Origin of the sequence: Streptomyces sp. NPDC057963, assembly GCF_042887155.1 — a bacterium.
Taxonomy (GTDB): Bacteria; Actinomycetota; Actinomycetes; order Streptomycetales; family Streptomycetaceae; genus Streptomyces.
The window spans coordinates 288037-400851 of record NZ_JBHVPX010000002.1; the positions used below are offsets into that span (position 1 = coordinate 288037).

The 112815-nt window shown below is 70.4% G+C and carries 103 protein-coding genes, 1 tRNA gene, 4 pseudogenes and 1 CRISPR repeat array (2 of these 109 cut by a window edge); of the genes and pseudogenes, 48 read left to right on the forward strand and 60 right to left on the reverse strand.

The features are described from left to right. A protein-coding gene (locus ACFVT1_RS05025) for a class E sortase (protein WP_362192557.1) crosses the window boundary here: on the forward strand, positions 1-503 show its 3' portion. It extends 226 nt beyond the left edge of the window; 503 of the gene's 729 nt are visible here — the last part of the coding sequence; the start codon falls outside the window, past its left edge; it ends in the stop codon at positions 501-503. A 69-nt stretch (positions 504-572) separates the two neighbouring features. On the opposite strand, the gene ACFVT1_RS05030 is transcribed toward ACFVT1_RS05025, so the two are convergent. From ACFVT1_RS05030 to ACFVT1_RS05060, 7 genes are all read right to left on the reverse strand, one after another. After that, positions 573-1640: a restriction endonuclease gene (locus ACFVT1_RS05030; RefSeq protein ID WP_389792636.1), complete on the reverse strand. Its 1068-nt coding sequence runs from the start codon at positions 1638-1640 to the stop codon at positions 573-575. 205 nt (positions 1641-1845) lie between these two features. Then, a complete protein-coding gene (gene pknB, locus ACFVT1_RS05035) occupies positions 1846-3837 on the reverse strand; it encodes a Stk1 family PASTA domain-containing Ser/Thr kinase (protein WP_389792638.1) in 1992 nt (663 codons plus the stop codon). A 167-nt stretch (positions 3838-4004) separates the two neighbouring features. Continuing rightward, positions 4005-5462 (reverse strand): peptidoglycan D,D-transpeptidase FtsI family protein, encoded by a 1458-nt coding sequence (locus ACFVT1_RS05040; protein WP_389792640.1) that lies wholly within the window; start codon positions 5460-5462, stop codon positions 4005-4007. Further along, complete coding sequence (locus tag ACFVT1_RS05045) at positions 5459-6868, reverse strand: FtsW/RodA/SpoVE family cell cycle protein (protein ID WP_389792642.1); 1410 nt, start codon at positions 6866-6868, stop codon at positions 5459-5461. The genes ACFVT1_RS05040 and ACFVT1_RS05045 overlap by 4 nt, the downstream gene beginning before the upstream one ends. 23 nt (positions 6869-6891) lie before the next feature. Further along, positions 6892-8391, reverse strand: a complete 1500-nt coding sequence (locus ACFVT1_RS05050; protein ID WP_389792644.1) for a Stp1/IreP family PP2C-type Ser/Thr phosphatase — start codon at positions 8389-8391, stop codon at positions 6892-6894. 129 nt (positions 8392-8520) lie between these two features. Continuing rightward, complete coding sequence (locus ACFVT1_RS05055) at positions 8521-9039, reverse strand: FHA domain-containing protein (RefSeq protein ID WP_362192575.1); 519 nt, start codon at positions 9037-9039, stop codon at positions 8521-8523. A gap of 10 nt (positions 9040-9049) precedes the next feature. Then, a complete protein-coding gene (locus tag ACFVT1_RS05060) occupies positions 9050-9925 on the reverse strand; it encodes an FhaA domain-containing protein (protein ID WP_389792646.1) in 876 nt (291 codons plus the stop codon). A gap of 315 nt (positions 9926-10240) precedes the next feature. Here ACFVT1_RS05060 and ACFVT1_RS05065 point away from each other — a divergent pair. The 3 genes from ACFVT1_RS05065 to ACFVT1_RS05075 all read left to right on the forward strand — a co-directional run bounded on the left by ACFVT1_RS05065 (position 10241) and on the right by ACFVT1_RS05075 (position 13017). Beyond that, positions 10241-10323, forward strand: a tRNA-Leu gene (locus ACFVT1_RS05065). A 284-nt stretch (positions 10324-10607) separates the two neighbouring features. Continuing rightward, entirely contained in the window at positions 10608-12329 is a 1722-nt protein-coding gene (locus tag ACFVT1_RS05070) for a sensor histidine kinase (RefSeq protein ID WP_389792648.1), read from the forward strand. A 28-nt stretch (positions 12330-12357) separates the two neighbouring features. Continuing rightward, entirely contained in the window at positions 12358-13017 is a 660-nt protein-coding gene (locus ACFVT1_RS05075; RefSeq protein ID WP_389792650.1) for a response regulator, read from the forward strand. Between the two features lie 178 nt (positions 13018-13195). Here the strand turns inward: ACFVT1_RS05075 and ACFVT1_RS05080 are convergent, their stop codons facing one another. Together ACFVT1_RS05080 and ACFVT1_RS05085 are read right to left on the reverse strand one after the other, a co-directional pair. Continuing rightward, a complete protein-coding gene (locus ACFVT1_RS05080) occupies positions 13196-13435 on the reverse strand; it encodes a hypothetical protein (protein WP_389792652.1) in 240 nt (79 codons plus the stop codon). 85 nt (positions 13436-13520) lie between these two features. Beyond that, positions 13521-13985 (reverse strand): MarR family winged helix-turn-helix transcriptional regulator, encoded by a 465-nt coding sequence (locus ACFVT1_RS05085; RefSeq protein WP_389792654.1) that lies wholly within the window; start codon positions 13983-13985, stop codon positions 13521-13523. An 88-nt stretch (positions 13986-14073) separates the two neighbouring features. Between ACFVT1_RS05085 and ACFVT1_RS05090 the strand changes: the two genes are divergently transcribed. The 4 genes from ACFVT1_RS05090 to ACFVT1_RS05105 all read left to right on the forward strand — a co-directional run bounded on the left by ACFVT1_RS05090 (position 14074) and on the right by ACFVT1_RS05105 (position 18280). After that, a complete protein-coding gene (locus ACFVT1_RS05090; RefSeq protein WP_389792657.1) occupies positions 14074-15216 on the forward strand; it encodes a hypothetical protein in 1143 nt (380 codons plus the stop codon). A gap of 173 nt (positions 15217-15389) precedes the next feature. Beyond that, the gene (locus ACFVT1_RS05095; protein WP_389792659.1) at positions 15390-16850 is read left to right on the forward strand and encodes a DUF2252 domain-containing protein; all 1461 of its coding nucleotides are present in this window, start codon (positions 15390-15392) and stop codon (positions 16848-16850) included. 58 nt (positions 16851-16908) lie between these two features. Next, positions 16909-17889 (forward strand): hypothetical protein, encoded by a 981-nt coding sequence (locus tag ACFVT1_RS05100; RefSeq protein ID WP_389792661.1) that lies wholly within the window; start codon positions 16909-16911, stop codon positions 17887-17889. 46 nt (positions 17890-17935) lie between these two features. Continuing rightward, positions 17936-18280, forward strand: coding sequence for a rhodanese-like domain-containing protein (locus ACFVT1_RS05105; protein WP_389792663.1), 345 nt, complete (start codon positions 17936-17938; stop codon positions 18278-18280). 132 nt (positions 18281-18412) lie between these two features. Here ACFVT1_RS05105 and ACFVT1_RS05110 read toward each other — a convergent pair whose 3' ends face one another. The 6 genes from ACFVT1_RS05110 to paaA all read right to left on the reverse strand — a co-directional run bounded on the left by ACFVT1_RS05110 (position 18413) and on the right by paaA (position 23355). Continuing rightward, positions 18413-19636 (reverse strand): acyl-CoA dehydrogenase family protein, encoded by a 1224-nt coding sequence (locus ACFVT1_RS05110; protein WP_389792665.1) that lies wholly within the window; start codon positions 19634-19636, stop codon positions 18413-18415. 170 nt (positions 19637-19806) lie between these two features. Beyond that, positions 19807-20865 carry a 2Fe-2S iron-sulfur cluster-binding protein gene (locus tag ACFVT1_RS05115; protein WP_389792666.1) on the reverse strand — a complete coding sequence of 353 codons (1059 nt, stop codon included), beginning with the start codon at positions 20863-20865 and terminating at the stop codon, positions 19807-19809. Continuing rightward, the gene (gene paaD, locus ACFVT1_RS05120; protein WP_389792668.1) at positions 20866-21372 is read right to left on the reverse strand and encodes a 1,2-phenylacetyl-CoA epoxidase subunit PaaD; all 507 of its coding nucleotides are present in this window, start codon (positions 21370-21372) and stop codon (positions 20866-20868) included. It abuts the gene before it with no gap. Beyond that, a complete protein-coding gene (paaC, locus tag ACFVT1_RS05125) occupies positions 21366-22067 on the reverse strand; it encodes a 1,2-phenylacetyl-CoA epoxidase subunit PaaC (protein WP_389792670.1) in 702 nt (233 codons plus the stop codon). Before paaC ends, paaD begins: the two co-directional genes overlap by 7 nt. Next, on the reverse strand, positions 22064-22354 hold the full coding sequence (gene paaB, locus ACFVT1_RS05130) for a 1,2-phenylacetyl-CoA epoxidase subunit PaaB (RefSeq protein WP_362192615.1): 291 nt from the start codon (positions 22352-22354) through the stop codon (positions 22064-22066). The genes paaC and paaB overlap by 4 nt, the downstream gene beginning before the upstream one ends. Next, on the reverse strand, positions 22351-23355 hold the full coding sequence (gene paaA, locus ACFVT1_RS05135; RefSeq protein WP_389792673.1) for a 1,2-phenylacetyl-CoA epoxidase subunit PaaA: 1005 nt from the start codon (positions 23353-23355) through the stop codon (positions 22351-22353). The genes paaB and paaA overlap by 4 nt, the downstream gene beginning before the upstream one ends. 119 nt (positions 23356-23474) lie before the next feature. Here paaA and ACFVT1_RS05140 point away from each other — a divergent pair, with 119 nt between their 5' ends. The 3 genes from ACFVT1_RS05140 to ACFVT1_RS05150 all read left to right on the forward strand — a co-directional run bounded on the left by ACFVT1_RS05140 (position 23475) and on the right by ACFVT1_RS05150 (position 26313). Then, the gene (locus tag ACFVT1_RS05140) at positions 23475-24236 is read left to right on the forward strand and encodes a DUF5819 family protein (protein ID WP_389792674.1); all 762 of its coding nucleotides are present in this window, start codon (positions 23475-23477) and stop codon (positions 24234-24236) included. After that, complete coding sequence (locus tag ACFVT1_RS05145) at positions 24233-25534, forward strand: HTTM domain-containing protein (protein ID WP_389792676.1); 1302 nt, start codon at positions 24233-24235, stop codon at positions 25532-25534. The genes ACFVT1_RS05140 and ACFVT1_RS05145 overlap by 4 nt, the downstream gene beginning before the upstream one ends. Before the next feature lie 140 nt (positions 25535-25674). Next, on the forward strand, positions 25675-26313 hold the full coding sequence (locus tag ACFVT1_RS05150) for a TrmH family RNA methyltransferase (protein ID WP_389793340.1): 639 nt from the start codon (positions 25675-25677) through the stop codon (positions 26311-26313). 162 nt (positions 26314-26475) lie between these two features. Here ACFVT1_RS05150 and paaN read toward each other — a convergent pair whose 3' ends face one another. Continuing rightward, positions 26476-28176: a phenylacetic acid degradation protein PaaN gene (gene paaN / locus ACFVT1_RS05155; protein WP_389792678.1), complete on the reverse strand. Its 1701-nt coding sequence runs from the start codon at positions 28174-28176 to the stop codon at positions 26476-26478. A 123-nt stretch (positions 28177-28299) separates the two neighbouring features. Between paaN and ACFVT1_RS05160 the strand changes: the two genes are divergently transcribed. Then, positions 28300-28893, forward strand: coding sequence for a TetR/AcrR family transcriptional regulator (locus ACFVT1_RS05160; RefSeq protein WP_389792680.1), 594 nt, complete (start codon positions 28300-28302; stop codon positions 28891-28893). A 94-nt stretch (positions 28894-28987) separates the two neighbouring features. On the opposite strand, the gene ACFVT1_RS05165 is transcribed toward ACFVT1_RS05160, so the two are convergent. Then, positions 28988-29494 (reverse strand): Lrp/AsnC family transcriptional regulator, encoded by a 507-nt coding sequence (locus ACFVT1_RS05165; protein WP_389793341.1) that lies wholly within the window; start codon positions 29492-29494, stop codon positions 28988-28990. A gap of 263 nt (positions 29495-29757) precedes the next feature. Between ACFVT1_RS05165 and pdhA (ACFVT1_RS05170) the strand changes: the two genes are divergently transcribed. The 7 genes from pdhA (ACFVT1_RS05170) (at position 29758) to ACFVT1_RS05200 (ending at position 38689) form a co-directional block, all read left to right on the forward strand. Beyond that, positions 29758-30918, forward strand: a complete 1161-nt coding sequence (pdhA, locus tag ACFVT1_RS05170; protein WP_389792682.1) for a pyruvate dehydrogenase (acetyl-transferring) E1 component subunit alpha — start codon at positions 29758-29760, stop codon at positions 30916-30918. Further along, complete coding sequence (locus tag ACFVT1_RS05175) at positions 30915-31946, forward strand: alpha-ketoacid dehydrogenase subunit beta (protein WP_389792684.1); 1032 nt, start codon at positions 30915-30917, stop codon at positions 31944-31946. The genes pdhA (ACFVT1_RS05170) and ACFVT1_RS05175 overlap by 4 nt, the downstream gene beginning before the upstream one ends. After that, positions 31946-33487, forward strand: coding sequence for a dihydrolipoamide acetyltransferase family protein (locus ACFVT1_RS05180; protein WP_389792686.1), 1542 nt, complete (start codon positions 31946-31948; stop codon positions 33485-33487). The genes ACFVT1_RS05175 and ACFVT1_RS05180 overlap by 1 nt, the downstream gene beginning before the upstream one ends. A gap of 99 nt (positions 33488-33586) precedes the next feature. Continuing rightward, positions 33587-34435, forward strand: coding sequence for an NTP transferase domain-containing protein (locus tag ACFVT1_RS05185; protein ID WP_389792688.1), 849 nt, complete (start codon positions 33587-33589; stop codon positions 34433-34435). Positions 34436-34485: 50 nt separating this feature from the next. Further along, positions 34486-36438 carry a molybdopterin-binding protein gene (locus ACFVT1_RS05190; protein ID WP_389793342.1) on the forward strand — a complete coding sequence of 651 codons (1953 nt, stop codon included), beginning with the start codon at positions 34486-34488 and terminating at the stop codon, positions 36436-36438. Beyond that, positions 36396-37532 carry a potassium channel family protein gene (locus tag ACFVT1_RS05195; protein WP_389792690.1) on the forward strand — a complete coding sequence of 379 codons (1137 nt, stop codon included), beginning with the start codon at positions 36396-36398 and terminating at the stop codon, positions 37530-37532. Before ACFVT1_RS05190 ends, ACFVT1_RS05195 begins: the two co-directional genes overlap by 43 nt. Positions 37533-37702: 170 nt before the next feature. Then, positions 37703-38689 carry an NAD(P)H-quinone oxidoreductase gene (locus tag ACFVT1_RS05200; RefSeq protein ID WP_389792692.1) on the forward strand — a complete coding sequence of 329 codons (987 nt, stop codon included), beginning with the start codon at positions 37703-37705 and terminating at the stop codon, positions 38687-38689. A gap of 403 nt (positions 38690-39092) precedes the next feature. Here ACFVT1_RS05200 and ACFVT1_RS05205 read toward each other — a convergent pair whose 3' ends face one another. From ACFVT1_RS05205 to ACFVT1_RS05230, 6 genes are all read right to left on the reverse strand, one after another. Next, entirely contained in the window at positions 39093-39641 is a 549-nt protein-coding gene (locus tag ACFVT1_RS05205) for a bacterial proteasome activator family protein (protein ID WP_362192657.1), read from the reverse strand. Between the two features lie 119 nt (positions 39642-39760). Further along, complete coding sequence (locus ACFVT1_RS05210; RefSeq protein WP_389792695.1) at positions 39761-42607, reverse strand: FtsX-like permease family protein; 2847 nt, start codon at positions 42605-42607, stop codon at positions 39761-39763. Continuing rightward, positions 42604-43392 carry an ABC transporter ATP-binding protein gene (locus ACFVT1_RS05215; protein ID WP_389792697.1) on the reverse strand — a complete coding sequence of 263 codons (789 nt, stop codon included), beginning with the start codon at positions 43390-43392 and terminating at the stop codon, positions 42604-42606. Before ACFVT1_RS05215 ends, ACFVT1_RS05210 begins: the two co-directional genes overlap by 4 nt. Before the next feature lie 258 nt (positions 43393-43650). Further along, entirely contained in the window at positions 43651-44280 is a 630-nt protein-coding gene (locus ACFVT1_RS05220; protein ID WP_389792699.1) for a PadR family transcriptional regulator, read from the reverse strand. A gap of 117 nt (positions 44281-44397) precedes the next feature. After that, positions 44398-45090, reverse strand: coding sequence for a hypothetical protein (locus ACFVT1_RS05225; RefSeq protein WP_389792701.1), 693 nt, complete (start codon positions 45088-45090; stop codon positions 44398-44400). 343 nt (positions 45091-45433) lie between these two features. Then, complete coding sequence (locus ACFVT1_RS05230; RefSeq protein ID WP_389792703.1) at positions 45434-47059, reverse strand: protein kinase; 1626 nt, start codon at positions 47057-47059, stop codon at positions 45434-45436. Positions 47060-47351: 292 nt separating this feature from the next. On the opposite strand from ACFVT1_RS05230, the gene ACFVT1_RS05235 reads away from it, so the two are divergent. After that, positions 47352-48983: a protein kinase gene (locus tag ACFVT1_RS05235; protein WP_389792705.1), complete on the forward strand. Its 1632-nt coding sequence runs from the start codon at positions 47352-47354 to the stop codon at positions 48981-48983. A 13-nt stretch (positions 48984-48996) separates the two neighbouring features. Here ACFVT1_RS05235 and ACFVT1_RS05240 read toward each other — a convergent pair whose 3' ends face one another. The 3 genes from ACFVT1_RS05240 to ACFVT1_RS05250 form a co-directional block, all read right to left on the reverse strand. Next, a complete protein-coding gene (locus tag ACFVT1_RS05240; protein ID WP_389793343.1) occupies positions 48997-49989 on the reverse strand; it encodes a phosphotransferase in 993 nt (330 codons plus the stop codon). A gap of 121 nt (positions 49990-50110) precedes the next feature. Then, complete coding sequence (locus tag ACFVT1_RS05245; protein WP_389792707.1) at positions 50111-50545, reverse strand: pyridoxamine 5'-phosphate oxidase family protein; 435 nt, start codon at positions 50543-50545, stop codon at positions 50111-50113. Between the two features lie 270 nt (positions 50546-50815). Next, positions 50816-51475, reverse strand: coding sequence for a response regulator (locus ACFVT1_RS05250; RefSeq protein WP_389793345.1), 660 nt, complete (start codon positions 51473-51475; stop codon positions 50816-50818). A 340-nt stretch (positions 51476-51815) separates the two neighbouring features. On the opposite strand from ACFVT1_RS05250, the gene pdhA (ACFVT1_RS05255) reads away from it, so the two are divergent. From pdhA (ACFVT1_RS05255) to ACFVT1_RS05265, 3 genes are read left to right on the forward strand one after another with little or no spacing between them, the layout of a single operon-like run. Beyond that, positions 51816-53009 carry a pyruvate dehydrogenase (acetyl-transferring) E1 component subunit alpha gene (pdhA, locus tag ACFVT1_RS05255; protein ID WP_389792709.1) on the forward strand — a complete coding sequence of 398 codons (1194 nt, stop codon included), beginning with the start codon at positions 51816-51818 and terminating at the stop codon, positions 53007-53009. A gap of 2 nt (positions 53010-53011) precedes the next feature. Beyond that, complete coding sequence (locus tag ACFVT1_RS05260; protein ID WP_389792711.1) at positions 53012-53992, forward strand: alpha-ketoacid dehydrogenase subunit beta; 981 nt, start codon at positions 53012-53014, stop codon at positions 53990-53992. Between the two features lie 10 nt (positions 53993-54002). Continuing rightward, the gene (locus ACFVT1_RS05265; protein WP_389792713.1) at positions 54003-55424 is read left to right on the forward strand and encodes a dihydrolipoamide acetyltransferase family protein; all 1422 of its coding nucleotides are present in this window, start codon (positions 54003-54005) and stop codon (positions 55422-55424) included. On the opposite strand, the gene ACFVT1_RS05270 is transcribed toward ACFVT1_RS05265, so the two are convergent. After that, positions 55411-55905, reverse strand: coding sequence for an ATP-binding protein (locus ACFVT1_RS05270; protein ID WP_389792715.1), 495 nt, complete (start codon positions 55903-55905; stop codon positions 55411-55413). The two genes, ACFVT1_RS05265 and ACFVT1_RS05270, sit on opposite strands and share 14 nt — an antisense overlap. Before the next feature lie 228 nt (positions 55906-56133). Between ACFVT1_RS05270 and ACFVT1_RS05275 the strand changes: the two genes are divergently transcribed. The 3 genes from ACFVT1_RS05275 (at position 56134) to ACFVT1_RS05285 (ending at position 57812) form a co-directional block, all read left to right on the forward strand. Continuing rightward, positions 56134-57012, forward strand: coding sequence for a helix-turn-helix domain-containing protein (locus ACFVT1_RS05275; RefSeq protein WP_389792717.1), 879 nt, complete (start codon positions 56134-56136; stop codon positions 57010-57012). A 2-nt stretch (positions 57013-57014) separates the two neighbouring features. Beyond that, a complete protein-coding gene (locus ACFVT1_RS05280) occupies positions 57015-57200 on the forward strand; it encodes a DUF397 domain-containing protein (protein ID WP_389792719.1) in 186 nt (61 codons plus the stop codon). Positions 57201-57272: 72 nt separating this feature from the next. After that, positions 57273-57812, forward strand: coding sequence for a GNAT family N-acetyltransferase (locus ACFVT1_RS05285; protein WP_389792721.1), 540 nt, complete (start codon positions 57273-57275; stop codon positions 57810-57812). Positions 57813-57977: 165 nt separating this feature from the next. Here ACFVT1_RS05285 and ACFVT1_RS05290 read toward each other — a convergent pair whose 3' ends face one another. Continuing rightward, positions 57978-58946, reverse strand: a complete 969-nt coding sequence (locus ACFVT1_RS05290; protein WP_389792723.1) for an SGNH/GDSL hydrolase family protein — start codon at positions 58944-58946, stop codon at positions 57978-57980. 146 nt (positions 58947-59092) lie between these two features. Then, positions 59093-59464: pseudogene (locus ACFVT1_RS05295) on the reverse strand (transposase); the annotation flags it as partial. Between the two features lie 183 nt (positions 59465-59647). Between ACFVT1_RS05295 and ACFVT1_RS05300 the strand changes: the two are divergent. After that, positions 59648-60037, forward strand: a complete 390-nt coding sequence (locus tag ACFVT1_RS05300) for a VOC family protein (protein WP_389792725.1) — start codon at positions 59648-59650, stop codon at positions 60035-60037. 72 nt (positions 60038-60109) lie between these two features. On the opposite strand, the gene ACFVT1_RS05305 is transcribed toward ACFVT1_RS05300, so the two are convergent. Continuing rightward, a complete protein-coding gene (locus ACFVT1_RS05305) occupies positions 60110-61006 on the reverse strand; it encodes a D-alanyl-D-alanine carboxypeptidase family protein (RefSeq protein ID WP_389792727.1) in 897 nt (298 codons plus the stop codon). A gap of 285 nt (positions 61007-61291) precedes the next feature. Here ACFVT1_RS05305 and ACFVT1_RS05310 point away from each other — a divergent pair, with 285 nt between their 5' ends. Continuing rightward, complete coding sequence (locus ACFVT1_RS05310) at positions 61292-61987, forward strand: GntR family transcriptional regulator (protein ID WP_389792729.1); 696 nt, start codon at positions 61292-61294, stop codon at positions 61985-61987. Continuing rightward, a complete protein-coding gene (locus ACFVT1_RS05315; protein WP_389792731.1) occupies positions 61984-63294 on the forward strand; it encodes a nitrate/nitrite transporter in 1311 nt (436 codons plus the stop codon). The genes ACFVT1_RS05310 and ACFVT1_RS05315 overlap by 4 nt, the downstream gene beginning before the upstream one ends. A gap of 163 nt (positions 63295-63457) precedes the next feature. Here the strand turns inward: ACFVT1_RS05315 and ACFVT1_RS05320 are convergent, their stop codons facing one another. After that, a complete protein-coding gene (locus ACFVT1_RS05320) occupies positions 63458-64282 on the reverse strand; it encodes a maleylpyruvate isomerase family mycothiol-dependent enzyme (RefSeq protein ID WP_389792733.1) in 825 nt (274 codons plus the stop codon). A 170-nt stretch (positions 64283-64452) separates the two neighbouring features. Here ACFVT1_RS05320 and ACFVT1_RS05325 point away from each other — a divergent pair, with 170 nt between their 5' ends. Then, positions 64453-65253 (forward strand): carbon-nitrogen family hydrolase, encoded by an 801-nt coding sequence (locus tag ACFVT1_RS05325; protein ID WP_389792735.1) that lies wholly within the window; start codon positions 64453-64455, stop codon positions 65251-65253. 106 nt (positions 65254-65359) lie between these two features. Here ACFVT1_RS05325 and ACFVT1_RS05330 read toward each other — a convergent pair whose 3' ends face one another. After that, positions 65360-65851 carry an LURP-one-related/scramblase family protein gene (locus ACFVT1_RS05330; RefSeq protein WP_389792737.1) on the reverse strand — a complete coding sequence of 164 codons (492 nt, stop codon included), beginning with the start codon at positions 65849-65851 and terminating at the stop codon, positions 65360-65362. An 82-nt stretch (positions 65852-65933) separates the two neighbouring features. On the opposite strand from ACFVT1_RS05330, the gene ACFVT1_RS05335 reads away from it, so the two are divergent. Beyond that, positions 65934-67760: an NHL domain-containing thioredoxin family protein gene (locus tag ACFVT1_RS05335; RefSeq protein WP_389792739.1), complete on the forward strand. Its 1827-nt coding sequence runs from the start codon at positions 65934-65936 to the stop codon at positions 67758-67760. Positions 67761-67878: 118 nt separating this feature from the next. Here the strand turns inward: ACFVT1_RS05335 and ACFVT1_RS05340 are convergent, their stop codons facing one another. The 4 genes from ACFVT1_RS05340 to ACFVT1_RS05355 form a co-directional block, all read right to left on the reverse strand. After that, a complete protein-coding gene (locus ACFVT1_RS05340; protein WP_389792740.1) occupies positions 67879-68622 on the reverse strand; it encodes a hypothetical protein in 744 nt (247 codons plus the stop codon). A gap of 194 nt (positions 68623-68816) precedes the next feature. Next, complete coding sequence (locus ACFVT1_RS05345) at positions 68817-71720, reverse strand: BTAD domain-containing putative transcriptional regulator (protein ID WP_389792742.1); 2904 nt, start codon at positions 71718-71720, stop codon at positions 68817-68819. A gap of 192 nt (positions 71721-71912) precedes the next feature. Further along, entirely contained in the window at positions 71913-73211 is a 1299-nt protein-coding gene (locus ACFVT1_RS05350) for a M18 family aminopeptidase (protein WP_389792744.1), read from the reverse strand. A 211-nt stretch (positions 73212-73422) separates the two neighbouring features. Beyond that, the gene (locus ACFVT1_RS05355) at positions 73423-75249 is read right to left on the reverse strand and encodes an acyl-CoA dehydrogenase (RefSeq protein ID WP_389792746.1); all 1827 of its coding nucleotides are present in this window, start codon (positions 75247-75249) and stop codon (positions 73423-73425) included. 172 nt (positions 75250-75421) lie between these two features. Between ACFVT1_RS05355 and ACFVT1_RS05360 the strand changes: the two genes are divergently transcribed. From ACFVT1_RS05360 to ACFVT1_RS05370, 3 genes are all read left to right on the forward strand, one after another. Continuing rightward, positions 75422-75862, forward strand: a complete 441-nt coding sequence (locus ACFVT1_RS05360; RefSeq protein WP_072487501.1) for an SseB family protein — start codon at positions 75422-75424, stop codon at positions 75860-75862. Positions 75863-76068: 206 nt separating this feature from the next. After that, positions 76069-77025 carry a pirin family protein gene (locus tag ACFVT1_RS05365; RefSeq protein ID WP_389792748.1) on the forward strand — a complete coding sequence of 319 codons (957 nt, stop codon included), beginning with the start codon at positions 76069-76071 and terminating at the stop codon, positions 77023-77025. An 84-nt stretch (positions 77026-77109) separates the two neighbouring features. Continuing rightward, the gene (locus ACFVT1_RS05370) at positions 77110-78258 is read left to right on the forward strand and encodes an AI-2E family transporter (protein ID WP_389792750.1); all 1149 of its coding nucleotides are present in this window, start codon (positions 77110-77112) and stop codon (positions 78256-78258) included. A 166-nt stretch (positions 78259-78424) separates the two neighbouring features. Here ACFVT1_RS05370 and ACFVT1_RS05375 read toward each other — a convergent pair whose 3' ends face one another. Beyond that, positions 78425-80539, reverse strand: coding sequence for a SpoIIE family protein phosphatase (locus ACFVT1_RS05375; RefSeq protein WP_389792752.1), 2115 nt, complete (start codon positions 80537-80539; stop codon positions 78425-78427). Between the two features lie 196 nt (positions 80540-80735). Between ACFVT1_RS05375 and aspS the strand changes: the two genes are divergently transcribed. Then, positions 80736-82535: an aspartate--tRNA ligase gene (aspS, locus tag ACFVT1_RS05380; RefSeq protein ID WP_389792754.1), complete on the forward strand. Its 1800-nt coding sequence runs from the start codon at positions 80736-80738 to the stop codon at positions 82533-82535. Positions 82536-82678: 143 nt separating this feature from the next. Here aspS and ACFVT1_RS05385 read toward each other — a convergent pair. From ACFVT1_RS05385 to ACFVT1_RS05420, 8 genes and pseudogenes are all read right to left on the reverse strand, one after another. Further along, a pseudogene (locus ACFVT1_RS05385) lies at positions 82679-83161 on the reverse strand (helix-turn-helix domain-containing protein); the annotation flags it as partial. Positions 83162-83218: 57 nt separating this feature from the next. After that, on the reverse strand, positions 83219-83386 hold the full coding sequence (locus ACFVT1_RS05390; protein WP_389792756.1) for a hypothetical protein: 168 nt from the start codon (positions 83384-83386) through the stop codon (positions 83219-83221). Then, the gene (locus ACFVT1_RS05395; protein ID WP_389792758.1) at positions 83383-83823 is read right to left on the reverse strand and encodes a hypothetical protein; all 441 of its coding nucleotides are present in this window, start codon (positions 83821-83823) and stop codon (positions 83383-83385) included. The genes ACFVT1_RS05390 and ACFVT1_RS05395 overlap by 4 nt, the downstream gene beginning before the upstream one ends. Before the next feature lie 56 nt (positions 83824-83879). Then, complete coding sequence (locus tag ACFVT1_RS05400; RefSeq protein WP_389792760.1) at positions 83880-85109, reverse strand: helix-turn-helix domain-containing protein; 1230 nt, start codon at positions 85107-85109, stop codon at positions 83880-83882. Between the two features lie 176 nt (positions 85110-85285). After that, positions 85286-86223: direct repeats of the CRISPR family, unit length 29 nt; unit sequence GGGACCATCCCCGCGTGCGCGGGGAGCAG. A 241-nt stretch (positions 86224-86464) separates the two neighbouring features. Then, positions 86465-86639, reverse strand: a pseudogene (locus ACFVT1_RS05405) (transcriptional regulator); the annotation flags it as partial. Then, positions 86636-87172: a DUF6879 family protein gene (locus ACFVT1_RS05410; RefSeq protein WP_389792762.1), complete on the reverse strand. Its 537-nt coding sequence runs from the start codon at positions 87170-87172 to the stop codon at positions 86636-86638. The gene ACFVT1_RS05410 and the pseudogene ACFVT1_RS05405, both read right to left, overlap by 4 nt. Position 87173: 1 nt before the next feature. Further along, positions 87174-87377, reverse strand: coding sequence for a hypothetical protein (locus ACFVT1_RS05415; RefSeq protein ID WP_389792764.1), 204 nt, complete (start codon positions 87375-87377; stop codon positions 87174-87176). Between the two features lie 163 nt (positions 87378-87540). Beyond that, positions 87541-87957 carry an ATP-binding protein gene (locus tag ACFVT1_RS05420; protein ID WP_389792766.1) on the reverse strand — a complete coding sequence of 139 codons (417 nt, stop codon included), beginning with the start codon at positions 87955-87957 and terminating at the stop codon, positions 87541-87543. Positions 87958-88200: 243 nt separating this feature from the next. Between ACFVT1_RS05420 and ACFVT1_RS05425 the strand changes: the two genes are divergently transcribed. The 3 genes from ACFVT1_RS05425 (at position 88201) to ACFVT1_RS05435 (ending at position 90758) form a co-directional block, all read left to right on the forward strand. Beyond that, positions 88201-89052: a helix-turn-helix domain-containing protein gene (locus tag ACFVT1_RS05425; protein ID WP_389792768.1), complete on the forward strand. Its 852-nt coding sequence runs from the start codon at positions 88201-88203 to the stop codon at positions 89050-89052. 8 nt (positions 89053-89060) lie between these two features. Continuing rightward, positions 89061-89258, forward strand: coding sequence for a DUF397 domain-containing protein (locus tag ACFVT1_RS05430; RefSeq protein WP_389792770.1), 198 nt, complete (start codon positions 89061-89063; stop codon positions 89256-89258). A 675-nt stretch (positions 89259-89933) separates the two neighbouring features. After that, positions 89934-90758 carry a L,D-transpeptidase family protein gene (locus tag ACFVT1_RS05435; protein WP_389792772.1) on the forward strand — a complete coding sequence of 275 codons (825 nt, stop codon included), beginning with the start codon at positions 89934-89936 and terminating at the stop codon, positions 90756-90758. Between the two features lie 78 nt (positions 90759-90836). On the opposite strand, the gene metG is transcribed toward ACFVT1_RS05435, so the two are convergent. Then, positions 90837-92441 (reverse strand): methionine--tRNA ligase, encoded by a 1605-nt coding sequence (metG, locus tag ACFVT1_RS05440; RefSeq protein ID WP_389792774.1) that lies wholly within the window; start codon positions 92439-92441, stop codon positions 90837-90839. A gap of 252 nt (positions 92442-92693) precedes the next feature. On the opposite strand from metG, the gene ACFVT1_RS05445 reads away from it, so the two are divergent. Then, positions 92694-93347 (forward strand): response regulator transcription factor, encoded by a 654-nt coding sequence (locus tag ACFVT1_RS05445; RefSeq protein ID WP_389793346.1) that lies wholly within the window; start codon positions 92694-92696, stop codon positions 93345-93347. A gap of 41 nt (positions 93348-93388) precedes the next feature. Then, a complete protein-coding gene (locus tag ACFVT1_RS05450; RefSeq protein WP_389793347.1) occupies positions 93389-94600 on the forward strand; it encodes a sensor histidine kinase in 1212 nt (403 codons plus the stop codon). Here ACFVT1_RS05450 and ACFVT1_RS05455 read toward each other — a convergent pair. Next, positions 94534-96429: a VWA domain-containing protein gene (locus ACFVT1_RS05455; RefSeq protein WP_389792776.1), complete on the reverse strand. Its 1896-nt coding sequence runs from the start codon at positions 96427-96429 to the stop codon at positions 94534-94536. The genes ACFVT1_RS05450 and ACFVT1_RS05455 overlap by 67 nt on opposite strands. Positions 96430-96827: 398 nt before the next feature. Between ACFVT1_RS05455 and ACFVT1_RS05460 the strand changes: the two genes are divergently transcribed. Next, entirely contained in the window at positions 96828-97154 is a 327-nt protein-coding gene (locus tag ACFVT1_RS05460; protein WP_389792778.1) for a hypothetical protein, read from the forward strand. 10 nt (positions 97155-97164) lie between these two features. Beyond that, entirely contained in the window at positions 97165-97566 is a 402-nt protein-coding gene (locus tag ACFVT1_RS05465; RefSeq protein WP_382927368.1) for an RNA-binding S4 domain-containing protein, read from the forward strand. A gap of 178 nt (positions 97567-97744) precedes the next feature. On the opposite strand, the gene ACFVT1_RS05470 is transcribed toward ACFVT1_RS05465, so the two are convergent. The 4 genes from ACFVT1_RS05470 to ACFVT1_RS05485 form a co-directional block, all read right to left on the reverse strand. Next, on the reverse strand, positions 97745-99703 hold the full coding sequence (locus ACFVT1_RS05470; protein ID WP_389792780.1) for an FUSC family protein: 1959 nt from the start codon (positions 99701-99703) through the stop codon (positions 97745-97747). A gap of 22 nt (positions 99704-99725) precedes the next feature. Then, positions 99726-99989 (reverse strand): DUF2630 family protein, encoded by a 264-nt coding sequence (locus ACFVT1_RS05475; protein WP_389792781.1) that lies wholly within the window; start codon positions 99987-99989, stop codon positions 99726-99728. A gap of 140 nt (positions 99990-100129) precedes the next feature. Further along, positions 100130-101077: an NADP-dependent oxidoreductase gene (locus ACFVT1_RS05480; RefSeq protein WP_389792783.1), complete on the reverse strand. Its 948-nt coding sequence runs from the start codon at positions 101075-101077 to the stop codon at positions 100130-100132. Between the two features lie 90 nt (positions 101078-101167). Continuing rightward, positions 101168-102052, reverse strand: a complete 885-nt coding sequence (locus ACFVT1_RS05485; RefSeq protein WP_389792785.1) for a hypothetical protein — start codon at positions 102050-102052, stop codon at positions 101168-101170. Between the two features lie 121 nt (positions 102053-102173). On the opposite strand from ACFVT1_RS05485, the gene ACFVT1_RS05490 reads away from it, so the two are divergent. After that, positions 102174-102656: a hypothetical protein gene (locus ACFVT1_RS05490; protein ID WP_389792786.1), complete on the forward strand. Its 483-nt coding sequence runs from the start codon at positions 102174-102176 to the stop codon at positions 102654-102656. A gap of 94 nt (positions 102657-102750) precedes the next feature. Here the strand turns inward: ACFVT1_RS05490 and ACFVT1_RS05495 are convergent, their stop codons facing one another. From ACFVT1_RS05495 to ACFVT1_RS05505, 3 genes are all read right to left on the reverse strand, one after another. Next, a complete protein-coding gene (locus tag ACFVT1_RS05495) occupies positions 102751-103173 on the reverse strand; it encodes a universal stress protein (protein WP_362192810.1) in 423 nt (140 codons plus the stop codon). A 210-nt stretch (positions 103174-103383) separates the two neighbouring features. Beyond that, positions 103384-104037: an FMN reductase gene (locus ACFVT1_RS05500; protein WP_389793348.1), complete on the reverse strand. Its 654-nt coding sequence runs from the start codon at positions 104035-104037 to the stop codon at positions 103384-103386. A gap of 23 nt (positions 104038-104060) precedes the next feature. Beyond that, on the reverse strand, positions 104061-105149 hold the full coding sequence (locus tag ACFVT1_RS05505; RefSeq protein WP_389793349.1) for an LLM class flavin-dependent oxidoreductase: 1089 nt from the start codon (positions 105147-105149) through the stop codon (positions 104061-104063). 76 nt (positions 105150-105225) lie between these two features. Here ACFVT1_RS05505 and ACFVT1_RS05510 point away from each other — a divergent pair, with 76 nt between their 5' ends. Further along, complete coding sequence (locus tag ACFVT1_RS05510; protein ID WP_389792789.1) at positions 105226-105480, forward strand: hypothetical protein; 255 nt, start codon at positions 105226-105228, stop codon at positions 105478-105480. Positions 105481-105773: 293 nt separating this feature from the next. Here ACFVT1_RS05510 and ACFVT1_RS05515 read toward each other — a convergent pair whose 3' ends face one another. The 4 genes from ACFVT1_RS05515 to ACFVT1_RS05530 form a co-directional block, all read right to left on the reverse strand. Then, entirely contained in the window at positions 105774-106607 is an 834-nt protein-coding gene (locus ACFVT1_RS05515; protein WP_389792791.1) for a hypothetical protein, read from the reverse strand. Continuing rightward, positions 106604-107134 (reverse strand): SigE family RNA polymerase sigma factor, encoded by a 531-nt coding sequence (locus tag ACFVT1_RS05520; RefSeq protein WP_389792793.1) that lies wholly within the window; start codon positions 107132-107134, stop codon positions 106604-106606. The genes ACFVT1_RS05515 and ACFVT1_RS05520 overlap by 4 nt, the downstream gene beginning before the upstream one ends. A gap of 255 nt (positions 107135-107389) precedes the next feature. Next, positions 107390-107578 (reverse strand): Scr1 family TA system antitoxin-like transcriptional regulator, encoded by a 189-nt coding sequence (locus tag ACFVT1_RS05525; protein WP_389792795.1) that lies wholly within the window; start codon positions 107576-107578, stop codon positions 107390-107392. A gap of 23 nt (positions 107579-107601) precedes the next feature. Then, on the reverse strand, positions 107602-108591 hold the full coding sequence (locus ACFVT1_RS05530) for a helix-turn-helix transcriptional regulator (protein WP_389792797.1): 990 nt from the start codon (positions 108589-108591) through the stop codon (positions 107602-107604). Positions 108592-108684: 93 nt separating this feature from the next. Between ACFVT1_RS05530 and ACFVT1_RS05535 the strand changes: the two genes are divergently transcribed. From ACFVT1_RS05535 to trpS, 4 genes are all read left to right on the forward strand, one after another. Continuing rightward, positions 108685-109083 (forward strand): VOC family protein, encoded by a 399-nt coding sequence (locus tag ACFVT1_RS05535; RefSeq protein ID WP_355789651.1) that lies wholly within the window; start codon positions 108685-108687, stop codon positions 109081-109083. Positions 109084-109212: 129 nt separating this feature from the next. Next, complete coding sequence (locus ACFVT1_RS05540; RefSeq protein ID WP_389792799.1) at positions 109213-109344, forward strand: helix-turn-helix domain-containing protein; 132 nt, start codon at positions 109213-109215, stop codon at positions 109342-109344. 116 nt (positions 109345-109460) lie between these two features. Then, positions 109461-109697: an ATP-binding protein gene (locus ACFVT1_RS05545; protein ID WP_389792801.1), complete on the forward strand. Its 237-nt coding sequence runs from the start codon at positions 109461-109463 to the stop codon at positions 109695-109697. 207 nt (positions 109698-109904) lie between these two features. Next, the gene (gene trpS, locus ACFVT1_RS05550) at positions 109905-110969 is read left to right on the forward strand and encodes a tryptophan--tRNA ligase (protein WP_389792803.1); all 1065 of its coding nucleotides are present in this window, start codon (positions 109905-109907) and stop codon (positions 110967-110969) included. A gap of 15 nt (positions 110970-110984) precedes the next feature. On the opposite strand, the pseudogene ACFVT1_RS05555 reads toward trpS, so the two are convergent. Both ACFVT1_RS05555 and ACFVT1_RS05560 read right to left on the reverse strand, forming a co-directional pair. Continuing rightward, a pseudogene (locus ACFVT1_RS05555) lies at positions 110985-111074 on the reverse strand (DNA polymerase III); the annotation flags it as partial. Between the two features lie 381 nt (positions 111075-111455). Further along, a protein-coding gene (locus tag ACFVT1_RS05560; RefSeq protein WP_389792805.1) for an NAD-binding protein crosses the window boundary here: on the reverse strand, positions 111456-112815 show its 3' portion. 632 nt of this gene lie beyond the right edge of the window; 1360 of the gene's 1992 nt are visible here — the last part of the coding sequence; its start codon lies beyond the right edge, outside the window — the gene reads right to left on this strand; its stop codon occupies positions 111456-111458.

A 112815-nucleotide genomic window follows, 5' to 3' on the forward strand; every position in this document is an offset into this window, starting at 1 on the left:
GCGGACCCGGCGCGCTGGACACCAAGGACGGCATCGGCTTCCTGCACGTTCCGTCGATGAAGAACGGCGAGGTGCTCGTCAAGAAGGGCACCGACACCGAGAACCTCAACGACGGCATCGCGGGTTACTACACGGACCCGGTGAAGTCGGCTCTCCCCTGGGACGAGAAGGGCAACTTCACCCTGGCGGCACACCGCGACGGGCACGGTGCCAAGTTCCACAACATCGACAAGGTGAAGACGGGGGACGCGGTCGTCTTCGAGACCAGGGACACCTGGTACGTCTACAAGGTCTTCAAGGAGCTCCCCGAGACGTCCAAGTACAACGTCGACGTGCTGCAGGCGGTACCCAAGGGATCGGGAGCGAAGAAGCCCGGCCGCTACATCACGCTGACGACCTGCACACCGGTCTACACGTCGAAGTACCGCTACATCGTGTGGGGCGAGCTGGTGCGTACGGAGAAGGTGGACAAGGACCGTACGAAGCCGGCGGAGCTTCGTTAGCCGATACGCTGATCCGGGCCCGAAGTCGCAACCAGTCCTTGCGACTTCGGGCCCTCGGCCGTCCTGGACCTACGCGAGCACCTGCAGCTTCGCGCCGGCGCTCCAGGCCTCCAGCAGGCCACGGTGCACGGCGGTGACGCCGGCCTGTACCGCGATGTCGATCGCCTCACGGGAGAACGGACAGGTCGCCACGCACACGGCCACGTCCGCCCGGTGCAGCGTCTTGGCGCCGACGAACTTCTGCATCTCGCCGTTCCACACCGAGCGGTACGGGGCGAAGTTCTTGCACTGGGCGATCAGTCGGCATCCGTCGGCCGTGTACCCGGTGACGTCGGCCCCGCAGTCGCCGCTCCCACCGTGGACCTCGACGCCGGTGCAGTCGTCCCGACGCAGCAGCCCGGCGATGTGCTGCTCGAACTCCCGCCAGTTCATGGCGTCGATCGAGGCCATGACTCCGGTGAGGGGGCGCTGCTCCTGCGCGCGCTGAAGACGCCGCAGCTGGTTGTCGTGCCGGACGAGCCTGCGCTCGATCTGCCGGACGGTCCCGCGGAGGCCGATGAGCTCCCGCTGCTGCTCGCCGGAGGTCTCGATGAGGGCGTTCAGTATGGGGACGACGGTGGTGCCGAGGAGGCGCGTGAAGCTCTCCTCGCCGAGTCGCGTAATGCGGGCGTCGAGCGATTCGACGTCTTCGCTCCGGGAGGCGACTTCCCTGCCGGCCAGGCGGGTTCTGGAAGCTCCTTCGACGTCCAGGAGATAGCTGCGCACCTGCCGTGCGACTGCGCTGTCGCGGAGCAGCATCGCGATGCCGAGGATGGTGCGACGTGTGTAGGTCGTCAGGCTGCGCCGGGCCTGTGGATAACTTTCGAGCGAGAGTGACACGTTGTCACTCTCGAAACGGCGCAGGTCGGGGCTGCGGAGTACGGCGAGGCCGTGGTCGGTCAGTTCTTCCCGGTGCCGCTTCACCAGTTGGCGGATCACGTTGTCGGCCACCTCGAAGTAGGCGGCGACCATGGCCGTTGTGATGTGGAGACCGTCCGGCAGCAAGGACAGAGCCTTGACTCGATCGAGGACTTCCGTCCGCCCGGACACGCTCTCGGGCAGGGTCCTCGACTCCAGGAGAACCGCCTCGTTGATCACGTCTCTGCCCTTTCGCGCATCCAGCGACGTGGACAGGGTCCGATGCCCCGCCCCATCCGATCAATGAATCGGCACATATGAAGACACGATCGGTTCACGGCCGCATGTGCGGTAAGCCGGGCCGGAGGTAGCGTGCCTGGCACAGCAAAGGGCCCCGGTCACCGTTGCGGTGCCGGGGCCCGATGGCAGTCGGTGCGGCTCGGGGTCAGTGCCGCCGTGAGCCGGACGGGCCGCCGAAGATGTTGCCGTCTCCGCCGCCACCTCCCGGCATGGTCCACACGTTGACCGCGCTGTTCTTGTCGACCTGCTGGTTCGCACCGGGCTGGTGGGTGACGACCTTCGCGTTGTCGTCATTCGGTCCCTGCACCTGGCCGAGCTGCAGTCCCGCCCCGGCGAGCAGGGACTTCGCCTCGCCAAGGGTCTTGCCCTGCAGGTCGGGAACCTTGGTCTGCTCCGGCTGCTGCGGGCCCTTCGAGACCGTCAGGACGATCTGCGTGGTCAGCGGCTGTGCCGAGTCGGGCTGCGGGGTCTGACTGATCACCTGGTTCGCGGGCTTGTCCGAATCCACGTCGGTCCGGGAGACGTTCTTGAAGCCCAGGGCGTTGAGCTGAGTCACCGCGGCGTCGTAGTCCCGGTCGACCACGTTCGGTACCTTCTGGGTGGCCTGCTTGGCGACCGTGATCGTGACCTCGGAGCTCTTCTCGGCCTTCGTGCCGCCCTCGGGGGCCTGGGTGATGACCGTCCCCGCGGGCTTGCCGGACTCGACGGTGGTGACGTTCACCGTGAAGCCCTTCTCCTCAAGGTACTTGCGGGCGTTTTCCTCGGACTTCTCCGTGACGTCCGGGACCTCGATCTTCGGCGCACCGGTGGAGACGACGACCGTGACGGTCTCCTTCTCCGCCATCTTGCCGTCGGCGGTCGGGGTCTGGCTGCAGATCTTGTCCTTGGCCTGGTCCTCGCACGGCTCGCGCGAGCCGACCTTGAGGACGACTCCGGCGTTCTTCGCGAGGTTTTCCGCCCGCGGCACGGTCAAGCCGACCATGTTCGGCACATCGACCTCGCCGCTGTTGCTGTCGGTGTTGCTGAACAGCGACCGGCCGATCAGGATCGCGCCGATCAGTACGAGGACGCCCGCGACGATCAGCAGGATCGTCGAGGTGTTGCTCTTCTTCTGACGCCGGCGGTCCGGCCGGTCGTCGTAGCCGTAGCCGCCGTCGTCCGGGTTGACCGGGGGCAGCATGGACGTGGGGGCGCCGTTCTGGTCCGCGGCACGCAGTGCGGTGGTGGGCTGGTCGTTGCCGTAACCGTCGTAGCCGCCGTAACCGGGCACACCCATCGCCGCGGTGGCGGCGACCGGCTGGCCGTCGAGGCAGGCCTCGATGTCGGCACGCATCTCGTCGGCCGACTGGTAGCGGTAGTCGGGGTCCTTGACCAGGGCCTTCAACACGATCGCGTCCATCTCGGGCGTGATCTCGGGGTCGAAGTTGCTGGGCTTCTGCGGCTCTTCCCGTACGTGCTGGTAGGCGACCGCGACGGGTGAGTCCCCGATGAACGGCGGCCGGACCGTCAGCAGTTCGTAGAGCAGGCAGCCGGTCGAGTAGAGGTCGGAGCGCGCGTCGACCTGCTCGCCCTTGGCCTGCTCCGGGGAGAGGTACTGGGCGGTGCCGATGACGGCCGCGGTCTGGGTCATCGTCATACCGGAGTCGCCCATGGCCCGGGCGATGCCGAAGTCCATGACCTTGACCTGGCCGGTGCGCGTCAGCATGACGTTCGCCGGCTTGATGTCGCGGTGGACGATGCCTGCCCGGTGCGAGTACTCCAGCGCCTGGAGGATGCCGACGGTCATCTCCAGGGTGCGCTCGGGCAGCAGTCTGCGGCCGGAGTGCAGAAGTTCCCTGAGCGTCGACCCGTCGACATACTCCATGACGATGTACGGGATGGAGACGCTGTCGACGTAGTCCTCACCCGTGTCGTAGACAGCGACGATCGCCGGGTGGTTGAGCGAGGCGGCGGACTGGGCCTCACGGCGGAACCGGGCTTGGAAGGACGGGTCGCGGGCCAGATCTGCCCGGAGCGTCTTCACAGCTACGGTGCGGCCGAGCCGGGTGTCGTGTGCGAGGTAGACCTCGGCCATGCCACCACGGCCGAGCACCGAGCCCAGCTCGTACCGGCCGCCGAGGCGACGCGGCTCTTCCATAACTGTTCCAGCCCTCTCCGTCAGTCCCGACCGCACCGGTGTGCGGTCCGGCGGTGTGCTGCTCGCGCATACGCTACCGGCCGCGCACCATCTGATCGGCCCGGAGTCCGGACCTGATATCCGACCGGTATCCCAATGTGCAGGTATGGCGCCCGATGTGATGGGCATCACTTCCTGCTGTCGATGACCGCCTTCATCACAGCCTGTGCGATCGGGGCGGCCAGGCCGCCACCGGAGATGTCGTCGCGGTTGGCCTGGCCGTCCTCGACGACCACGGCGACGGCGACCGGGGAGCCCTTGTCTGTCTTGGCGTACGAGATGAACCAGGCGTACGGCTTCTCGCTGTTGTTGAGGCCGTGCTGGGCCGTACCCGTCTTGCCGCCGACGGTGGCGCCGGGGATCTTCGCCCTCGTTCCCGTGCCGTTCTCGACGACGGTCTCCATCATCTGCTGGAGCTTCTGGGCGTTCTCACCCGAGAGGGGCTGGCTGAGCTGTTCCTTCTCGTGGGTGTAGATCGCGTCCAGGCTGGGGGCCTGGCGCTCGGCGACCATGTACGGCTGCATCAGCTTGCCGTCGTTGGCGACCGCGGCGGCGACCATCGCCATCTGCAGCGGGGTGGCGCGGTTGGACGCCTGGCCGATGCCGGCCATGGCGTTCTGCGGGCGGTTGTCCTTGGGGTAGATGCTGGCGTCGGCGCGGACCGGGGTGAAGATGTCCTTGTTGAAGCCGAACTTGTTGGCCTCGTCGATCATCTTCTGGTTGCCGAGGTCATCGCTGATCTTGCCGAAGACGGTGTTGCAGGACCACCGCAGCGCTTCCCGCAGCGAGGCGTTCTCGCACGGGATGTTGCCCTCGTTCTCCAGGTTGCCGGTGGTCAGCGGGAGACGGTAGGGCAGCGGTGACTTGGTGGGCTCGTCGACGCTGGTGTACAGCCCGTTCTCCAGCGCGGCCGCGGCGGTGACGACCTTGAAGGTCGAGCCCGGCGGGTAGGTCTCGCGCAATGCCCGGTTGAGCATCGGCTTGTCCTTGTCCTTGGAGAGCTTCTGCCAGGCCTTGGAGTCGGCGTCGGAGTTGCCCGCGAAGGTGGAGGGGTCGTACGAAGGGGTGCTGACGAGGGCCAGGATGGCACCGGTCTGCGGGTCGAGCGCGGCGACGGCGCCCTTCTTGTCGCCGAGCCCCTTGAAGGCGGCCTTCTGGGCGGCGGCGTTGAGGGTGGTGACGACGTTGCCGCCCTGCTTCTTCTCACTGGTGAACATCGACAGGGTTCGGTCGAAGAAGAGCTGGTCGTCGTTGCCGGTGAGGATGCCGTCTTCGAGCTTCTCGAGGAAGTTGGCGTCGAAGGCCTGCGAGGAGTATCCGGTGACGGGCGCCCACATGGGGCCGTCCTTCCAGACGCGCTTGTACTTGAAGTCGCCTACCTTGGTCGCGACCGACCCCGTGACGGGGTTGCCGTCGACGATGATGTCGCCGCGCTCGTGTGCGTAACGCTCGATGCGGACGCGGCGGTTCTCGTCGCGGCTGTTCAGTTCGTCGGCGCGGACGTACTGCAGGTAGTTGGTCCGCACGAGGAGGGCGAGGATGAGGACGCCACAGAAGATCGCGATCCGGCGCAGTGGCTTGTTCACGGTCGGACCACCTGGGTCATCTCGGCATCGGAGGACGGTGCGGGTGCCGGTGCGGGGCGGCGAGCGGTGTCGCTGATCCGGATCAGAATGGCGATCAGTGCCCAGTTGGCCAGCACGGACGAGCCGCCGTACGCGAGGAACGGCATGGTCATACCACTGAGCGGGATGAGCCCCATCACACCGCCGGCGACCACGAAGACCTGGATGGCGAAGGCCCCGGACAGGCCGATGGCCAGCAGCTTGCCGAAGGGGTCGCGGGCGGCCAGTGCCGTGCGTACGCCCCGCTCGACGATCAGGCCGTAGATCAGCAGGACGGCCATCATTCCGGCCAGGCCCAGCTCCTCGCCGACGGTGGCGAGGATGAAGTCGGCGTTGGCGGCGAAAAGGATAAGGTCCGAATGGCCTTGGCCGAGCCCGGTGCCGAGCGTGCCGCCGGAACCGAAGGCCATCAGCGACTGGGCGAGTTGTTCGCTCTGGGCCCACGTCGCTTTGGCGAACGGGTCGAGCCAGGCGTTCACACGGGACTGCACGTGCGGCTCGAAGGACGCCACACCCACGGCGCCCACCGCGGACATCAGCAGGCCGAAGACGATCCAGCTGGTCCGTTCAGTGGCGACGTAGAGCATCACCACGAAAAGACCGAAGAACAGCAGCGAGGTGCCGAGGTCGGTCTCGAAGACCAGGACCAGGATCGACAGGGCCCAGATGGTGATGATCGGTCCGAGGTCGCGCCCGCGCGGCAGGTACATCCCCATGAAGCGGCGGCTGGCCAGCGCCAGTGCGTCACGCTTCACCATGAGATAGCCGGAGAAGAACACCGCGATCAGGATCTTGGCGAACTCTCCCGGCTGGATCGTGAACGGGCCGAGGCTGATCCAGATCTTCGCGCCGTTCACCGCGGGGAAGAACACCGGCAGGATCAGCAGGACCAGCGCCACGGCCATTGAGATGTAGGTGTAGCGCTGCAGGATGCGGTGGTCCTTGAGGATCACCAGCACGGCGACGAAGAAGGCGACGCCGATCGCCGAGTACAGCAGCTGCTTGGGAGCGTCTGGGCTGTAGGCACCGTACTGAGACTCCGCGCGCTGGATCAGTCGCTGCGACTGGTCCAGCCGCCAGATCAGCACCAGCCCCAGGCCGTTGAGCAGGGTGGCGAGCGGGAGTAGCAGCGGATCCGCGTAGGACGCGAACTTGCGCACCACGAGGTGGGCGACGCCGCCGAGCAGAATGAGCCCGGCTCCGTATCCGAACATGCCGGACGGGAGCTTGCCGTCGATGGCGAGTCCGACGTTGGCGTAGGCGAACACCGAGATGGCGATGGCGAAGACCATCATCATCAGTTCGGTGTTGCGGCGGCTCGGTGCGTCGATCGCGCCGATCGTGGTCGTATTGGTGACAACGCTCATGGTGCTGAAGGCCCCCTACGGCTTTACTGCTTACCGCACTGCGGGACCAGCTTTTTCTCTTCCTCCGAGAGGCTGGGACCAGGAGTGGGAGTCGCTGCGGTCGGCTTGGTCTTGGTGGAATCGGAGGTGCCGGACGGCTTGGCTGCGTCCGAGTCCGTACCGCTGGCTTCGCCCTCGTCGGAGGCGACCTTCGCGGCTGCGCGCCGCTGGGCATCCTTTCTGCAGGCGGATGCCTGGACAGAGAGTTCGCTGATCTTCTCGCGTGCGGCGGTGAGGTTGCCCTCGGCGATGGTCGCCTCGACCTGCTTGCGCTGGTAGGGCGGGAGGTACTTGAGTTCGATCTCGGGGTGGTCCTTCTCGACCTTCGAGAGCGAGACCCATGCCAGATCCTGGCTGATGCCGCGGAACAGTGCGACGTGTTCGTTCTTCGTGCCGACATAGAACTGGTTCTGGGTCCAGCGGTAGCCGCCGTAGAGACCGCCGCCGATGACGGCGAGGACGAGCACGGTGTAGAGGGACCTCGTGAGCCACTTGCGGCCGCCGCCGTGCTTGACGAAGTCGTCGTCGGTGTACGCGTCGAAGGAGCCGTCCGGCATTCCGCCGTAGCCGGCGTCGTCGTCGCCGCTACCGGGCGGGCCGAAGCCGCCGGGGGGCGGCGGGACGGGGCGGCCGAGGCCGGCCGCGCGGCCGGCGGGGGTCTGCATGGCGCCGCCGTCGTTCTGCTGGGCGGCCTGGTTCTCGGCGACCGCACCGACGACGACCGGGGTGTCGTTGAGCTGTACGGCGAGGGTGTCATTGCTGTCGACGTCGAGGACGTCGGCGACGATGCAAGTGATGTTGTCCGGGCCGCCGCCGCGCAGGGCGAGCTGGATCAGCTCCTGGATGGTCTCCTGGGGGCCCTGGTAGCTGGCGAGGGTCTCTTCCATCGTCTGGTGCGAGACGACGCCGGAAAGTCCGTCGGAGCAGATCAGATACCGGTCGCCGACCCGGACCTCGCGGATGGAGAGATCGGGTTCGACGTGGTCGCCACTGCCCAGCGCGCGCATCAGAAGGGCGCGCTGCGGGTGGGTGGTGGCCTCTTCCTCGGTGATCCGGCCCTCGTCGACCAGCCGCTGCACCCAGGTGTGGTCCTGGGTGATCTGGGTGAGTACGCCGTCGCGCAGCAGGTACGCGCGGGAGTCGCCGACGTGGACGAGACCGAGGCGCTGGCCGGTCCAGAGCAGGGCGGTGAGCGTGGTGCCCATGCCCTCCAGCTGGGGGTCCTCCTCGACCATCATGCGCAGCTGGTCGTTGGCCCGCTGGACCGCCGTACCGAGCGAAGTGAGGATGTCCGAGCCCGGGACGTCGTCGTCGAGCTGGACGAGCGTGGAGATCACCTCGGAGCTGGCGACCTCGCCGGCAGCCTGGCCGCCCATGCCGTCGGCGATGGCGAGAAGGCGCGGACCGGCGTAGCCGGAGTCCTCGTTGCCCTCCCGGATCATGCCCTTGTGTGATCCGGCGGCGAAGCGCAGGGAAAGACTCATGCGCACCTCGTCCGTCGGCTCGGGGTACAGCCGGTCTCGAGCCACACTGCCCACCCTCCGGTCGGGAGCCGGGCCGGGTCCGTTGCCCGGGCCGCCGCGGCTCGCTCGCTCCGCTCGCTCATTGTCGTACTACTTCCGCAGCTCGATGACGGTCTTGCCGATCCGGATCGGCGCGCCCAGCGGAACAGGTGTCGGGGTGGTGAGTCGGGTCCGGTCGAGATACGTGCCGTTGGTGGACCCGAGATCCTCGACGATCCACTGGCCGTCACGGTCGGGGTAGATCCTGGCATGCCTGCTGGACGCGTAGTCGTCGTCCAGGACGATCGTTGAGTCGTGGGCCCGTCCCAGCGTGATGGTCTGCCCCTGGAGCGCCACCGTGGTGCCGGTGAGGGTGCCCTCGGAGACGACCAGCTTTGTGGGTGCCCCCCGGCGCTGGCGGCCGGGCTGTTGGCGCTGCTGCGGCGGCGCAGCAGCAGCATTCTGGCGTGCCTGTGGCGGTCGCGCGTCGGTCGCGGTGCGGCGTGAGCCGCGCTGCGTGACGCGTGTTCCGAACAGGTCGCTGCGGATGACCTGGACGGCCACGATCACGAACAGCCACAGAACGGCTAGGAAACCTAGCCGCATGACCGTCAGGGTCAGCTCTGACATTGCCCCCGCTTCACCCTTCGGCTTGCCGGTAAACGATGGTGGTGCTGCCCACGACGATCCGCGAGCCGTCGCGGAGCGTAGCGCGGGTTGTGTGCTGCCCGTCCACCACGATGCCGTTGGTGGACCCGAGGTCCTGGACCGTCGAGGGCGTTCCTGTCCGGATCTCACAGTGCCGGCGCGATACACCGGGGTCGTCGATCCGCACGTCGGCTTCGGTGCTGCGTCCCAGCACCAGCGTCGGGCGGGAGATCTGATGGCGGGTGCCGTTGATCTCGATCCAGTGCCGCACCTGCGCGTTCGGCAGGGGGCTGGGCCCGGTCGGCGCGTGCCGGTCGGTACTGGGCGCTCCGGGCCTGCCCGCACCCGGCGGCGGGGCCGCGGGCATGGGCGGGGCGGAGCTGGGCGGGTAGCCGTAGCCGCCGGTGGGCTGCGAGGGACGCCCCGGGCCCGGGTGGGGAGGCTGGCCGTGCGGTCCTGGACGGTCTGCCTGGTGGTCCTGCTGCTGTGACGAACTCGACGCCAGGGTGCGGCTGCGCACTCGGTAGAGCCCGGTGTCGAGGTCGTCGGCCTTCTCCAGATGGACCTTGATCGGACCCATGAAGGTGTACCGCTGCTGCTTGGCGTAGTCGCGGACCAGGCCGGAGAGTTCGTCGCCCAACTGGCCGGAATACGGGCTGAGTCGCTCGTAGTCGGGGGTGCTGAGCTCGACGATGAAGTCGTTGGGGACGACGGTCCGCTCACGGTTCCAGATCGTCGCGTTGTTGTCGCACTCGCGCTGGAGGGCTCCCGCGATCTCGACCGGCTGGACCTCGGACTTGAAGACCTTGGCGAAGGTGCCGTTGACCAGACCTTCGAGACGCTGCTCGAAACGCTTCATGACTCCCATGGGGCACCTCCTCCGTTGTAGTCGTCCCTGTACTGCTTACTGATCGTATCCACGCGTCGGGAAATCGGCTGGTTCCCCTTGTCTGCCCTGTGGATGAGTGTCACCTCTCACACGGATCGTAGAGGCGGCCTCCTGACAGTGTCCCGCACGCGGGGTCCACTGAGGAGGAGTGGGGGCGGCCGCCGGGCGTTCCCCGTTCCCGCCAGGCGTTCGGTGAAACAACGGATGTGAATCCACCCTGTCCAGCGTGCTAATCTTCCGGATGTCGCCAGGCGCTCGCACCAAACGGTGAGAGAGTCTGGAAACACCACTCTTGCGCGAGTGGCGGAACGGCAGACGCGCTGGCTTCAGGTGCCAGTGTCCTTAGGGACGTGGGGGTTCAAATCCCCCCTCGCGCACAAGAGAGAAGCCCCACAGGCCAACGGTCTGTGGGGCTTCTTCGTTCCCGGACGCTCGTCAAAATTGGCTGGTGTCCGTCATGCCTGTTATGCCCGTCGTGTTTCCTGTTCGGGCTTCTGTAGGGCTGATGGGTGGCGGGTTCGGGCTTCTGTGGGGTTGAGGCGGCGCGGGGCGTGGGCGTGTGTGGCTGATGGGCGGCGCGTGGTGTGGGCGACTTTCGTCGTCGGCGGGTGCGACGAAAGTGGGGCGTCCTGCGCATGCGGGGCTGCCTAGGGTGCAGGGCGTGTATGCGATATCGAAGCTCAGGGCTGGATGGCAGTGGTGTGCGGCGCCTGAGCTGTGGTCCCGGCGCAGGACGGCCGGAGAAGCTGTGCTGGCCGTGGTGCTCGGGCTGCTCGCGGCCGGCACGGAAGAGCTGCTGCGCAGCGGGGAACTGCGCCTGTGGACGGTGCCGGCCGCGGTCGTGGTGCTGTCCTTGATGAGGCGCCTGCTGCCGGTGACGGTGCTGGTGGTCTCGGCCGCCCTGGCCGGGCTGTCCGGCGGATTCGCGTTGCTGCTGATGGTGGTGGCGTGGAGTTCCGGGCGCCGGATCGCCGGGGCCGGCCGGGCTCTGGGGGCCTTCACCGCTTCATACGCGGTCTATGTGGGTCTGACCATGGCGGCGGGCTGGTCGGCGATGCGGCCGCTGACCCTGGTGCTGTTCACCACCCTCTACTTTTTGGCGACGACCCTCGTGCCCGGCCTCGCCAGCCGGTACTGGACCCAGCGCCGCACCCTGCTGCACGCCCTGCAGGAGCGCAATGCGCAGCTCATCCGGGAGCGGGCCATGATCGTGGGACAGGCGCGGCTCATGGAACGCCAGCGGATCGCCCAGGACATGCACGACAGCCTCGGTCACCGGCTGGCGCTCATCTCTGTCCATACGGGAGCGCTGGAGGTCGACCGTGAGCTGACGGAACGGCAGCGGGAAGTGGTCGGGGTGCTGCGAGACGCCTCCGTCCACGCGATGCACGAGCTGCGTGAGGTCGTCGGCATTCTCCGGGACGGCGTCGAGGGGCCGGTGCAGGGCGGTGAGGGCGGACAGCCGGCGGCACGGGGGACCGCCGGCATCGAGGAGCTGGCGGCGGCGGCGCGGGCCGCAGGGGGCGCTGTGGAGCTTCGCCGTACAGGAAATACCCGGGCACTCGCCGCGGCCTCGGACCATGCGGCGTACCGCATCGTCCAGGAAGCGCTGACGAATGCCTACAAGCACGCGCCGGGCGCGGCGATCACGGTCGAGTTGCGCTACGAGCCGGATTCCTTCGTCGTCGAGATCGTCAATGGTCCACAGCGGCACACGCAGTCTGCGGGCGAGGTGGTCAGCGGTGGGCAGGGGCTGCCCGGTCTGCGTGAGCGGGCCCGGCTGGTCGGCGGCATGGTGCACACCAGCCGGACCCAGGACGGCGGTTTCCGGGTGGCCGGGGTGCTTCCGTACGGCGTCGAGGGCGTGGTCGGCGGAGCGGCGGGTGCGCCGATGGTTGATGCAGAGGACGACTTCCGGCAGCAGTCCCGGACGGCCCCGCAGAGGAACGGTGGTCCGGTCATGGACTGGACGGTTTCCGAGCGGGAGTTGGCGATGAGCAGCAACGGAAAGAGTACGGGCAGCGGTGTCGCGCTGGGCTGTGGGATAGGGGCAGGGGTCTTGGTGCTGCTGATGCTGGCCTGTGGCTTCGGTCTGTACTTCCTGTTTGCGGAGGCGGACAAGGGAATGATCGATCCGAGCCAGTACCGGTCCATCAAGATCGGCACGGCGGAGGACGAGGTGCGGGGAAAGCTGCCTGCCGGGGATACATTCATGACGGCCGGACTGGACGGTGGGGGACCCGAGAAGCCGGCCGGGGCGAAGTGTCTGGTCCTGATGTCCTCCGAGATCGGCGACAACCTCGACACCGAGCCGGTGTTCCGGTTCTGCTTCCGGGACGGCAAGCTGATCGAGAAGAAGTCCTACGAGGTCGCCAGTAGATGAGGCGCCCGGGACGAGCGCGGGGGTATGAGTGACGGGTCAGTTGATCAGGGTTGTCATCGCCGACGACGAGCCTCTCATCCGCGCCGGGATACGGATGATCCTCACCTCGGACCATTCCATCGAGGTCGTCGCGGAGGCGGCGAACGGTCGAGAGGCCATCGAGCTGGTCCGCGCCCATGCAGCGGATGTGGTGCTGCTCGACATTCAGATGCCGGTGATGGACGGGCTTACGGCTCTGGCGGAGCTGCGAACAGCGGCTCCGGCGGCACGGGTGATCGTGCTCACGACGTTCGGCGAGCGGGAGAACGTGCTGCGGGCGCTGGAACAGGGGGGTGCCGGCTTCCTGCTCAAGGACACGGCTCCGGCCGAACTGATCCAGGCGGTGCGGGCGGCCGCGGCCGGAGACGCCTATCTCTCGCCCGGCGCCACCCGGCATGTGGTGGATCAGCTGACCCTGGGCCGGGCGGCGGTCCGGGGCGAGGAGGCGCGACAGCGGGTGGCCGCGCTCAGCGGGCGGGAACGCGAGGTGCTGGCACTGCTCGGGGAGGGGCTGTCCAACGCGGACGCGGGCAGGCGGTTGCACATGAGCGAGGCGACGGTGAAGACGTACGTGAGCCGGATCCTGGCGAAGCTGGGGTGCGAGAACCGAGTGCAGGCCGCGTTGTTGGCGAGGGATGCGGGCTTGTAGGAGGGCTGTGGCGGATGGGCTGAGCTCGGGATGATTGGGCTCTGTTTCACGTGAAACACCCGATTGGGGATGTTCCCGCACGTACGAAAGGGGCCGGTCCAGGGTCTCTCAGGGGTCTCTCAGGGGCCCGGCCCTTCTCGTTCTGGCCCTTCTCGTTCTGGCCTTTCTCGCTCGGTCTTTAGTTCTGGACGAACTCTGCGTCCTCACGCGGAGTGCCGTCGGTGTACGAGCCGTCACGGCTGGCGGCGATCGTGATCGAGGTGCTCGTCACGGGGCCGTCCAGGCCCAGGTTGTGGTCGACGACGGCCACCCGGTCGAGCCGGGCCTCCAGCGTGGACGGAATGCTGAAGCTGTACATCGGGGCGCCGATCAGGACAGCGTTCGCGACTGCCGGTTCGTCTGCGAGTTCGCGGCGCAACGGGTCCTCGGCGCCGCACCGGCGGCGACGGCGGCGGCGTCCAGGCGCGGTGGCGCGGCGGGGCGGGGTGGTCTGCGGGTGCGGGTCAGGGCGCCTGTGGGGTGGTCGCGCTCGTGTCTCCTGCCGAGTTGTAGCGCAGCAGGTACTCCGCGAACCTGGCGAGGTCGTCCGCAGTCCAGTCGGCGAGGCGCTCCTGGTATGCGGCGCGGCGGCTGGCCTGCGTCGAGGTGAGCGCCTGGGTCCCTGCCTCGGTGGGGTGCAGTACCTGGATGCGGTGGTCGTCCGGGTCCGGGTGGCGCTCGACCAGTCCGAGTTTCTCCAGCGTGCCGATCTGCCGGCTGACCGTCGATTTGTCCAGCATGTAGTGCGCGGCAAGATCCGTGGCGCGGCAGCCGTGCTGGTCGTCGATGTGCGCCAGAAGTGTGTATGAGACCAGCGGCAGCTCCGGATGGAGGCGGGCCGCCGCAGCCCGCGCGCGACGCGCGAAGGCGGTCAGTTCGCGCTGGATGACATCCAGCGATTCTTCGCGTTCTCCGAGGTTGCCTGGCACTGATCCACCCTCCGTCTCGCCCCTCTCGGGATTCAGTTGTACAGTACAACGGATTGAGAGTTGTAAAAGCCAACTATTGGAGTTCCGTATGTCCTCAGGCCCGAGTGCCGCCCCCGGCTCCACCGCAGCCGCTCTGCGTCACGTGCTGAGCCACCTCGTCACACCACTGCTGATGTGCGTCGGCATGGGGCTCGCCTACCTCGGGGCCTTCCACGCCCCCGAGCCGCACGATCTGCGGGTGGACGTGGTCGGGTCGGGGCCGAGCGCGCAGGTGCTCGCGCAGACGCTGCAGGACAAGGGCGACGGGGCGCTGAGTGTCCGCACGGTCCCCGATCGCGCAGCGGCGGTGGACCACCTGAGGACACAGGCGAGTTACGGCGCCTACCTGCCGGGGAAACACCCCGAGCTGCTGGTGGCCGGGGCGTCCTCCGACACCAGCGCCACGGTGGTCGAGAAGGTCTTCACCAAGGTCGCCGCCGAGCACGGGCACCCGCTGAAGGTGACCGACACGGCACCGACCGCAGACGGTGACCCCACCGGCCAGGGCATCTTCTTCCTGCTGGTCGCGGTGAGCATCGGCTCCTACGCGTCGGTCGCCGTGATCGGCGGTGCGGGCGCGGTCCTGGCGCTGCGGGTCAGGACCGCGCTGACGATCGCCGCATCCTTGGTGGTGAGCTTGATCGGAGCGGTCTTCGCAGGTCCGCTGTTCGGTCTCGTGGATCACGGGCTCGGCGGACTCTGGGCCATGGCCTGGCTGTACTCGGCGGGCATCCTGCTGATCGGCGTCGGGCTGCACACCTTCCTCAAGCGGTGGACGACGCTCGGCGTGATGGTGCTCTTCGTGATGCTCAACTTCACCAGCTCCGGCGGTATCTTCCGGCCCGAGCTGCAGCCCGGCTTCTTCGGCACGCTGCACTCCTTCTGGAATGGTGCGGGCTTCGTCGAGGGCGTACGCAGCCATGTGTACTTCGGCGGGTACGCACTCGGCCGGCACGTGCTGGTGCTCGCGCTCTGGTTCGTGGTGGGTCTGGCAGTGATGGGTATGGCAGGGCTGGCCGAGGCGAGGCGGCGGAAGGTCATCGTGGCGACGGCTCCGGCCGGGGCAGTCGACGGATCCGCGGAGGCCGGGGCGGTACGAGGACCCGGGCGGCACGTCAGGGCCGAACCCCGGATCGAGGCGGACGGCGAGGAAGAGCTGGAAGAGGAACTGGAACAGGCCGTCGGCGTCTGACTGGGGTCTGACCAGGGCAGAGAGGTGCCACAGGCAGTTGTCCACAGGTTGGCGGATGAGTTTTCCACAGGGGCGGACGGCGTTCGGCGGACGGCGGTACCTTCGTCGCAATTGATCTGCGACAGGGCGTCGGGCCCAGGAGCGCAGGACGAGGGCGGGGGAGGCTGCGCGCCATGGGCGAAAACGAAGCGTCGGTGCCGGTTCAGCGGGCTGTGACCGGGAATCCGCGTATTCCGGTCGTGCCCGGCTTCGCGCGGTGGACAAGGGGGGTGGCCGGGGCGGGTGGCAGCGCGCAGCAGTCGCCCAAGGAGGCGGGCAAGGCCCTGCGGGAGAGGGTGTCCCGGGCCTCTCACTCCTCTCTGGAGCTTCCGGCCGGGCGGCCCGACGCCGTGCAGGCGGTCGAGGAGTCGAGCCGCGGCAGGGTGCCCGGTCTCGCCCCGATCCGGGTGGGGCGAATGGCGGCCACGCCGTTCGCCTTTCTGCGGGGCGCGGCCGGGCTGATGGCCCACGACCTGGTGGGCACGCCCGTTAGCGGGGTGGGCGCCCAGCTCTGCGGCGATGCGCACGCGGCCAATTTCGGGCTGTACGGCGATGCGCGCGGCAGCCTGGTCATCGACCTGAACGATTTCGACGAGACCGTGTTCGGCCCCTGGGAATGGGATCTCAAGCGCCTCGCTACTTCGCTGGTGCTCGCCGGCCGGGAGGCCGGGGCGGACGAGGAGACCTGCCGCCAGGGCGCATACGACACTGTGGGCGCCTACCGGCGGACGATGCGGCTGCTGGCCAAGCTGCCCGCACTCGATGCCTGGAACGCCATCGCGGACGAGGAATTGGTCTCGCACACGGACGCACGGGATCTGCTCGGCACCCTGGAGCGCGTCTCGGAGAAGGCCCGCAACAACACCAGCGCCCGTTTCGCGGCCAAGTCCACCGAGGATTCCGGGGACGGCGGACGCCGCTTCATCGACGCGCCGCCGGTGCTGCGGCGGGTATCGGACGAGGAGGCCGCCGCGGTGGCGACGGGGCTCGGCGACTATCCGGGCACGCTCTCGGAGGACCGGGTGCCCCTTCTCGCCAGATACGCGATCCACGACGTGGCGTTCCGGGTGGTCGGAACGGGGAGCGTCGGCACACGGTCGTACGTGGTGCTCCTGCTCGATCACCGTGGCGAGCCCTTGGTGCTGCAGGTGAAGGAGGCGCGAGCCTCCGTACTGACGCCGTATCTGCCGGCTGTCGGGTTCGACGTGCCGGAGGTGGCGCACGAGGGACGCAGGGTGGTGCTCGGGCAGAAGCGGATGCAGGTCGTCAGCGACATCCTGCTGGGGTGGGCCACCGTGGCCGGGCGACCCTTCCAGGTACGGCAGTTCAGAAACCGCAAGGGCAGCGTGGATCCGGCGGCCCTGGCAGCCGACCAGGTCGACGACTACGGCCGGATGACGGGTGCGCTGCTGGCGCGGGCCCATGCGCACAGCGCCGATCCGCGGCTGATCGCGGGGTACTGCGGCAAGAACGACGAGCTGGACGAGGCGGTGGCGGCATTCGCGGTGTCCTACGCGGACCATACGGAGGCGGACCACGCAGAGCTGGTACGGGCCGTAGGAGCGGGGCGAATAGCCGCCGAACTGGGCGTGTGAGAGGCAGTCCGCCGACCGCGCGTGATCTGGGCGTCGAAGGTGGCCATACGCTGGACGGGTGAGCCACGAAGCCGCCGGGGTGCCGACCACCCGGAACGACGATGACCGGCAGGACAACGACCGGCAGCACGAACAGCATGCCCCGGATGCCCCGGATGCCCCGGATGCGCAGGACAGCGGATCAGCCGGTGTCGGCGATGGTGCCGGTTCGGGGGCCGGTGTCGCTGATGGGGCCGGCGGGGTTGCCGACGGAAAAGCGGAGGAGGCTCGTCCCGAGGCTCGGCTCGCCAAGGCGGTACGGGTGGCGGAGCAGGCGCTGATCGAGTTCGAGATCGCGGTGGAGACCTTTCGGGTCGAGGTCGAGAACTTCTCCCGTCTGCATCACCAGAAGCTCGGGCCGATGTACGCCCGCCTCGATGAGCTCGATGCGCAGATCGCGGAGGCCCGTGCCGCCAGGACCGGTGATCCCGAGGACCTCCGCAAGGCTCAGGAGGCCCGGGCGATCGTGATGCCGATGCCGGGCGTCGACGAGCTGTTCCACGACTGGATCGACTCCGACGGGCTGTCCCCCGAGGCGGCGGCGATGCTGACCGAGCAACCGGTCCGGCCGCCTAAGCGGGTCCGGCCGACCGAGGAGGCGCGCAAGCTCTACCGCGAACTGGCGCGCAAGGCCCACCCGGACCTGGCGCAGGACGAGACGGAGCGGGCCCGCCGCGACGAGTTCATCACCCGCGTCAACGCCGCTTACGGGCGTGGTGACGAGGCGCTGCTGATGGAGCTGGCGCAGGAGTGGGCGGCGGGGCCGGTGGCGCCGGAGGCGGAGCTCAGCGAGAGCGAGGAGCTCTACGCCCGACTGAACTGGCTGACCCAGCGCAAGGAACTCCTTTCGGTGCTCGCTCAGGAGCTTGAGGAGAGCGCGATCGGGGCAATGCTGCGGATGGCTCCGGACGATCCGGACCGGCTGCTCGACGACATCGCCGATCAGCTGCTGGGCGAGGTCGCTCGGCGTGAGGCGGATCTGGCCGGGCTCGTGCAGTAGCGTTCCTGGTGACTCTGGAGCATACGTACGAGAGAAGGCATGACCCATGAATTTCGCCCCGCTGCCCTCGGTGGATGTCGCGGCGGTTCCGTCGGACGGCTTCGTGCTGGACGTCCGGGAGAACGATGAATGGGCGGCCGGGCATGTCGAAGGCGCCCTGCACATTCCGATGAGTGACTTCGTGGGCCGCTTCGGTGAGCTCACCGAAGCGGCCGAGGACGGGCGGCGCGTGCATGTGATGTGCCGGGTCGGGGGCAGGTCCGCCCAGGTCACCCAGTACCTGGTGCAGCAGGGCGTCGACGCCGTGAACATCGACGGCGGGATGCTCGCCTGGGACGGTGCCGGACGCCCGATGATCACCGACAACGGCAACCCGGCTTTCGTGCTCTGAGCCGGGTGGCCGCCCGGTTGCCTGATCGCAGGGCAGCCGGGGGTGCTGGGGCGCGACGCCGCCCGCCGGGCCGCCGCGCCGCACGACTGCTCGGCTGCTCGGATCGGCGTCGGTTGAGGGCCTGGTGAGGAATCAGCCGAGCGGGTGCGCGGCCAGGAGGTCGCCCAGTGCCTCCTCGTGCGCAGCCGCCGGGCCGAGGGACAGTTCGATCTGCTTCGCCCAGGCGTGGAAGCGGTGCAGCGAGTAGTCGGTGTCCGCGCCGAAGCCGCCGTGCAGATGCTGTGCCGTCTGCACGATCCGGCGGACACCGTCCGACGCCCAGATCTTCGCCACAGCGATGTCGCCCTCGACGGGCAGCGCACCGTCGGCCCCGGTGGAGATCCGCCAGGCCGCTTGCCAGAGCGTCACTTCCATGGCCCGCAGGTCGATGTAACGGTCCGCGGCCTGTACCGCGACGGACTGGAAGGTCGCGATCGGAAAGCCGAACTGCTCACGCTTTCCCGTGTATTCGCTCGTCATGGCGAGGACGGCCTCGCCCAGCCCGAGCGCGAGCGCGCACGTCCCGGTAGTGAGCAGGGCGCGCAGCCACTCCCAGGTTCCGGCGGTGTCGATCAGCGCGCGGCCGTCGATCCTCACCGAATCCAGCCGGACCTCTGCGAACAGCTCACCACTGGTGGAGACCTGCTCGGCAAGAGTGACGCCTTCGTGGGTGGGCCGGATCAGTGCGAGAACGGCCCGGCCCTCGCCTGTGTGGGCGGGAACCGCGATCCAGTCCGCAGCCTGCGCCCATGGCACCCCCGACTGCACCCCGTCGAGCACCCAGCCCGCAGCGTCACCGTCGGCATTCCCGGTCGCGAAGCCAGGACTCTCGTCGGGCCCTTCGCCAGGTTCTGCGCCCGGCCGGTCGTTCCTCGCGGGGACGTCACGGCGGGCTGTGACGGCGAGCTCGGCCGGATCGTGGCCGGAACGGCCGTTGGCCCCGACGGTGAGGACCAGCTCGCCCCGGCCGACCCGGGGCAGCAATTCGGCGGCCAGCCCCGGGTCGCCGTAGCGCTGAAGGGCCATCGCGACCCCGCACGTCTCCAGCAGCGGCACCCGCGCAAGCACCTTGGCGGACTCGCGAAGCACCAGGCAGAGCGCAACGGGATCCAGCCCGGCCCCGCCGTGCTCCGGCGACAGGGTCAGGCTCAGCAGGTCACTTGCGGCAAGTCCGGCCCACAGGGACCGGTCGATGTCCTCGGCCACCGCGCCCGGCACGAGAGCGGGGCTGGGAACCCCGTCGGGCGCGACGTCCGAGAAGACCGCTCTCGCTGCCTCGGTGGCTGCCTGCTGTTCCTCGGTGAAGGTGAAGTCCACTGCCCTGGCCTCCCGCGAACCATTGCTCCCGTACCCGGACCTGACGGGCCGTCAAGATAGAACACGTTCTATGAGAAGGGAACAGGAGGGGAGGCTCGGATGCGTGGATGCGTGGATGCGTGGGGCTGGGTGGGTGAACTGGGGTGTGGCCAGGGGCCAGAGGCCGACGCTCAGCGGTCGAAGTCGAGTTCCACCTCCGGAGTGGCCGGATGCGATTGGCATGCCAGTACATAGCCGGCTCCCGTTTCTTCGGGCTCCAGCGCGAAGTTGCGGTCCATCCGCACCTCTCCCGAGACCAGGAACGCCCGGCAGGTCCCGCACACACCGCCCTTGCAGGCGTATGGGGCGTCGGAGCGGCTGCGCAGCACTGTCTCCAGCAGTGATTCGCCATCCTGCACCGGCCAGGTTCCGGAGCGGCCGTCCAAGGTCGCGGTGAGCCTGCTGTGGGCGGGCGTTTCGGCCGGGGTACGGGCGGGCGCGTTCGGACCGTCGTCCACATGGAAGATCTCCTGGTGGATACGGGTCCGGTCGATGCCGAGGCCGTGCAGCGCGCCTTCGGCCGCCCGCACGAGTCCGAACGGTCCGCACAGGTACCAGCCCGCCACCTCCGTGACCGGAAGCAGCGCGGGCAGCAGCTCGACGAGCCGATCCCGGTCCAGCCGGCCGGACGGGAGACCTGCCTGCTGTTCCTCCCGGGAGAGGACTGTGATCAGCTGGAACCGGTCCGGGTAGCGGTCCTTGAGGTCGGCGACCTCGTCGAGGAACATCGTCGACAGCGCTGTCCGGTCGCTGCGGATCAGACAGAAACGGGCGTCGGACTCCCGCGCCAGCAGCGTTGCCGCGATCGACAGCACCGGGGTGATCCCGCTGCCCCCGACGATCGCCGCGAAATGTCCGGCGCGGGGCGTGAGCACGAAGCGGCCCATGGGGGCCATTGCCTCGACCAGGTCACCGACGGCGAGTTCCTTCAGCGCGTACGTGGAGAACGCGCCGCCGTCGACGAGCCGGATGCCCACACGCAGCACCGGGTCGGCCGGTTCCTCCGCGGCCGGGGAGCAGATCGAGTACGAGCGGCGGATCTCCTCGCCGTCCACGATGTAGCGCACATTGAGGTGCTGACCGGGTTTGTGGCGGAAGGTCTCGCGCAGCTCGGGCGGCACGGCGAGGGTGACGGCCACCGAATCGTCCGTGAGCCGTTCGATCGCGCGGACCCGGAGCGGATGGAACATCTACAACTCCTTGAAGTGGTCGAACGGTTCGCGACACGTCACGCACCGGCGCAGCGCCTTGCAGGCGGTGGAGGAGAACCGGCTCAGCAGCTCCGTATCGGTCGAGCCGCAGTGCGGGCAGCGCACCGAGAGCGTGAGCGGCACCGGGCCGTCCGAGGATGCCGTGGCGTCGTGCGGGCGCGGGGGCGCGATGCCGAACTCGGCCAGTTTGCGCCTCCCTGCCGCGCTGATGTCGTCGGTCGACCAGGCCGGTGAGAGCACAGTGACCACGGAGACCTCCGGTATGCCGTGGTCATGAAGCACCCGCTCGATGTCGGACGACATGGCCTCGATCGCCGGACAGCCGGTGTAGGTCGGGGTGAGACGCACGGTGACCCTGCCGGGCGCGACCACATCCACGCCCCGGAGTACCCCCAGCTCGTCCAGGGTCAGCACGGGCAGTTCGGGATCGGGCACGGACCCTGCGAGCCTGTACAGCTCCTCCTCCAGGAGTGTTCCGGTCACCATGACGCCCCCGGGTGGCTGCGATGCAGATGCTGCATCTCGGCGATCATCCGGCCGAAGGGTTCGGTGTGGATGCCCTGGCGGCCCGCGCCCGCAGTCCACGCTCCGGACTGCGGTCCCGTCGGCACGGTCAGCGTGGCCTTTTCCAGTACCGCGGTGACGGACTCCAGCCAGCCGCTGTGCAGTGACTGCCAGTCGATCTCCACGCCCTCCACGGGCTGGAACAGCTCGCCGGTGAACCGCCACAGGGCGTCGACCCCGCGCTGCATCCGCTCATGGCTCTCGGCTGTGCCGTCGCCGAGCCGGAGCGTCCAGTGCTCCGCGTGGTCCTGGTGGTACGCGACCTCCTTGACCGCCTTAGCCGCCAGCCCGGCGAACGGGCTCCCACCGGCCGCCAGCTGCTCGTACAGCAGTCGCTGGTAGGCAGAGAAGTAGAGCTGGCGGGCGATGGTGCAGGCGAAGTCGCCATTCGGCTGCTCGACCAGCTGGACGTTGCGGAAGGCGCGTTCCTCGCGCAGATACGCCAGCTCGTCCTCGTCCCCGACGAGGGAGAGCAGTACCCGGGCCTGCCCCAACAGGTCCAGCGCGATGTTGGCCAGGGCCACTTCCTCTTCCAGCACGGGGGCGTGGCCGGCCCACTCCCCCAGCCGGTGCGAGAGCACCAGCGCGTCGTCGCCCAGGGCGAGGGCTGCGGTCACAGGTGCTTCACCCCTTCCGGGATCTCGTAGAACGTCGGGTGCCGGTACGGCTTGTCACCGGCCGGCTCGAAGAACGAGTCCTTCTCGTCCGGCGAGGAGGCCGTGACCTGGGCGGAGGGGACCACCCAGAGGGAGACTCCCTCGGATCGGCGTGTGTACAGATCGCGCGCGTTGCGCAGGGCCATTTCCGCGTCCGGGGCGTGCAGGCTGCCGGCGTGGGTGTGGGACAGCCCGCGGCGCGAACGCACGAACACCTCCCACAGCGGCCATTCGGTCGAGCTGCTCATGCTGTCGCCTCCCCGTCGGGTACTGCTGCGTGTTTCTCCGCGTACGCGACTGCCGCGTCCCGGACCCAGGAGCCCTCCTCGTGCGCCCGGCGCCGCTGGGTGAGGCGCTGCTCGTTGCACGGGCCGTTGCCCTTGAGGACTTCCTGGAATTCCTTCCAGTCGATCGCCCCGAAGTCGTGATGCCCACGCTCCTCGTTCCACCGGAGATCCGGGTCCGGAAGGGTGAGTCCGAGCGCTTCGGCCTGGGGGACACAGATGTCCACGAAGCGCTGCCGCAGCTCGTCGTTGGAGTGCCGCTTGATCTTCCAGGTCATCGACTGCGCCGAGTGGGCCGATGCGTCGTCCGGCGGGCCGAACATCATCAGGGACGGCCACCACCAGCGGTCCACCGCGTCCTGGGCCATCTCGTGCTGCGCCGGGGTGCCGCGGCTGAGGGTGAGCAGCAGCTCGTATCCCTGGCGCTGGTGGAAGGACTCCTCCTTGCAGATGCGGACCATCGCCCGGGCGTACGGGCCGTAGGAGCAGCGGCAGAGCGGTACCTGGTTGGTGATCGCGGCGCCGTCGACGAGCCAGCCGATCGCGCCCACGTCCGCCCAGGTCAGCGTCGGGTAGTTGAAGATCGAGGAATACCTCTGGCGGCCTGCGTGGAGCTTGTCGAGCAGCTCCTCGCGGCCAGTGCCGAGGGTCTCCGCGGCGCTGTACAGATAGAGCCCGTGCCCGGCCTCGTCCTGCACCTTGGCCATCAGGATCGCCTTGCGGCGCAGCGAGGGCGCTCGCGAGATCCAGTTGGCCTCCGGCTGCATTCCGATGATTTCGGAATGGGCATGCTGGGCCATTTGCCTGACCAGCGAAGCGCGGTACGCATCAGGCATCCAGTCGCGCGGCTCGATGCGCTCGTCCGCAGCCACCGCGGCGTCGAAAGCCGCTTCCAGGGCCTCGTCCGCCCCTTCGGGCCTGCCTGGTCCCGCCTGCGCCGCTTGGTCCGCAGTCACTGCCGTCATCCCGGACTCCCTACCGACCGACCGATCGTTCGGTTCAATGTCTTCAATGGTGAGTCGGCGGCCCGTAGGGTGTCAACCCTGTGGATAACTGACCGGGGATCGACGGGGATCGGGGCGGGATGGATTCGTACGACGACAGGGGTGCCGAGAGCGGGAGCGGGGGCGCCGGGCCTGGGCCGGGGCAGGGCGAGGGCACATCGCCGGGCGCCGGTCGGGAGCCGGGTTCACCTCCTCGTGGCGGCATCGCCGCCCTGTCGCTTCCGTACCAGATCGTTGCCGCGATCGCGCTGTCCGTCATCGGGCTGGCCGCGTGCGGTCAGCTGGCCATGGTGTTCCTGCACGTCGCGCCCTCCAACACCCTGACCAAGCAGCACGGCAAAGCGGTCGACGACTGGATCTATCCCGAGTTCGAACAGAACTGGAAGCTCTTCGCCCCGAACCCCCTCCAGCAGAACGTGGCCGTTCACGTGCGAGCCGAGATAGCCGGCGCCGACCGCCGCCGCACCACCTCCTGGATGAGTCTTTCCGGTGAGGACGAGAAGGCGATACGCGGCAATCTTCTCCCCAGCCACATCCATCAGAACGAGCTGCGCCGCAGCTGGGACTTCTACATCAACTCGCACGACAACGAGGACCGGGCGAACGGCCTGCGCGGTGAGCTCTCCGAGCGCTACATCCGCCGTATCGCCATGCGGCGCCTCAGCGAGCACGACTACGGCGGCACCGTGGAGCGCATTCAGATCCGTTCCGAGGTGCGGTCCATCGCGGCGCCGGGCTGGAGCGAGGAGAAGATCAGCACGAAGCCGTCCTACCGGGTGCTGCCGTGGTGGACCATTACCCCGGCCGATCTCCCCGAGAATGCCAAGGGGGCGGACAAGTGAGCACGCCAACCTTCGATCGCAGGCTCGCCCGCGGCATCCAGCGCATCACCTCCTCGGCGCTCGGCCCGTACCAGAGCGCCGTCATCCGGATCGGCTTCTCCGCCACCTACCTGCTGTTCCTCCTGCGTGAACTCCCCCACCGCCGTGAGATGTACGGTCCCGACGCCCCATGGCGCTGGGACATGGCGCAGCAGCTCATATCGGGCAACCAAGCCTTCACCACGCTCATGTGGTCGGACAGCACGGTCTGGTTCGAGATCGTGTACGCGGTGGCGCTGCTCTCCGCCGCACTGCTCATGGTCGGCTGGCACACCCGCGCCATGTCGGTCCTCTTCATGGTCGGTGTGCTCTCCCTGCAGAATCGCAGCATCTTCATGGGCGACGGTGGCGACAACGTCATCCATCTCATGGCGATCTACCTCGTGCTGACGCGCTGCGGGCAGGTCTGGTCGTTGGACGCCCGGCGCGCAGGCCGTGCAGATCGCGCAGGAGCGGCGGGGTGTGCGGGCCGCACACCGGGGCTGCCGACTGACGCGGATACGGATGCGGACATCGCCGCCCTTCGGCGTTCGGCGCCGCGGGACGTGGCCGGCCCGATTCTCTGGGTGCTCCTCGGCCTGGCTCTGATCGCGGCCACCGTGACAGACGGTCTGGGCGGCACCACGTGGCTGCCGGCTCTCTTCTGGCTCCTCTGGGCCGGCCAGGGCGCCTGGTGGGTCGTGAACCGCCGTGCGCCGGACAGCGAAGCGCGCACCCTGCTCGATGTCATCGCCAATCTCGCCCACAACGCGACCCTTGTCGTGATCGCGGCCGAGGTCTGCATGATCTACGCGACGGCGGGGTGGTACAAGATCCAGGGGTCGCGGTGGCAGGACGGCACGGCGCTGTACTACCCGCTCAAGCTCGACTACTTCACGCCCTGGCCCGGACTGTCGGACATTCTCGCGGCCAGCGGCGTGATGGTGATGCTGCTGACCTACGGCACGGTCATCGTTCAGGTCGCCTTTCCCTTCACCCTGTTCAACCGGCGGGTCAAGAACGTCCTGCTCGTCGCCATGATCTGCGAGCACGCCGGCATCGCCCTGCTGCTCGGGCTGCCCTTCTTCTCGATGGCGATGATCGCCGCCGACTCCGTCTTCCTGCCGACCGTCTTCCTGGTCTGGCTCGGCGGCCGCGTGACCCTCGGACGGGAGCTGCTGTTCTCGCGCAGGGGCAAGGTGCCGGGGCAGCGGCGTGCCGTCGATGACGAGGAGGCCCCGCAGCACAGCGGCGACGGGGGCCATACGCTCGTGGGGTGAGTAGTGAGAGCGGCAGCAGCACCGACGGCATGGGCGGCACTGGCAGTGCCGGCGGGAAACCGCTGACCGAGGAGTCCCCAGGACATGAACCGGCCGTCGCGCCCGTACCGGCGGCGGAACCCGGCCCGGCCACGGAACCGATGCAGTACGACGACGGGTTCGGAACGGAGATCGGCGTCGGACCACACCCACTGCCCTGGCCCGTGGACGAGCGGTACGACCCCGAGCTGCTCGCCCACGGCGACCGGCGTAACGTCGGCGACGCCTACCGGTACTGGACCCGGGAGGCGATCGTCGCCGATCTCGATCTGCGACGGCACGACTTCCATGTGGCGGTCGAGAACTGGGGCCACGACTTCAATATCGGCTCCGTGGTGCGAACCGCGAACGCCTTCCTCGCCAAGGAGATCCACATCGTGGGCCGGCGGCGCTGGAACCGGCGCGGTGCGATGGTCACCGACCGGTACCAGCATGTGCGGCACCACCCCGACACGCAGTCGCTGACCGAATGGGCGGCGGCGGAGGGGCTGCCGATCATCGGGATCGACAATCTGCCGGGGGCGGTTCCGCTGGAGCGGACCGAGCTGCCGCGGCGGTGCGTGCTGCTCTTCGGGCAGGAAGGGCCCGGACTGACGGAAGAGGCCCGCGAGCACGCGGCGACGGTGTGCTCCATCGCACAGTTCGGATCGACGCGCTCGATCAACGCGGGGGCCGCGGCCGCGATTGCCATGCATGCGTGGGTGCAGCGGTACGCGGAGATTCCGGGGACAGCGCGGTAGGCGGGGCGGGCGCGGAGCGGCTGTCTGCAGGGAGTCTGCAGGGAGTCTGCGGCGGGTTCGTTGCCCCGCCCTCCCCTTTCCGTAAGCGCAGGCTCCGTCCCCCGGACCTCTGCTCCTCGAACGCCCGAGGGGCTGGAGAGGGGCCCGGGAGAGCGGTGCGGGTTATGCCTGGCGGCGGACTTCCACTGTGCGGAAGCGGTTTGCCACGAACGCTCCGTCGCACAGAGCCGCATTCGCCGCCGGGTTGCCGCCCGAGCCGTGGAAGTCGGAGAACGCCGCGGTCTGGTTGACGTACACCCCGCCCGTCAGGTTCAGCGAGAGCTGCGCCGACTCGTCCAGGCAGACGTCCTCCACCACGCGCTCCACCTCCGGCGAAGTGGTGTACGCGCCGACCGTCATCGCGCCCTTGTCGCGGATCGTGCGGCGGAGCAGCTCCACGGCGCCAGCTGTCGAGTCGACCGCTACGGCGAAGGAGACCGGTCCGAAGCACTCCGACAGGAGGTGCTCCTCGTCGTCCGGCTTGGTGCTGTCCAGTTTGACGACGACGGGGGTGCGGACCACGGCGTCGGGGAATTCCGGGTTGGCCACCTCGCGGGAGGGCAGGGCGACTTCACCCAGCGCCGCGGCCGCCTCCAAGCGGGCCTTCACCTCGGGGTTGACCAGTGCGCCGAGCAGCGCGTTCGCCCGGGTGTCGTCGCCCAGCAGGCCGTTCACCGCGGCGGCGATGTCGGCGACGACCTCGTCGTACGTCTTGTCGCCGTCGTCGGTCGTGATGCCGTCCCGGGGGATCAGCAGGTTCTGCGGGGTGGTGCACATCTGGCCGCTGTACAGGGAGAGGGAGAACGCCAGGTTGGCGAGCATCCCCCGGTAGTTGTCGGTGGAGTCGAGGACGATCGTGTTAACTCCGGCCTTCTCCGTGTAGACCTGGGCCTGGCGGGCGTTGGTCTCCAGCCAGTCGCCGAAGGCGGTGGAGCCGGTGTAGTCGATGATCTTGATCTCGGGGCGCACCGCGAGAGTCTTCGCGATGCCTTCGCCCGGCCGTTCGGCGGCCAGGGCGACCAGGTTGGCATCGAAGCCCGCCTCGACGAGCACCTCGCGGGCCAGCTGCACCGTGAGCGCGAGCGGAAGCACGGCGCGCGGGTGCGGCTTGACCAGGACGGGATTGCCGGTGGCCAGGGAGGCGAAGAGGCCCGGATAGCCGTTCCACGTGGGGAACGTGTTGCAGCCGATCAGGAGCGAGATGCCGCGGGGGGCCGCGGTGAACGACTTGTGCAGCTGCAGCGGGTCGCGCTTGCCCTGAGGCTTGGACCAGTCGGTGCTCTGCGGGGTGCGGATCTGCTCCTCGTACGCGTACGCCACCGCTTCCAGGCCGCGGTCCTGGGCGTGCGGGCCGCCCGCCTGGAACGCCATCATGAAGGCCTGGCCGCTGGTGTGCATCACCGCGTGGCCGAACTCATGGGTCCTGGCGCTGATCCGCGCGAGGATCTCCAGGCAGACCAGGGCCCTGGTCTCGGGACCCGCCGCACGCCAGGCGGCCATACCCGCACGCATCGCCGGCAGCAGGACATCCAGGTCGACGTGCGGATATTCGACCCCCAGCTCCGGCCCGTACGGAGAGATCTCCCCGCCCGTCCAGCCGTCGGTGCCCGGCTGGCCGAGGTCCAGCCGGGTGTGCAGCACGGCGTCGAAGGCGGCCTTGCCCTCGGCGGGGCTCAGGCTGCCGGGGGCGCCGCCCTCGCCGTATGCCTTCGGATGCTCGGGATGCGGGGACCAGTAGGCGCGCGTACGGATCGCGTCGAGGGCTTGGTCGAGCGTGGGGCGGTGCTTCTCGGACAGCAGGTGCGGGGAGAGCTCGGCGGCCATGACGGACCAACTCCTCAGCGAGCTGGGCAGGAACGGGCGGACAGAGTTAGAGTAACCGAACGATCGGTCGGGACAAGGGGGCCCGCCAAACCTGTGGACAACTCGTAGGGGAGGATCGCGGACATGACCACGGCCAAGCGGGACACGTACACCCCGGAGACTCTGCTCACCGTCGCCGTCCGTGTCTTCAACGAGCGCGGCTACGACGGCACGTCCATGGAGCATCTCTCCAGGGCTGCGGGCATCTCCAAGTCGTCCATCTATCACCATGTCGCGGGCAAGGAGGAGCTGCTCCGCCGCGCGGTGAGCCGGGCGCTGGACGGTCTCTTCGGCATTCTCGACGAGCCGGGGGCGACGCAGGGGCGTGCGATCGAACGGGTCGAGTACGTCACCCGTCGCACCGTCGACGTGCTGATAGCCGAACTTCCCTACGTCACGCTGCTGCTGCGCGTACGGGGCAACACGAAGACCGAGCGATGGGCCATGGAGCGGAGGCGCGAGTTCGACCACCGGGTGACCGACCTCCTCAGGGCCGCGGTCGCGGACGGCGATCTCCGCTCCGACGTGGACATACGACTGGTGACGCGGCTGCTCTTCGGGATGGTCAACTCCCTGGTGGAGTGGTATCGGCCGCAGCCGGACGGCGGCGTCGACGGTGAGCGGCTGGCGGACACGCTCGTTCTGGTGGCCTTCGAGGGGATGCGGTCCAGCAGCTGAGCGGTCCAGCCGTTGGGCCGTCCAGTCGCTGGGCGGCCGTCGGGCGGCTCAGCTGCGGGGCCGAAACGTTCTGATTTCCGGTTACGGGGCCCCGTTACGTGAGCTCGGTGGGTCTGGCCGGGTTCGGGGCCAGGTCCGTCTCCTCGAAGACCAGGAGCGTGCGGGTCGAGAGCACCTCCGGGATGGCCTGGATCTTGGTCAGGACCAGTTCGCGCAGCGACCGGTTGTCCGGGGTGTGCACCAGCAGCAGGACATCGAAGTCGCCGCTGACGAGCGCGATGTGAGTGGCCCCCGGCAGCGCCTGGAGCTGCTCGCGCACGGTGCGCCAGGAATTCTGGACGATCTTGAGCGTGATGTACGCCGAGGCCCCCTGCCCCGCCCGCTCATGGTTCACGCGCGCGCTGAAACCGCGGATCACGCCGTCGTCGATGAGCCGGTTGATCCGGGCGTACGCGTTGGCCCGGGACACATGGACGCGGTCGGCCACCGAGCGTATCGAGGCGCGGCCGTCCGTCTGGAGCAACCGCAGGATGTCGCGGTCGACTGCGTCCAGCGGGCGCGCGGGCGGAGTCTGGCCGGGACCCTCGCCCCCCTCGGCCATTTGTTCAGCTGACATGTGCCCGCGCCTCCCTGTCCTGGACGACCTGCCCCTATCCCAGGCTGTGGATAACCGTTTGTCCACAGGCTGAAGGCGCCTGTAGCCAAAATGCGCTCGCGACCGAACAATCGGTAGGTGAGGCACGCCACATCAGCGCCTCGGACAGTGCTCGACATTTCGATGTATTTCGACACCCCTCGGCATCGGACGACCCCCGAAGCCGACCGACGCCGCTCGAAACCCCTCGATGCCAGGAGGTGCTTGTCATGACGGTCCAAGAGCTGCCCGGCGCGGCCGCTTACCGGCCCACGCCGCCCCCGGCCTGGAAGCCGCTCACCGATCCCGCGCCGCTGCTCCCGGACCCCGAGCCGTACCGCGTGCTCGGTACGGATGCCGTGGCCGACGCCGACCCCGAGCTGCTGCTGCGGCTCTACGCGGAGCTGGTCCGCGGCCGGCGGTACAACGCGCAGGCCACCGCTCTCACCAAGCAGGGCCGGCTCGCCGTCTACCCGTCGAGCACGGGGCAGGAGGCCTGCGAGATAGCGGCCGCGATGGTGCTGGAGGAGCGGGACTGGCTCTTTCCCAGCTACCGCGACACGCTGGCGGCCGTGGCGCGCGGCCTGGACCCGGTCGAGGCACTGACGCTGCTGCGCGGCGACCGGCACACCGGCTACGACCCGCGAGAACACCGCATCGCGCCTCTCTGCACCCCCCTCGCCACCCAGCTGCCGCACGCCGTGGGCCTGGCACACGCGGCGCGCCTCAAGGGCGACGACGTGGTGGCGCTGGCCATGGTCGGTGACGGAGGGACCAGCGAGGGCGACTTCCACGAGGCACTGAATTTCGCGGCCGTCTGGCGGGCTCCGGTCGTCTTCCTCGTGCAGAACAACGGCTTCGCGATCTCCGTGCCGCTGGCGAAGCAGACCGCTGCGCCGTCCCTGGCGCACAAGGCCGTGGGGTACGGGATGCCGGGCCGGCTGGTGGACGGCAATGACGCGGTCGCCGTGCACCAGGTCCTCGGCGAGGCGGTGGCACGGGCCCGGAGCGGTGGCGGGCCGACGCTCGTCGAAGCGGTGACGTACCGCATGGACGCCCATACGAACGCCGACGACGCCACGCGCTACCGCGGCGACAGCGAAGTGGAGGCGTGGCGTGCGCACGATCCGATTCAACTCCTGGAACGGGAGCTGACCGGGCGGGGGCTGCTCGGTGACGACGGGATCGAGGAGGCGCGCGTGGACGCGGAGCGGATGGCGGCTGCTCTGCGCGAGCGCATGAACACCGATCCGGTGCTCGACCCGATGGATCTCTTCGCCCACGTGTACACGGAACAGACCACGCAACTGCGGGAGCAGGCCGCCCGGTTGCGGGTCGAGCTGGAGGCCGAGCAGGACCAGCACGGCAATGACATGGAGGAGGGGCGATGACCACCGCAGCGGCGCCGGCCGGAGGGCGGACGGCGAAGGCCAAACCCGCCACCATGGCGCAGGCGCTCGGACGAGCGCTGCGCGACTCGATGGCCGAGGATCCGACGGTGCACGTCCTCGGTGAGGACGTCGGCGCGCTCGGTGGGGTCTTCCGGATCACCGACGGTCTGGTGAAGGAGTTCGGCGAGGACCGTTGTACGGACACCCCGCTGGCCGAGGCGGGCATCCTCGGCACGGCCGTCGGTATGGCGATGTACGGGCTGCGGCCCGTGGTGGAGATGCAGTTCGACGCCTTCGCCTATCCGGCGTTCGAGCAGCTCATCAGCCATGTCGCCAAGATGCGGAACCGGACGGCCGGTGCCATGCCGTTGCCGATCACGGTCCGGGTGCCGTACGGCGGCGGGATCGGCGGTGTCGAGCACCACAGCGACTCCTCGGAGGCGTACTACATGGCGACGCCCGGTCTCCATGTCGTCACGCCCGCCACTGTCGAGGACGCGTACGGGCTGCTGAGGGCCTCGATCGCCTCCGACGATCCGGTGGTCTTCCTGGAGCCCAAGCGGCTCTACTGGTCGAAGTCGGACTGGTCGCCCGAGGCACCGGTGGCCGTGGAACCGGTCGGACGGGCCGTCGTCCGCCGGACCGGGCGCAGCGCGACGCTGATCACGTACGGGCCGTCGCTTCCGGTCTGCATGGAGGCCGCGGAAGCCGCCGTCGAAGAGGGGTGGGACCTCGAAGTCGTCGATCTGCGCTCACTGGTGCCGTTCGACGACGAGACCGTCGCCGCTTCCGTGCGGCGCACGGGGCGCGCGGTCGTCGTCCATGAATCCTCCGGTTTCGGCGGTCCGGGCGGCGAGATAGCGGCCCGGGTCACCGAGCGCTGCTTCCACCACCTGGAGGCGCCGGTGCTGCGGGTCACCGGGTTCGACGTTCCGTATCCGCCGCCGATGCAGGAGCGGCACCATCTGCCGGGCGTGGACCGGGTGCTCGACGCGGTCGCCCGCTTGCAGTGGGAGGCGGAGAGCTGATGCCACAGGTACTCGAATTCAAGCTCCCGGACCTCGGCGAGGGGCTCACCGAGGCGGAGATCGTGCGCTGGCTGGTGGAGGTCGGCGACGTCGTCGCCATCGACCAGCCGGTCGTCGAGGTCGAGACGGCCAAGGCGATGGTGGAGGTGCCGTGCCCGTACGGAGGCGTGGTGACCGCGCGGTTCGGCGAGGAGGGCACGGAGCTTCCGGTCGGGGCGCCGTTGTTGACGGTGGCCGTGGGGTCCGAGGGGACCTTGGGGGCGGCGGGTTCCCCGGGGCCGGCCGGAATGACGGGCTCGGGGTCGGGGAACGGCGCGGTGGCGTCGGCCGGAGGTTCCGGGTCCGGTCCGGGCGGGGCGGGTTCCGGCTCCGGTGCCGGTGAGGTGGAGCCGTCCGGCAATGTGCTGGTCGGGTACGGGACGGGTGCGCCGGTGGCGCGCCGCCGACGGGTCCGCCCGGAGGCGGTGCCGGTGCCTGGTGTCGCACAGGTGACGGCGGTGGCCGCAGCCCCCGCGTCTGTTCCGGACGCGCCCCAGGGTGTGCAGGGCCCGGTGGCCGTCGTCTCCCCGCTGGTTCGGAAGCTGGCACGGCAGCACGACCTCGATCTGCGGCAACTGGCGGGCTCCGGGCCCGAGGGACTGATCATGCGTGCCGATGTCGAGTCGGCGATCAGGGCACTGGCAGCCGGCGTGGTGGCTCCTTCGCCGACCGCGATCCCGCAGTCGGTTCCGATGCCCGAGCCGGTTTCGGTCTCTGAGCCGGTCTCCGTAGCGGCGCCTTCCGCAGCGGCGCCGCTGCCTCCAGTGCAGCCGTCGGTCGGGCGCAAGGTCGCAGGCCCGGCCGGGGAGCGTATTCCGTTGCGCGGTGTACGGGGCGCGGTCGCCGACAAGCTGGCGCGCAGCCGACGGGAAATCCCCGATGCCACGTGCTGGGTCGACGCCGATGCCACCGAGCTGATGGCGGCCAGATCGGCGATGAACAGCGCCGGCGGTACGGCCGCGGGGCCCAAGGTGTCGGTGCTCGCCCTGCTGGCTCGTGTCTGCACTGCCGCGCTGGCCCGGTTCCCCGAGCTCAACGCCACGGTGGATCCGGAGGCGCGGGAGATAGTGCGGCTGCCGGAGATCCATCTCGGGTTCGCGGCGCAGACCGAGCGGGGACTGGTCGTCCCGGTCGTACGGGACGCGCAGGCCCGGAACGCGGAGTCGATCGGGGCCGAGATCGCCCGGCTGACCGAGGCGGCCCGGACCGGGAGGCTGACCCCGGCGGAGCTGACGGGCGGGACGTTCACGCTGAACAACTACGGGGTGTTCGGGGTCGACGGGTCGACCCCGATCATCAACCACCCGGAGGCGGCGATGCTGGGCGTCGGCCGGATCGTGCCCAAGCCGTGGGTGCACGAGGGCGAGCTGGCCGTAAGACAGGTCGTCCAGCTCTCGCTGACCTTCGACCACCGGGTCTGCGACGGCGGTACGGCGGGCGGCTTCCTGCGTTACGTGGCCGACTGCGTGGAACAACCGGCGGTGCTGCTGCGCACGTTGTAGGCGGATTCGGCTGCGGGCTCCCGTTGCCTCCCTTCGCGGATCCGCCGGATCGCGGACCGGGAGGACCAACGGGAGGCCGTGGCCTGCATACTCGGAGGCATGACCGCGTACGACGCCATCGTCCTTGCCGGAGGGGCCGCCAAACGGCTCGGCGGCGCCGACAAGCCCGGGATCCGGGTCGGTGGCCGTGCGCTGCTCGACCGGGTGCTCGCGGCCTGCGCCGGTGCCTCGACCACCGTGGTGGTGGGTGGTCGGCGGCCCACCGCGCGCGCCGTGACCTGGACGCGCGAAGAACCGCAGGGCGGTGGCCCGTTGGCCGCGCTCGACGCCGGGGTCCGGCGTACCGGCGCGGAATGGGTTCTCGTACTCTCCGCCGACCTGCCGTTCCTCGGGGTGAGCACCGTCGGAGCGTTGCTGGCCACCGCACGTGACGGCGAGCGGGAAGGGGCTCTGTGCACCGATCAGGACGGCCGCGACCAGCCCCTCGTCGCCGTCTACCGTGGCGAACCGCTGCGCCGCGAGCTCGCCCTGATCGCCACCGAGCACGGCGGTCTGTCAGGGCTGCCCCTGCGGTTGCTGACGAATGAACTCGACCTTGCCAGGGTGGAGGCCGGCCCCCTCGCCGCCTTCGACTGCGACACCTGGGAGGACATCGCATCGGCCCGGGCCCGCATCAGAGACCATGGGACGGTGCTGGACGAATGGATCACCGCAGTCAAGAACGAACTGGGCATCGAACTCGACGTCGACACCGACGTCCTGCTCGATCTCGCCCGTGACGCCGCCCACGGCGTCGCCCGCCCCGCCGCGCCCCTGACGACGTTCCTCGTCGGGTACGCGGCGGCGAAGGCGAGCAGCGACGGCGACGGCCCCGAGGCGGTGGCCGAGGCCGCCCGCAAGGCAGCCGCGCTGGCCCTCCGGTGGGCGGACGAGAACGAGACGCAATGACCGCCCGCCACGGTGGGCCCGACCTGTCCCCGGCGACCGATGCCGCGTCGATGGGCGCTGTGCCGACGGGCGGCGGGCCCTCGACGGGTGTGGGGCACACGGGGGACGGCGGGCCCCCGACGGGTGCGGGGGCCATGGTGGACGACGGGCCTTCGGAGCGTGACCGTCCGGCGCAGGGCGACCGGGTGCCGACCCGGGAGGAACTGCGGGCCGCCGAGGAGGACCGGGCTGTTGAACAGGCCCTCGCTCTGGTCGGGCGCCGGTCTTCAAGTGAGCCCCACTCGTCACGTCGGCCTCAGTCCGCGGACCGGCTCCGCTCGGCGGACCGGCCTCAGTCCGCGGACCGGCTCCGCTCGGGGGACCGGCCTCAGTCCGCGGACCGCCCGCACTCCGTGGGGTGCCCGCACTCCGCGGACCGGCCTCACTCTGTGGACCGGTCCGATTCCATGGACTCGTGTTCCTCGGAGCCGTCGGACTCCACGGGCCGGCCCCGTCTCACGGAAGAGCGCGCGTCCGCCTACCAGCTCCCGGTCCCGTCGCCGACCCCGTCTCCACCCCCGCCGCCGAACCAGGGCGCGGTCCGGCCGCACGGGCGTGACCGGCACAGCCGGGCGGTCTCCTGGCGGGAGGCGCGCGCCCTCGCCGCGCGGTCGGGCCGTGACGTTCCCGTCCGTACCCGGCGGCTCCCCCTCGACCGGGCGCTCGGACACGTACTTGCCGAACCGCTCGTCGCGCTCACCGATCTGCCGTCCTTCGACACCTCCGCCATGGATGGCTGGGTGGTCACCGGTCCGGGGCCATGGACCATGCGCGAGGTCGAGGAGAACCGAAACGAGGAGGGCTCCGGAGGCATGGGCGCCGACGCAGGCCCACGACCGGGCCTGGGGCTGGGCATCCTCGCCGGGCACCGAGCCCCTGCCGCTCTCCCCGACGGCGATGCCGTACGGATCGCCACCGGAGCGCGCATCCCGGCGGACGCCAACGCCGTGATCCGTAGCGAGCACGCCCGCGTGGACGAGGCCAAAAGGCTGCTCCACGCGAAGCACCAGGTACATCCCGGACAGGACATCAGGCCCCGCGGTCAGGAATGCCGCTCCGGGGATCAGCTTCTCCCCGCCGGGGCCCTGGTGACGCCCGCAGTCCTCGGTCTGGCCGCCGCCGCCGGGTACGACGAGCTGAACACCGTCCCCCGCCCCCGCGTCGATGTCCTCGTCCTCGGTGACGAACTGCTGACCGGCGGGCTGCCGCACGACGGACTGATCCGTGACGCGCTCGGCCCGATGATCGGCCCCTGGCTGCGCGCACTGGGCGCCGAGGCCGCGGCCCCGCAGCGTCTCGGCGACGACGTCGCGGCCCTACGGCGCGCCCTCACCACCTCCGACGCCGATCTGGTCATCACCACCGGTGGTACCGCCTCGGGACCTGTCGATCACGTCCACCCGGTCCTCGCCGAGATCGGGGCCGAGCTGCTGGTCGACGGCGTCGCCGTCCGCCCCGGCCACCCGATGCTGCTGGCCGGGCTCAGGCCGGCGGGCCCGGCCGCGGGCCCGTATCTGGTCGGGCTGCCCGGCAATCCGCTGGCCGCTGTCTCCGGGCTCCTCACGCTCGCCGAGCCGCTGCTCCGAGGGCTGGCCGGCCGTGCGCCGGCGGCGCCGTACCGGGTCGTCGTGCGCGACGAGGTGCACGGGCACCCGTACGACACCCGTCTGGTGCCCGTCGTCCGCCGCAAGGGCGGCACCGGCAGCACCAGCAGCACCGACGGCCCGGGCGGCACGGGCGGTACCGGCGGCAGTGCGCACAGTCTCGGCAGAGCGGGAACCGGCAGCGGTGCCGAGTACGTCGTACCGCTGCATTACAACGGTCCGGCGATGCTCCGAGGAATTGCCGCGGCCGACGGGCTGGCCGTCGTACCGCCGGGCGGGGTACGGTCCGGCACCGAGGTGGAGATCCTCGATCTACCGTGGGCCTCGGCGTTGCCGTGGACGGAAGGGTGTTTCACGTGAAACTTCCCGGCCACGACGCGATGGCCAGGCGCGCAGACGAACACGTCGTACCCACGCGGGTACAGCTCCCGCGCAGGGTCGTCGCCGGACCGGCGCGACAGGTCGCCAAGCGGCTGATGATGGCGTTGCTGGTGCTTGCGGCCACTGTGCTGATCGTCTGGCTCGACCGTGGCGGATATCACGATGCCGCCGACGGCAAGGTCGACCTGCTCGACGCGGTGTACTACGCGACGGTCACCCTCTCCACCACCGGCTACGGAGACATCACCCCGTACGGAGACACGGCCCGGCTCACCAATGTGGTGCTCGTGACGCCGCTGCGGGTGCTGTTCCTGATCATCCTGGTCGGCACCACTCTTGAGGTCCTCACGGAACGGACCCGGGAGGATTTTCGGCTGAAGCGTTGGAGAGCCAACTTGCGTGACCACACCGTTGTCGTCGGCTTCGGCACGAAGGGCCGTTCGGCCATCCAGACCCTGTGCGCCACCGGCCTGAGGAAAGAGCAGATCGTCATCGTCGACCCGGCGTCCAAGGTGATCGAGATCGCCAACGCCGAGGGGTTCGTGGGCGTGGTCGGTGATGCGACGCGCAGCGAGGTGCTGCTGCGCGCCGAGCTTCAGAAGGCACGGCAGATCGTCATCGCCACCCAGCGCGACGACACGGCGGTGCTGGTGGCGTTGACGGCGCGGCAGCTCAACCGTGGGGCGAAGATCGTTGCCGCGGTGCGCGAGGAGGAGAACGCGCCGCTGCTCCGGCAGTCCGGGGCGGACGCCGTGATCACCAGCGCCAGCGCGGCGGGCCGGCTGCTCGGCCTCTCCGTCCTCAGTCCCAGCGCGGGCACGGTGATGGAGGACCTGATCCAGCAGGGCAGCGGCCTCGACCTCGTCGAACGGCCGGTGATAAAGGCCGAGGTGGGCAAGAGCGTCCGGGAGACCGAGGATCTCGTCGTCAGTGTGTTGCGGGGGCATCGACTGCTCGGCTACGACGATCCGGCCGCCAGTCCTCTGCAGCTGACGGACCGTTTGATCGCCATCGTGCGCGCCTCGAACGAACCGCCGCTGAGCAACCCGGCCACGGGCACACCGCGCTCGTAGCCGGGCGTTGCTCCGGTGCCGCGCTCGTAGCCGGGCGTTGCTCTCTTGTCCGTGTCCGTGTCCGTACCCGTGCCCGTGCCCGGACCTGCGCACGTCGGGAGCGGGCCCCGCCATCGTGCGGCTCGTGGCACGGCCTCGACCCGGGTGTGCCACGGAGTAGCCTCGCCGCCATGTATGCGATCACGATCCCCGAACCCGGTGGCCCCGAGGCGCTCGTATGGGCCGAGGTGCCCGATCCGGTAGCCGGCGAGGGCGAGGTCCTCGTCGATGTCGTGTCCAGCGCGGTCAATCGCGCCGACGTGTTGCAGCGGCAGGGGTTCTACGCCCCGCCGCCCGGCGCGTCCCCGTACCCGGGCATGGAGTGCGCGGGTCGCATCTCGGCGATCGGACCCGGGGTCGGCGGCTGGTCGGTCGGTGACGAGGTGTGTGCACTGCTCGCCGGAGGCGGTTACGCGGAGAAGGTCGCCGTACCCGCCGGGCAGTTGCTGCCCGTGCCGGACGGAGTCGACCTGGCACTGGCTGCGGCGCTGCCCGAGGTGACGGCCACGGTCTGGTCGAACGTGTTCATGGTGGCCCATCTCCGCCCCGGCGAGACGCTGTTGGTGCACGGCGGGTCCAGCGGCATCGGCACGATGGCGATCCAGCTCGCCAAGGCCGTGGGCGCACGGGTCGCCGTGACCGCGGGCGGACCGGAGAAGCTGGCGCACTGCGCGGAGCTGGGCGCCGACATCCTGATCGACTACCGGGAGCAGGACTTCGTCGAGGAGCTGCGTGAGGCGACGGACGGGGCCGGTGCGGACGTCATCCTCGACATCGTCGGCGCGAAGTACCTGGACCGGAACGTGCAGGCGCTTGCCGTCAACGGCCGGCTGGCCGTCATCGGCCTCCAAGGCGGCGTCAAGGGCGAACTGAATCTGAGCGCCCTGCTGAACAAGCGGGCCGCCATCACCGCGACTTCGCTGCGCGGCCGCCCGCTCGCCGAGAAGGCCGCCATCGTCGCCGCCGTACGCGAACACGTCTGGCCGCTGATCGCCGACGGCATCGTACGGCCGATCGTGGACCGCACGCTGCCGATGCCCGATGCCGCCGAGGCCCACCGGGTGCTGGAGTCAAGCGTGCACATCGGGAAAGTGCTTCTGCTGACACCCGCAGGCTGACTCCCCGCCCGCCCCGCCCCGGCCCCACCCCGCCCTCGCCCCCATTCCCCCCGCCCCCGTCCCCGTCCCCACCACCGAGCAGCACGCACCGCACGCAACGGGGCCCGGCACACAGGTCGTCGACCATGTGTGCCGGGCCTTGGTGGTGTTGCTCCGCCATCGAGAGGCACGGACCGGAGGGCGTACCGGCCAGAGCGGCGCCGACCGGAGGGCGTACCGGCCAGTGCGGCACGTACGGACCGGAGAGGCGCGTACGACCAGTGCGGCACGGGCCGACCAGTGCGGCACGGACCGGCCGGTGCAGCGGGTACCGGCCGGTGCGGCGCGTACGTGCCGCACCGGCGCATACGTGTCAGCGCGGCGCACCGACCCATGCGGCGTACCGACCGGAGGGGCGTACCGACTAGAGGTACGGGCCCGACCGGATGGCTCCGTGCTGGTCCCCGCCGCCGTCCTCGTCCTCGTGTCCGCTTCCCGGCGGAAGGGCGCGGCGCATCTGCTCCAACTGGGCCCGCGCCGCCATCTGCTGCGCGAACAGCGCCGTCTGGATGCCGTGGAAGAGGCCCTCCAGCCAGCCCACCAACTGGGCCTGTGCGATCCGGAGTTCCGCCTCGGAGGGCACCGACTCCTCGGTGAACGGCAGGGAGAGCCGCTCCAGCTCCTCCACCAGCTCCGGCGCGAGGCCGTCCTCCAGCTCCTTCACGGAACTCGCGTGGATCTCCTTGAGCCTGACCCGGCTCGCCTCGTCGAGAGGAGCAGCCCTGACCTCCTCCAGGAGCTGCTTGATCATGCTGCCGATGCGCATGACCTTCGCGGGCTGTTCGACCATCTCCGTCACCGGGACCTCACGCGACTCGTCGTCAGTGCCACCGCCGCCGATCGCCATGCCGTCCTGCCCCACTACGAGGACTTGGGGGTGCTCCTGCGACCGTTCATTCCTCGGCATCTCCATGGCGCCATTGTCTCGCACACCTGCCGTGCAACACGGTGGTGCCCCCGTGAACGGTTGATCCACCATTCACGGGGGCACCAATTCAGCTGGTCAGGCCACTGACCGCACCGATGGCGTCGTCATCCGGGCCGCCGGGCCAGCGTCAGGCGCGACCGTGTGAACGCCGCCGCGAGCACCCCGGCCAGCAGCGGAATGCACACGACCAGCAGACCGATGGTCTCCCAGGGCAGCACGATCGGCGTGTACGCCGAGTGCGTGGGTTCGAGCCGCATCGTCTTGAGGGCTTCCTGCAGGTCGACGAGGCGCAGCGCCACCGCGGGCACCAGGCCCGCCAGTGTGCCGAGCACCACACCCGTGAGTGCCACGACCAAGCACTGGAAGCCGGAGAGCTTCCGTCGCACGCCCGGAGGGGCGCCCACCGCGCTGAGGGTGTTGAGATCGGCCTCCGCGTCCGCCTTGGCGAGGCCCGTCGTGATCGCGGCCGCGCCCAGGGTCACCGTGCCGGCGAACAGGGTCAGGATCAGCAGGACGGTGTCGTCCCGTCGGCCGGGGCCGGATTCGGACTGCACCCAGAAGCCGCCGCCGGCCTGTTCGATGGCACCGGAAACCCGCTGGTACTCGGCTTCCGTCGGTGTGTGGACGACGGCATACGCGCTTCCGGTCGCCCTGGTGTGCAGGCCGAGCCGCTCTGCGGTCCTCGCCGGGAGGATCATGCGGATTCCGGGGGTGGCGGCGTACTTTGCCGGGGCCACGTACACCTTCAGCTTGTCCATGGTGGTCCGTGCCTTGCCCGGGTGGGGCTTCCCGTTCTCCTTGTCCTTCTCGCTGTACTGGTGGACCGCCTTGACGGTGACCTCGCCGTTCTCCGCGTACACCGGGTTGAGCAGCACCGGGGTGCCGGCGGCCAGTGCCCTGGCGGCCGCGGGGTCGTCGAGTTTCACGTACGTGTCGAGCAGGGCCGCGTCCGCGACGACGATGTTGCTCTCATCGGTGCTGAAGGCTCCGGATGCCATCAGGTCGACGAGGCACGCGGGGGACCGCATCAGCTTCTTGTGCTCGTCGGCAGAGAGCCGCGCGGCGAGCTTCTGGGCCCCCTTGCCGGTGAGCGGGCAGCTGTGGGCCTTGCCGGTGGGCTTGACCAGTTCCAGCGAGCCGCAGTGGTTCTGCTCGTAGGTGCTGCAGTCGCTGCCTGCCCAGACCCGCCGGAAGTCCGCGTGTCCGCTGGTGACGGCCAGGCTCCGCTCCACGGCCTTCCGCGCCAGCGGGAGCCGCTCGGCCGCCTTCTCGTCGGTGGACGAGAGGACGACGGTTCCCTCGGTGAGCGGGGGAACGTAGTTGTACTCGTTCTCGGCCGACTGGCTGGCCATGTGCGTGGCGATGGCCACCGAACCCGCGACGGCCGCCATCACCGCGGCGACCGCGGGGGCGGTACGGCCGCGGTTGCGGGCCGCGTCGCGCAGCGCCACCCGGGGCGAGAGAGACAGCATCCTGCCGAGCCGCCCAAGAAAGCCGACGATCACCGGGATGCAGGCCAGCAGCCCGAGTTCGGCGACGATCGAGCCACCGGCGACCAGTGCCGAATTTCCGCCGATGCCGCCGTAGAGGGCGATCGCGGCGCCGAACGCCATCACGCAGGCGCCCAGGACGGGCAGCACGCGTGAGGAGCGGCGGACGCCGCGGCGGCCGGTGAGCGACTCCAGTACGGACTGCCGACTCGCCACGATCGCCGGGGCGATCGCCGCCAGCAGGCCGGTGACCAGGCCGATCGCGGCGATGAGCAGCAACTCCAGGGGCGGCGTCGTGAGGGAGCCGAACCGGTTTCCGGCCCAGTTCTCGATCATGGGCTGAAGAGCCGTGGTGAGCCCGAGGCCGGCCACGACACCCGCCACCGCTCCCGTGCCGCCGAGCACCAGACCGCCGCCGAGCACCACGGCCTTGATGTGGCGCCGGTCTCCACCGCAGGTGCTGAGTAGGCCGAGTTGGCGGCGCGAACGGCGCGCGCCGACCGCGAAGGCCGGTCCGGCGAGCAGCACGATCTCCAGGACCGCCATGGCGATCACGGTGATGAGTGCCGTGCTGAGCACGTGGGGCTCGGTGTCGCCGACGGCGGGGTTTCTGGCCATCAGCGGGACCTCGGAGTCCGGCGGCGGGTCGTTGACGACCTGCCGGGACGTGACGAGCACGCCCGACTTGTTGGCCTCCATGACGGTCGGCCAGGTCACGCCGACCCCTGCGGGTCCCTTGACCAGCCAGTCCGTGGAACCGGCGTTGGGCGGAAGCACCTTCTTGTCGTGGTCGGCCTTGGCCTGCCACGGCGCGATGACCGCACCGGGTTCGGCGTAGAGCGCCTTGGCCTTCAGCTCGCCGGGCAGCTCGACCACGCCGGTGACGGTGTACGTCCGGCCGGAGTCGCGCACGGTGGTGGTCGAGCCGACGTGCAGTCCGGTCGCCTTCAGGAACGGCTCCGTGGCGGCCATCTCGCCCTTGCCGTGCGGGTAGGCGCCGCGCACGAGGTCGACCTTGCCGCGCACCATCTCGTCCGACGTCCGGATCTCGACGATCTCGGTGTCCGTGACGCCGTACCGGGTGGTGACATTCGCCGGGACGGACTGCATGGTGATCGCCCGCGAACCCTTGGGGAACGTCGCCCTGACGTCGACCGCACCGCCGTCCTTCACGGGCGCTGCGTCGTCGACGCCCATGTAGATGTTGCTTATTGCTCCGTCGGGGAGCTGCTCGATGGGCCCCATCGCCTCGTCGCTGAACAGTGCGTCGGCGGAGCCTATTTTGCTGGTCAGCGTCTCGGCGACGCTCGGCGTCACGCTGCGGTACGTCACATCGAGCGCCGTGACGCCGAGTACCGGTACCGCGATCATCGCGACCACCAGCGCGCTGCGGCCCTTGGCGCGCATCGCGTCGCGCCTGGCTATGCGGAGGGCGGCGCGCCAGCCCGTGAAGACGCTCACGCGGCGCCCTCGGCACCCTCGGCGGCCAGCAGCGAGTCGGCGTCGGCGGTGAGCGTCTGGTCGACCAGCGAGCCGTCCCGGAGGAACACGACCCGGTCCGCCCAGGCGGCGTACCGCGGCTCGTGCGTGACCATCACACCGGCCGCGCCCTTGTCGCAGCGGTTGCGCAGCAGCGCGAGCACGGCCTCGCCGGTCTCGGAGTCGAGCGCCCCGGTCGGTTCGTCGGCGAGTACGAGGCGCCGGTCCCCCACCAGCGCGCGGGCGATCGCGACGCGTTGCTGCTGGCCACCCGACATCTCGTCCGGGAACCGGTCGGCGATCTCCAGGAGCCTCATCTCCTCCAGCGCTGCCCGTGCTTCCTTGCGGGCCTTGCGCGCGGAGACCCCGTCGAGCTCGCGCGGCAGGGCGATGTTCTCGGCGGCGGTGAGCGCGGGGATCAGGTTGTAGTCCTGGAAGACATAGCCGATGCTGCGGCGGCGCAGGGCGGCGACGCCCTTGCGGCCGAGACCGGACATGTCCTGGCCCTCGATCAGCACCTGGCCGCCGGTCGCGGTGTCGAGGCCGCCCGCGATGGTCAGCAGGGTGGACTTTCCGGAGCCCGAGGGCCCCATCACCGCGACGAGTTCACCGGCGTGCACGGCGAGGTCGATGCCGCGAAGGGCGTGCACCTCGGCGATGCCGGTGCCGTGGGTGCGGGTGAGTGCTCGGAGTTCGAGCACCGGTGCGTCGACGGCCGGCGATGAGCCGGACGAGGCCGTGGATCGGGACGGCGCGCGCGAGGACATGGTGGGTGGTTCCCCCTTGGAACGGATCTGTCGGGCCGGCGCCGGACGCCGAAGCGGCCCGGGGCCAGCACGGGGTGCACGCGCTGGGCCGGGGCGGTGCTGGGCGCCGCCGGGCGCCGGGCGTGTACGTGGGTGGGCTGTAGTGGTGCCGGGCGCCGGGCGCCGGGCGTGTACGCGGTGGGCTGTAGTGGTGCCGGGCGCCGGGCGCGTACGTGGTGGGCCGTAGTGGTGCCGGGCGCGTACGTGGGTGGTCTGTGGTCAGCGCCGGGTGCGCGGGCGGGCGATACGGGCGGGAGCGCGGTCGGCCGGGGTGCGGCCGGTCGTACGCGCCTCGGGCTCCGGCTCCGTGGCGGCGGCCTCGGCGAGGCGGATCAGCCGGGACTCGCAGTGGTCCAGCCAGCGGGCCTCGGCCTCCGCCTGGAAGATCAGCTGTTCGACTACGAGCAGCCAGGCCACCTCGTCGCGGTTGGCCGGGACATCGGCGAGGGCCTGTGCCTTGAGGCGGGTGTAGTCCTGCATCGCCTTCACCGTGTGGTGGCGCTGGGCCTGGATGACGGCCCGGATGTCCACACCGGGCGCGCCGACCGCCATGGCGAGCTTGATGGCCAGCTCGTCGCGGGGCGGATTGGTGCGGTCGACGGGCGTCTCGAACCAGCTCCGCAGTTCGGTGCGGCCGTCGTCGGTGATGGCGTAGAGGGCGTGCCCCTGGTCGTCCTCGTCGTCCTGGACGACCAGGCCGTCGCGCTCCAGCCGACTCAGGGTCGTGTAGACCTGGCCGACGTTGAGCGGCCAGGTGGAGCCGGTGCGCGACTCGAATTCGGTACGGAGCTGGGAGCCGTATCTGGGCCCCCGTTCCAGCAGGGCCAGTAGCCCGTGACGGATCGACATACTGAGTATGTATACCGAGTATGTTGCTCGGCGCAAGTCCCGTCCGGAGCCCATGGGCGGTGATGGGAAGGGGGTGGGTGCTGGGGTGGGAAGGCTGGGGTGGGGCCGCGGCCCGCCTCAGTTCGGGCGCCGCATGCGGAACGCCAGGAAGCCCAGGCCCAGCCCTATCAACGCGATTCCCCCGCCCAGCGACACCCGCTGCACCCGCTCCGCGGCCGGACCGCCGAAGGCCTGGGGCGCGGGTCGGCCGGGCGCGGGGGACGTGCTGGCCGCCGGTATCGCGGTGGGCACCAGCCCCGGATCGGTTGCCGCGGGTCGCGTGTCGGGCTCGTCGAGGGAACTGTTCGCGTGGGCCGGCTCCCACGGCGGGAGCGGCCGTCCGGGCCGCAGTCGCCCCTCCCCGGCCTCGCGCCCGGCGAGCGGGGACTGCGCTTCGGGGGGCGGTGACCCGTCGGCCGCGGAGGCGGGGGAAGGGTCGGCGGAGGGCGTGGCCGAAGGGTCGCCGGAGGGTGGGGAGGGGGATGCCGAGGACGCCGAGGGCGTGGGCGAGGGGTCGTCCGGGGGAGTGGCCGTGGGTATCGCGGGGGATTCGGCCGAAGGAGTGGTCGAGGGGGTGGCCGGAGCCTCGCCCGGCGGTTCGGCCTCGGGGGCGCTGGACGGGCGGGCGGGCGGTGCGGACGACGTGGTCGCGGGCGGCGTCACCGGGACGCTGACCGCCCCCGCCGCCCCGCCGGGGGCACGCCGTTCCGCGTGCGCCTCGCCCGTCGCGGCCCCCAGCGCCGCACCCGCCGAGAATATGAGACAGACCACGCACCTCGTGGACCGCGAAGGGAGAAGTCCTGGAGCCATGAGGGCAGCGTCACATGTGACGATATGTCCGGCATCTTGAACGTGTGGTGAAGTCCGGCATCTCGAACGTGCGGTGAACCCCTGGGGCCGTACCGGTCCCTGGAGACGCCCCTACGCGTGCGTGGTCCCGGAAGGCACCCTCGCGGACGGACACAGAGGGCCGTCACTTCCCCGCAGCCGCGCCCCACCGCCTACCCGCGCCTCACCGCCTACCCGCGCACCACGGCCAACCCGCCCAGCACCCTCCGCGCGAGCACCCGTGCCCGCGCAGCACCCTCCGCGCGAGCATCCTGCCCGCGCCCGCTCAGGCCGGGTCGCCCGTCGCGATGCGCAGTTCGAAGTGGGCGCCGGTCTTGGGCACGGCCGTTCCGGAAGTCGGGAACTGGTCGACGACCTGGTCCTCCGCGTAGGCGTTCCCGGGGACCTTGATCTCCTTGATCGTCCAGCCCGCCGCTTCCGCGCACGTCTTCGCCGAGAGGATGTCCTTGTAGAGGAAGCTCGGCGCGTCGACCTTGTTCGGGTCGTTGGTGTCCTCCATGGGGTCCGTGCAGGCCTCGGTCCTCATCGTCCGGTTCCGCTCCGGGTCCTTGTGCTCGCTCGCGGCCGGCGAGTCCTTCGCGGAGGGGTCGTCGCCCGAGCCCGGGTCCTTCAGCGAGAGCACAGTGATCAATCCGCCGATCGCGATCAGCGCGACCACGATCGAGCCGACGATCACCGGCATGTTCCGCCTGGAGTCGCCCCCGCGGGAGCCGGCCTGCGGCTGCGGCGCGATCGTGTACGGCGGCGGGGTCTGCTGCTGCATCGGGGACATCGGCGCCTGGCCCTGGTACGCCGGGCCCGACTGCGGATAGCCGTACGACGGAGCCGGGGTGGGCGCGCCGTACGGACCCGACTGGTACGGGCCCGGCTGGTACGGCGTCTGGACGCTCTGCGGTGCCGGAGTGGACTGGTCGACCGGCGGGAAGACCGCCGAGCCGACGCCCGAACCGCTGTTCGACGGTGCGCCGCCGCCCGCGACGATCACCGGGGCGCCCGTCTGCGCGCCCGCGCTCAGCACACGCGCGATCTCGTCCTGCATCGCCGCGGCGCTCGGGAAGCGCTCGTTCGGATTCTTCTTCAGCGCGCGGGCGACGAGCGCGTCCATCGCCGGGGTGATCGACCGGTTGATGGCGGAGGGCACGGCCGGCTCCTCCTGGACATGCGCGTACGCGATGGCGAGCGGCGAGTCCGCGTCGAACGGGATGCGCCCGGTCAGCAACTGGAACAGCATGATGCCGACCGAGTACAGGTCGGAGCGCGCGTCCACCCCGCGGCCCAGGGCCTGCTCGGGGGAGAGGTACTGCGGGGTGCCGACGACCATGCCGGTCTGCGTCATCGAGGTGACGCCCGACTGCATGGCGCGGGCGATGCCGAAGTCCATGACCTTCACGACACCGCGCCGGGTCACCATCACGTTGCCGGGCTTGATGTCGCGGTGGACGAGACCCATTTCGTGGCTGGTGTCCAGCGCGGCCAGTACGTCGGACGTCACCTTGAGCGCCTTGTCGGCCGGCATCGCGCCGTAGCTCTGGATGTCCGCCTGGAGCACGGAGCCGAGCGGCTGCCCCTCCACGTACTCCATGACGATGTACGGCATCAGCGCGCCGCCGAGCTCGTCCTCGCCGGTGTCGAAGACGGAGACGATGTTGGTGTGCTGCAGTTTTGCAACGGCCTGCGCCTCGCGCCGGAACCGTTCGCGGAACGACTGCTCGCGGCCCAGCTCCGTGTGCAGTGTCTTGATTGCGACCTGGCGGTCCAGAGCGGAGTCGTACGCCAGATATACGGACGCCATCCCGCCTTCGCCGAGCAGGTCGCGAAGCTGGTACCGGCCGCCGGCGACCGAACCGCCCGCGTAGCGCCCTTGAGCGCCGTGTGCGCCGTCCTGGCTCATGACTTGCTTCCCCCTCGGCGCGCGACTGACGCGATGATCCCTATCAGGCCAAGTCTGCCCGAGGGGTACGACACGTCAAGCCAGGTGCTCGTTCCGTGACCCTACGCACAAGAAGCGTCTCGGAAGCGTTACAGGAACCTCATGGAATTTGCGCGCCCGGCGCGCCGGGCGGTTGGATGACCGGTCCCTCTCGGAAACGGTGTGTCCGGCAAAGGCTGTAGCGTGACGTGGCAATGCAGCTAGACACCGTGAGAACCCGCGGACGCGCGGACAGATACGACGGCGAGGACTGATGGCACCCGATTCCGAAGCAAACGGCGGCGGAGTTTCGGATGGCACCGACTCCTGGGGCATCGACGGTGTCGTCGGTGACGGACGTTACCGGATGACCCACCGGCTCGGCCGGGGCGGCATGGCGGAGGTCTTCGCGGCCGAGGACGTCAGGCTGGGACGTACGGTGGCGGTGAAGCTCCTGCGTGCCGACCTCGCGGAGGACCCGGTCTCCAAGGCCCGGTTCACGCGCGAGGCGCAGTCGGTCGCGGGCCTCAACCACCATGCGATCGTCGCCGTGTACGACTCCGGCGAGGACGTCGTGGGCGGCCAGACCGTCCCCTACATCGTGATGGAGCTCGTCGAGGGCCACACCATCCGCGACCTGCTCCTCAGTGCCGAGGCCCCGCCGCCCGAGCAGGCGCTGATCATCGTCTCGGGCGTGCTGGAAGCCCTCGCGTACTCGCACCAGCACGGCATCGTGCACCGCGACATCAAGCCCGCCAACGTGATCATCACGAACTCGGGCGCGGTCAAGGTGATGGACTTCGGCATCGCCCGTGCGCTGCACGGCGCGCAGTCGACGATGACGCAGACCGGCATGGTCATGGGGACGCCGCAGTACCTCTCTCCCGAGCAGGCGCTGGGCAAGGCCGTCGACCACCGATCCGACCTCTATGCCACCGGCTGCCTGCTGTACGAACTCCTGGCGCTGCGGCCTCCGTTCACGGGTGAGACGCCGCTCTCCGTCGTATATCAGCATGTGCAGGACATTCCGATGCCGCCGTCCGAGGTGCTGGACATGGTGCCGCCGGAGCTGGACGGGCTGGCGATGCGCGCGCTCGCCAAGGACCCCGACGACCGGTTCCAGAGCGCCGAGGAGATGCGCGGCCTCGTCCAGTACAGCCTGCAGATGCTCCAGGTGCAGGGCGGCCACACGGGCACCTGGAACACCGGCCCGGTCGCGATGCACGAGGGCGGCCACACCCCGGCCCTGGGCGTCACCGGTGCCACGATGGCGATGGGCCACCCGCAGCACGGCGAGACCTCGCAGGGCCCGATCCTGCCGCCGATGAACCCCGACGACGGTGGTTACGAAGGCGGGCATCAGGGAGGTGGCGGCCGCAGCAAGCTGTGGCTGTTCGTCGTGCTCGCGCTGATCGCGATCGGGGCCGGCGTCGCCATAGCCGTCAACGCGGCGGGCAACAACGACAACCAGCACAAGAAGACGCCCACGGAGACCTCCGTCTCGCCGTCCGAGCCGGAGAGTCCGCCCTCGCCGACCGACGAGCAGACCGAGCAGAGCCAGCAGCCGGAGAACTCCACCGGTAACCAGCAGGAAACGACGCCGCGGCACTCCTACCCCCCGTCGGTCCCGCCGAGCAAGCCGTCCGACCCGCCGTCCAACAAGCCGTCGGCACCGGCCACGGGCGGCAACACCGACGCCGGTACCGGCACCGACGGCGGCACGGGGGCGGACGAAGGCACCAGCACCGGTCCGGGCGACAGCGGCGGCACCAGTACGGGCGGCAACACCGACAACGGCACGACAGCGGGTACGGGAGGGAACGAAGGCGGTACCGCCGGCGACACCACCGGGACCAGCGCGGGTCAGGCCGGCAACGCCGGCATCCCCGGGGGCTCGGTCCCCTGACCTTCCAGGGGCCTCACCCGGTGAACGCCTCGCACACCGCCTCGTACTCGCGCGTCCACCAGACCGCCAGGGCCGACACCGCAGGGAACTGCGGGTCGGCCCTCCGGTCGTGCAGGCGGTACCGCCAGCGCAGTATCCAGAAGTCGTTGAGCCGCTCCCACCACACCCGGTGCACCGCCGCGGCCAGTTCCGCCGCTCCCGCCCCGGCCGCCCGCCGGTAGGCGCCCGCGTACGCCCGTACCTTCTCCAGTTCCAGCTTTCCGGCCGGCTGTACGAAGAAGATCGCCGCGGCCCGTACCGCCTCCTCCGCGCGGGGCTGGACCCCCAGCCGGTCCCAGTCGACGATCGCGACCGGGTCGGTGCCCCGGTAGAGGACGTTCAGCGGGTGGAAGTCGCCGTGCACCCACCCGGTGGCCGGGATGTCGGGGGTGGGCGGCCGGCGGTCGGCGTGCTGTTCCAGCAGGGCCCGCCGCTCCAGGAGGCGGTGTTCGGCGAGCTCGTCGAAGGAGTCCCGGGGGTGGCGTCCGCGCGCCGCCGCCAGCAGGTCCTCGATCAGCGCGAAGGTGTCGGCGGGGTCGGGGCTCCGGTACCCGCCGGACCGGCCGGCGAGCCCCGTGCCCGCCTCCATGACCTGTTCGAGCCCGGTGTGCACGGCCCCGAGCAGCGCTCCGAGCCGCTGCGACTGGTCGGCGGTGAGCTGGGCGCCGGCCCGGTGCAACCCGTCGACCCAGGGGTGCAGGGCGTAGCACCGGCCGCCGATCTCCGTCACCGTGTCGCCCTCGGTGTCCTCCACGGGCGGGGCGACGGGCACGCCGAGTGACTGGAGCCGCTGGGTGGCGCGGTGCTGGCGGACGATCGTGGCGCGGTCGCCGGTGGCGTCGTCGAGGTGGTGCTTGAGGAAGTAGCGGCCGCGGGTGGTGGAGACGCGGTAGCCGTGGTTGAGCAGGCCCTGGGTGACGGGCTTGCAGGTGAGGGGCTCACCGGCATCCGGGTAGCGGCGCAGCACCTCGTCCACCGGAGGAACGGGCGGGCGGGGCGCGGCCGGACGGGGTGCGGACGAGCACAGCGCCTCGCCGGCCGGCGGAGCAGACGGAAGGGTTACAGATGAGCGCAGCACTCACCAGATGTTAGATCACGCTGCGTTGCGGCTCTGCGGACTTGCGCGGGAAGCCCAGAGTGTGCACGGAGACGAAATGCGGGTCGACCCCGAGGTAGGCCGGGGCGAAGGGCTCCCCGTTCACCTGGGCGGGAGCGGCGCCGAAGCGCTCCTGCTGTTCGGGGGTCGGGTGCACGATCTCGGCGGGGCCGGTGAACTGCACGGACCACAGCTCGCCGGCGTCCCCGCAGGCTGCGGTGTTGAAGTTGTCCGCCCCGTACGCCACGACCGTGCCGTTGCATGCCTCGTGGTAGCCGAGGCCGTCGTGCATCCGCAGGACGACGCGGCCGTCGACCACGATGTGGCGGGCGACCGCCAGTATCGGGAGGGCTCGCATGCTCGTCGCCAGTCGGCCGTACGGGACGCGGCCGAGCAGTTCGATCGCGTGGAGTTCCTCAGGGGGCATGCCCTCGACTCTCCGCCACCGGGGAGGCCGTGAACAGAGGCCGCGGCCCCAGGTGCCCCGGGACCAAAGTCCCGAAGATCACCGAGGGCCGCGGCCTCTTCGCCCACTTCCCGGCACGTCCGTCACGCGGCGCCCGCCCGCGCACCCGGGCCCGTCCCGCCGTGCGCCGATCGGCCCGTCACGGCCGTCCCGCCGTGCGCCACCGGTCCCGTTCCGGCCGTCCCGTCACGCGGCGCCCGCCCGGCGCGCCGGGCTGTTCCGCCGTGCCGCTCAGCCCTTCTCGGCCTGGAGTCTGGCCACGTACGCGGCGGCCTGCGAGCGCCGTTCCATGCCCAGTTTGGAGAGCAGGCTGGAGACGTAATTCTTGATCGTCTTCTCGGCGAGGTGCAGCCGCTCGCCGATCACCCGGTTCGTCAGTCCCTCCCCGATCAGATCGAGGATCTTGCGCTCCTGTTCGGTGAGGCTGTCGAGCTTGTCGTCGCCCCGGCCCTTCTTGCCGTCGCGCAGCCGTTCCAGCACCCGGGCGGTCGCGACCGGGTCCAGCAGCGACTTCCCGGCCGCCACGTCCCGTACCGCGTTCAGCAGTTCGTTGCCGCGGATCGCCTTCAGCACATAGCCCGAGGCACCCGCCATGATCGCGTCGAAGAGGGCCTCGTCATCGGCGTACGAGGTCAGCATCAGGCACTTGATGCTCTCGTCCTGGGAGCGGATCTCCCGACAGACCTCCACCCCGCTCCCGTCCGGCAGCCGTACGTCGAGCACCGCCACATCGGGCCGGGTCGCGGGGATGCGGACCAGCGCGTCCGCCGCCGTGCCGGCCTCGCCGACGACCTCGATGTCGGCCTCGACCGAGAGCAATTCATGGACTCCGCGCCGGACGACTTCGTGGTCGTCCAGCAGAAAAACAGTGATTTTTCCTTGTTCGCGCACAAAACGCAGTCTCACACACTCGCCTCTTCCCTGCCGCCGAACGGCGGGATAACGTGCCGTTGTTCCGGCGGCCTGCAAGGCTGTTCCCAGAGCTGTGACCAGCGAGAGTTCCCGACTTTTTCGATTTACTTGGAAATCCAAGCAAAATCGCAGGTCAGATAGGGTTTCGCAGTTATGCGGCCTACTGGGTAACGTGCTTTTGGCAGGGCGCTCGCCGGGGCACCTGTCACGCCTGTTCCCGGACCGAGCGGCACCCACCCCGTGCACGGGTACGGACACAGGCGAGCCGCACTGGCTTCCCGGCAGACCCCGGGGGCCGGACCGACGGAGGAGCACGCACGTGACCGTGGAGAGCACTGCCGCGAGCAAACCGCGACGCAGCAGTAAGCGGACCAGCGCCGTGAAAACGCCCGCTAGGACGTCCGCGAAGACGCCCGCCAAGACGCCGCAGAGTTCCGAGCCCGAGCTCGTACAGCTGCTGACGCCCGAGGGCGAGCGCGTGGAGCATCCGGACTACCGGATCGACCTGACCGCCGAAGAACTGCGCGGTCTGTACCGGGACATGGTCCTGACCCGCCGCTTCGACGCCGAGGCCACCGCCCTCCAGCGCCAGGGCGAGCTGGGCCTGTGGGCCTCCCTGCTCGGTCAGGAAGCCGCCCAGATCGGCTCCGGCCGGGCCCTGCGCGACGACGACTACGTCTTCCCGACGTACCGCGAACACGGCGTCGCCTGGTGCCGCGGGGTCGACCCGACCAATCTGCTCGGGATGTTCCGCGGTGTGAACCACGGCGGCTGGGACCCGAACAGCAACAACTTCCACCTGTACACGATCGTCATCGGCTCGCAGACCCTGCACGCCACCGGCTACGCCATGGGCGTCGCCAAGGACGGCGCGGACTCGGCCGTGATCGCGTACTTCGGCGACGGCGCCTCCAGCCAGGGAGACGTCGCCGAGTCCTTCACCTTCTCCGCGGTCTACAACGCCCCGGTCGTCTTCTTCTGCCAGAACAACCAGTGGGCGATCTCCGAGCCGACCGAGAAGCAGACCCGCGTCCCGCTTTACCAGCGCGCGCAGGGCTTCGGCTTCCCCGGCGTCCGGGTCGACGGCAACGACGTCCTCGCCTGCCTGGCGGTCACCAGGTCGGCGCTGGAGCGGGCCCGCCGGGGAGAGGGACCGACGCTCGTCGAGGCGTTCACCTACCGCATGGGCGCGCACACCACCTCCGACGACCCGACGAAGTACCGGGCCGACGAGGAACGCGCCTCCTGGGAGGCCAAGGACCCGATCCTGCGGCTGCGCGCCTACCTGGAGAAGGAGGGCGCCGCGGACGAGGCGTTCTTCACCGCGCTGGACGAGGAGAGCGAGGTCCTCGGCAAGCGGGTGCGCGAGGCGGTACGGGCGATGCCCGATCCGGACCCGATGGCGATGTTCGACCACATCTACGCCGACGGGAACCCGCTCGTCGACGAGGAGCGCGCCCAGTTCGCCGCCTACCAGGCATCGTTCGCGGATTCCGCCGAGGAGGGCAAGTAGCCATGGCCATGGAAAAGATGTCCATTGCGAAGGCTCTCAACGAGTCGCTGCGCAAGGCCCTCGACACCGACCCCAAGGTCCTCATCATGGGTGAGGACGTCGGCAAGCTGGGCGGAGTCTTCCGGATCACCGACGGGCTCCAGAAGGACTTCGGCGAGGACCGGGTGATCGACACCCCGCTCGCCGAGTCCGGCATCGTCGGTACGGCGATCGGCCTGGCCCTGCGCGGCTACCGGCCCGTCGTGGAGATCCAGTTCGACGGCTTCGTCTTCCCCGCGTACGACCAGATCGTCACGCAGCTCGCGAAGATGCACGCCCGCGCGCTCGGCAAGATCAAGATGCCGGTCGTCGTGCGGATCCCGTACGGCGGCGGCATCGGCGCCGTGGAGCACCACAGCGAGTCCCCCGAGGCCCTGTTCGCGCACGTCGCGGGGTTGAAGGTGGTCTCGCCGTCGAACGCGAGCGACGCGTACTGGATGATGCAGCAGGCCGTCCAGAGCGACGACCCGGTCATCTTCTTCGAGCCGAAGCGCCGCTACTGGGACAAGGGCGAGGTCGAGACCGACTCCATCCCCGGTCCGCTGCACAAGGCCTCGGTGGCCCGTACCGGCACCGACCTCACGCTCGTCGCGTACGGCCCGATGGTGAAGGTCTGCCTGGCGGCGGCCGAGGCCGCCGAGGAGGAGGGCAAGTCGATCGAGGTCCTGGACCTGCGCTCGATGTCCCCGATCGACTTCGACACCATCCAGACCTCGGTCGAGAAGACCGGCCGGCTCGTCGTGGTCCACGAGGCGCCGGTGTTCTACGGCTCCGGTGCCGAGATCGCCGCCCGGATCACCGAGCGCTGCTTCTACCACCTGGAAGCACCGGTGCTGAGGGTCGGCGGCTACCACGCCCCGTACCCGCCGGCGCGGCTGGAGGACGAGTACCTGCCGGGTCTCGACCGCGTGCTCGACGCCGTCGACCGCTCGCTGGCGTACTGAGGACTGGGACGTGACAACGATGACCGACACTTCCAACGCTGCTCGCTTCCGTGAGTTCAAGATGCCCGACGTGGGCGAGGGACTGACCGAGGCCGAGATCCTCAAGTGGTACGTCCAGCCCGGCGACACCGTCACCGACGGTCAGGTCGTGTGCGAGGTCGAGACGGCGAAGGCGGCCGTGGAGCTGCCGATTCCGTTCGACGGGGTGGTGCACGAGCTGCGCTTCCCCGAGGGCACGACCGTCGACGTCGGCCAGGTGATCATCGCGGTGGACGTGGCCCCGGGCAGCGGTGACGCGGCCCCGGCGCCGGCCGCCGTGCCCGCGCCGGCTGCCGAGCCGGAGGCGGCGGAGCCCGAGGCTCCGAAGGGCCGCCAGCCGGTCCTGGTCGGGTACGGAGTCTCCGAGAGCTCGACCAAGCGGCGGGCCCGCAAGGGTACGGCCGCTTCCGTACCGGCCGCCGCGGCGGCGATCCAGGGCGAGATGAACGGCCACGGCGCCGTGACGGTCCGGGAGAGCCGGCCGCTCGCCAAGCCGCCGGTGCGCAAGCTGGCCAAGGACCTGGGCATCGACCTGGCGACGGTCGTCCCGACCGGCGAGGGCGGCATCATCACCCGCGAGGACGTGCACGCGGCGGCCACGCCCGTACCGGCGCAGGCCCCGGCGCCCGTCGTGGCGGAAGCCGCTCCCACCGCCGAGGCCCCGGCTCCGGCCGTGGTCACCACGGTGGGCGCCCGCGAGACCCGCATCCCGGTCAAGGGCGTACGGAAGGCCATCGCGCAGGCGATGGTCGGCAGCGCGTTCACGGCTCCGCACGTCACCGAGTTCGTCACCGTCGACGTGACGCGCACGATGAAGCTGGTGGCGGAGCTCAAGGAGGACAAGGACATGGCGGGGGTGCGGGTCAACCCGCTCCTGATCATCGCCAAGGCCCTCCTCGTCGCGATCAAGCGGAACCCGGAGGTCAACGCCGCCTGGGACGAGGCGAACCAGGAGATCGTGCAGAAGCACTACGTCAACCTGGGCATCGCCGCCGCCACCCCGCGCGGACTGATCGTCCCGAACATCAAGGACGCGCACGAGCAGACGCTCCCGCAGCTGGCCGCGTCCCTGGGCGAGCTGGTCTCCACGGCCCGCGAGGGCAAGACCTCCCCCGCCGCGATGGCGGGCGGCACGGTGACCATCACCAACGTCGGCGTCTTCGGCGTCGACACGGGCACGCCGATCCTGAACCCGGGCGAGTCCGCGATCCTCGCGGTCGGCACGATCAAGCTCCAGCCGTGGGTCCACAAGGGCAAGGTGAAGCCCCGTCAGGTCACCACGCTGGCCCTGTCGTTCGACCACCGCCTGGTCGACGGCGAGCTCGGCTCCAAGGTCCTGGCGGACGTCGCCGCGATTCTGGAACAGCCGAAGCGCCTGATCACCTGGGCGTAGCTGTACGAGATGGGCCCGCACGAACGACTTCGCGCGGGCCCATCAGCATGTCCGGCCCCTGCCGCAGGGCGAGTTCGGCGAACACGGTCTTGCCGGCGGTGCGTGGCTCGACGCCCCAGCGGTCCGCGAGCCCCGCGACGATCAGGAGCCCCCGCCCGTAGCACTCGTCGTCGGTCACCTCGCGGGGGTCGGGCAGCCGCTCGCCGCGCGCGTCGCTCACCGCGATACGGAGCGTGGTCGCGGTGAGCGTGAGGTGGACGCGGAAAAGGCGGCCCTCGATGGCGCCGTGCAGCAGTGCGTTGGTCGCCAACTCGCTGACCAGGAGGGACGCGTCGCCGGCCAGCTCCGGATGGCCCCACTGGAGGACGAGCCGGGCGGCGCGATGACGGCACAGGGCGACGCTGCGCGCGGTGGGGGTGTAGTCGAGCCGGTCCTCGCGGAGGACGGGTTCGGGGACGGAGATCTGTTCGGCTGCGGTCATGGACGCGTGCCTCCGTGGGTACGGGCGGTGGCGATGCCGCGCCTGCGGGGCGCCGGTTTCGACGCAGGGCAGGGCGGTGCACTTCCGCCGGTTTCGGCTCCGCTGTGTGAGCGGCTGTGAGCCGAACGTAGCGACTGCTATGAGTTGGAGGCAAGTGAAACGGAGCCAATTGTCTCCAATGAGCGATGGTGGTCGACTACCTGTGCCGTGGAAGGCCACACTGGTGCGGTGAATCGAACGACTCGGCAAGGCAATCGGTCGTCAACTGTCCTGGGGCGCAGGCTCGGTAGCGAGTTGTTGCGCCTGCGCGACGCGTCAGGGAAGACGCAGCAGCAGGCAGCCCAGGTCATCAGCGCGACCAACTCGAAGATCGTGAAGATGGAGCAGGGGTGGGTTCCGATGAGGGACCCGGACATCCGGGCCCTCTGCGAGTTCTACGGTCTTGAGGACGCGCAGATCGTCAGCCGCCTGCTGGAGGTGGCCCGGTTGGACCGGGAGCGCCGCAAGGCGAAGGGCTGGTGGAACCAGTATCCGGAGCTGCGTTCGCTGGTCGAGTACGTCGCGCTCGAAGACATCGCCACGGGGGTCAGGACCTGGCAAGGGGCGTTCGTGCCGGGACTGCTCCAGACGCCGGACTATGCCAGGGCGCTCGCTGTCGGCAACGCGGACTGGGACGACCCGGACGAGATCGAGCGGTTCGTCGAAGCGAAGATCGCACGCCAAGCGCGCCTGGCGGACGGCAGTCCTCTTGCACTGTGGGCGATCGTCGGAGAAGGAGCCCTGCGGCAATTGGTTGGCGGCCGTGAGGTGATGCGCGCTCAACTGGAACGTCTGGCGGAGGCTGCTGACAAGCCAAATGTCACAGTGCAGGTTGTCCCGTTCCTCGCGGGCTCGCACCCGGGTATGACCAGCGCTTTTAGCATCGTGTCATTCGCTGAACCCGGTGCGATGGACGTGGTCTACATGGACACCACGTCGTCTACGCTGTGGCTTGAGAGCGAGTCGGATGCGGCGCGCCATAACGTCACGTTCGGTCGGATCGCCAGGTGCGGACTCGCTCCCCGCGATTCCATCGCTCTGATAGGGCGTATTCGCAAGGAGTTGTAGTCGTGCCACACTTCGAGTTCGTCAAGTCCAGCTACAGCAGCGGCAATGGCGAGTGCGTCGAAGTTGCGCGCAACATCCCCCACACCGTCGCCGTCCGCGACTCGAAACAGTCCGACGGCCCCGTCATCGTCCTCGGCCCCGCCGCCTGGGGCGCCTTCCGGGCCGGGCTGGTCCGGTCGTCGGACTGACCCGACCCGGCCGGCCGGCGCCTGTCGCGAAGGTCGCTGTTCACTGGCCTTGGGCTGTGTTTCCATGCCGCAGTGAAGAGCGAGAGCGTGTACGGCGCGGACGTACTCCCGAGTGCCCGAGCGCGGACTGATCGCGACCTCGGTGACTGTGCGCGGGTGCTGGCAGAGGTCCATGAGCGCGACGGCTATCCGGTGAACTGGCCCGATTCCCCGGGCGCATGGCTCACACCGCCGTCGCTCATCGCTTCCTGGGTGGCGGAACTGGACGGCCGCGTGGCCGGCCACATCGGCCTGTCCCGGAGCGACGCGGGAGACGCGGCTCCCGGGCTGTGGAGCGCTCGCGCGGGGCTGAGTATCGATGCGACCGCCGTGGTCAACCGACTGTTCGTCGCCCCGTGGGCCCGCGGCCACGGGATCGGTGCTCTGCTGATGGGGCAGGCTGTCGCAGCGGCACAGAATCGCGATGTGCATCCGGTGCTCGACGTGGTGGCTTCGGACACCGCGGCGGCGGCTCTGTACGAGCGGCTCGGCTGGCAGCTGCTGGCCACGGTCGAACAGCGGTGGAGCCCGGAGCAGAAGGTGACCGTCCGGTGTTATGCGGCGGCAACCTGAGCCGGTGCCCCCAGCATGGCCGGTACAGGTCCTTGTTAGGGCCTGTCTCCCAGAAGTGAGAGGCCGGGTTTGAGGTGGGCCTGGAAAGTAGGACCGGCCTCCGGCTGGTGCCGGAGGCCGGTTCGCTGCGGGATCGCCGGCCGGGTGCCGGGTGCCGGGTGCAGGTCAGCTGAGAGTGTTCAGCATCGCTTCTTCGACGTGGTCGGCGGCGTTGCGGTGGCCGAGGGCGTTGGGGTGCACGATGGACAGCTGGTCAGGGAGGGTGACGAATCCTTCGACCCACTTGGTGCCGTCGCAGACGCTGTGGTCCCGGGAGGAGGTGTAGAGGTTGACGAAGCTGGCGGCGTCCTGTGTGCCGGTGGAGTCGTCGATGGCCTTGTTGAGGGGTTCCAGGACGTCCTGGCGCAGCCAGGCCAGGTCGCCGGAGGTGATCGTGCCGAACTGCGTCAGGTCGCCGAAGCTGCACTTGGAGGCGTCTCGGGGGATGACCGTGGGGTAGCCGACGGCCAGGATCTTCGCGTGCGGGGCGCGCTGGTGGAGCACGGCGAGCATCCGGTCGTATTCATGGCGCACGGTCTTCAGCCGGTCCGGGACGTCGGCTGCCAGGGCGTCCTTGCACGGGGTGCCCTTGCCGTCGTTTTCGCCGCCCAGCTGCGCGCACTTGGTGAGGAAGTCGGCGAAACCGAGGGAGTTGCCGCCCACGCCGACGGTGATGACGTCTGTGTCCGCGCCTACCGCCTCGGACTGAGGGGGAACCGCGGGGAAGGGGTAGTCCGGGTCCTCGGAGATGGGCGGCAGGTGACGGCCGATCGGGTTCTGGGGGGTGTCGGTGACGTTCTCGATGGTGGCGGCGCCGCAGCTGACGTTGGTCAGGTCGAAGAGACCGCCGAGATCGCGGTCGATGACCTGGGGGTAGGACCGGTCGGTGCGCTCGCAGCCGTCGCGTGGGACTTCGAAGGTGTTGCCCGCGGCCCGGATGACTCCGGCGGTATATGAGTCACCCAGGGCGACCCACTGCTGCTGCTCGGCCGCGGCGGCGGGGTGCGCCCCGGCGAACTGGGCGGGGACGGCGGCGCCTGCGGTGAGAGCTACGGCCGAGCCGAGCAGGGCGAGACGGGTACGGAAGCGTGCCACGACATCTCCAGGGTGGGGTGACAATTCCACCCGACCATATACGCAGAGTCACGGATCATGCTGATTTTTTCACTGAAAGTATCCTTTTGGGGCACTGTCTCACGATGCTCACAAGCTTCCCGCGCGTGATCTGGTATCCACGCTCCTCAGCCCCGGCTCCAGATAAGAATGGCGGCGAGGTGGAGCGCGGCCTGATAGGCGACGGCCAGTTTGTCGGTACGCATCGCCAGGCCACGCCACTGCTTGAGCCGGTTAATGCATCGCTCGACCGTGTTGCGCTGCGTGTATGCATCCGCGTCGAAAGCCGGTGACCGACCGCCGGCACGGCCTCGCCGCAGGCGGTGGCCCACCTGATCTGAAGGCTGGGGGATGACGGCGCGAATCCCACGCCGGCGAAGGTGACTTCGGATCGCGCGAGACGAGCATGCTCGGTCGGCCAGGACTGTATCGGGACGGGTCCTTGGTCTTCCGGGTCCCTTTCGCGGAACGCGGATGGCCGCCATGACGGCTTCGAAGGCCGCGCAGGGTGAGGAAGGGGCGTGCGGCGGAGCCCGAGCCGGACACCGCCGGCTGAGGTCAGGGGCCACTGTTTCCCGCCATGCGCCATGAAGATGCCAAGGCGCGAACAGGTACGTACGGTGGTGAACACTCGGATGTTTATTGGCAATTGGACTGCGAAAGTCCGCTGTTAAGGTGGCCGGATGTCATCCGTCAAGAAGTTCCAGGTCACTTTCGATTGTGCGGAACCCGAGCGTGTGGCTCGTTTCTGGTGCGAGGTGTTGGGGTACTCCGTAACGCTGCCTTCTGATGGACAGGGTTCATGGGCCGTGTGCTCGGATCCCACAGGTGAGGGCCCGCGCATGTATTTCCAGCGCGTTCCCGAAGGGAAGGTCGCCAAGAACCGGGTGCATCTCGATGTGCGGGCCGGCACCGGGCTCGTGGGTGCGGAGCGGCTGGCCGTGCTTGAGGCCGAACGTGATCGGCTGGTGGCGCTCGGCGCGGTGTGCACGAATGTGCTCTATGCCGACGAGGACAACGAGTCGTGCATCAACATGCAGGACGTCGAGGGCAACGAGTTCTGTCTCGACTGAGCATCCTCCGGAACGGCGAGAGGGGGCCCGCGTGACGCGGGCCCCCTCCTTTGCGCGTGCTGCCGGACCGGGCTACTTCTTGAAGCTGTAGTCCATGATCTTCTTCATGTCCGCGGTGCGGGTGGTCGCGTTGGTGGAGGCGAGCACCGTGCCGATGACCGTCTTGCCCTTGCGAGTGGCGGCGAAGACCAGGCAGTACTTGGCGGTCGGGCCGGAGCCGGTCTTCACGCCGATCGCGCCGCTGTAGCTGCTGAGCATCGCGTTGGTGTTGGACCACGCCATGTAGCGGTAGCCACCGGACTTCGTGGTGACCTTCTGCTTGGTCGACTTGGTCTTCACGACCGCGCGGAACGTGGAGTTCTTCATCGCGTTGCTGGCGAGCTTCGTCAGGTCGCGCGGCGTCGAGTAGTTCGAGCCGTTCCCTATGCCGTCGAACGAGTCGAAGTGGGTGTTCTTCATCCCGAGGGACTTGGCCTGGGAGTTCATCTTGCCGACGAACGACTTCACGCGGGCCGCGCGGGTGCTGCCCGAGCCGTACTTGTCGGCCAGCGCGTAGGCGGCGTCGCAGCCGGACGGCAGCATCAGGCCGTACAGCAGCTGGCGGACGGTGACCTTGTCGCCCACGATCAGGCGGGCCGACGAGGCGCCCTTGGAGACGATGTAGTCGCTGTACGCCTTCTGGACCGTGACCTTGGAATCCAGGTTCAGGTTCTTCTGCGACAGCACCACCTTGGCGGTCATGATCTTGGTGGTGGAGCCGGTGGGGCGACGGGTGTCCGCGGCCTTGCTGAACAGGGTCTTCGCGGTGCCGTTGTTCATCACGAAACCGCCCTTGGCGGTGATCGTGGGGGTGGGCGTGGCAGCCTGCGCGGTGGAGGCGAAGACGCTGCCCGCGATGACGGCACCCGCCGTCAGGGCCACGGTGGCAGTGGCGGTAACGCGGTTTATGCCCTTAATGCCGATTTTCAACTTGAACGCTCCAAATGCACCTGGAATGCGGCCACATGAGGGTGCCGCTCGGTGGTGAGACTCATGAGGCCCGGGGAAGGATGTGCTGATTCCTGGGGCAATTTCGGAGCAACGGAGATTTCGGGCCGGAGGGGGGTACTCGTACGGAAACCCGTCCCGTTTCCGTACGCGCATCCGTCCGGAAAGGCCCGCACCCGTACGCGGCCTGTCCCGGATCCGTCCGGAAATCTGTCCGGATCTCGGACGGGTGAACTCATGCACGCATCTTGTATCTATGCTGTGTGCATGCCTGCCGCCCCTCCAGCCCTGAAGCCCCCTGCGAAGTCCGCCGTGAGGTCTTCCGCCAAGCAGCCGCCCGCCGCAGAGCGCGTCTACACCCACATCAAGGAAGCGGTCCTCGACCGTCGCTACGAGGGCGGCACGCTCCTCACCGAAGGCGATCTCGCGGAGGCCGTCGGGGTCTCCCGCACGCCCGTGCGCGAAGCGCTGCTGCGGCTGGAGGTCGAGGGGCTGATCAAGCTGTATCCGAAGAAGGGCGCCCTCGTTCTCGCCGTCTCCGCGCAGGAGATCGCGGACGTGGTGGAGACCCGGCTGCTGGTCGAGGAGTTCGCGGCCCGCAAGGCCGTGCCCGCGTCGGCGCAGTTGATCGGGCGACTGGAGGAACTGCTCGACGATCAGCGGCAGTTGGCGGAGGCCGGGGATCTGGCCGCCGTGTCCGTGAAGGACCGCTGCTTCCACGCCGAGATCGTGCGCAACGCGGGCAACGACATCCTCTCGCGCCTCTACGACCAGCTGCGCGACCGGCAGTTGCGGATGGGCGTCGCCGTGATGGAGGCGCACCCGGGGAGGATCGCCGCGAACATCACCGAGCACGGTGAGCTGCTGGAGGCGATCCGGTCCGGTGACGCGGACGGTGCCGCGCAGGTCGTGCGGCGCCATGTCAGCCGGGTCAAGGTGCTCGTCAGGGGTGAGGACCGGTGAGTTCCGCCGCTGCTCCCACCCTGTCCCTGCCCGGTGATCCACCCGGCGGCCGGCGTGCCGCGTGGGTCTGGGGCATCGGTGTCGCCGTCTACTTCGTCGCCATCATCTTCCGCACCAGCCTGGGGGTCGCCGGGCTCGACGCCGCCGACCGGTTCCACGTCAACGCCTCCGCGCTCTCCACGTTCTCCATCCTCCAGCTGCTCGTCTACGCGGGCATGCAGATACCCGTCGGCCTGATGGTCGACCGGCTCGGCACCAAGAAGGTCCTCACCCTCGGGGCCGTCCTGTTCACCCTGGGGCAGCTGGGCTTCGCGCTCTCCCCCTCGTACGGCATGGCACTGGCGTCCAGGGCGCTGCTCGGCTGCGGCGACGCGATGACGTTCATCAGCGTGCTGCGGCTCGGCGCCCGCTGGTTCCCGGCCCGGCGCGGCCCGCTGATCGGGCAGGTCGCCGCGCTCTTCGGGATGGCGGGCAACCTCGTCTCCACGCTCTTCATCGCGCGGGCCCTGCACGGATTCGGCTGGACCACCACCTTCGCCGGCAGCTCCGCCGCGGGGGTTCTCGTCCTCGTCCTCCTTCTCCTGTTCCTGAAGGACCACCCCGAGGGGCACGAGCCGCCGCCCGCCGAGCACGCGGGTGCCGCTTACGTACGCAAGCAGATCGCCGCGTCCTGGCGGGAGCCCGGCACCCGGCTGGGTATGTGGGTGCACTTCACCACGCAGTTCCCGGCCATGGTGTTCCTGCTGCTGTGGGGGCTGCCGTTCCTGGTGGAGGCGCAGGGGCTGAGCCGGTCCACCGCCGGTGAGCTGCTCACCCTGGTGGTGCTCTCCAACATGGCGTTCGGGCTGGTCTACGGGCAGATCATCGCCCGCCATCACGCGGCCCGCGCCCCGCTGGCCCTCGGGACGGTCACGGTGACGGCCCTGCTCTGGGCGTCGGCCATCTTCTACCCGGGCGACCGTGATCCGATGGGGCTGCTGATCGTCCTGTGCGTGGTGCTCGGTGCCTGCGGTCCCGCCTCGATGATCGGCTTCGACTTCGCACGGCCCGCCAACCCGCCGGAGCGCCAGGGCACCGCGTCGGGCATCGTCAACATGGGTGGCTTCATCGCCTCGATGACCACGCTGTTCGCCGTCGGCGTGCTGCTGGACGCGACCGGGGACGACTACCGGATCGCGTTCTCCTCGGTCTTCGTACTGGAGGCGCTCGGCGTCGTGCAGATTCTGCGGCTGCACTCCCGCGCCACGCACCGCGAGCGGGACCACCATGTGATCAGCCGGGTGGAAGCCGTGCACGTACCCGCGTAGCGCGGCTGTCGCGCCGGATCGGCGGCGCGCCCGTCCTTGTGCGACGGGCGCCGCCGACCACAGTGGCACGGCGCCGCCGAGGCGCTACGGCGCCTGGCACGGCGACATCCGGGCATCGCGATGCCCCGGCGTTACGGCCTCACGGCGTTACGGCCTCACGGCCTCATGGCGTCACGGCGAAGTTCTGCAGGATCGCCGTTGCCAGGTCCGCGTCGCCCTCGACCTTGATCCGGTCCGCGACCGCCCCCGCGCGCACCCGCCCGCAGGCGAGGCGGTAGTACGTCTCCCAGTCCATCGCCAGCGTCACCGCGGGTCCGAGGGACGGTGAACCGTCCACCGACCCGCGGCCCTCCGCGTCGACCCTGACCGTGCGCAGGAACTCCAGCTCCCCGTGCACATCGAGCACGACCGCCGAACTGGCCGGCGCGCCCGCGTCCTTGGCCACCACCTTCGGCAGCGCGGCGAGCAGGGTGTCCCGGACGACGGTGGCGCCGGGGGAGTCCAGATTGCCGGGCTGCCCCAGCGTCGCCCGCAGATCCTGCTCGTGCACCCAGACGTCGAAGGCCCGCATCTGCAAGGCCAGTTCGAGGGTCTGCTCGGCGCCGAGCGGCGCCCGGACCATGGTCTGGGGGTCACGCGACTCGTTGCGCAGCTGACGTGCGCGGCGAATGATCGTGTACTCCAGCTCGGAGGTCATCTCCGGCGCGGTGTGGTGGCGCCGCACATCGACCTGCATCTCCATGTAGCGGGCGAAGTCGTTCTGTACGTGGTAGAGATCGCGCGGCAGCGTGTGGATCGGGCGCGGGTCGCCGAGCTGCTCGGACTCCATGCCGATGATGTGCGAGACGATGTCACGCACCGACCAGGCGGGGCACGGCGTACGGCTGTTCCACTCTCCTTCGGCGAGCGGCTTCACCAGCTCGGCTATCGACTCGATGGAGTGGGTCCAGGCATCGGCGTAGGTCTGGAGGCTGGGATGGACGGTCACGGGACCCCTCGTGCGGTTCTGCGGTGCATGGGCTGGAGTGCTGGGCGCGGGCGGTGGGCTGCGTGGGAGGTTCGATCGCTAAGTTACGCTGCGAGCAGGCACCCCGGCAGTGCTTTCGTGTGACGATCGTAGGCCCGTGTTGACGGCTCGAATGCCAGGACGGTGGTAGTGTGCGCGCCTCCCTCATCCAGATCGCAGTAGACCCGGACGAATCCGTCAATTCCCGTAGGCAACGTGCGGCTTCGCTGATCGTGGCCCAGCGCGGTGCGGATCTCGTGGTGCTCCCCGAACTCTGGCCGGTCGGCGCCTTCGCGTACACGGCCTTCGCGGACGAGGCCGAACCGCTCCAGGGGCCCACCCACGACCTCATGGCGAAGGCCGCCGCCGACGCCGGTGTCTGGCTGCACGCCGGCTCCTTCGTCGAGCGCGCGGCCGACGGCACCCTCTACAACACCGCGCTCGTCTTCACGCCCGAGGGCGAGCGGGCCGCCGTGTACCGCAAGATCCACCGCTTCGGCTTCGACCAGGGCGAGGCGGTCATGATGGGGGCCGGCGAGGAGCTCGTCACAGTCGCCCTGCCGCAGACCACGCTGGGCCTCGCCACCTGTTACGACCTGCGCTTCCCGGAAATGTTCCGCGGCCTGGTCGACGCCGGCGCCGAGACGCTGATCGTCGCGGCGGGCTGGCCCGAGCGCCGCCGCGCCCACTGGACGCTGCTGGCCCAGGCCCGCGCCGTCGAGAACCAGTCGTACGTCCTGGCCGTCGCCACCGCGGGCACCCACGCCGGAGTCCAGCAGGCCGGACACAGCATCGTCGTCGACCCCTGGGGCGAGGTGCTCGCGGAGGCGGGCGCGGACGAGGAGGTGCTGAGCGTGGAGTTCGACCCGGCGAAGGTGGCCGCCACGCGCGAGCAGTTCCCGGCGCTCAAGGACCGGCGGCTGGGGCTGGCCCCTCCCGGGGCGGGCAAGTAGTACGCGTTCCGAGGCGGGCGGGTAGGCACGCGTTTTCGGGGCGGGCGGGCAGGCGCGCGTTCCGGAGGCGGGCAAGGCGGCGCGTTTCACGTGAAACGTGCCGGGGTCAGTCCTCGTGCTCCTTGTCGGCGAGCACGATGACGCACACCGATACGGCGATGAGCAGCGCCGTATCGGCGTCCTCCCGTACGACATCGATGCCGTAGGTGTCCCGGACGGTCAGCCACCGCCGTGAGATCTGGGCCAGCAGTTCCCCGTCGTAGTCGATGGCGAACTCGCGGTCCAGGATCTTGCCGCTGACGTCGAGCTCGGTGCCGTCCACCAGCGTGACCCGGTAGTGGTTGCGCAGCAGCGACAGCCGCTTGCGTCTGACCGTGGCGAGCTGTTCGCCGTCGCGCTCGATGAGCATCGTGTCGCGCAGGCTGAGCAGCTTCTGCCGGATCTCGACCAGGACCCGGCCCTGCGCGTCCTTCAGCTCGAAGGTGTCACGCACCCGCATGGCCTTGCCGTCGACGAGGAAGACCTTGCGGCCGTCCGCGTCCTCGATCCAGTAGTCGTCACCGACAGCGAAGAGCCGTTCACGTACCAGGAATCTCATGGTGCACAGGTTCCCCCAGGGCTCTCCGGAATGCGTGGACCCTCCGGAATGCGCGCGGGCCCTGGTGATGTTGACTCTTCACATGGCAACACGTGCACGCGTCAGGGCCCCCGAGCTGGTCGGCAAGGGCGGCTGGCTCAATACAGGCGACCAGCAGTACACCCTCGCTGACCTGCGAGGACGCATTGTGATCCTGGATTTCTGGACCTTTTGCTGTGTGAACTGTCTGCATGTCCTCGATGAGCTGCGCGAGCTGGAGGAGAAGCACCGCGACACCGTCGTGATCATCGGTGTGCACTCGCCGAAGTTCGTCCACGAGGCCGAGCACCAGGCAGTCGTCGACGCCGTCGAGCGGTACGAGGTCCACCACCCGGTCCTCGACGACCCGGAACTGGCCACCTGGAAGCAGTACGCCGTACGCGCCTGGCCCACGCTCGTCGTCATCGACCCCGAGGGGTACATCGTCGCCCAGCACGCGGGCGAGGGCCATGCGCACGCCCTCGCGAAGCTGGTCGAGGAGCTGGAGGCGGAGCACGGGGCGAAGGGCACGCTGCGCCGCGGCGACGGCCCCTATGTCGCGCCCGAACCGGTCGCCACGCATCTGCGGTTCCCCGGCAAGGCCCTGCTCCTGCCCGACGGCGGCTTCCTCGTCTCCGACACGACCCGCCACCGCCTCGTCGAGATCGAACGTGACAGCGAAACGGTTCGTCGTCACGTCGGAACGGGGGACCGAGGGTTCACCGACGGCGGACCGGAGGATGCCCGGTTCTCCGAGCCGCAGGGGCTCGCCGTGCTGCCCGACGGCCGGATCGCGGTCGCCGACACCGTCAACCACGCCCTTCGTGCCCTCGACCTCGCCACCGGGGTGACGACGACGCTCGCCGGCACCGGCCGCCAGTGGTGGCAGGGCTCGCCGACGACGGGCCCGGCCCGCGAGGTCGACCTCTCCTCCCCCTGGGACGTCGCCTGGTTCGCGGACCGGCTGTGGATCGCCATGGCGGGCGTGCACCAGCTGTGGACGTACGACCCCGCGACGGAGACGGTGCGGGTCGCGGCGGGCACGACCAACGAGGGCCTGGTCGACGGTCCGGCCGACGAGGCCTGGTTCGCCCAGCCGTCCGGGCTCGCCGCGTCGGCCGACGGGGAGCGGCTGTGGGTCGCCGACTCGGAGACGTCCGCCCTGCGGTACGTCGAACGCGACGGGACCGGCTTCGCCGTCCGCACGGCCGTCGGCACCGGCCTCTTCGACTTCGGGCACCGCGACGGCGCCGCGGATCAGGCGCTGTTCCAGCACCCGCTGGGGGTGACCGCGCTGCCCGACGGGTCCGTGGCCGTCTGCGACACGTACAACCACGCGCTGCGGCGCTACGACCCCGTGAGCGGTGAGGTCACCACCCTGGCCACGGATCTGCGCGAGCCCAGTGGCGCCGTGGCGGCCGACGGCGATCTCGTCGTCGTCGAGTCCGCCCGGCACCGGCTGACCCGGCTGCGGCTTCCCGAGGAGGCCGTGCGCGTCGCCGACCAGGCGCACCGCACCCGGCGCGCGGCCACCGAGATCGCCCCGGGCACGCTCCGGCTCGACGTGGTCTTCCAGGCGCCCGCCGGCCAGAAGCTGGACACCCGGTACGGTCCCTCGACCCGGCTGCTGGTCTCGGCCACCCCGCCGGGGCTGCTGGCGGAGGGGTCCGGTCCCGGCACCGACCTGTTCCGCGACCTGGTCCTGGCCGACGGCGTCACCGAGGGGGTCCTGCACGTGTCCGCGATGGCGGCGTCCTGCGACGACGATCCGGCGAACGAGTACCCGGCCTGCCACGTCCACCAACAGGACTGGGGCGTCCCCGTCCGCGTGACCGCGGAGGGAACGCCCCGGCTGCCGCTGGTGCTGGCAGGGATGGACGAGCGGGCCTGACGGCGCGCGGAGCCCCGGCCTCCGGACAAGACGGAGGGCCTTCTGCGCCGGGTGCGGTGTGTGCGGCGGGGCAGGGGCCGTGTCCCGCGGGGCTCGTCGTACGGCCCGGCTCAGCAGGTCAGGAGGTGCCCGCCTGCTTCATGGAGCTCACCGCTTCGGCGACCGTGCTCCGGTACAGGCCGAGCTTCGGGTCGCGCACCTTCACATCGGGGCCGAGCTCGAAGTTCTGCGTGTCGGCGTTGGGCATGTGGTCGCCGTCGGCGAGCACGTTCATCTCGTCGATCCAGGTCAGGCCGTTCGCACCGCTCGGGTTGAGGTCGATCACCGCAAGGGCGGCCGTCTTGGGCTTGACCGGGTACGCGGGTGCGCCGCCCAGGCCGCCGGGAACGGCCGGCTGGATGTCGGAGCTGTGGTCCGAGGCCTTCGAAGCGCCCAGGCTGACCCGCGGGAAGTAGCTCAGGCCGCAGGAGTTCGCGCCGACGTTGTTGACCTCGATCACCTGCTGGGTGGCCGAACCCTCGCGGGGGTACACGCGTATCGACAGGTCCCCGCTCTGGCACGGGTGCTTGTAGGCGTAGCTGTCGCTGGTGTTGCCGTCCGACCCGGTGCCGCCGCCCGTCTTGGCGCTGCCGTTGGACGTGCCGGTCTTCGAGGTGTTCGCCTTCGTGGCTCCGGTGTTCGTGGTCGTCGCGTCGGCGGCGGGCTGGGAGGCGCCCGTCGAAGCAGCGGCCACTGCGGCGTCACTCGCCGAACCGGCGGACTTCGTGCCGGTGTCGTCCCCGCCGCAGGCGGTGAGGGCCAGGGCGAGCACCGCGGTGGTCGCGGCGGCGAGGACGGTGGTGCGGTGGCGGAGCGTGCTCATGGAAATTCCCCCGAGTGTGACGGTGAGGCGGACGCCTGGTCATTGGCGAACGCCCCTGACCTGCTGACATCCATGAGTCTGGGGCGGGCCGCTCATGTTCTGATGGCGTCCCGCTGACGTCCCGCTGACGTTCGGGGCCGTCACTCCCACGTCATCGCGCGGGCGCGCGGCTCAGCATCGCGTGGGCGCGCGGCTCAGCCGTTGTCGGCGAGCCGCTGGACCGCCTCTTCGTGCCGTTTGCGGTACTCCGTCCGCGCCGTGACCCGCAGCAGCGCTTCGAGGGCCCGTACCGCGCCCTCGTCGTAACCGGCGCTCTCCGCTTCCCCGGCGGCCAGGTCCAGCAGCTGGATGCCGTCGTCCTCCTCGCCGAGTGCCAGCCGGGCCTCGCCGCCGACGGCCAGCAGCAGCACCCGGCGGGCGACCTCCTCGTGCTCGGGCCCGAGGTCGAGCGCCGTCCGGGCGGAGTGCAGGGCGTCCTGCGGGCGGTTGGCGGTGAGCTGCATCCGGGCGAGGTGCTGCAGGGCGAGCATCTCGGTGTGCGCGTCGGATTCCTCGCGGGCCAGGCCGACGGCCCGTTCGCAGCCCTCCAGCGCCGCGTCGAGCCCGCCCTGTTCGGCCTGGACGATGGCCAGGTTGATCAGCGCGGTCGCCTCGCCGAGCCGGTCACCGGCCTGCCGGGCGAGGGCGGGCGAGCGCTCCAGCAGGGTGACGGCGTCGGTGGTCCTGCCCTCCTCGGTCAGCACCCAGCCCAGCAGATTCAGCACCCGTGACTCGGCGTACGGATCGTTCTCGGTGCGGGCGGAGTCCAGGGCCAGTTCCAGCAGCGGGGCCCAGCCGTCCCGTACCCGCCACACCACCTGGGGCCACTGGAGCAGGATGATCCGCCAGGCCCGGTCGTCGAGCCCGGCGGTCCGGGCCGCGACGGCGGCCAGGGCGAGGTCGTCGCGCTCGGTGGCCAGCCAGTTCATCGCCGCCGCCCGGTCGGTGAAGTCCCTGACGGCGGCGGGGCGGCGGTAGCCGTCCGGCAGGACGAAGCAGGGCTCACCGCCGGGTTCGGCCGTGTCGGCGGCGGCGAGCGCCGTGGCGATGTAGTGGTCGAGGACGCCGACGAGGGCTTCGGCGCCGGACGCGGGGTCCAGCCCGCGGGCGTAGAGGCGGACCAGATCGTGCAGCCCCCAGCGCCCGGGTGCCGTCTCGGTGACGAGGTGGGCGGCGGCGAGCCGGTCCAGCGCCGCCGCGGCGGCGACCGGGTCCGTGCCGGCGAGCGCGGCGGCCGTGTACGGGTCGAAGTGGCCGCCGGGGTGGTGGCCGAGCCGGGTGAACTGGTGGACGGCGTCCGGCGGCAGTTGCTGCACGGTCAGCCGCAGCGCGGCCGAGACACCGGTGTCGTCCACGTCGAGGTAGGTCAGCCGGCTGCGCTCGTCGGCCAGTTCGTCGGTCACGTCGGCCAGCGTCCGCTGCGGACGTCCCGCCAGCCGGGCCGCGATGACGCGCAGGGCGAGCGGCAGCCCGCCGCAGAGTCCGGCGAGCCGACGGGCGGCCACGGGCTCGGCGAGGACCCGGTCCTCACCGAGCACCCCGGCCAGCAGGGCCGTGCTGTCCTGCGGTTCGAGTATGTCGAGCGGGACGGGGCGGGCCGCGTCCGAGGCGATGAGGCCCTCCAGCCGGTGCCGGCTGGTGACCAGCGTGACGCAGTCGGTGCCGCCCGGCAGCAGGGGCCTGACCGTGGCGGAGTCACGGGCGTTGTCGAGGACGACGAGCAGCCGGCGCCGGTCCGTCAGGGACCGGAAGAGAGCGGCCGCGGCGGAGACGGACTCGGGGACGCGGCGCGGGGCGACGCCGAGCGCCAGCAGGAACTCGCGCAGGACTTCGAGGAGCGCGGGCTCACCGGTGTCGCTGAACCCGCGCAGATCGGCGAAGAGCCGGCCGTCCGGGAAGGCGGCGGGGTTGCGGTGCGCCCACTGGAGGGCCAGCGCGGTCTTTCCCACGCCGGCCGGTCCGGTGACCAGGCAGACGGGCGCCTCGCCCGCCGCGGCCCTGGTGAGCGCGGCCAGCTCGGGCACCCGCCCGTGGAAGCCGCGGGGTGCGCGGGGCAGCAGATCGGTGGGGTGCGGGTCACCGACGAGGGGCGGCGGGGCGAGCGGACGGGGAGGCGGCGGGCCGGGGACGATGCCCGTACGGGTACCGGCCCCGGTCTCCGTCCGGGCCCCCGCCCCGGCCTCGGTCCGGGTCCCCGCCCCGGTCTCCGTCCGGGCCCCTGCCCCGCCCTCCGTACCGCCGTTCACGTCGCGCGAGCGGTCGGCAGGTTCGGCAGGTTCTGCGGGTTCTGATGGTTCTGCGGGCCGTTCGTCCGGACCGGGGTCGCCGCGGAGTATCAGCGCGTACGCGTCGGCGAGTTCGTGTCCCGGGTCGATCCCCAGCTCGTCGGCGAGCAGCCGCCGCGTGCGGTGGAACCAGTCCAGCGCCTCCGACTGGCGCCCCGCCCGGTACAGCGCCGTCATCAGCGCCGCCGCCAGCGACTCCCGCATCGGATGCGCGACCGCCTCCGCCCGCAGCATCGCCGCCGCCCGGCTGTGCTCCCCCAGCGCCGCGTGGGCGCACGCCAGTTGTTCGACCGCCGCCAGCCGCGACTCCTCCAGCGAATGGGCGGCGGCCTGGAGCGGCGGCCCGGCGAACGCGCCGGTGAGCGCCGGGCCCTGCCACAGGGACAGGGCCTCCTTGAGCATCAGTACGGTGTCGGCGGGGTTGCGCTGCTCCCGCGCCAGGACCAGCAGCTCCTCGAACCGCTGCGAGTCCAGCAGGGTCTCCGGCGCCCGCAGTACGTACGCGTCGCCGAGCGTGACCAGCTCCACCCCGTACGCCTCCGCGTCCGCGCCCACCAGGAGGGCCCGCAGCCGGGACACATGCCCCTGGATGACGCTGCGGGCATGCAGCGGCGGTTCGTCGTCCCACAGGGAGTCCGTCAACCGCGCGATGGATACGGGTGTGTTGGCGGACAGCAGCAACGCGGCCAGCAGGCTGCGGCGTTTGGCGGGACCGAGCGGGAGCGGCCCGGTGTGCGTGTCGACGGAGACGGTGCCGAGCAGCCGGAACTCCACGTACGGCTTCCCTTCCGGGCGGGGTACGCCCGAGGTGGGGGCACGGGCAAAGTCCCAGGATATCGGGGGTGCCGCGGTGTCGGCGAGGGGTCACCGGCCGGTCGACGGGGCGCTGTCGGCAGACGCCCGGCGGTTCCGGGCCGGTGTACGGATCGGGTACCCGGCCCGGCGCCGCGGCCGGGCGGGGCGGGCTCAGCCCGCCAGGAACGCCGCCACCGCGTTGGCCAGCAGATACGGGTCGTCCGCGCCGCACAGTTCACGGGCGCTGTGCATCGACAGGATCGCGACGCCGATGTCCACGGTCTGGATGCCGTGCCGGGCGGCCGTGATCGGGCCGATCGTGGTGCCGCACGGCATCGAGTTGTTGGAGACGAACGTCTGCCACGGCACGTCCGCCTTCCGGCACGCCTCCGCGAACACGGCCCGGCCGCTGCCGTCGGTCGCGTACCGCATGTTGACGTTGACCTTGAGGATCGGTCCGCCGTTGACCACCGGGTGGTGGGTCGGGTCGTGGCGCTCGGCGTAGTTGGGGTGGATCGCGTGGCCGGTGTCGGAGGAGAGGCAGACGGTTCCGGCGAAGGCACGGGCGCGGTCCTCGTACGTCCCGCCGCGGGCGAAGACGGAACGCTCCAGGACCGTGCCGAGCAGCGGCCCGTCGGCGCCGGTGTCGGACTGCGAGCCGTTCTCCTCGTGGTCGAAGGCGGCCATGACCGGGATGTACGGAAGCTCGGCGTCCGGCTGCCCGGCGACGGCGGCGAGCGCGGCGGCGGCCGCGTGCACGGAGAGCAGGTTGTCCATCCGGGGCCCGGCCAGCAGCTCGCGGTCCCGGCCCAGGTAGGCGGGCGGCTCGACGGCGTGCGGCATCAGGTCCCAGCCGGTCACGTCGTCGGCGTCGACGCCCGCCTCCTCGGCGACGAACCGGATCAGGTCGCCCTCCTCGACGTCCCCGAGGCCCCAGATCGGCTGCATGTGCTTCTGCCGGTCGAGCTTCAGGCCGTCGGGGTTGGCCGACCGGTCCAGATGCACGGCCAGCTGCGGTACGCGCAGGAGCGGCCGGTCGATGTTCACCAGCCGGTGCGTGCCGTCGCGCAGCGAGATCCGCCCGGCGAGGCCGAGGTCGCGGTCGAGCCAGGTGTTGAGGAGTGTCCCGCCGTAGATCTCCACGGCGATCTGCCGCCAGCCGTACGCCCCGGTGTCGGGCAGCGGCTTGACCCGCAGGTTCGGCGAGTCGGTGTGCGCTCCGACGATCCGGTACGGGGTGTGTGCCGCGGCGCCCTCCGGCACGTACCAGGCCACGATCGCGCCGCCGCGCAGGACGTACTTGCCTCCGCTGGTGCCGTCCCAGGCCGCGGTCTCCTCGACCTGCCGGAATCCGGCCTTCTCCAGCCGCTCGGCCGCGGCGGCCACGGCGTGGTACGGGGAGGGGGAGGCCATCAGGAAGGCCATCAGATCGTCGGTGTGCCCGCGGTCGAAGCGGAGGGAGGAACTCATGTTCTTCACTGTAACGAGGCCGGACCCAGAGGTTTCACCGTCGTCCCGGGGCGGCGTCCGCCCCGTCTCCGGGGAGCGCCGCGGAGGGCTTTCCGCCGTTCCGGGCGGGCCGGGCCCGCGGCCGGCGTACCCGGCCGTTACGACAGCACCGCCCCCCGAAAGCGTCTCCGGGGGGCGGTGCTGTCGGCCGTGACCGCGAGCGGGCCGAAGGCTAGAACGCGGCCTCGTCCAGCTCCATCAGCGAGTTGTCGACGGACTCGGCGAGCGCGCGCTCGGCGGAGACGCCCGGCAGGACGTTCGCGGCGAAGAACTTCGCGGCGGCAATCTTGCCCCGGTAGAAGGCGACGTCCTTCGCGGAGGCGTCCCGCAGCTTCTCGACCGCGACGGCCGCGCCCTTGAGCAGCAGGTAACCGACGACGACATCGCCGGAGGCCATCAGCAGACGGGTGGTGTTGAGACCCACCTTGTAGATGTTCTTGACGTCCTCGCCGGTCGCGGTGAGGTCGGTGATCATCGTGCCGACGATCGCCTCCAGGTCCACGGCCGCCTTGGCGAGCGAGTCCAGCGCACCGGACAGCTCCTCGTTGCCCTGGGCGCCCGCGAGGAACTTCTTGATCTCCTCGGAGAGGGTGTTCAGCGAGGCACCCTGGTCGCGGACGATCTTCCGGAAGAAGAAGTCCTGGCCCTGGATCGCCGTCGTGCCCTCGTACAGCGTGTCGATCTTGGCGTCACGGATGTACTGCTCGATCGGGTACTCCTGGAGGTACCCGGAGCCGCCGAAGGTCTGGAGCGACTGCGCCAGCTGCTCGTACGACTTCTCGGAGCCGTAGCCCTTCACGATCGGGAGCAGCAGGTCGTTGAGGCCGTGCAGTGCCTTGGCGTCCTCGCCCGCGGCCTCCTTCTCCTGGATCGCGTCCTGGACGGTGGCGGTGTACAGCACGAGGGAGCGCATGCCCTCCGCGTACGCCTTCTGCGTCATGAGCGAGCGGCGCACGTCCGGGTGGTGCGTGATGGTGACCTTGGGGGCGCTCTTGTCCATGAACTGCGACAGGTCGGTGCCCTGGACGCGCTCCTTGGCGTACTCCAGCGCGTTGAGGTAGCCGGTCGACAGGGTCGCGATGGCCTTCGTGCCGACCATCATGCGGGCGAACTCGATGATGCGGAACATCTGGCGGATGCCGTCGTGCTTGTCGCCGATCAGCCAGCCCTTGGCGGGGTGCCGGTCGCCGAACGTCATCTCGCAGGTGTTGGACGCCTTGAGGCCCATCTTGTGCTCGACGTTGGTCGCGTACACGCCGTTGCGCTCGCCCAGCTCGCCGGTGGTCCAGTCGAAGTGGAACTTCGGGACCAGGAACAGGGAGAGGCCCTTGGTGCCGGGGCCCGCGCCCTCGGGGCGTGCCAGCACGTAGTGGAGGATGTTCTCGGACATGTCGTGCTCGCCCGAGGTGATGAAGCGCTTCACGCCCTCGATGTGCCAGGAGCCGTCCTCCTGCTCGACCGCCTTCGTGCGGCCGGCGCCCACGTCCGAACCGGCGTCCGGCTCGGTCAGCACCATCGTGGAGCCCCACTGCCTCTCGACGGCGATCTCGGCGACCTTCTTCTGCGCCTCGTTGCCCTCGTCGAAGAGGATGCCGGCGAACGCCGGGCCCGAGGAGTACATCCAGACGGCCGGGTTCGAGCCGAGCAGCAGCTCCGCGTAGGACCAGATCAGGGAGCGCGGGGAGGTGGTGCCGCCGATCTCCTCGGGCAGGCCCAGACGCCAGTACTCGGAGTCCATGAACGCCTGGTACGACTTCTTGAAGGTCTCCGGGACCGGCGCGGTGCCGGTCTCCGGGTCGAAGACCGGCGGGTTGCGGTCGGCGTCCGCGAAGGATTCGGCCAGCTCGTTCTCCGCGAGGCGGGCGACCTCGTCGAGGATGCTCTTCGCCGTCTCGACGTCCATCTCGGCGAACGGGCCGGTGCCGTACGTCTTGTCGCGCCCGAGGACCTCGAAGAGGTTGAACTCGATGTCGCGGAGATTCGACTTGTAGTGCCCCATGGGAAGGCTCCGTAATCAATAGCAGTGGCGTGCAGCGCCCCGGGAAGGGGTGTGGGCCGGACGGGCGACGAGCTGGCGGTGCGTATATCAGCTGACCTCTACGATGATGCTACCCGCCAGTAATAAGACGCAACCCCTCAAGGGCCTGATGTGTCCGATTACTCTTTGCGGTATGTACGGCTACGACCAGAACCCGGGCGCACAGCAGCAGATGGGTGGCGGCTACGGCGAGCAGCCGCTGTATCCCGAGCCCTCGCCGCCGTCCCTGGGGGACGCGGTGCGTGCCTTCACGACCGGCTCGCTGTCCGCCGAGGACTTCCAGCAGATCTTCGCGACGTCGAAGGTCTACTGCCCGCGTGGCGACAACCCCGGATTCCTCGCGCTGCACAACACCCAGCAGCCGGTGATCCCGATGTTCACCACGCTCAAGGAGCTGCGGCTGTACGCGGGCAAGGAGTCCAAGTACTTCGTGATCACCGGGGCCGAGGTGATCGACCTGCTGCCGACCGGCTACGGCTTCGTCCTCGACATGGAGGGTGAGCACCGCATGGTCTTCGACGCCAAGGCCGTGGAGCAGATGGTCGACTTCGCGATGCGCCGTATGTACGGCTGACACATCCGCGGCCGACGCCTGCACGGCCGGCATATATACGGGCGACGCCTCTACGGCCGACGTCCGGTCTTCGCCCGAGGAGGGGCCCGTACCGCCTGGTACGGGCCCCTCCTCGTTGCCGTGGGCGGCATGGGGAATGGATGGCACCTTGCGGGATGTTCACCATTCAACTAAATTGAAGCCAGGACAACCCGGAGGTGGCTCCCATGCCCGCAGTGACCGTCGAAAACCCGCTGACCCTGCCCAAGGTCGCCGCCACGGGCGACGCCACGGCCCGCCCCGTGCTCGCCGTCACCACGGCTCCGAGCGGATTCGAGGGCGAGGGCTTCCCGGTTCGCCGCGCGTTCGCCGGGATCAACTACAAGTACCTCGACCCGTTCATCATGATGGACCAGATGGGCGAGGTGGAGTACGCGGCCGGAGAGCCGAAGGGCACCCCCTGGCACCCGCACCGCGGCTTCGAGACCGTCACGTACCTGATCGACGGAACCTTCGTCCACCAGGACTCCAACGGGGGCGGCGGCACCATCCGCAACGGTGACACCCAGTGGATGACCGCCGGGTCCGGCCTCCTCCACATCGAGGCGCCGCCGGAGAGTCTCGTGATGTCGGGCGGCCTCTTCCACGGCCTCCAGCTCTGGGTGAACCTGCCCAAGGCCGACAAGATGATGGCCCCCCGCTACCAGGACATCCGCGGCGGCCAGGTCCAGCTGCTCGCCTCCCCGGACGGCGGCGCGCTGCTCCGCGTCATCGCCGGTGAGCTCGACGGGCACGAGGGCCCCGGAGTCACCCACACCCCGATCACGATGATCCACGCCACCGTCCGCCCCGGCGCCGAGGTGACCCTGCCGTGGCGCGAGGAGTTCAACGGACTCGCGTACGTCCTCGCCGGACGCGGCACCGTCGGCGCGGAGCGCCGCCCCGTCCACATGGGGCAGACCGCGGTCTTCGGCGCCGGTTCCTCGCTGACCGTCCGCGCGGACGAGAAGCAGGACGGCAACACCCCGGACCTGGAGGTCGTCCTGCTTGGCGGCCGCCCGATCCGCGAGCCGATGGCGCACTACGGGCCGTTCGTGATGAACAGCCAGGCCGAACTGAAGCAGGCCTTCGAGGACTTCCAGGCCGGCCGCCTCGGTACGGTGCCCGCCGTCCACGGAATGTGACACTCGCGGCCGGAGTGTGACGTTCCGTCACTCGTACGGCTGCGCAGGCGGGACATCGCGCCCGCACCGTGATCGGGTGGGAGGGTGCAGACCCCCAAGCCCCTCCTGCCCGACGGCGCGCGGCGTACGGCGGCCTGGTGCGGTGTCGTGCTCCTCGTCACCGGGGTCGCCGCGGTCGCGGTCTGGCTGTGCGTCGTCTTCAAGACCGCGGTCACGCCCGTACTGCTGGCGCTGCTCGGTACGGCGCTGCTCGGGCCGGTCCACCGTCGGCTGACCGCCCGCGGAATGAACCGCTCGCTGGCCGCGGGGCTCACGTGCGCCCTGCTCGTCGCGGTGGTCGGCGGCGCCGGATACATCGTCGTCACCGCGCTCGTCGACACCGGCGACCAGATCGTCCGCTCGCTGAAGGACACCGGGCAGTGGGTCGTCGACCACTTCGGGATCAGCAAGCACACCGATGTGAACGACCTCGCCTCCAACGCCCAGAAACTCTTCGAGAAGTTCGGCGCGAGCGCCGCGGGCGGACTCCTCTCCGGGATCAGCCTGATCGGCTCGCTGATCGCGACGAGCATCCTCGCCCTGCTGCTGACCTTCTTCTTCCTGCGCGACTCCGACAGGGCCGTGGATCTCGCCCACTCGATCGCGCCGCGCGGTACCGGGGACCTGATCGAGGCCATGGGGCGGCGGGCCTTCGAAGCCGTGCAGGGCTTCATGCGCGGCACCACGTTCATCGCGCTGATCGACGCGGCCTGCATCACCGTCGGCCTGCTGATCCTGAGAGTCCCGGGCGCGGTGGGGCTCGGTGCGCTGGTCTTCGTCGGCGCCTACATCCCCTATCTCGGGGCGTTCATCTCCGGCGCGGTCGCGGTGCTGGTCGCGCTCGCCGACCGGGGGTTCGTGATCGCGCTCTGGGCGCTGGGGGTCGTGCTCGCCGTACAGGTGCTGGAGGGCCACGTCCTGCAGCCGATGATCCAGAGCCGTACGGTCCAGATGCACCCGGCCACCATCATGATCGCGATCACGGCGGGCGCCAGTGTGGCGGGCCTGCTGGGCATGCTGCTCGCGGTACCGGCCTGCGCGGCGGCCTTCGGCATCCTCGGCGAACTGCGCGGAAGGCCGGGAGCGGGCGGCGAGGGTGGCGGGGGCGGAGAGGGCGGCGAGGGCGGAGAGGGCGGCGAAGGCGGAGAGGGCGGAGAGCCGGGCGGGCCGGCCCCGGCCGCGTCCGGCGCCTGACGGGACAGCCGGTCACCTCCCGGACCCTCCCGGCGGTGATCTCCCGGGCCCTCCCGGTCACCTCCCCGACCCTCCGGGCCCTCCCGGACCACGGCACCCGTTCCAGCCCGCCCGGCGTTCGAGAAGGGAACCGTCCACGGGGAGCCCCCGAGCCCGACGCCCCGGCTCAGTTCCCCGGCCCGTCCGGCCCCGGCCCCTCCGCCTCCGCCTCGTACAGCTCGAACCAGATCGACTTCCCCGACCCCCGCGGGTCCACCCCCCACGCGTCCGCGAGCATCTCCATCAGCACCAGCCCCCGCCCGCTGGAGGCCATCTCCCCGGGCCGCCGCCTGTGCGGCAGCTCGTCGCTGGCGTCCGCCACCTCCACCCGCAGCCGCCGCTCACCGTGCTCCCCCGTCGCCCGCGCGACCACCAGCGCGTCCTCGTCCGTGTGGACGAGGACATTGGTGGCCATCTCCGAGAACATCAGCACCGCCGCGTCGACCTGCTCCGGATCGGCCCAGTCGTGCAGCAGCTCCCGCAGCTGCTGCCGGGCCGCCGACAGCCGCTCCGGTTCGGCCTGCGCGATGGTCAGCGCGGTGCGCCGCTGTGCCGTCTGCCCCGGTGTCTCCCCGTCGCGCCGCAGCAGCAGCACCGCGATGTCGTCCTCCCGGCGGTCCGCCAGCGGTCCCGTCGTGTAGTGCGAGGTCGGCCCGTGCACGGCCTGGACGAGGGCGTCGGCGAGTTTCTCCAGGTCGGCGGTGTCCTGTTCCAGGATCGGCCGCAGCCGGATCCAGCCGGTCCACATGTCATGGCCGCCGGTCTCGATCAGCCCGTCCGTGCAGAGCATGATCGTTTCTCCGGCCTCCAGGGCGAGCCGGGTCGTCGGATAGTCGGCGTCCGCCTCGATGCCGAGCGGCAGCCCGCCCTCGGTCTGGCGGATCAACGCCGTCCCGTCGGCGGTCATCACCACCGGATCGGGATGGCCGGCCCGCGCGATGTCGAGGGTCCCGGTCTCCGGGTCGGCCTCCGCGTACAGGCAGGTCGCGAAGCGCGGTCCGGTCTCCTCCCCTTCCTCGTACGCGTCGGTCAGCCCGGAGAGGAACCGGGACGCGCGGGAGAGCACCGCGTCCGGGCTGTGCCCCTCGGAGGCGTACGCGCGCAGGGCGATCCGCAACTGCCCCATCAGGCCCGCGGCGCGCACGTCGTGGCCCTGGACGTCACCGATGACGAGGGCGATACGGCCGTTGGGGAGCGGGATCATGTCGTACCAGTCGCCGCCGACCTGGAGCCCGCCGCCGGTCGGGACGTAGCGGGCGGCGACCGTCATGCCCGGGATGTCGGGGCCGAGGGACGGCATCATCGAGCGCTGGAGCCCCAGCGAGAGCTCCCGCTCGGTCTCCGCGACCCCGGCACGGGCCAGCGCCTGGGCGAGCATCCGGGCCACGGTCGTCAGTACGGAGCGCTCGTCCGGCGAGAACGACACCGGGTTCCGGAACCCCGCCATCCAGGCGCCCATGGTCCGCCCCGCCACGATCAGCGGCAGAAAGGCCCAGGAGCGGCGCCCGAAACGGCCGGCGAGCGGCCAGGTGACCGGGTAGCGGCGGCTGTACTCCTCGGGCGAGGGCAGATAGATCGCCCGCCCCGTCCGTATGACCTCGGCGGCCGGGTAGTCGGTCTCCAGCGGCATGCCGTTGAACGGGTCCTCGTCGCCCGCGCTGTGCCCGTGGTGCCCGGTGATCGTCAGGCGTTCGCCCGCGATGCCGAAGACCGCCAGGCCGTCCGGCGAGAACCCGGGCATGGAGAGCGACGAGGCGACCCGCAGCACCTCGGCGGTGGACCGGGCCTCGGCCAGCGCCCGGCCGGCGTCCAGCAGGAACGCCTCGCGGGAGCGGCGCCAGTCCCCCGTGATGGGGGAGTGCGCGCCGGTGGTGCCGGGTTGCGGTTCGGCGACCTCCTGAACCGTGCCGACCAGCACATAGGCGGTGCTGCCCGGCGTCTCGGGCGGGAACGGCTTGGAGCGGCTGCGTACGGTACGCAGCACCCGGCCGTTCTCGTCCACGATCCGCAGTCGGGCCTCGGCGAGGGTGCCCTCGGCGGCCGCGAGGTTCACCACCCCGTAGATCTCGTTCCAGTCGACCGGATGGAAACGGGAGCGCACCACGGACTCACGGAAGACACCGGCCGCGGCGGGCAGCTCAAGCAGCCGGGCTGCCTCCGCATCGAGCGTGACGGTCCCGGCTCCGTTGTCCCACCGCCACAGACCGGTCGCGGTCGCGGCCAGGACGTCCTCGGTGCGCATTGCCCCTATTTAAGGAGATCTGCGCCGAAGGCGCCACCGAGGGCGGCGGTCCGCGCCCCGTCCGGTCACAGGGCAGGGGCCCGTCCACCCCGTCCCGATGATCTTGAAATGTCAATGTCAATGATTCGATGCGGGTGCGGGCGGTAGCCTGGGGAGGCTGAATCCACCCCGAACCGCGAAGACTGGATGAACGAGAATGCATCGGTACAGGTCACACACCTGCGGCGAGCTCCGCGCCTCTGACGTCGGCACCGACGTCCGGCTGAGCGGCTGGCTGCACAATCGCCGAGACCTGGGCGGCATCCTCTTCATCGATCTGCGCGACCACTACGGCCTGGTGCAGCTCGTCGCCCGTCCCGGCACCCCCGGCAACGAGGCCCTGGCGAAGCTCACCAAGGAGACCGTCGTACGGATCGACGGCAAGGTCTCCGCGCGCGGTGCCGACAACGTGAACCCGGAGCTCCCGACCGGCGAGATCGAGATCGAGGTCACCGAGGTCGAGGTGCTGGGCGAGGCCGCCCCGCTGCCCTTCACGATCAACGCCGAGGACGGGGTCAACGAGGAGCGGCGCCTGGAGTACCGCTTCCTCGACCTGCGCCGCGAGCGCATGCACCGCAACATCATGCTGCGCTCGGCCGTCATCGCCTCCATCCGCGCCAAGATGGTGGCTCTCGGCTTCAACGAGATGGCGACCCCGATCCTCACCGCGACGTCCCCCGAGGGCGCCCGTGACTTCGTCGTCCCGTCCCGCCTGAACCCGGGCAAGTTCTACGCCCTGCCCCAGGCCCCGCAGCAGTTCAAGCAGCTGCTGATGATCTCGGGCTTCGACCGCTACTTCCAGATCGCGCCGTGCTTCCGCGACGAGGACGCCCGCGCCGACCGTTCGCCCGGCGAGTTCTACCAGCTCGACGTCGAGATGTCGTTCGTCGAGCAGGAGGACGTCTTCCGGCCGATCGAGAAGCTGATGACCGAGCTCTTCGAGGAGTTCGGCAACGGCCGCCACGTCACCTCGCCGTTCCCGCGCATCCCGTTCCGCGAGGCGATGCTGAAGTACGGCAACGACAAGCCGGACCTGCGTGCCCAGCTGGAGCTGGTCGACATCTCCGACGTCTTCGCCGACTCGGAGTTCAAGGCGTTCGCCGGCAAGCACGTCCGCGCGCTCCCGGTCCCGGACACCGCGGGCCAGTCCCGGAAGTTCTTCGACGGCCTCGGCGACTACGCCGTCCAGCACGGCGCCAAGGGCCTGGCCTGGGTCCGTGTCGGCGAGGACGGCGGCCTGACCGGCCCGATCGCCAAGTTCCTCACCGAGACCGACATCAAGACCCTCACCGAGCGTCTGTCCCTCGTTCCCGGCCACGCGATCTTCTTCGGTGCGGGCGAGTTCGACGAGGTCTCCAAGATCATGTCCGCCGTCCGCGTCGAGGCCGCCAAGCGCGCCGGCCACTTCGAGGAGGGTGTCTTCCGGTTCTGCTGGGTCGTCGACTTCCCGATGTACGAGAAGGACGAGGACACTGGGAAGATCGACTTCTCGCACAACCCCTTCTCGATGCCCCAGGGCGGCCTGAAGGACCTGGAGGAGAAGGACCCGCTGGACATCCTCGCCTGGCAGTACGACATCGTCTGCAACGGCATCGAGCTGTCCTCCGGCGCCATCCGCAACCACGAGCCCGAGCTGATGCTCAAGGCCTTCGAGATCGCCGGCTACGACCGCGAGACCGTCGAGCACGAGTTCGCGGGCATGCTCCGCGCCTTCCGCCTCGGCGCCCCGCCGCACGGTGGCATCGCCCCGGGCGTCGACCGCATCGTGATGCTCCTGGCCGACGAGCCCAACATCCGCGAGACGATCGCCTTCCCGCTCAACGGCAACGCCCAGGACCTGATGATGGGTGCCCCGACGGAGCTGGACGAGTCCCGCCTGCGCGAGCTGAACATCCAGCTCCGCAAGCCGGTGGCGGCGGCGAAGGACAAGACGGAGAAGGACAAGACGGAGAAGTAACCGCCCGTTCCTCCGCCTGGAGGCTCTTCTCCTGGTTCCACGTGAAACGTCCCCCGGCCGGGTCGGCCGGGGGACGTTCGCCGTTTCGTGCGGGTGCGGGTGCGGGTGCGGGTGCGTAGGTGGCGGCGGATTCATCATCCGTCGGCCTGACGCCCGAGGGCCTTGTGGCCTCCGCCGTCGGGGATGTTGCCGAGCTTCTTGATGTCGACGTGCACCAGTTCGCCGGGGCGCTCACGTTCGTAGCGGCGTATGACGCGGCCGGTGGCACGGTCCAGATGGGTCAGGCGGGCCAGGCCGTAGCGGGTCAGGACCCGATGGACGGTCGCGGGGTTCAGCCCCAGGAGGTAGGCGATACGGGCCGGCCCCCACCGGCGCAGGACGCGGACCTTGATGATCCGCCGCTCGGTACGGGGCGGGGTCCGTCGCGGGCTGTGATGCGGGCGCGAGGACCGGTCGGTCATGCCTGCCTCGCCCAGCTCGCGGTAGCGGCCGGCCCACCGCTGGGCCGTCGTGGGCGAGACCTGGAAGCGTTCGGCAGCACGGCGCAGCGGCCAGCCGTCTTCCACGACGCAGCGGGCCAGACGCAGGCGGCCGGTCTCGGTCAGGGGTGCATTACGGTGGGGCATGAGGGCCTTCTGCTGGTCGGTGGAGATGTCGCAATCCACACCGAACCCGGAAGGCCCTCACTCGTTCAAGATCACCCGACCGTGATCGCTGTCACCAACCTCCATGGACAGAACAGCTAGCGCGGCGAGCCCCGCGGCAGTGCCGACCACCCATATCCAGCTCAGGAAGCGGCCCACCGGATCGCCGGATGCGCCCCCGCGCTGCGCAGCATGGCGCGCGGTCATGCGGCGTTCTCCTGCGCCTGCTCGCGCTGGGCGATGAGTCGCTCGAACTGGATCGCGTACAACTCGACCTGGTCCGGGGTGAGGACGAGCAGGGACTCGGCCGTACCGCCGTCGTCGTAGTGGACCAGGACCGACAGCGCACCTTGCTGGGCTCGATGGTCGTACACGGCGTCGCGTCGCATCGGGGTCACGTACGTGGCCTGTGCCGGGACGGAGCGCAGGGTTGTTCCGTCGGCCGGGGCCGACCACTCGTCGCCACCGCCCGGCGGACGCAGGTGGTACGTGCCGGTGCCCACTTTGGGCAGCGTCACCACGACGCCGATTCGCCCGTCCTTGGCCGTGTCGCGGGCAAGGTCGCCGAGGCGTGGGTAGAACGGTCCGGCCGTCCCTAACTCGCCGCCCTGTGAAGGGAGATGGGGTGTTGGTCGTCCTGTCATGCCTCAGAAGTTAGGGGCGCGTCAGGGGCCCAATATGAATTGGAGGAATACCGCCCTCATCCGTCCAGGTGGAAGCGGTCTGACATGCGGCGCAGCTTCTCGCGGGTGGCGATCCGCTCGGCGTAGACGATGCTGCGGAGGGTCGACCGGGCGATCGGATGGTTCCGCACGAGTTGGGGAGCGATTCGCTCTGCGGTCTCCAGCTCGGCGAGCGCGCGGTCGCGGTTGCCGTCCCACAGCCACGCGCGGGCGAGGTCCATGTGGTGGTGGCCCTGGCGGGAGTTCGGAAGGGCGGCGACGAGCTCGGGCGCGGTGCGTCGGTTTATGGCGAGGGCCTTGGTCTGTTCGCCGGTTTCCAGGGCGACGCTGATCGCGTGGATCTGCACGTTGCCGGGGGAGAAGGTGACCGAGTGCCGGTCGTGGATCGGTGGGTTGTGGTGGCCCGCCATCCGGCGGGCAGCGTCGCGGGCGTGGGTGATCCGTTCGTCGGCCTCGGCCGGTCGGCCGAGGCGGGCCGCGGCAACGGCGGCGCGCAGGTGGAGCGTGCCCCACATCCGTAGGGCGAGCGGCTCGCCGAGCTCGTACTCGCGCTGCACGCTGGCGATGGCCTTGTCGGACAGGGCGAGCGAGTCGTCCCAATCGGCTGTGGCCCACATGTCCCAGACACGCATCCAGTCGGCTAGGGCGGGCATGACGGGGTCGGCCGAAAGGCGGGCGGCCCACGCTGCGCGCTCCGCCGCCATGGCGACGAGCTCGGGGTGCCCGAGGGCATGCGCGGCGGTGTGGGCGAACTTGCACGCCACGGCGTAGATCGCGAACGCTTCCTCGCGCTCGTGGCCGGTCGCTGCCTCAGCAAGGGCGCGGGCCTCGCGCAGGAGGTCGGGGAGGGTGGCGAGGATCGCCGTGTTGGCCGCGGCGTCCCGCAGGCGGTGCAGGCGGGTCATGTCCCGCCACAGCTCACCGGACGCGCGCGGGGCGCCGTCGAAGATCGGCGCGAGGTCGTAGCGGCGCAGCTCGCGCAGGATGGACGCCGCCGAGACCTGCCACTGATTCTCGGCGGGGCTGCTCGCGTACGGCCGGCCGATCAGGTCATTGGGGTGCACGTGCAGCTCGGCGGCGACGAGGTTCAACAACCCGACCTGATCGAGCTCGATCAGGCCGCGCTCCATCTTCGAGACCCAGCCCTGGGTCTTGCCCAGGGCGGCGGCGAGGTCGGCTTGCGGCATCCCGAGTCGCAGTCGTGCCCGTCGGACGCGACGACCGATCTCCTCGGCTTCCTCCAACATGAGAGCACCCCCTGTGCCTGCGCGGCCTGGCATACCTGTCGAGGTGACGGTGCCTTCGGCCAGCTCACTAGCAAGGTACCGACAGGAGCAGTCGCGCGGGGAGTGTTGTCGTTCTGGCGGGGGTGGCAGCGAGGACCGGCCGTTCGCCTCGGTGGCGGGAAGCAGGCCCGCGGCAGCGCCGTCTGGCGGTACTCGCGGGGAGCAGGCCCGCTCATGTCGGCCCCCACGCTGCAAAACGGGACCATCCCCGCGTGCGCGGGGAGCAGAAGAACGGGACTGCGAAGTACAAGATCCCCGTGGGACCATCCCCGCGTGCGCGGGGAGCAGAACTCGGCGACGCAGGTGACGATGCCGGTGTCGGGACCATCCCCGCGTGCGCGGGGAGCAGCCGTGTGGTGTGCCGGGGCCGCCCTGGGACCATCCCCGCGTGCGCGGGGAGCAGTTGTCGCGGAGCCTGCGCAGACGGTAGGCGAAGGGACCATCCCCGCGTGCGCGGGGAGCAGGTTCGGAGTTCTTTTGGCCCCAGTCCCGGCCGAGGACCATCCCCGCGTGCGCGGGGAGCAGTCGGCCTCACGGTCGAAAACAAGAAACTGTACGGGACCATCCCCGCGTGCGCGGGGAGCAGGTTGGGCACCACGGCGACCTTCGCGGCGGACAGGGACCATCCCCGCGTGCGCGGGGAGCAGCAACAGGGATTCGCGAACGCCGCCTTCTTCCCGGGACCATCCCCGCGTGCGCGGGGAGCAGGACGTGAACCCAGACAAACTTGGCTGGGCCGAGGGACCATCCCCGCGTGCGCGGGGAGCAGCCACCGGCCGGCCCGGATGGCGGCCTCCTGCTGGGACCATCCCCGCGTGCGCGGGGAGCAGGGCATCACGGTGGCCCTGTGGGGAGCGGAGGAGGGACCATCCCCGCGTGCGCGGGGAGCAGGTCGGCCCGCTGCTTGCGGACGCCTCCGAACAGGGACCATCCCCGCGTGCGCGGGGAGCAGGGTCATGGCCTCGTTGGCGTTGGTGACGGCCTCGGGACCATCCCCGCGTGCGCGGGGAGCAGCATCACGCCACCCCCGACGGGTCGTCGGCGCGGGGACCATCCCCGCGTGCGCGGGGAGCAGAGTTCCTGACCTGCGAGTTTAGGCGGTGTGGTGGCTGTTTTTACCTACTTCTTTGAATTGCGACATTGGGATCAAAGCGTTCCTTCTGGTGTGGCGGCACGGTCGCGCTTCCGGGCTCTGGGATGGCTTGACATCGGCGATGAGGGCATGTGAAACGGAGGCTACTCGGCGGCTGACGGTCCGGGTGCGGATTGCTCGTGCAGAGTCAGCTTCTGAGACGTCGCTGGCCGCGACTGCCAATTGCATCGAAGCTATCGGCGGTGATGGTCTGCTTCCCCTTTTCCAACCGGGACACTTGCCGCCAATGTCAGCCGAGTTGTCCCTGCGACCTCCCTGCTGTTGAGGCCGGCCTCGGTGCGCAGCTCACGGAGCCGTGCGCCGAGGGCGACCCGCCCGGCTTGGAAGTCCGTACTCACGCAGTTGACGGTACCTGCGCCTGGAACTCCCTTGTAGAGATCGCGTGATGCCAGGCAGCGTCTCGGGCCTGGCAGGCTCGAAGGACAGCGGGGGCATCGTCGATGAGTTCCACGCCCAAGGTCACGCCTTGGTCATCGATGTGGAAACGTGCCAGAAGGCATGAGTCGAACAGCCAGAAGTCGAATTCGGGTAGCCCGATACGTTGAGCGTCGGTCCGGTACAGGTTGCGGATGTCCTCGCCAGCCTCTACGTTGCCCAGCCCACTGGCCAAAAGGAATCGTTGGCCTTCGGTGGGTGGGGCATCGACCAGGCGCACTCGTGCGAACACCTTTCCCTGCTGAGTTTTCTCGCGAACGCTGGCATGCCACGGGCTGCTCGGGTCGTATCCCAGACTCTCCCCTCGTTGGAAACGGGCCCAGTTCTGGCTGACGCGGTCGGTGGCGTAGCCGTGCTGGGTCTCCAACCGCCATGCAGTCTGGTCGAATTCTTCGAAGAGATGCACGATCTCCTCGAAGGGGACGAGGGAAGGCATGTCACTCCTTGGGGGCGAAGCGGGTCAGCAGTTCACGGGGGATGACGACGAACGTCTCGCTTTCCTTGACATCACGAAGCTGAGTCAGATGCTCCGGGTTGGTCTCCTTCTCACCCTGAACGAGGATGTCGCCGGTCTCTACGACTTCATACAGGGTGGGGCAGTTGCCGTGCTCCGATGTGGTGCCGATGAACCTGAGTGTCATGTGGCCCTCCATCCACGTTGGTTGGACGATCAGGATGTGACGAACAGTCGATGCCCGTGTGGCGGTTGCGGCAGATTGCGAATCTGGCCCGTGGTCGTCGGACTGCTCGCAACTGCGGACGCGCATCCTGCCGCCAAGCTCTGTGACGCCGCGTGGTTGAACGTTACGAAGCCAGTAGCTCGCACCAGACGTACTTGCCCGAATTGCCGGTGCTGCTGAGCAGATACCAGCCCCAGCCGTCCGTGCTGTTGCGGACCAGGTCGAGACCGCGCCCGTTCTCCGCTTCTGCGGACGGGTGCAGAGGCGGCGCGGGTGGGGTGGGGTCGGCGTCCCAGACGCCGATGCGCAGTACGCGGCCCGCCCAGCGCAGGCGCAGAGCGGCCGGGCCCTTGGTGTGGCGTACCGCGTTGCCGACCAACTCCGTGGCGACGAGTTCGGCGGTCTCGGAGAGGGGGAGCAGTCCGTGCAGGGTGAGGATCAGGCGCAGGGTGCGGCGGGAGACCGTGACTGCGCGGGGGTCGTGGGGGATGTAGAGGGTGTACTCCCACGGGGCGTCGGTGCTCGCAGGTGAGTTCGGCATACGGGAACTCCGTGTGGTGCGTGAGTGGTTGTGGAGCGCGGCGGTCCTCGGGCGGTGGCCTGTCGCGTCCGCCGTGGCATGGCGGGGCGGTGCGCTTCCGGAGGCGATTTCGCTGCGTCTGTGATACGTCGCAGAACGTAAGGCATTAATTTATGCCTACGCAAGGCTGTGGCGTAATCTGGCACCCGAACGGGTGGGCTCAACACGGTCCTCCGGGACGGATGTTGAGGCGAGGAGTGGTTCATGCCGCCGAGGAGTCGACCAACCGCGCGTCAGGTGCGAGTAGGTGCTGAACTGCGCAGAATGCGCGAAGCGGCCGGGATGACGGCCAGGGAGGCTGCGGGCTTTCTGGGGTCGACCTCGGCGCAGATGAGCCAGGTGGAAGCTGGGATCGCCGGTGTCAGCGAGTCACGGCTGCGTTTGCTGGCGGCACGGTACGGCTGCGTGGACGACGGCCTCATCGACGCCCTTGCAGTCATGGCGACAGAGCGCACACGTGGTTGGTGGGAAAAGTACCGGGACGTATTGCCGGCGGCCTTCCTCGATCTGTCGGAGTTGGAGCACCATGCTGTGTCCCGGCGTGATGTCGCGGTCATTCATGTGCCGGGGTTGCTTCAGACGGAGGCGTACGCCAGGGCGGTCTTTGCCTACATGGTGCCTGAACTGGCGGAAGAGGATCTCGCTGCCAGGGTGGCCCACCGGATGGCTCGGCGCGTCATCTTCGACGGGGGCACGCCCACGCCCTACGCGGCGGTGATTCATGAAACAGCGCTGCGTATCAGGGTGAGTGACCGTGCTGCGGTTCGTGCGCAGCTTGAGTGGATTCTGGAGCTTTCCGCGTCCGGGCTTGTGTCTGTGCGGGTCGTTCCCTTTGATGTGGATGGCTTCGCAGGCGCCAGCAGCGCAATGATGTACGCGGGCAGTGCGGTGCCGCAGTTGGACACCGTGGTGCGGGACGCCCCACACGGGACCGCATTCGTTGATGCGGAATCTCAACTCGACAGGTTTCGAACACTTTTGCATAAGGTGGAGAGCTCTGCGCTCGACCCACAGCAATCGCGGGACTTCATCCACCGACTGTCGAAGAATGTGTGAGGAACGGTATGACCATGCGGACCCATTGGCAGAAGTCGTCCTTCTCCGGTGGTGGTGACGGGAACGACTGCGTCGAGCTCGCCGCGCACAACAGCCTGATACGCCTGCGCGAGAGCGACGACCCCGGTACGGAGCTGGCGGTCACCCCGGATCAGCTGGGCCGGCTCCTGGGTGGTGTGAAGGGCGGCCGGTTCGGCGACGTGTGACGTACGCGGCCGCATAGCAGCGCACAGCCCGCACACACGCCACCCGACTTCCCTGCTTGGCCGCGCTGTTCATGACAGAGGCTCAAGGGCTCGCGCACAAGAAGGACATGACGCGTCGCAGGGCGGTCCTGGTCGGGGTGCGGCGATCGGGGCCGCCGGGATCGGGGCCGTGCCGTCGCCACCGCGTCCGCCGACGAGGACACGGCCGGTGCGAAGAAGTCCGGCGGCGGAGCGGGCGAGGCGTGCTAACGGCTCACCTCGGAGAGCACCGAGGGGCCGTACTGCATCGACGCCGAAAAGTTCCGGAAGGACACCACCGAGGGCAAAGAGGGCATCCCCTCACCCTCCGGCTCAAGGTGATCGACTCCGACATCTGCAAGCCGGTCGCGCATGCGGCCGTCGACATCCGGCACTGCGATGCGCTGGGGATCTACTCGGGGTACGAGGCCATGAGCTCCGGCGGGCCCGGCGGCTCAGGCCGCCCCGGCGGGGGCGGTACGCCGGCCGGCGGAGCACCCACCGACGCGCCCACCGGAGCACCCCCGGCCGGTACCGCCGTATGGCCCTCGTGCGGATACGCGCACGGGGGTTGCGTCGTTAACTGGGTTCGGCGGGACGAAGTGTGACGGGGAGCCCGCCTGTGCCGCCAGCCCCCACGACCGCTGAGGAGTGTCCGTGTCTGTGACCCGTCCGTCGGCCGCCCGGCGTCCCCCGTACGCCGTCCGCGCCGGAACGTGTGCCGTCGCCATCCTGCTGCTCACCGCCTGCGGCGACACTTCCCAGACCGCCACCGGGACCCGCAAGGTCCGGGCCGCCGCCACGGCCACCGCCGGTGTCGCGGGCCCCCAGGCCGACGGGGTACGGAAACGGGCCGCCCCCGGTCCGCGCGCGCCGCGCCTCCGCCCGAGCGAGATCCCCGTGCTGGGGCCGCAGACCAGGGGCGGGATCCCGGCGGACTCCCGGCAGGCGCTCGTCGTCACCGGCGACTCCTACGACTCCAGTCTGTCCACCGCCGTCCTGTACACCCGTGACGATCCCGCCGGGGGCTGGCGTGCGGCCACGTCCCGCTGGCCGGCCCGCAACGCCCTGAACGGGTGGACCGACAAGCACTGGGAGAACGACCTCCGCACCCCGGTCGGGGTCTACGGACTGACGGCCGGGGGCGGCCTGTTCGAACCCCCGGGGACCGCGTTCCCGTACGAGCAGCGCCCGGAGTTCGCGGTGAGCGGTGAAGGGTTCGACGGGGAGCCGCTGGAGGGTTCCTTCGACTATGTCGTCGCCGTCGACTACAACCGGGTCCCCGGAGCCTCGCCTCTGGACCCGGAGCGTCCGCTCGGCAAGGAACGCGGCGGCGGCATCTGGATCCACGTCGACCACGGCGGCCCGACGCAGGGCTGCATCTCGCTCCCCATGGACCGGATGAAGGAACTGCTGCGCCTCCTCGACCCGGAGAAGAAGCCGGTGGTGGTGATGGGGGACGCGGAGGCGCTGGAGCGGTGAACGGGGTACGGGCCGGGGTGCGGGCCCCGGCCGGGACCGCACGATCGGTCCCGGCCCTTCCCCATGCGTACGTGCCGGTTACGCCGGCTTCTCCTCCAGGCGGGGGAACAGCACCGCGCCCTTCGTCACCGTCGTGCCGACCGGGAGCCGGCCCCACGTGCCCGCGTCCTGTACGCGCTGGTCGGACAGCGCGCCCAGGGACGCCTCGGCGCCGAGGGAGTCCCACAGCTTCTGCGAGGTCTCCGGCATCACGGCGTTCAGCAGGACCGCGACACCGCGCAGCGACTCGGCGGCCGTGTAGAGGATCGTCGCGAGCCGGGCCTGGCCCTCGGGGGAGGTGTCCTTGGCCACCTTCCAGGGCTCCTGCTCCGTGATGTAGCCGTTGACCTGCTTCACGAATTCGAAGATCGCCAGGATGCCGCCCTGGAAGTCCAGCTCCTCGCCGATCTTCCGGTCGGCCGTGGCGACGGCCTTCGCCAGACCCTCCTGGACCGCCTTCTCGGCGTCGCTCTCGGCGGTGGCCTCCGGGAGCGCCCCGCCGAAGTACTTGCCGACCATGGCGGCGACGCGCGAGGCGAGGTTGCCGTAGTCGTTGGCGAGCTCGGAGGTGTAGCGGGCGGAGAAGTCCTCCCAGGAGAACGAGCCGTCGCTGCCGAACGCGATGGCGCGCAGGAAGTACCAGCGGTACGCGTCCACACCGAAGTGCGAGGTCAGGTCCTGCGGCTTGATGCCGGTCAGGTTCGACTTCGACATCTTCTCGCCGCCGACCATCAGCCAGCCGTTGGCCGCGATCCGGCCCGGCAGCGGCAGCCCCTGCGCCATCAGCATCGCGGGCCAGATCACCGCGTGGAAGCGGAGGATGTCCTTGCCGACCAGGTGGACGTCGGCCGGGAAGGTCCCGTCGAACTTCTCCTGGTTGGCGCCGTAGCCGACCGCCGTGGCGTAGTTCAGCAGGGCGTCGACCCACACGTAGATGACGTGCTTCTCGTCCCACGGCACCGGGACGCCCCAGTCGAAGGTCGAGCGGGAGATGGAGAGGTCCTGCAAGCCCTGCCTGACGAAGTTCACGACCTCGTTGCGGGCGGACTCGGGCTGGATGAAGCCCGGGTTGTTCGCGTAGAACTCCATCAGCTTCGGGCCGTACGCGCTCAGCTTGAAGAAGTAGTTCTCCTCCTTGAGGATCTCCACCGGCGTCTTGTGGATCGGGCACAGCTTGACGCCGTTCTCGTCCTCGATGAGGTCGCCGGGGAGCTTGTACTCCTCGCAGCCCACGCAGTACGGGCCCTCGTACCCGCCCTTGTAGATCTCGCCCTTGTCGTAGAGGTCCTGAACGAACTCCTGCACCCGGTCGGTGTGCCGCTTCTCCGTCGTACGGATGAAGTCGTCGTTCGCGATGTTCAGGTGCTCCCAGAGGGGCTTCCAGGCCTCCTCCACGAGCTTGTCGCACCACTCCTGCGGGGTGACGTCGTTCGCCTCGGCAGTGCGCATGATCTTCTGACCGTGCTCGTCCGTGCCGGTGAGGTACCACACCTTCTCGCCGCGCTGGCGGTGCCAGCGCGTGAGCACGTCGCCTGCGACGGTCGTGTAGGCGTGGCCCAGGTGAGGAGCGTCGTTGACGTAGTAAATGGGGGTCGAGACGTAGTACGCCGTCGCCCCCTGCTTCTCGGATCCAGTGGCCGCCATGGTCGAAATCCTAACGGCCTGCGGGAGATCGACTCACACGGATAAGACCGGGCCCCGGGCACGGCGGGCGGCGGGGAGCGGCGAGGGGCGACGGTGAGCGGCGGGGAGTGGCGACGGGCGGTGGCGGAGAGCAGCGGAGAGTGGCGAAGAACGGCGGAGAGTGGCGGAGACCTTTGCGAAACATGCCTTCCCGTAACAAAGACGCATCCTGGGAGGGAGTGGACGCGCATGCACGAGGCAGGGGACATCACGATGCGGGTACTGGTCGCCGAGGACGAGGAGATCCTGGCGGAGCTGGTCGCGACGGGGCTGCGGCGGGCCGGATTCGCCGTCGACACGGTGTACAGCGGCGATGCCGCCCTCGCCTACCTGGGGCTGCACGACTACGACGTCGTCGTCCTCGACCGCGACCTGCCGCGGGTGCACGGTGACGACGTGGCGCGGAGGCTGGTCGCCGCCGGCTCCCGGACCAGGATCCTGATGCTCACCGCCGCCGGTTCCATGGAGGACCGGGTCGCCGGTCTCGATCTCGGCGCCGACGACTACATGGGCAAGCCGTTCGAGTTCCCCGAGCTGGTCTCGCGGGTACGGGCGCTGCGGCGGCGCAGCGCCCGCCCCGTACCGCCGCAGCTGGAGCGGTACGGCATCCGGCTCGACACCGTGCGACGCACCGCCTGCCGGGAAGGGCGGGAGCTGGACCTCTCGCCCAAGGAGTTCTCGGTGCTCCAGCTGCTGCTGGAGGCCGACGGCGGGACCGTCAGCGCGGAGGAACTGCTGGAGCGGGCCTGGGACGCCAACGCCGATCCGTTCACCGGCGCCGTCCGCGTCTGCATGAGCAAGCTGCGGGGGAAGCTCGGGGAGCCGGCCCTGATCCGTACGGTGCAAGGAGTGGGGTACGCCCTGTGAAGCGCCCGCCGCGCGATCCGTCGGTCCGGCGCATCCGGCGCATCCGACGCGTCCCGCACGTCCAGCACTCCACGATCCGGACCCGGATCGCGGTTGTGTACGGCGGGGTGTTCCTGGTGCTCGGGACGGCGCTGCTCGCGACCGTCAACCTCGCCTCCCGCGCCGGTACGGACTCGCAGGCGCGCGCCATCGCCCGTACGGCCGCGGTCGTCCAGCCCGGCTACGCGGTGAACGGCCCCCTCATCTCCCGGCGGAGACTCGGACCGCCCACCGTCTACGACCTCACCGACCACGTCAGCGACGCGGCCGGCCACCAGCTGCTCGTGTGGTCCGTGGCCGCGCTCCTCGTCATGACGGCCTGCGCGGTCGCGGTGGGGTGGTGGACCGCGGGGCGGGTCCTGCGGCCCGTCCACGCCATGACGGCGAAGGCGCGTCGGCTCTCCGAGCACACCCTGCACGAACGGATCGCGTCCAGCGGCCCCGACGACGAACTGAAGGAGCTCGGCGACACGCTCGACGCGCTGCTGGCCCGGCTGGAGAAGGCGTTCGACAGCCAGCGCCGGTTCATCGCCAACGCCTCGCACGAACTGCGCACACCGCTCGCCACCCAGCGGGCCGCGATCCAGATCGGTCTGGACGACCCGTCCCAGGAGGATCTCGTACGGACCCGGCAGACGCTCCTGGACAACAACCGGCGCAGCGAGCGGCTCATCGAGGGGCTGCTGGTCCTGGCGCGCAGCGAACGGGGGCTCGCGGCGAGCGAGCGGGAAGCGGTGGACTTCGCGCAGGTGGTGGCGGAGGAGACGGCCCTGCACCCGGGCGTGAACGTCGAAGCCGGGCCCTGCGCGGTACGGGGCAGCCGGCTGCTGCTCGCCCAGCTGGTGGCGAATCTGCTGGCCAACGCCGTCACGTACAACGTGCCGGACGGGACGGTGGACGTGTCCCTGGTGACGGCCGGCGGCGGGGCGCTGCTGGAGGTGCGCAACACCGGGCCCGTGGTCGACGCGGCGGACATCCCCGGGCTGTTCGAGCCGTTCCGGCGGGGTGAGGGCAAGGACCGGATGGGGCGGGGCTCGGGGCTCGGCCTCTCGATCGTGCGTTCTATTGCTGTCGCGCACGGCGGTACGGTCACGGCGGTGCCGGGCCCTGCGGGCGGGCTCGCCGTGACCGTACGCCTGCCGGTGGATCAGCCCTCGGTCGCCGCTTCGCGCGCCTCGATCCAGGCGGGGAGGGCGGCGAGGACCTCGGCGTAGAACGTGGTGTCGGCGACCTCGCGGGGAGCGGGGCCCGCGTGGAAGAACCCGGCGTTCGGGACGTCCAGCTTCCGCAGGAAGTCGAAGCCCTTCGCGTCCTCGTCGCCGAACGCGACGAACTGGAAGAACAGCGGCAGCCGCGCCGCGTCGGCCAGCGCCTGCTTGGCGGGCTGCTTGGCGTCCGGCGGGCCGTCCGTCTGGAAGATCACCAGCGCGGGGCCGGTCGCCTCCGACTTCTCGTAGTGCGTGACGACCTCTTCGACGGCGCGGTGGTAGTTGGTACGGCCGAGGCGGCCCAGGCCAGCGTTCAGTTCGTCGATCCGGCCCTCGTGGGCGGTGAGCTCGACCGTGCCGGTGCCGTCGATGTCGGTCGAGAAGAAGACGACGGGGACGGCGGCGCTCTCGTCCAGGTGCGCGGCGAGGGCGACGGTGCGGTCGCCCAGGTGCTGGGCGCTGCCGTCCTTGTAGAACGGCCGCATGGAGCCGGAGCGGTCGAGGACCAGATAGACGGTGGCACGGAGCCCGGCCAGCCCGTGCGCCTTCAGTGCGGCCTGGGCGGCCTTGTACGGCTCGACGAGCCCGGGTGCACCGGCCTCGACCTGTGCCAGGGCGAGGGCGGGCTCGGGGGTGGCGGGGGTGGCGGGGGTGGCGGCTTCCGGCTCCGGCTCCGGCGCCGGTTCGGTTTCGGAGGCGGGAGCGGTCTCCGGTTCGGGCTCGGTTTCGGAGGCGGGAGCGGTCTCCGGTTCGGGCTCGGGCTCGGGCGCGGCGGCGGGTGCGGCGGGCTCGGCTTCGGCGGAGGGGGTGGCCTTCGGCTCGGGCTCGGTCTCGGCGGCGGCGGGTGCGGTCTCCGGTTCGGGCTCGGGCTCGGGCGCGGCGGCGGGCTCGGCTTCCGGCTCGACTTCGGTCTTGGCGGTGACGGGCTCGGCCTCGGCGGTGACGGGCTCGGGCTCGGTCTCGGCAGCGACCGGCTCAGCCTCGGCTTCGGGCTCGGCCTCGGCGGTGACGGGGGTGGTCTCCGGCTTGGCGGCGGCCTTGGCCTCGGCGATGACCGGCTCGGGCTCGGCTTCGGCGGCAGGCGCGGCCTCCGGCTCGGGGTCGGCGGCGGCTTCCGGCTCAGGCTCGGGTGCGGCGGGCTCGGCCTCGGCAGTGACCGGCTCGGGCTCGGCTTCGGCGGTGGGCGTGGCCTCCGGCTCCGCAGCGATCGGCTCCGGCTCGGTCTCGGCGGCAGGCTCCGCCACCGGCTCCGCGGACTCGACGGGGGTCTCGGCCTCAACGGTGGCGGGGGCAGCCTCGATCTCTACCTCGGCCTCGGCCACTGCCGTGGCCTCGGCCACCGGCTTCGCAGCTTCCGGTTCGGTCTCGGCGGCAGGCTCCGCCACCGGCTCCGCCACCGGCTCCGCCACGGCCTTGCCGGTCTCCGCAGCCTCCGGCTCCGCAGCCTCGGCCTCGGCCTTGCCGGTCTCTGCGGCCTCGATCTCCGGATCCGCGGCCTCCGGCTCCGCGGCCTCCGCCGGCTTCGGCTTCGGGGCCGAGCCCTGGGAGGGGACCGTGGGCAGGGACGCCTTGTCGAAGGCCGCCGCCACCAGGTCCGACGCCAGACCGCTGTCGCCGGTGACGGGCCGGGGCGAGGCGGGGGCCGGTACCGAGGCCTTGGTGGCCGGGGCGGTCTCCGTGGCCGGCTCGTCCACCGTCGCCGTGACCGGCTCCGACTCCGCGGGCGCGGTGCGTTCGGTCTGGGGCGGGACCGTGGCCGTCGGCGCCGGCGCCGACGCGTCCTGCTCCGCGCGGTCGCGGCCGAACACCTTGCGCAGCAAGCTCCGAATGCCCATGGGCGAGGCCTTTCGCGTGAGTTGGGTGCGATGAATGTCCGACCTGTGGGAATTCATCCCTGGCCAGGGCGGATACGTAAGGTTAGCGGCCGGATCCGGCCGTTCGGCGGCGCGGCCCGCCCGTGGGGCGACTGAGCCGCGACCGAACTGCGACCGGGCTCCGACCAAGCCCGGTGCGTACGCGGTGCGGACCTGATGTGCGTCGTTCAAATGTGCGCATTCGGTCCCGAGTTGCCTTGTCAGCGTGAACGGACGGTGTGCCTGGCAAGTGATGAGGCACACCGTTGTCCGTTTGATCCGCATGCGCTGTCAAGAAGGGCTCCCACGTGGGAAAGCGGTCTCGCAGAACACGTTTCGCGGCCTGTGCCGTGGTGGCCGGGGCGATGCTTTCCGGCCCCGTGCCGGCAGCCGCTGCACGCGCCGTTCCGTCCTCCGCGCGGTCATCCGCTCGCCCGCCCGCGGCGCCGGGCGCGGACGACCCCGTACCGGGCAACGAGGGCGTGCCGGACAACGGTTTCGACAACGAACCCGAGGGCGAGCAGGACGACTTCGCGGGAACCGGAATGGCATGCGGGTCTTCGGCCTGCGCAAGATCATGGACCTCGACCCGGACAACAACGCCCACCGGCCACCTGGTTCTCCATGAGCACTGCAACACCAACAACGGCGGCACCGGCCCCGGCCGCGTCGGTACGGTCGACGACGCCACGCGTCCGCCGCACTAGAGTCGGTTGCATGGTTTCCGGTGAGGCGCCGCAGGCGGAGGGAAGCGTTCGGGTCGACGTCTGGATCTGGTCGGTCCGGCTGACGAAGACCCGTTCGCAGGCCGCTGCCGCCTGCCGCGCGGGTCATGTGAAGGTCGCCGGCGAGCGCGCCAAGCCCGCCCAGGCGTTGCGCGTCGGCGACGAGGTACGGCTCCGGCACGCGGGTCGGGACCGGATCGTCGTCGTGTCGAAGATCGTCAAGAAGAGGGTCGGTCCTCCGGTGGCCGCGGAGTGCTTCATCGACAACAGCCCGCCCCCGCCGCCGCGCGAGGCGGCGATCCAGGTTCCGGTGCGGGACCGGGGCGCGGGGCGTCCGACGAAGCGGGACCGGCGGGAGATGGAGCGGCTGCGGGGGGCCGGGCCCACGGACTGACCGGGGTCGTCCACGGCTGGTTTGCCCTCAAGCCCGCCCGACGGGTTCGAGGACATGCCTCGGGCGGGCTTGAGGACGCGCCTCGGGCGGCTCGATGGGCGCACAGCCACGGCCAAGGCCACAGCCACGGCCAAGGCCACAGCCACGGCCAAGGCCACAGCTATGGCTGTGGCCACGGCTACGGCTGCGGTGACGCGATCGCGCGCGCCGCCGCCACCTCCTGGCGCAGCGGAGCCAGTACCCCCTCCTCGTCGCCGGGCAGTTCCGCGCGTACCCCGACCAGGGTCTCGCTCGCGCGTATGCCGTCCGCCAGTTCCCGCAGCTGCTGCTGGATCCCGGCCACCTCCGCGGCGGGCGGCTCCGGCGCTCCGTGGTCGACGCGGACCCGGGCCGCCGTGGTCGCGTCCACGATGCGTTCGACCGCGACGACCAGCGGCCACCAGGCCGCGGCCCGAGCGCCGACCGGGGGCGGTTCCGTCAGGGCGCGCTGGAACTCGGAACGTACGACGGACAGATCGCGGTAGATACGGCGCCGGGCCCGCACCCGTTCCGCCCGGTCGCCCGAGCCGTCCGGCCCGAACGCGTACGCCACGTAGTCGGCGATGTCCGCCACCGCGTCCGCGAGCCGGTGGCCGACCCGGACGTGCCAGCTCTCCGGCCACAGCAGGTAGCCCGCCACCAGCACGATGCCGCAGCCGATCAGGCTGTCCAGGAAGCGCGGCCAGACCAGGTGGAAACCCTGGTGGTTCAGCAGGTCGGACAGGAGCAGGATGACCGGGGTGATGGCCGCGGTCTGGAACGCGTACCCCTTTGCCGTGAGCGCCGGGATCAGTGCGGCGAGCACCACCATCACCGGTACGTCCCACCACCCGATCGGGACCGCGGCGAGCACCGGTGCGGCGATCACGAGACCGGCCGCCGTGCCCACCGAGCGCAGCACGGCCCGGGAGAACACCGAGCCGAAGTCCGGCTTGAGGACGAACGTGACGGTCAGCGCGACCCAGTAGGAGCGGGGCACCGGGACGAGCGAGGTCAGCGCCTGGGCCAGGCCGATGCAGAGGGCCAGGCGCAGCCCGTACCGCCACGAGGCCCCGGAGAGCAGCACGTCGCGGGTGGTCCGCCGGACGCGCACGCCGAGCGCGGCGGGGCGTCCGAGCCGGTCGTCGACGTTGTACGGGTCGGGGTCGGCCTTGTGCACGACGACCGCCGCGTGCCGCAGCGCGCCGTCCACGGCCCGGGTGGCGGGGGAGTCCGGGGCGGGCAGGGTGAGTCCGGCGCCGCCGGTGCGGCTCTCCTCGACGGCGCCGGCCAGTTCGCGTACCGCCGCCGGGATCTCGTCGGGGAGCGGGCAGCGGCGGACGTGCACCGCGGGCGCCGCCTCGACGAGCGGGATGACGACGTTGAGCTGGGCGAGGAGCCGCACCATGGCGTTGCTGCGGCCGTGGTAGCGGGCCCGGCGGGCCAGGATCAGGTCGTAGGAGGTGTTGAGGGACTGGGTGACGGCCTGCCGCCGCTCCTCGTACGCGTCGGTGCCCGCGGCGGCGAGCAGGTCGGCGACCGCGAGGTAGGTGCCCGCGACCGCGACCCGTTCCGGGAGTTTGCGGCGCAGCGGCCACGCCAGCAGCGTCATGGTGAGGACGAACAGGCCGCCGACCGTCAGCAGCAGCGGTGCCACCCACCAGGGGGCGGGCATCGGGAGTCCGGCGCCGACCACCGCGTTGAGCAGGAGCAGGAGCCCGGACACGGAGGCCACGGCGCCGATCGTCGACATCATGCCGGAGACCAGCCCGACCAGGGTCAGCGCGGCGACGGCCGCCCAGCCGGTCCCGAACACCAGCGTGCCCAGCATGATGCCGAGCGCGCCGAACAGCTGCGGCACCGCGATGTTGAGGATGCGCATCCGGTACGCGTCGGCGGTGTCGCCGATGACGCCGGAGAGCGCCCCCATGGAGACGAGCGCGCCGTACGCGGGCCGCTCCAGCGCGAAGCCGACGGCGAGCGGGGCGGCCAGGGCGAGGGAGGCGCGGACGGCCGCCGCCCAGGGGACGGGCGCGGACGACTGGGGGCGGAGTCCGCTCAGCAGCCAGGGGGGCGGTGCGGTGCGCCTGCGCTCGGATCCGGCCTCCGTGTCGGTCAATGCGTCCCCCTGCGTCGTGCGTTCAGCCCTGGTAGTCCTCGACCTCGTCGGCCGGCCGGACCTTCGCCGCGGACGGGTCCTCGCCGAACTCACTGAGGGCGCGGCGCTGTCGCAGCAGGTCCCAGCACTGGTCGAGCCGGATCTCCACCGTACGCAGGCGGGATCTCTCGTCCTCGGTGAGGCCCGTGTCCCGGGCGGAGCGGTCGCGCAGCTGCCGTTCCTCGGCGATGAGTCCGCCGATGTTGTCGATGATGTCGTGCTGGATGTCGCGTTCCCGGTCGTCCATGGCGTCTCCTTCGGCTTCTTCGGCCCTCTCGGCTTCTTCGGCCCTCTCGGGTCCTCCGGCTCCTCCGGCTCCCTCGGCTTCTCTGGTTCGAAACGGTGCGGGGCCGGCGTGCGGACGGTTCGGCGTGTGGACGGTTCGGCTCAGAGCGCGATGACGGTCTTGCCGCGTGCGCCGCCCGTCCGGTTCCGGTCGAGGGCCTGCGGGGCCTTCTCCAGCGGGAGTTCGATGTCGATGGGCACGCGCAGGACGCCCTCGGCGGCGCCCGCGGCCAGGACGTCGAGCAGGACCGGGGTGGGTTCGAGCCGGAAGTCGATGCCGGTCACGTCCGCGGGGAGCGCGGCCCCGGCGGCGACGCCCCGGGTGGTGAGGGCGATCCCGCCGCCGCGCACCAGCGCGGCACGGGCCGCGAAGGCGTCCGGGGTGGTGGAGACCAGGTCGACGAGTGCGTCGACGCCGTCCGGGCAGCTCTCCCGTACCGCGGTTTCGAGGGGGCGGTCCGTGGTGTCGATCGTGACGGCGGCGCCCAGCTCCGCCATCCGCTGATGTTCGTCACCGCGCACGGCCGCGATCACGCGTATGTCGCGGGCCGCGGCGAGCTGGGTCAGACAGCTGCCGACGCCGCCCGCCGCCCCGATGACCAGCAGGCTCTCGTGGCCGCGGAGCACCGAGATCTCCAGGATCTGGGCGGCCGCCATCCCGGCGGACGGCAGTGCCGCCGCGGTCCGGAGGGAGAGGCCGTCCGGGACGTGGGTGATGGCGGAGTCCTGCGGTACGGACACGTAGTCGCAGTAGGTGCCGGCGCCGGTCCCCGGGGCGGTGACCCGGCCGAAGACGTGGTCGCCGACCCGGAAGCGGTTCCCGCCGCTGCCGATCATGTCCACCCGGCCCGCGAAGTCCACGCCGACGACCAGCGGGAACACGCGCGGCGCGGAACCGTCGTCCAGGGTGCCCCGCGCGGTCTGCCAGTCGCAGGGGTTGAGTGCGGCGTACTCGATCCTGACCCGTACCTCGCCGGCTTCCGGCTCGGGCTTGGGCAACTGGACCAGTGCGGGGTCGGCCCGGAACGCGCCGACGGCTATGGCTCGCATGCGGAAGACCTCTCAGTCGCCCCCGATCCGGCAGTCACGAGAACCACTCTTCCCCGGCCCGTCCGCCGCCGCACGTCGAACCCGGGCCGCCTACGGCCCCGGCCGCCGCCGGGCTGCCCACAGCCGCCCGAGCACCGCGCACAGCGCCACCGCCAGCCCCGTTCCGAACACGATCCACACCGTCGTGCGCAGGGAGCCGGTGAGCGCGTCGTAGACCGCCGCCGCACCGCCCGTCTCGCTGTCCGGCACCTCGGCGAGCACCCGGGCGCGGGCGATCGCGATCACCGTACGCAGCACGAGCGCCCCCAGCGCGAAGCCGAACCCGGCCACCGCCGTGGCCGTGAGCGCGGCACGTGCGGAGCGCCCGCGCCCCGGTCCGCCGCGCACCCAGGCCAGGAGCACCGTCAGGGCGGCGAACACGACCGTGCCCACGGCGGGCCAGACGCTGCAGGCGCGCAGCCACCGGAAGGTCCGGCGCAGCTGGTCGGCGCGGTCGGCGGAGATGAGTGTGATGTCGGTGTGCTGGACCGGGATCCGGTCGGCGAACGGCACGCCGTTCCCCTCCAGGTTCTGTCTGACCTGCCGGGTCACGGGGGCCAGGTCGATGGTGACGGCCTCGCCGGTGCTGCCGTTCAGCGCGGCGGTGACGGCCTCGTGGGCGGTGCGGTTGGCGGCGCTCCACGCGGCCCGGAAGGCGTCGGTGGTGGTGAAGGACTTGACCGCCTGGTGCAGGAAGTCGCGCACGGTGCTCTGGAGCGGACCGGCGTCGACCTGCTTCATCGTCGCGTCGGTGATGAGGCCCGCGACGGTGTTCCGCACCTGCGGGTCCGAGGAGAGCGGGGCGACCGCGGCGACGTAGCGGTCCGTGTCGTCGATCTCCAGGTCCACCCAGGCGGAGAGCGCGCTCACCGGGACGAGCACGGCGAGCAGCACCAGTACCGCCACCGTCCGAGCCGCCGAGAGATACGTCCGCATCCCCCCAGGAAATCCCGTACGGAAGCGGTGTGCCGCGATCCGTACGCCATCCGAGTTGCCGGGTGACGCGGCCGGGTGTGCTCTGGAGGGACGAAGAGGGCGACGGAAGGAGTTCTCCGCCATGGCCACTCATGCAGCGATGCCGTCCCGCGGACGGGCCCGGGGCCGGCCCCGCGCCCGGCGGCACAGCGCGTACGCCTGGGCCGTCCCCGCCACGCTGGGCGCGGCGTACGGCCTCTACGCGTCGTTCATCCTCCGCAACCATGGTGCGAGCGGCGGCCGGCAGTTCTGGTACGGCCTGATCACCGCGGTGGTGCTCGCCGCCCTGTGCTTCGGGCTGGGCCGGATCCAGCACACCATGCTGCCCCTGGTGCGGGCGGTGGTGTACGGCGTGCTGACGGCCGCGGCGATCGGCCTGCTGGTCGGGCTGACCGATTCGAGCGTGCTGCGGTCCTCGGCGCTGGGACTGGCGGTCGGCCTCGGGATGTTCATCACGGCGTTCTACATCTTCTACACGCACGAGAAGACGCACGAGAAGACGCAGGAGAAGACGCAGGAGAAGACGCAGGAGAAGACGCAGGAGAAGACGCGGGAGAGGACGTGAGCGCGCCTCCCGGCGCATCGGGACATCAGACATGAGGACGGGCCCGCGCTCGGCGCGGGCCCGTCCTCATGTCCTGACCTGCTCGCGGCCGCGCTCAGTCGCGTACGACCGTCACCGGGCACGGTGCGTGCTGAGTGACGTGCAGGCTGACCGAGCCGAGCAGCGTCGCCTTGAAGCCGCTGTAGCCGCGTGCCCCGACGACCAGCAGGTTCGCGCCCTTGGCGCGTTCCAGCAGGGACTGGGCGGGGTTGCCGATCACCACGACCTTGCTGACCTCGGCCGCGCCCTCGGCGCCCAGGGCCTCTTCCAGCGCCTCCGTGAGGGACACGGTCGCCAGGGCCTGCGGGTCGAAGTCCTCCGGCATGCCCGGCATCATGGACGCCCAACTGGTCGCGGGGTATTCCCAGCTGTTGACGGCCTCCACCGTGTCGCCGGTCAGTTCCGCCTGGCGTACGGCCCAGTGCAGCGCCTTGATCGACGACTCGGAGCCGTCCACGCCCACCACGATCCTGCCCATCTCTGCCTCCAGCTCGGTTCGGCTCAGTGCGCAGAGGCGTCGTGCGAGAAAGTCCCGCACGGCGCATCTTTCAGATCAACTCTAATCAAACCGGACAGAGCGTCAGACAGTGGGTCCCCTCGGACCGGTCGGCGTCCGGTCCGGTTCGCCCGGCTCGGTCCGTTCGGCGGCCGGATCAGTCCGCCCGGCTCGGTCCGATCTCCGTCCGGATCAGTCCAGCCGGAGGTCGGCGAGCTGCTGCTCGAACGGCACGACCTCGTCGTCGAGCCCGAGGGCCCTCGGTGCCCCGGAGGACGCCCGGCCGCCCGCGATCATGGCCGCGAGTTCGCCGCCCGCGCGCCGGATGCGGGACGGCAGGCCGTCGGTGTACTCGTCGCCGGACGAGCCCCAGTCCTCCGACGCCGCGTACACGGAGGTCGGTACGACGGTGGCCCGCAGGTAGGCGAAGAGCGGGCGCATCGCGTGTTCCAGTACGAGGGAGTGGCGGGCGGTGCCGCCCGTCGCCGCCACGACGACGGGCTTGCCGGTCAGCGCCGTGTTGTCGATCAGGTCGAAGAACGACTTGAACAGTCCGCTGTACGAGGCGGTGAAGACGGGCGAGACGGCGATCAGGCCGTCCGCCCCCGTCACCTCCTTGATCGCCTCGTCCAGGGCGCTCGGCGGGAATCCGGTCACCAGGTGGTTGGCGATGTCGACGGCCAGGTCGCGCAGGTCGATCACGTGGACCTCGACCGTACGGTCCTGGTCGGCCAGCAGGCGTTCGCGGGCCGCGCCGGCCAGCCGCTCGGCCAGCAGCCGGGTCGACGAGGGGCTGCTGAGCCCGGCCGACACGGCGACGATCCTCAGCGGCTCGGTGACGAACACGGTGGACTCGGTGGACACGGCGGTCAGACCTCCTTCGTGGCCGTGCGGGCGGCGACGGCCGGGTGTACGGGGGCGGAGTCCGGGACTCCGGCCGGCCGCAGGGCGGCGAACTCCTTGCGCAGCACCGGGACGACCTCCTCGCCGAGGATGTCGAGCTGCTCCAGGACCGTCTTCAGCGGCAGTCCCGCGTGGTCCATCAGGAACAGCTGGCGCTGGTAGTCGCCGACGGCGTCCCGGAAGGACAGGGTCCGCTCGATGACCTCCTGCGGGGAGCCGACGGTCAGCGGGGTCTGCCGGGAGAAGTCCTCCAGGGAAGGGCCGTGCCCGTAGACCGGGGCGTTGTCGAAGTACGGACGGAACTCCCGTACCGCGTCCTGCGAGTTCTTCCGCATGAACACCTGGCCGCCGAGGCCGACGACGGCCTGCTCGGCGGTGCCGTGCCCGTAGTGCGCGTACCGCCGCCGGTAGAGGTCCACCATCTTCTTGGTGTGCTCGATGGGCCAGAAGATGTTGTTGTGGAAGAAGCCGTCACCGTAGTACGCGGCCTGCTCGGCGATCTCCGGGGAGCGGATCGAGCCGTGCCAGACGAACGGCGGGACGCCGTCCAGCGGGCGCGGGGTCGCGGTGAAGGACTGGAGCGGCGTACGGAACTTGCCCTCCCAGTCGACGACGTCCTCGCGCCACAGCTTGTGCAGCAGGGCGTAGTTCTCGATGGCGAGCGGGATGCCCTGGCGGATGTCCTTGCCGAACCAGGGGTAGACCGGGCCGGTGTTGCCGCGCCCCATCATCAGGTCCACGCGGCCGTCCGCGAGGTGCTGGAGCGTCGCGTAGTCCTCGGCGATCTTCACCGGGTCGTTGGTGGTGATCAGCGTCGTGGACGTGGACAGGATGATGCGGTCGGTGCGGGCGGCGATGTAGCCGAGCGTGGTCGTCGGGGAGGACGGGACGAACGGCGGGTTGTGGTGCTCGCCGGTCGCGAAGACGTCGAGGCCGACCTCCTCCGCCTTCTGCGCGAGGGCGAGGGTGGCCTTGATCCGCTCGTGCTCGCTCGGTGTCCTGCCGGTCGTCGGGTCGGTGGTCACGTCTCCGACGGTGAAGATCCCGAACTCCATGGCGCCCGCCTCCAGCTTGTTGAATGTTGAACCATCTGAACGCACCCTACAACGGGACGCCCCCCTGACCTATTCCGTGGTTCCGTTCCGTCGTCCCGCCCCCGCCTTTCCCGCCGCCCTGGCCCTCGCCTGGGTCGAGGACGTCTACGTCGAGGCCGTGCACGACGAGCGCTTCCTGGTCGCCGCGATCCTGGACGGCCACCACAAGCTCGCCGCCTACGCGGCGACCGGCGTACCGGCGAGGGTCCTGCTCCTGTCGAGGGCGGAGGACAACCGGGGTCCGGAGGAGGGGTGGAGCGCGGCGTTCAACGAGGTGATGGGGCGGCTGTAGAAGCGGCGGCCAACCCTGAGAAGTGCGAGGGGGTCTTCGTTCAACGTGACAGTCAGGGGCATGTTCGACACGTTCGGAAACGATTGCATGGGTGGCTGGGAGCTCCGGCCGTAGAGTCCCGCAGCGGGCGGCCGGGACCAGGAGCCGTGCCTGCGCCGCTGCCGACGCCGAGTTCGGCGCCCGCCGGCGGACGCTCTCGTCGATCATGCGTGCGGGACGGCAGCCGGGTCAGAACCCCCGTGCGTCTTCCGGACCCGGCCCGGCAGGGCCCGGAAGACATCCGCGGTTGACGGTCATGAACACACGGGCGGTTCCTCGCCGTCCTTTGCGGGGCGGAACTCGATCGGTTTCAGCCCTGGGGAATCGAACCGGGCCCTGTCGCCCGTGAGCTTGATGAAGCCGGTCACGATCGGGGTCCGCTCGCTTGCGTCGATGCCGGTCTCCTTCGAGTAGTCACGGACGGTCACCCACCACCGCCCGTCGAATCTGGTGAAGCGGAGAGGGCAGTGAACGTACAGATCTTGCGGATACCAGATTCCCTCCGTGGCGTTCGTGGGCGGCTGCTCCATGACCGGCGGCTTGGCCGGATTCGGAGCAGGCAGGCGAGGGCAGTGCCCGCCTCCTGAGACACGGTGGAAGTCCGCCGTCTCCTTCAGCGAGCCGGACCCCATCTCGAACCGGGCGACGTCCTTCGACACCAGGGTCATCACTCCGGACACCCGGTCGCCGTACTGGAGGATGGTCCTCGCCAGTTTCGCGTCGGTGGCCCACTTGCTGCCGTCGAACACCGCGAACCGGAGACCGCAGCTCCGCACCAGGTCGTACGGGTAACTCACCCCGATCCGCGCCGCAGCCGGCCCCAACTCCAACGGCTGGTCCGCCGGAGCGGTTGCGACCGACGCGAGCGGGTCCGGGGTCCCCGGCCCCGGCTCGGTGGCGCGCAGGCCGAGCCCCGCACCACCTGCGGTCAGCACGACTGCGCAGGCCACCGCCGCCCCCCGGCGGCGGGCCCTGACGCGGCGCCCCTTGGTCAGGAGCGTCTCCACACCCGTCGCGCCCCCCGCCGAAACGTCCCCTTGCGCCAGGTCCCGCAGGCCCCGTCGCAGCTGGTCCTCGTCCTCGGTCATCGCGTACTCCTCTCCGTTCCCGCATAGCCGCTCAGCGCGCCGGCGGCGCGCAGCCGTTCCAAGGCCCTGTTGGTCCGGCTCTTGACCGTCCCGGGCGAACAGCCGAGCAGTTCGGCCGTCTGGTCCACCGACAGGTCCTCGTAGAAACGCAGCACCAGTACGGCTCGCTGGGTGCGGGGCAGATCCGCCAACGCGCGCTCCAGCTCCAGGCGCGCCTCGGCGCTGCCCGCCATGTCGTGACCGCTGGTCGAACTCTCCGTCTCGGCCCGGACGACCTCCGCATGCCAGCGCCGCCGTCGCCAGGTCGCGTACAGGTTCACGACGACCTTGCGGGTGTACGCCTGCGGCGACTCCCACACGGCCGCCCGGCCCCACCGCGTGTAGACCCGGATCAGGGCGGCCTGCACCAGATCCTCAGCCGTATGCGGATCACCCGTCAGCAGACGGGCCGTTCGCAGGAGCGACCCGTGTGACGCCGCCACGAAACCCGCGAACTCCGCGTCACGAGCCGAGCTGCTCTGGCGCATCGGCACTCCCCCCGAGCGTTCGTACGGTCCGAAGACCCTGACACCCACTCGACAACCTGGCCTTCCCGTCAGGTTCCATCGGATCTGTTCGGGGACGGCCGGGACCGGGCGGGTTGCTGCGTCACCGGGTTGGTCGTTGGTAGACCCCTTGCGTCGTCCTGAGGGCGACAACGCCAGGAACTCCGGGCAGTCAACTGCCAGGAAGTTCCGCAATGTTCCAAGTTGATCGCTCCAGCGCGTGAATGGCGGACGTGATCAGAGCGCGCGCGTCCGCTCCGTGGACAGCCTGGCTTCGACAGCCCCACTCACGTCGTCCGGGGTCTCGTGAAACTCGCGAATGGAACGCAGCAGTGCGGACGCACAGGCATGCGTCTGGAGGACTCCGGGAACGACGTTGGCGCAGTAGGTACGGAACATCCTGGTGTGCTCGTACAGTTGTGCCATCTCGTGACGTTGGTTTCCCGCTGTCAGGCTTGGCGAGCGTAGGACGCGAGGCGGTCGGCGAGCGCGATGACGAGGCCGCGCAGTTCATCCGGGCGTTCGATGACAAACGGTCGGCCGAGTGAGGCGAGTACTGGAGGCAACCAGTCGAGTTGCTCCGCCCGTAGCTCGACACGCAGCCAGCGCTCGGTCTCCGGATCCGCGCCTGCCGCGGGCTCGGGCTCGTCCACGCTCGCGACGCCGGCGGGAAGTCGGGCGCGGATCTGCTCGACCGTCCCGTGGATCCGCAAGGTCACCTGATGCCGGTATTCAGCCGTGGCGAACCCGGACAGGACGCGCTGTGCCGGACCGGGGCCCACGGGCGCCTCGAATGAGCCGGGCAGGGTCCTCGCGTCTGCGATGCGATCGAGCCGGAAGGTCCGGTCCTCGCCGATCTCGGGGTCCGTGCCCGTGACGTACCACCGGCCCGAATGGGCGACGATCCCATACAGGTGCAGCCTGCGTTCGCTGCGCCGGCCGTCGCGGTCGGTGTACCTGATCGAGACCGGTCGGTGATGGCGTACCGCATCGGCGATGGTGAGCAGGACCGCGGCGTCGGGGGTGGCGAACTCGCCGGGCGAAGCCGTGAAGGCGAGGGATTCCAGGACCGTGTCGAGTCGGCGGGCGACGCGCTCGGGCAGCACCCTGCGGATTTTGGCCGCAGCCGTCTCGCCCGCCGTGTCCGCCGTCGTCATCAACCCCGCTCGGCGGCCGGCGACCAGGCCGAGCAGCACGGCGAGCGCCTCGTCGTCGCTGAGCATGAGCGGAGGCAAGCGGTAGCCGGGGCCGAGTCGGTAGCCACCGTAGCGGCCGCGCACCGCCTCGACAGGCACGTCGAGGTCGATCAAGTGGTCCACATACCGCCGCACGGTGCGGCCGTCGACGCCGAGCCGGTCGGCCAGTTCGGCAACCGTCCGGATGCCCCCCGACTGCAACAGCTCCAGGAGGGTGAGCACGCGGCCAGTAGGGCGAGACATACCCAGAGCCTAGCGCCAATACTGGACCGATTCTGTCCGCTATTTGTTCTAGCGTGCGAAGTGCAACGGCTCCACGAATCTAGGGAGATCACCATGGACTTCGTCTCGATCCGGATCATCACCGGCGACATCGCGCGACTCGTCGAGTTCTACGAGAAGGCCACCGGGGTGCAGGCGGCCTGGTCCACCGAGGATTTCGCCGAACTCAAGACCCCCAGCGCCACCCTCGCCATCGGCAGCACCCGCACTGTGCCGCTGTTCGCGCCGGGCGCCGCTCGCCCGGCCGACAACCACAGCGTGATCATCGAGTTCCTCGTCGACGACGTGGACCGCGTGCACGGGAACCTGACCGGCTTTGTCGCCGACTTCGTCAACGAACCCACCACGATGCCCTGGGGCAACCGGTCGCTGCTGTTCCGCGACCCCGACGGCAACCTCGTCAACTTCTTCGCCCCGGTCACCCCGGCCGCCATCGCGAAGTTCGCTCGTTGACGCCGGGCGCAGCCGCCCGCGCGGGAGCCCTGGGATGCCAGGGCTCCCGATGAACGCCTCCGCCGAGCCCCGGGGCGCCGACAAACGGGGCACCGCAACGCACCGCCGACCCCCGAGGGGCGTCTGCGGTTGTGCCTGCGGATCGATGCCGGACGGCCGATCGCGCACGTCGCGGCGGAAGCCGGGATCTCCCGACGCTGCCTGGCCACGTGGTACGCCCGATGGCGAGCGCACGGTGAGGACGGCCTGCTGGTGCTGTGACCGGAAACGATCACCGGTCGCGCCATTGCCTGTCAGTTCCCTGGTCTAGGGTCGCCCGCGTTGTTCCTGCGGCGAGGCGGCTCGTGTCTTCCGCGGGCGCGCCGTGGCGTGCAGTAGTGGCGTGCAGTACCCGGTTCCGGCCCGTGGCCGACGGGGTGCGGATCGAGGTGCACGATGCCTCGGACGTACAGCCGAAGGAGCGCAGTCCGGAGTCCGACAAGTGCGGCGGGCGGGGGCTGATGCTGGTCGCAGCACTGGCGGACCGGTGGGGGCGCGAGGCGCGGTGCGGGCCCGGGAAGGTGATGTGGGCGGAGCTGACGCCCGGCCGACGAGCTCCGGAAAGGGGGCCGTGACCGCAGGGCCGGGCCGCGCTACGATCGGCCCATGACCTCCGTACCGTGCCGAAACTGGTGGCGCTCCTTCTAGGAGCGGCCACCTCATCAGCGCGGGACCAGGGCCGTTCGATATGGACGGCCCTTTTCTCTGCCCTCGTACGGGTACGGATGCCGATCCCGGCGGGCCGTCTTCCACGCAATCAGCACTCGCGAGGAGAGAGCCCCGTGAACACAGCCACCGCCGCCGAGACCGCCCCCGACCCTGCCCAGTGCCGAAGTGCCGAACTGGAGGGGCGGATCCGGCAGACCCCCGGCCGGTTCCGGGTGATGACCGGGGACCGGCCCACCGGGCCGCTGCACCTCGGGCACTACTTCGGCACCCTCCACAACCGCGTCCGGCTCCAGGACCTCGGTGTGGACGTCTTCGTGATCATCGCGGACTACCAGGTGCTCACCGACCGGGATCTCGCCGAGCGGCTCTCCGAGCACATGGAAGGGATGCTGCTGGACTACCTGGCCGTCGGCGTCGACCCCGCTCGTTCGACGATCTTCAACCACAGCGCCGTGCCCGCGCTCAACCAGCTGATGCTGCCCTTCCTCAGCCTCGTCTCCGTCGCCGAGCTGAACCGCAACCCCACCGTCAAGGACGAGATCGCGCACTCCCGGCAGTCCACCGTCAGCGGGCTGATGTTCACCTATCCCGTGCACCAGGCCGCCGACATCCTGTTCTGCAAGGGCAACCTGGTGCCGGTCGGGCAGGACCAGCTGCCGCACCTCGAAGTGACCCGGACCGTCGCCCGCCGCTTCAACGAGCGGTACGGGACGGTCTTCCCGGAGCCGGACGCGCTGCTCTCCGCCGCGCCGCTCCTGCTCGGCACCGACGGCACCAAGATGAGCAAGAGCCGCGGCAACTCCATCGCGCTCGGCGCCACCGCCGACGAGACGGCGCGGCTGATCCGCGGGGCGAAGACGGACGCCGAGCGGCACATCACGTACGAACCGGAGGCCCGGCCCGGGGTGTCCTCGCTCGTGCTGCTGGCGGCGCTCTGCCTGGACCGCGATCCGCACGCCGTGGCCGAGGAGATCGGCGGCGGGGGCGCGGCCGCCCTCAAACGGACGGTGACCGATGCCGTCAACAGCCGGATGGCACCGATCCGGGCCCGGCGCGCCGAGTACGCGCGGGACAGGGCGTACGTGCGGTCGGTGCTCCGGGCCGGGAACGAGCGGGCCAACGAGATCGCCGAGGCGACGCTGGACGAGGTACGGGGGGTGATGGGGGGCGTGCTGTAGGCGCGCGGCCGCCGGTCAGTCCGCGGTCGGCCAGGCACCCCGTGCCGCCACGTCCAGGATCAGTGCCGCGATGTTCCAGGCATCGTCCGCGCCGCTGTGGTGGCGGCGGGTAGGAGCAGGGCGGCGTCCCGGTGTTCCGGAACTTGCCGAGGTCGTCGAGGGCTGCCTTGCCAAGGACCCCGACAGCCGCCCCACCGCCACCGAACTCCTCGAACGCGCCGCGCAGCACGGCCCGTTCAACGCCCCGCTGTGGCCGGCGGCCATCACCGAGCGGCTGTCCGAGCGGGCCGCCTTCGCCGTGGACGTGCAGGAAACCGACCGCGGACGGGGCCCGAGCCGCCGGGGCACCGGGACCGGCGCGCAGGACGGCGGCGGGACACCGAGTACGGGTCCCGTCGCTCCTGCGGACACCGGACCGGACACCGCCCCGGACCGCCCCGCACCGCACCGGTCACCGGACACCGCACCGCGCACCCCGCCGCCCGGTCATGACCGCGGTGCCACGGGGCGCCGCCTGCCGAGCAGGTCGGCCAGGCCCCGCCGCGTCGCCGCGATCACCACGCGGTCCTCGGGGCGCAGTACGTACCCCGGGTGCAGGTCCCAGACCAGGCTCGACGGGCGGTCCGGGGACGCGGGGGCGGGCATGGCCAGGGCCGGGCGGCGGTCTTCGGGCGGGGTCGCGTCCAGGGCGAGGACCCGCCAGGCACCCGCCCGGAACGCCTGCTCCACCGTGCGGCCCTCCAGCTGCGGGTGCCCCGCGACCTCGATCGCCGCGAACAGCATCACCTTCCGTTCGACCGGGATCGCGCCCAGGATCTGGCGGCCCATCATGGCGACCGCGAAGGACGGGGCGGACAGGTGGGTCACGGAGCGGGAGCGGGTCAGGGCCTGCGGGTGGGCGGCGCGCAGGGTGCGGTAGACGGCGGTGGCGAACTCGTCGTCGAACAGGCGCAGCGTGACGCGCAGATCCGGCTTGACCGAGCGGGCGTACAGCGCGGCCTCCAGGTTGGTGGTGTCGGCGCTGGTCAGCGCGAGGAGCGCGCGGGCGCGCTGGATCTTCGCCGCCTCCAGCACGCCCTCCTGCGTGACGTCACCGAGGACCACCGGCACGTGCAGCCGCCGGGCCACGGGGATGCCGCGCGCGTCCGGATCGTCCTCCACGCACACCACGGGGATGCCGAGTTCACGCAGCCGGACGAGGACCCGGGTTCCGATCTTGCCGAGGCCGAGCAGCACCACATGGCCGGAGAGGCCGCGTGGCGGGCGGCGCAGGGAGGACGCCGTGCGGAGGGAGCCGAAAGCCTCCAGCACGCCCGCCACGAGCAGTGGCAGCAGCATCAACCCGGCGACGCCCGAGAGGAGTTGGATCACCTGGCGGGCCGTGGGGTCGCCGATCGCCGGGTCGCCCATCGCGAACAGGTCCAGCAGTGTCAGATACGCGGCGTGCACCGGATCGTCGCCGGTGGTGAGCGTGGAGGCGACGGCGAGGCCCACCACGGCCAGGCCGACACCCAGTGCCGACCAGCGCAGCCGCCGGGAGAAGAACTGGCTGAGCGGTGCGCCCCGGCCGCCCATCCGGGGCGGCGGACCGGCCGGGCCCGCCTGGCTGACCGCCTCCAGGACGATCGTGCCCCGGCCCGTCGCGGCGGCCACCTGCCGTTCGTCGGGCAGGAGTCGGGGGCCTTCGTCACCGCTGCTGTCGGAGCCCTCGGTGCCCGCCGGGTCGTGGGCGGTGGAGGAGAGCAGCGCGAGGGTGCACAGGCCGGGGTCGGCGATCCGGCCGTCCTGGGGCGGGGTCCGTTCGGCGGCGCGCAGCAGCAGGCCCTCCGCCTGGATGACCTTGCTG

Excerpts from the sequence above, each read along its gene's own strand:
- pknB (WP_389792638.1), bottom strand. The coding sequence starts at position 3,837 with ATGGAAGAGCCGCGTCGCCTCGGCGGCCGGTACGAGCTGGGCTCGGTG.
- ACFVT1_RS05045 (WP_389792642.1), bottom strand. The coding sequence starts at position 6,868 with ATGAGCGTTGTCACCAATACGACCACGATCGGCGCGATCGACGCACCG.
- ACFVT1_RS05050 (WP_389792644.1), bottom strand. The coding sequence starts at position 8,391 with ATGAGTCTTTCCCTGCGCTTCGCCGCCGGATCACACAAGGGCATGATC.
- ACFVT1_RS05055 (WP_362192575.1), bottom strand. The coding sequence starts at position 9,039 with ATGTCAGAGCTGACCCTGACGGTCATGCGGCTAGGTTTCCTAGCCGTT.
- ACFVT1_RS05060 (WP_389792646.1), bottom strand. The coding sequence starts at position 9,925 with ATGGGAGTCATGAAGCGTTTCGAGCAGCGTCTCGAAGGTCTGGTCAAC.
- ACFVT1_RS05090 (WP_389792657.1), top strand. The coding sequence starts at position 14,074 with ATGTCCTCAGGCCCGAGTGCCGCCCCCGGCTCCACCGCAGCCGCTCTG.
- ACFVT1_RS05095 (WP_389792659.1), top strand. The coding sequence starts at position 15,390 with ATGGGCGAAAACGAAGCGTCGGTGCCGGTTCAGCGGGCTGTGACCGGG.
- ACFVT1_RS05105 (WP_389792663.1), top strand. The coding sequence starts at position 17,936 with ATGAATTTCGCCCCGCTGCCCTCGGTGGATGTCGCGGCGGTTCCGTCG.
- ACFVT1_RS05115 (WP_389792666.1), bottom strand. The coding sequence starts at position 20,865 with ATGTTCCATCCGCTCCGGGTCCGCGCGATCGAACGGCTCACGGACGAT.
- paaD (WP_389792668.1), bottom strand. The coding sequence starts at position 21,372 with ATGGTGACCGGAACACTCCTGGAGGAGGAGCTGTACAGGCTCGCAGGG.
- paaB (WP_362192615.1), bottom strand. The coding sequence starts at position 22,354 with ATGAGCAGCTCGACCGAATGGCCGCTGTGGGAGGTGTTCGTGCGTTCG.
- paaA (WP_389792673.1), bottom strand. The coding sequence starts at position 23,355 with ATGACGGCAGTGACTGCGGACCAAGCGGCGCAGGCGGGACCAGGCAGG.
- ACFVT1_RS05140 (WP_389792674.1), top strand. The coding sequence starts at position 23,475 with ATGGATTCGTACGACGACAGGGGTGCCGAGAGCGGGAGCGGGGGCGCC.
- ACFVT1_RS05150 (WP_389793340.1), top strand. The coding sequence starts at position 25,675 with ATGCAGTACGACGACGGGTTCGGAACGGAGATCGGCGTCGGACCACAC.
- paaN (WP_389792678.1), bottom strand. The coding sequence starts at position 28,176 with ATGGCCGCCGAGCTCTCCCCGCACCTGCTGTCCGAGAAGCACCGCCCC.
- ACFVT1_RS05160 (WP_389792680.1), top strand. The coding sequence starts at position 28,300 with ATGACCACGGCCAAGCGGGACACGTACACCCCGGAGACTCTGCTCACC.
- ACFVT1_RS05165 (WP_389793341.1), bottom strand. The coding sequence starts at position 29,494 with ATGGCCGAGGGGGGCGAGGGTCCCGGCCAGACTCCGCCCGCGCGCCCG.
- pdhA (WP_389792682.1), top strand. The coding sequence starts at position 29,758 with ATGACGGTCCAAGAGCTGCCCGGCGCGGCCGCTTACCGGCCCACGCCG.
- ACFVT1_RS05175 (WP_389792684.1), top strand. The coding sequence starts at position 30,915 with ATGACCACCGCAGCGGCGCCGGCCGGAGGGCGGACGGCGAAGGCCAAA.
- ACFVT1_RS05180 (WP_389792686.1), top strand. The coding sequence starts at position 31,946 with ATGCCACAGGTACTCGAATTCAAGCTCCCGGACCTCGGCGAGGGGCTC.
- ACFVT1_RS05185 (WP_389792688.1), top strand. The coding sequence starts at position 33,587 with ATGACCGCGTACGACGCCATCGTCCTTGCCGGAGGGGCCGCCAAACGG.
- ACFVT1_RS05190 (WP_389793342.1), top strand. The coding sequence starts at position 34,486 with ATGGGCGCTGTGCCGACGGGCGGCGGGCCCTCGACGGGTGTGGGGCAC.
- ACFVT1_RS05200 (WP_389792692.1), top strand. The coding sequence starts at position 37,703 with ATGTATGCGATCACGATCCCCGAACCCGGTGGCCCCGAGGCGCTCGTA.
- ACFVT1_RS05205 (WP_362192657.1), bottom strand. The coding sequence starts at position 39,641 with ATGGAGATGCCGAGGAATGAACGGTCGCAGGAGCACCCCCAAGTCCTC.
- ACFVT1_RS05215 (WP_389792697.1), bottom strand. The coding sequence starts at position 43,392 with ATGTCCTCGCGCGCGCCGTCCCGATCCACGGCCTCGTCCGGCTCATCG.
- ACFVT1_RS05220 (WP_389792699.1), bottom strand. The coding sequence starts at position 44,280 with ATGTCGATCCGTCACGGGCTACTGGCCCTGCTGGAACGGGGGCCCAGA.
- ACFVT1_RS05230 (WP_389792703.1), bottom strand. The coding sequence starts at position 47,059 with ATGAGCCAGGACGGCGCACACGGCGCTCAAGGGCGCTACGCGGGCGGT.
- ACFVT1_RS05235 (WP_389792705.1), top strand. The coding sequence starts at position 47,352 with ATGGCACCCGATTCCGAAGCAAACGGCGGCGGAGTTTCGGATGGCACC.
- ACFVT1_RS05245 (WP_389792707.1), bottom strand. The coding sequence starts at position 50,545 with ATGCCCCCTGAGGAACTCCACGCGATCGAACTGCTCGGCCGCGTCCCG.
- ACFVT1_RS05260 (WP_389792711.1), top strand. The coding sequence starts at position 53,012 with ATGGCCATGGAAAAGATGTCCATTGCGAAGGCTCTCAACGAGTCGCTG.
- ACFVT1_RS05270 (WP_389792715.1), bottom strand. The coding sequence starts at position 55,905 with ATGACCGCAGCCGAACAGATCTCCGTCCCCGAACCCGTCCTCCGCGAG.
- ACFVT1_RS05300 (WP_389792725.1), top strand. The coding sequence starts at position 59,648 with ATGTCATCCGTCAAGAAGTTCCAGGTCACTTTCGATTGTGCGGAACCC.
- ACFVT1_RS05310 (WP_389792729.1), top strand. The coding sequence starts at position 61,292 with ATGCCTGCCGCCCCTCCAGCCCTGAAGCCCCCTGCGAAGTCCGCCGTG.
- ACFVT1_RS05330 (WP_389792737.1), bottom strand. The coding sequence starts at position 65,851 with ATGAGATTCCTGGTACGTGAACGGCTCTTCGCTGTCGGTGACGACTAC.
- ACFVT1_RS05335 (WP_389792739.1), top strand. The coding sequence starts at position 65,934 with ATGGCAACACGTGCACGCGTCAGGGCCCCCGAGCTGGTCGGCAAGGGC.
- ACFVT1_RS05340 (WP_389792740.1), bottom strand. The coding sequence starts at position 68,622 with ATGAGCACGCTCCGCCACCGCACCACCGTCCTCGCCGCCGCGACCACC.
- ACFVT1_RS05350 (WP_389792744.1), bottom strand. The coding sequence starts at position 73,211 with ATGAGTTCCTCCCTCCGCTTCGACCGCGGGCACACCGACGATCTGATG.
- ACFVT1_RS05355 (WP_389792746.1), bottom strand. The coding sequence starts at position 75,249 with ATGGGGCACTACAAGTCGAATCTCCGCGACATCGAGTTCAACCTCTTC.
- ACFVT1_RS05360 (WP_072487501.1), top strand. The coding sequence starts at position 75,422 with ATGTACGGCTACGACCAGAACCCGGGCGCACAGCAGCAGATGGGTGGC.
- ACFVT1_RS05365 (WP_389792748.1), top strand. The coding sequence starts at position 76,069 with ATGCCCGCAGTGACCGTCGAAAACCCGCTGACCCTGCCCAAGGTCGCC.
- ACFVT1_RS05375 (WP_389792752.1), bottom strand. The coding sequence starts at position 80,539 with ATGCGCACCGAGGACGTCCTGGCCGCGACCGCGACCGGTCTGTGGCGG.
- aspS (WP_389792754.1), top strand. The coding sequence starts at position 80,736 with ATGCATCGGTACAGGTCACACACCTGCGGCGAGCTCCGCGCCTCTGAC.
- ACFVT1_RS05390 (WP_389792756.1), bottom strand. The coding sequence starts at position 83,386 with ATGACCGCGCGCCATGCTGCGCAGCGCGGGGGCGCATCCGGCGATCCG.
- ACFVT1_RS05395 (WP_389792758.1), bottom strand. The coding sequence starts at position 83,823 with ATGACAGGACGACCAACACCCCATCTCCCTTCACAGGGCGGCGAGTTA.
- ACFVT1_RS05400 (WP_389792760.1), bottom strand. The coding sequence starts at position 85,109 with ATGTTGGAGGAAGCCGAGGAGATCGGTCGTCGCGTCCGACGGGCACGA.
- ACFVT1_RS05410 (WP_389792762.1), bottom strand. The coding sequence starts at position 87,172 with ATGCCTTCCCTCGTCCCCTTCGAGGAGATCGTGCATCTCTTCGAAGAA.
- ACFVT1_RS05415 (WP_389792764.1), bottom strand. The coding sequence starts at position 87,377 with ATGACACTCAGGTTCATCGGCACCACATCGGAGCACGGCAACTGCCCC.
- ACFVT1_RS05420 (WP_389792766.1), bottom strand. The coding sequence starts at position 87,957 with ATGCCGAACTCACCTGCGAGCACCGACGCCCCGTGGGAGTACACCCTC.
- ACFVT1_RS05425 (WP_389792768.1), top strand. The coding sequence starts at position 88,201 with ATGCCGCCGAGGAGTCGACCAACCGCGCGTCAGGTGCGAGTAGGTGCT.
- ACFVT1_RS05430 (WP_389792770.1), top strand. The coding sequence starts at position 89,061 with ATGACCATGCGGACCCATTGGCAGAAGTCGTCCTTCTCCGGTGGTGGT.
- metG (WP_389792774.1), bottom strand. The coding sequence starts at position 92,441 with ATGGCGGCCACTGGATCCGAGAAGCAGGGGGCGACGGCGTACTACGTC.
- ACFVT1_RS05445 (WP_389793346.1), top strand. The coding sequence starts at position 92,694 with ATGCGGGTACTGGTCGCCGAGGACGAGGAGATCCTGGCGGAGCTGGTC.
- ACFVT1_RS05455 (WP_389792776.1), bottom strand. The coding sequence starts at position 96,429 with ATGGGCATTCGGAGCTTGCTGCGCAAGGTGTTCGGCCGCGACCGCGCG.
- ACFVT1_RS05465 (WP_382927368.1), top strand. The coding sequence starts at position 97,165 with ATGGTTTCCGGTGAGGCGCCGCAGGCGGAGGGAAGCGTTCGGGTCGAC.
- ACFVT1_RS05475 (WP_389792781.1), bottom strand. The coding sequence starts at position 99,989 with ATGGACGACCGGGAACGCGACATCCAGCACGACATCATCGACAACATC.
- ACFVT1_RS05480 (WP_389792783.1), bottom strand. The coding sequence starts at position 101,077 with ATGCGAGCCATAGCCGTCGGCGCGTTCCGGGCCGACCCCGCACTGGTC.
- ACFVT1_RS05485 (WP_389792785.1), bottom strand. The coding sequence starts at position 102,052 with ATGCGGACGTATCTCTCGGCGGCTCGGACGGTGGCGGTACTGGTGCTG.
- ACFVT1_RS05490 (WP_389792786.1), top strand. The coding sequence starts at position 102,174 with ATGGCCACTCATGCAGCGATGCCGTCCCGCGGACGGGCCCGGGGCCGG.
- ACFVT1_RS05495 (WP_362192810.1), bottom strand. The coding sequence starts at position 103,173 with ATGGGCAGGATCGTGGTGGGCGTGGACGGCTCCGAGTCGTCGATCAAG.
- ACFVT1_RS05505 (WP_389793349.1), bottom strand. The coding sequence starts at position 105,149 with ATGGAGTTCGGGATCTTCACCGTCGGAGACGTGACCACCGACCCGACG.
- ACFVT1_RS05515 (WP_389792791.1), bottom strand. The coding sequence starts at position 106,607 with ATGACCGAGGACGAGGACCAGCTGCGACGGGGCCTGCGGGACCTGGCG.
- ACFVT1_RS05520 (WP_389792793.1), bottom strand. The coding sequence starts at position 107,134 with ATGCGCCAGAGCAGCTCGGCTCGTGACGCGGAGTTCGCGGGTTTCGTG.
- ACFVT1_RS05525 (WP_389792795.1), bottom strand. The coding sequence starts at position 107,578 with ATGGCACAACTGTACGAGCACACCAGGATGTTCCGTACCTACTGCGCC.
- ACFVT1_RS05530 (WP_389792797.1), bottom strand. The coding sequence starts at position 108,591 with ATGTCTCGCCCTACTGGCCGCGTGCTCACCCTCCTGGAGCTGTTGCAG.
- ACFVT1_RS05535 (WP_355789651.1), top strand. The coding sequence starts at position 108,685 with ATGGACTTCGTCTCGATCCGGATCATCACCGGCGACATCGCGCGACTC.